The 115,343-nt window shown below is 50.2% G+C and carries 103 protein-coding genes (1 of these 103 running past the window's edge); 40 read left to right on the top strand and 63 right to left on the bottom strand.

From position 1 onward, the window contains the following. From U9S71_RS10330 to U9S71_RS10305, 6 genes are all read right to left on the bottom strand, one after another. Positions 1 to 522, bottom strand: partial view of a DUF4855 domain-containing protein gene (locus U9S71_RS10330; protein WP_326327280.1) — the 5' portion only. It extends 591 nt beyond the left edge of the window; the window shows 522 of its 1,113 coding nt (coding positions 1–522); its start codon is at positions 520 to 522; its stop codon lies off the left edge, out of view. Between the two features lie 40 nt (positions 523 to 562). Then, complete coding sequence (locus tag U9S71_RS10325) at positions 563 to 1,450, bottom strand: DUF5000 domain-containing lipoprotein (protein WP_326327278.1); 888 nt, start codon at positions 1,448 to 1,450, stop codon at positions 563 to 565. Positions 1,451 to 1,476: 26 nt separating this feature from the next. Beyond that, on the bottom strand, positions 1,477 to 3,453 hold the full coding sequence (locus tag U9S71_RS10320; RefSeq protein ID WP_326327276.1) for a RagB/SusD family nutrient uptake outer membrane protein: 1,977 nt from the start codon (positions 3,451 to 3,453) through the stop codon (positions 1,477 to 1,479). A 12-nt stretch (positions 3,454 to 3,465) separates the two neighbouring features. Next, positions 3,466 to 6,588 carry a SusC/RagA family TonB-linked outer membrane protein gene (locus U9S71_RS10315; RefSeq protein WP_326327274.1) on the bottom strand — a complete coding sequence of 1,041 codons (3,123 nt, stop codon included), beginning with the start codon at positions 6,586 to 6,588 and terminating at the stop codon, positions 3,466 to 3,468. A 405-nt stretch (positions 6,589 to 6,993) separates the two neighbouring features. Continuing rightward, positions 6,994 to 8,238 (bottom strand): sugar MFS transporter, encoded by a 1,245-nt coding sequence (locus tag U9S71_RS10310; protein WP_326327272.1) that lies wholly within the window; start codon positions 8,236 to 8,238, stop codon positions 6,994 to 6,996. Positions 8,239 to 8,241: 3 nt separating this feature from the next. After that, positions 8,242 to 9,441, bottom strand: a complete 1,200-nt coding sequence (locus U9S71_RS10305; protein ID WP_326327270.1) for a n-acyl-d-glucosamine 2-epimerase — start codon at positions 9,439 to 9,441, stop codon at positions 8,242 to 8,244. A 288-nt stretch (positions 9,442 to 9,729) separates the two neighbouring features. On the opposite strand from U9S71_RS10305, the gene U9S71_RS10300 reads away from it, so the two are divergent. The 3 genes from U9S71_RS10300 to U9S71_RS10290 all read left to right on the top strand — a co-directional run bounded on the left by U9S71_RS10300 (position 9,730) and on the right by U9S71_RS10290 (position 12,666). Next, on the top strand, positions 9,730 to 10,959 hold the full coding sequence (locus tag U9S71_RS10300; protein WP_326327268.1) for an ROK family transcriptional regulator: 1,230 nt from the start codon (positions 9,730 to 9,732) through the stop codon (positions 10,957 to 10,959). Between the two features lie 224 nt (positions 10,960 to 11,183). Continuing rightward, complete coding sequence (locus U9S71_RS10295) at positions 11,184 to 11,828, top strand: DUF6266 family protein (RefSeq protein ID WP_326327267.1); 645 nt, start codon at positions 11,184 to 11,186, stop codon at positions 11,826 to 11,828. A gap of 163 nt (positions 11,829 to 11,991) precedes the next feature. Then, the gene (locus U9S71_RS10290; protein ID WP_326327266.1) at positions 11,992 to 12,666 is read left to right on the top strand and encodes an ABC transporter ATP-binding protein; all 675 of its coding nucleotides are present in this window, start codon (positions 11,992 to 11,994) and stop codon (positions 12,664 to 12,666) included. Here U9S71_RS10290 and U9S71_RS10285 read toward each other — a convergent pair. The 3 genes from U9S71_RS10285 to rsfS form a co-directional block, all read right to left on the bottom strand. Next, the gene (locus tag U9S71_RS10285) at positions 12,663 to 13,274 is read right to left on the bottom strand and encodes a LutC/YkgG family protein (RefSeq protein ID WP_326327265.1); all 612 of its coding nucleotides are present in this window, start codon (positions 13,272 to 13,274) and stop codon (positions 12,663 to 12,665) included. The genes U9S71_RS10290 and U9S71_RS10285 overlap by 4 nt on opposite strands. A gap of 61 nt (positions 13,275 to 13,335) precedes the next feature. Beyond that, positions 13,336 to 15,441, bottom strand: a complete 2,106-nt coding sequence (gene ftsH, locus U9S71_RS10280; RefSeq protein WP_326327263.1) for an ATP-dependent zinc metalloprotease FtsH — start codon at positions 15,439 to 15,441, stop codon at positions 13,336 to 13,338. A 31-nt stretch (positions 15,442 to 15,472) separates the two neighbouring features. Further along, a complete protein-coding gene (rsfS, locus tag U9S71_RS10275; RefSeq protein WP_326327262.1) occupies positions 15,473 to 15,847 on the bottom strand; it encodes a ribosome silencing factor in 375 nt (124 codons plus the stop codon). A 50-nt stretch (positions 15,848 to 15,897) separates the two neighbouring features. Here rsfS and U9S71_RS10270 point away from each other — a divergent pair, with 50 nt between their 5' ends. From U9S71_RS10270 to pfkA, 4 genes are all read left to right on the top strand, one after another. Beyond that, positions 15,898 to 16,668: a biotin--[acetyl-CoA-carboxylase] ligase gene (locus U9S71_RS10270; RefSeq protein WP_326327261.1), complete on the top strand. Its 771-nt coding sequence runs from the start codon at positions 15,898 to 15,900 to the stop codon at positions 16,666 to 16,668. Positions 16,669 to 16,776: 108 nt separating this feature from the next. Next, positions 16,777 to 17,226 carry a protein-disulfide reductase DsbD N-terminal domain-containing protein gene (locus tag U9S71_RS10265; protein WP_326327260.1) on the top strand — a complete coding sequence of 150 codons (450 nt, stop codon included), beginning with the start codon at positions 16,777 to 16,779 and terminating at the stop codon, positions 17,224 to 17,226. Between the two features lie 55 nt (positions 17,227 to 17,281). Continuing rightward, a complete protein-coding gene (locus tag U9S71_RS10260) occupies positions 17,282 to 19,000 on the top strand; it encodes a protein-disulfide reductase DsbD family protein (RefSeq protein ID WP_326327259.1) in 1,719 nt (572 codons plus the stop codon). Between the two features lie 21 nt (positions 19,001 to 19,021). Then, the gene (gene pfkA, locus U9S71_RS10255; RefSeq protein ID WP_326327258.1) at positions 19,022 to 19,999 is read left to right on the top strand and encodes a 6-phosphofructokinase; all 978 of its coding nucleotides are present in this window, start codon (positions 19,022 to 19,024) and stop codon (positions 19,997 to 19,999) included. An 83-nt stretch (positions 20,000 to 20,082) separates the two neighbouring features. On the opposite strand, the gene U9S71_RS10250 is transcribed toward pfkA, so the two are convergent. From U9S71_RS10250 to U9S71_RS10235, 4 genes are all read right to left on the bottom strand, one after another. After that, positions 20,083 to 21,216, bottom strand: coding sequence for a TlpA disulfide reductase family protein (locus tag U9S71_RS10250; protein ID WP_326327257.1), 1,134 nt, complete (start codon positions 21,214 to 21,216; stop codon positions 20,083 to 20,085). Between the two features lie 94 nt (positions 21,217 to 21,310). Beyond that, positions 21,311 to 22,111: a TPM domain-containing protein gene (locus tag U9S71_RS10245; RefSeq protein ID WP_326327255.1), complete on the bottom strand. Its 801-nt coding sequence runs from the start codon at positions 22,109 to 22,111 to the stop codon at positions 21,311 to 21,313. Continuing rightward, complete coding sequence (locus tag U9S71_RS10240; protein WP_326327253.1) at positions 22,095 to 22,535, bottom strand: TPM domain-containing protein; 441 nt, start codon at positions 22,533 to 22,535, stop codon at positions 22,095 to 22,097. The genes U9S71_RS10245 and U9S71_RS10240 overlap by 17 nt, the downstream gene beginning before the upstream one ends. A 78-nt stretch (positions 22,536 to 22,613) precedes the next feature. After that, entirely contained in the window at positions 22,614 to 23,195 is a 582-nt protein-coding gene (locus U9S71_RS10235) for a LemA family protein (RefSeq protein ID WP_326327251.1), read from the bottom strand. A gap of 99 nt (positions 23,196 to 23,294) precedes the next feature. Between U9S71_RS10235 and U9S71_RS10230 the strand changes: the two genes are divergently transcribed. The 3 genes from U9S71_RS10230 to U9S71_RS10220 all read left to right on the top strand — a co-directional run bounded on the left by U9S71_RS10230 (position 23,295) and on the right by U9S71_RS10220 (position 26,124). Next, complete coding sequence (locus U9S71_RS10230) at positions 23,295 to 24,836, top strand: NAD(P)/FAD-dependent oxidoreductase (protein WP_326327249.1); 1,542 nt, start codon at positions 23,295 to 23,297, stop codon at positions 24,834 to 24,836. A gap of 58 nt (positions 24,837 to 24,894) precedes the next feature. Then, the gene (locus U9S71_RS10225; RefSeq protein ID WP_326327247.1) at positions 24,895 to 25,206 is read left to right on the top strand and encodes a hypothetical protein; all 312 of its coding nucleotides are present in this window, start codon (positions 24,895 to 24,897) and stop codon (positions 25,204 to 25,206) included. Between the two features lie 81 nt (positions 25,207 to 25,287). Continuing rightward, positions 25,288 to 26,124 carry a sigma-70 family RNA polymerase sigma factor gene (locus tag U9S71_RS10220; protein ID WP_326327246.1) on the top strand — a complete coding sequence of 279 codons (837 nt, stop codon included), beginning with the start codon at positions 25,288 to 25,290 and terminating at the stop codon, positions 26,122 to 26,124. 16 nt (positions 26,125 to 26,140) lie between these two features. On the opposite strand, the gene sufD is transcribed toward U9S71_RS10220, so the two are convergent. The 3 genes from sufD to sufB are packed head-to-tail and all read right to left on the bottom strand — an operon-like array spanning position 26,141 to position 29,739. Further along, complete coding sequence (sufD, locus tag U9S71_RS10215) at positions 26,141 to 27,442, bottom strand: Fe-S cluster assembly protein SufD (protein ID WP_326327244.1); 1,302 nt, start codon at positions 27,440 to 27,442, stop codon at positions 26,141 to 26,143. 58 nt (positions 27,443 to 27,500) lie between these two features. Continuing rightward, positions 27,501 to 28,253: a Fe-S cluster assembly ATPase SufC gene (gene sufC, locus U9S71_RS10210; protein ID WP_326327242.1), complete on the bottom strand. Its 753-nt coding sequence runs from the start codon at positions 28,251 to 28,253 to the stop codon at positions 27,501 to 27,503. Between the two features lie 34 nt (positions 28,254 to 28,287). Then, positions 28,288 to 29,739 carry a Fe-S cluster assembly protein SufB gene (sufB, locus tag U9S71_RS10205; RefSeq protein WP_326327241.1) on the bottom strand — a complete coding sequence of 484 codons (1,452 nt, stop codon included), beginning with the start codon at positions 29,737 to 29,739 and terminating at the stop codon, positions 28,288 to 28,290. 288 nt (positions 29,740 to 30,027) lie between these two features. Here sufB and U9S71_RS10200 point away from each other — a divergent pair, with 288 nt between their 5' ends. Continuing rightward, entirely contained in the window at positions 30,028 to 30,498 is a 471-nt protein-coding gene (locus U9S71_RS10200) for an Lrp/AsnC family transcriptional regulator (protein WP_325640409.1), read from the top strand. 2 nt (positions 30,499 to 30,500) lie between these two features. On the opposite strand, the gene ung is transcribed toward U9S71_RS10200, so the two are convergent. After that, positions 30,501 to 31,172: a uracil-DNA glycosylase gene (gene ung, locus U9S71_RS10195; RefSeq protein ID WP_326327239.1), complete on the bottom strand. Its 672-nt coding sequence runs from the start codon at positions 31,170 to 31,172 to the stop codon at positions 30,501 to 30,503. Between the two features lie 118 nt (positions 31,173 to 31,290). Here ung and U9S71_RS10190 point away from each other — a divergent pair, with 118 nt between their 5' ends. Then, positions 31,291 to 31,830 carry a DUF2892 domain-containing protein gene (locus U9S71_RS10190; protein ID WP_326327238.1) on the top strand — a complete coding sequence of 180 codons (540 nt, stop codon included), beginning with the start codon at positions 31,291 to 31,293 and terminating at the stop codon, positions 31,828 to 31,830. On the opposite strand, the gene U9S71_RS10185 is transcribed toward U9S71_RS10190, so the two are convergent. After that, positions 31,831 to 32,325, bottom strand: coding sequence for a hypothetical protein (locus tag U9S71_RS10185; protein ID WP_326327236.1), 495 nt, complete (start codon positions 32,323 to 32,325; stop codon positions 31,831 to 31,833). Next, positions 32,322 to 32,798, bottom strand: a complete 477-nt coding sequence (locus U9S71_RS10180; RefSeq protein WP_326327235.1) for a DUF4293 domain-containing protein — start codon at positions 32,796 to 32,798, stop codon at positions 32,322 to 32,324. The genes U9S71_RS10185 and U9S71_RS10180 overlap by 4 nt, the downstream gene beginning before the upstream one ends. A 247-nt stretch (positions 32,799 to 33,045) precedes the next feature. On the opposite strand from U9S71_RS10180, the gene U9S71_RS10175 reads away from it, so the two are divergent. Further along, on the top strand, positions 33,046 to 36,237 hold the full coding sequence (locus U9S71_RS10175) for a SusC/RagA family TonB-linked outer membrane protein (RefSeq protein ID WP_326327234.1): 3,192 nt from the start codon (positions 33,046 to 33,048) through the stop codon (positions 36,235 to 36,237). A gap of 16 nt (positions 36,238 to 36,253) precedes the next feature. Further along, positions 36,254 to 37,735, top strand: a complete 1,482-nt coding sequence (locus U9S71_RS10170; RefSeq protein WP_326327232.1) for a RagB/SusD family nutrient uptake outer membrane protein — start codon at positions 36,254 to 36,256, stop codon at positions 37,733 to 37,735. A 17-nt stretch (positions 37,736 to 37,752) separates the two neighbouring features. On the opposite strand, the gene typA is transcribed toward U9S71_RS10170, so the two are convergent. Together typA and kbl are read right to left on the bottom strand one after the other, a co-directional pair. Beyond that, positions 37,753 to 39,558 carry a translational GTPase TypA gene (gene typA, locus U9S71_RS10165; RefSeq protein ID WP_326327230.1) on the bottom strand — a complete coding sequence of 602 codons (1,806 nt, stop codon included), beginning with the start codon at positions 39,556 to 39,558 and terminating at the stop codon, positions 37,753 to 37,755. A gap of 123 nt (positions 39,559 to 39,681) precedes the next feature. Then, on the bottom strand, positions 39,682 to 40,878 hold the full coding sequence (kbl, locus tag U9S71_RS10160; RefSeq protein ID WP_326327229.1) for a glycine C-acetyltransferase: 1,197 nt from the start codon (positions 40,876 to 40,878) through the stop codon (positions 39,682 to 39,684). 86 nt (positions 40,879 to 40,964) lie between these two features. On the opposite strand from kbl, the gene U9S71_RS10155 reads away from it, so the two are divergent. Continuing rightward, positions 40,965 to 42,278 carry a nicotinamide mononucleotide adenylyltransferase gene (locus tag U9S71_RS10155; protein WP_326327228.1) on the top strand — a complete coding sequence of 438 codons (1,314 nt, stop codon included), beginning with the start codon at positions 40,965 to 40,967 and terminating at the stop codon, positions 42,276 to 42,278. A 32-nt stretch (positions 42,279 to 42,310) separates the two neighbouring features. After that, positions 42,311 to 42,817 (top strand): isopentenyl-diphosphate Delta-isomerase, encoded by a 507-nt coding sequence (gene idi / locus U9S71_RS10150; protein WP_326327227.1) that lies wholly within the window; start codon positions 42,311 to 42,313, stop codon positions 42,815 to 42,817. Here the strand turns inward: idi and U9S71_RS10145 are convergent, their stop codons facing one another. Then, positions 42,818 to 43,384 (bottom strand): hypothetical protein, encoded by a 567-nt coding sequence (locus U9S71_RS10145; protein ID WP_326327226.1) that lies wholly within the window; start codon positions 43,382 to 43,384, stop codon positions 42,818 to 42,820. Between the two features lie 148 nt (positions 43,385 to 43,532). Here U9S71_RS10145 and U9S71_RS10140 point away from each other — a divergent pair, with 148 nt between their 5' ends. Continuing rightward, the gene (locus U9S71_RS10140; RefSeq protein WP_326327225.1) at positions 43,533 to 45,113 is read left to right on the top strand and encodes a S41 family peptidase; all 1,581 of its coding nucleotides are present in this window, start codon (positions 43,533 to 43,535) and stop codon (positions 45,111 to 45,113) included. A gap of 13 nt (positions 45,114 to 45,126) precedes the next feature. On the opposite strand, the gene U9S71_RS10135 is transcribed toward U9S71_RS10140, so the two are convergent. Then, a complete protein-coding gene (locus tag U9S71_RS10135; protein ID WP_326327223.1) occupies positions 45,127 to 45,792 on the bottom strand; it encodes an ABC transporter ATP-binding protein in 666 nt (221 codons plus the stop codon). A gap of 340 nt (positions 45,793 to 46,132) precedes the next feature. Between U9S71_RS10135 and U9S71_RS10130 the strand changes: the two genes are divergently transcribed. Next, complete coding sequence (locus U9S71_RS10130; protein ID WP_326327221.1) at positions 46,133 to 47,389, top strand: MFS transporter; 1,257 nt, start codon at positions 46,133 to 46,135, stop codon at positions 47,387 to 47,389. 35 nt (positions 47,390 to 47,424) lie between these two features. Here the strand turns inward: U9S71_RS10130 and U9S71_RS10125 are convergent, their stop codons facing one another. From U9S71_RS10125 to U9S71_RS10115, 3 genes are all read right to left on the bottom strand, one after another. Next, positions 47,425 to 47,967, bottom strand: a complete 543-nt coding sequence (locus U9S71_RS10125) for an NUDIX hydrolase (RefSeq protein ID WP_326327219.1) — start codon at positions 47,965 to 47,967, stop codon at positions 47,425 to 47,427. Next, positions 47,968 to 49,707: a phospho-sugar mutase gene (locus U9S71_RS10120; RefSeq protein ID WP_326327218.1), complete on the bottom strand. Its 1,740-nt coding sequence runs from the start codon at positions 49,705 to 49,707 to the stop codon at positions 47,968 to 47,970. It lies immediately after the preceding gene. 64 nt (positions 49,708 to 49,771) lie between these two features. Then, positions 49,772 to 50,185 (bottom strand): c-type cytochrome, encoded by a 414-nt coding sequence (locus U9S71_RS10115; protein WP_326327216.1) that lies wholly within the window; start codon positions 50,183 to 50,185, stop codon positions 49,772 to 49,774. 131 nt (positions 50,186 to 50,316) lie between these two features. On the opposite strand from U9S71_RS10115, the gene U9S71_RS10110 reads away from it, so the two are divergent. Then, positions 50,317 to 50,808, top strand: coding sequence for a GNAT family N-acetyltransferase (locus U9S71_RS10110; protein ID WP_326327214.1), 492 nt, complete (start codon positions 50,317 to 50,319; stop codon positions 50,806 to 50,808). Here U9S71_RS10110 and U9S71_RS10105 read toward each other — a convergent pair. The 3 genes from U9S71_RS10105 to U9S71_RS10095 are packed head-to-tail and all read right to left on the bottom strand — an operon-like array spanning position 50,805 to position 55,213. Then, a complete protein-coding gene (locus U9S71_RS10105; protein WP_326327212.1) occupies positions 50,805 to 51,677 on the bottom strand; it encodes an SDR family oxidoreductase in 873 nt (290 codons plus the stop codon). The genes U9S71_RS10110 and U9S71_RS10105 overlap by 4 nt on opposite strands. Positions 51,678 to 51,723: 46 nt before the next feature. Then, positions 51,724 to 52,491, bottom strand: a complete 768-nt coding sequence (locus U9S71_RS10100; protein ID WP_326327210.1) for an enoyl-CoA hydratase/isomerase family protein — start codon at positions 52,489 to 52,491, stop codon at positions 51,724 to 51,726. A 4-nt stretch (positions 52,492 to 52,495) separates the two neighbouring features. Then, positions 52,496 to 55,213, bottom strand: coding sequence for a TonB-dependent receptor plug domain-containing protein (locus U9S71_RS10095; RefSeq protein WP_326327208.1), 2,718 nt, complete (start codon positions 55,211 to 55,213; stop codon positions 52,496 to 52,498). Positions 55,214 to 55,296: 83 nt separating this feature from the next. Here U9S71_RS10095 and purD point away from each other — a divergent pair, with 83 nt between their 5' ends. Next, entirely contained in the window at positions 55,297 to 56,571 is a 1,275-nt protein-coding gene (purD, locus tag U9S71_RS10090) for a phosphoribosylamine--glycine ligase (protein WP_326327206.1), read from the top strand. A 12-nt stretch (positions 56,572 to 56,583) separates the two neighbouring features. On the opposite strand, the gene U9S71_RS10085 is transcribed toward purD, so the two are convergent. Continuing rightward, complete coding sequence (locus U9S71_RS10085; RefSeq protein ID WP_326327204.1) at positions 56,584 to 57,744, bottom strand: MalY/PatB family protein; 1,161 nt, start codon at positions 57,742 to 57,744, stop codon at positions 56,584 to 56,586. Positions 57,745 to 57,884: 140 nt separating this feature from the next. Between U9S71_RS10085 and U9S71_RS10080 the strand changes: the two genes are divergently transcribed. Together U9S71_RS10080 and U9S71_RS10075 are read left to right on the top strand one after the other, a co-directional pair. Continuing rightward, complete coding sequence (locus U9S71_RS10080; RefSeq protein ID WP_326327203.1) at positions 57,885 to 58,580, top strand: 3-keto-disaccharide hydrolase; 696 nt, start codon at positions 57,885 to 57,887, stop codon at positions 58,578 to 58,580. Positions 58,581 to 58,656: 76 nt separating this feature from the next. Beyond that, entirely contained in the window at positions 58,657 to 58,779 is a 123-nt protein-coding gene (locus tag U9S71_RS10075; RefSeq protein ID WP_326327202.1) for a hypothetical protein, read from the top strand. Between the two features lie 122 nt (positions 58,780 to 58,901). On the opposite strand, the gene U9S71_RS10070 is transcribed toward U9S71_RS10075, so the two are convergent. From U9S71_RS10070 to U9S71_RS10060, 3 genes are read right to left on the bottom strand one after another with little or no spacing between them, the layout of a single operon-like run. Next, positions 58,902 to 59,822 carry a DUF4097 family beta strand repeat-containing protein gene (locus U9S71_RS10070; RefSeq protein ID WP_326327200.1) on the bottom strand — a complete coding sequence of 307 codons (921 nt, stop codon included), beginning with the start codon at positions 59,820 to 59,822 and terminating at the stop codon, positions 58,902 to 58,904. Between the two features lie 28 nt (positions 59,823 to 59,850). After that, the gene (locus U9S71_RS10065) at positions 59,851 to 60,651 is read right to left on the bottom strand and encodes a HEAT repeat domain-containing protein (protein WP_326327199.1); all 801 of its coding nucleotides are present in this window, start codon (positions 60,649 to 60,651) and stop codon (positions 59,851 to 59,853) included. Positions 60,652 to 60,653: 2 nt separating this feature from the next. After that, positions 60,654 to 61,274, bottom strand: coding sequence for an RNA polymerase sigma factor (locus tag U9S71_RS10060; RefSeq protein WP_326327197.1), 621 nt, complete (start codon positions 61,272 to 61,274; stop codon positions 60,654 to 60,656). 69 nt (positions 61,275 to 61,343) lie between these two features. Here U9S71_RS10060 and U9S71_RS10055 point away from each other — a divergent pair, with 69 nt between their 5' ends. Both U9S71_RS10055 and U9S71_RS10050 read left to right on the top strand, forming a co-directional pair. Further along, complete coding sequence (locus U9S71_RS10055) at positions 61,344 to 63,152, top strand: DUF4153 domain-containing protein (protein WP_326327196.1); 1,809 nt, start codon at positions 61,344 to 61,346, stop codon at positions 63,150 to 63,152. Positions 63,153 to 63,277: 125 nt separating this feature from the next. Further along, a complete protein-coding gene (locus U9S71_RS10050) occupies positions 63,278 to 63,850 on the top strand; it encodes a phosphatase PAP2 family protein (protein ID WP_326327195.1) in 573 nt (190 codons plus the stop codon). On the opposite strand, the gene U9S71_RS10045 is transcribed toward U9S71_RS10050, so the two are convergent. Next, entirely contained in the window at positions 63,847 to 65,022 is a 1,176-nt protein-coding gene (locus U9S71_RS10045) for an amidohydrolase family protein (RefSeq protein ID WP_326327193.1), read from the bottom strand. The two genes, U9S71_RS10050 and U9S71_RS10045, sit on opposite strands and share 4 nt — an antisense overlap. Positions 65,023 to 65,180: 158 nt before the next feature. Here U9S71_RS10045 and rlmN point away from each other — a divergent pair, with 158 nt between their 5' ends. Together rlmN and U9S71_RS10035 are read left to right on the top strand one after the other, a co-directional pair. Beyond that, positions 65,181 to 66,245, top strand: a complete 1,065-nt coding sequence (gene rlmN, locus U9S71_RS10040; RefSeq protein WP_326327191.1) for a dual-specificity RNA methyltransferase RlmN — start codon at positions 65,181 to 65,183, stop codon at positions 66,243 to 66,245. Positions 66,246 to 66,251: 6 nt separating this feature from the next. After that, positions 66,252 to 66,947 (top strand): ComF family protein, encoded by a 696-nt coding sequence (locus U9S71_RS10035; protein ID WP_326327189.1) that lies wholly within the window; start codon positions 66,252 to 66,254, stop codon positions 66,945 to 66,947. Between the two features lie 133 nt (positions 66,948 to 67,080). On the opposite strand, the gene U9S71_RS10030 is transcribed toward U9S71_RS10035, so the two are convergent. Together U9S71_RS10030 and gcvH are read right to left on the bottom strand one after the other, a co-directional pair. After that, entirely contained in the window at positions 67,081 to 67,503 is a 423-nt protein-coding gene (locus U9S71_RS10030) for a VanZ family protein (protein WP_326327187.1), read from the bottom strand. Positions 67,504 to 67,599: 96 nt separating this feature from the next. Then, positions 67,600 to 67,980 (bottom strand): glycine cleavage system protein GcvH, encoded by a 381-nt coding sequence (gene gcvH / locus U9S71_RS10025; protein WP_326327185.1) that lies wholly within the window; start codon positions 67,978 to 67,980, stop codon positions 67,600 to 67,602. A gap of 196 nt (positions 67,981 to 68,176) precedes the next feature. Between gcvH and U9S71_RS10020 the strand changes: the two genes are divergently transcribed. Further along, entirely contained in the window at positions 68,177 to 69,376 is a 1,200-nt protein-coding gene (locus tag U9S71_RS10020) for an anhydro-N-acetylmuramic acid kinase (protein WP_326327183.1), read from the top strand. Between the two features lies 1 nt (position 69,377). On the opposite strand, the gene U9S71_RS10015 is transcribed toward U9S71_RS10020, so the two are convergent. From U9S71_RS10015 to U9S71_RS09965, 11 genes are all read right to left on the bottom strand, one after another. Then, the gene (locus tag U9S71_RS10015; protein WP_326327182.1) at positions 69,378 to 70,052 is read right to left on the bottom strand and encodes a DUF2461 domain-containing protein; all 675 of its coding nucleotides are present in this window, start codon (positions 70,050 to 70,052) and stop codon (positions 69,378 to 69,380) included. A 21-nt stretch (positions 70,053 to 70,073) separates the two neighbouring features. Next, positions 70,074 to 70,874, bottom strand: coding sequence for a phosphatidate cytidylyltransferase (locus U9S71_RS10010; protein ID WP_326327181.1), 801 nt, complete (start codon positions 70,872 to 70,874; stop codon positions 70,074 to 70,076). A 6-nt stretch (positions 70,875 to 70,880) separates the two neighbouring features. After that, positions 70,881 to 71,099 carry a putative signal transducing protein gene (locus U9S71_RS10005; RefSeq protein WP_326327180.1) on the bottom strand — a complete coding sequence of 73 codons (219 nt, stop codon included), beginning with the start codon at positions 71,097 to 71,099 and terminating at the stop codon, positions 70,881 to 70,883. Further along, positions 71,080 to 72,045, bottom strand: coding sequence for a CPBP family intramembrane glutamic endopeptidase (locus U9S71_RS10000; RefSeq protein WP_326327179.1), 966 nt, complete (start codon positions 72,043 to 72,045; stop codon positions 71,080 to 71,082). The genes U9S71_RS10005 and U9S71_RS10000 overlap by 20 nt, the downstream gene beginning before the upstream one ends. 76 nt (positions 72,046 to 72,121) lie before the next feature. Continuing rightward, positions 72,122 to 74,014, bottom strand: a complete 1,893-nt coding sequence (locus U9S71_RS09995; protein WP_326327177.1) for a heparinase II/III domain-containing protein — start codon at positions 74,012 to 74,014, stop codon at positions 72,122 to 72,124. Positions 74,015 to 74,026: 12 nt separating this feature from the next. Continuing rightward, the gene (locus U9S71_RS09990; protein WP_326327175.1) at positions 74,027 to 75,238 is read right to left on the bottom strand and encodes a glycoside hydrolase family 88 protein; all 1,212 of its coding nucleotides are present in this window, start codon (positions 75,236 to 75,238) and stop codon (positions 74,027 to 74,029) included. Positions 75,239 to 75,291: 53 nt separating this feature from the next. Beyond that, on the bottom strand, positions 75,292 to 76,305 hold the full coding sequence (locus tag U9S71_RS09985) for a DUF5627 domain-containing protein (RefSeq protein ID WP_326327173.1): 1,014 nt from the start codon (positions 76,303 to 76,305) through the stop codon (positions 75,292 to 75,294). Continuing rightward, positions 76,305 to 78,056 carry a RagB/SusD family nutrient uptake outer membrane protein gene (locus U9S71_RS09980; RefSeq protein ID WP_326327172.1) on the bottom strand — a complete coding sequence of 584 codons (1,752 nt, stop codon included), beginning with the start codon at positions 78,054 to 78,056 and terminating at the stop codon, positions 76,305 to 76,307. The genes U9S71_RS09985 and U9S71_RS09980 overlap by 1 nt, the downstream gene beginning before the upstream one ends. Before the next feature lie 12 nt (positions 78,057 to 78,068). Next, complete coding sequence (locus U9S71_RS09975) at positions 78,069 to 80,903, bottom strand: SusC/RagA family TonB-linked outer membrane protein (protein ID WP_326327171.1); 2,835 nt, start codon at positions 80,901 to 80,903, stop codon at positions 78,069 to 78,071. A gap of 35 nt (positions 80,904 to 80,938) precedes the next feature. Beyond that, positions 80,939 to 82,750: a RagB/SusD family nutrient uptake outer membrane protein gene (locus tag U9S71_RS09970; protein ID WP_326327169.1), complete on the bottom strand. Its 1,812-nt coding sequence runs from the start codon at positions 82,748 to 82,750 to the stop codon at positions 80,939 to 80,941. Positions 82,751 to 82,842: 92 nt separating this feature from the next. Beyond that, a complete protein-coding gene (locus tag U9S71_RS09965; protein ID WP_326327167.1) occupies positions 82,843 to 86,085 on the bottom strand; it encodes a SusC/RagA family TonB-linked outer membrane protein in 3,243 nt (1,080 codons plus the stop codon). Positions 86,086 to 86,512: 427 nt separating this feature from the next. Between U9S71_RS09965 and U9S71_RS09960 the strand changes: the two genes are divergently transcribed. Beyond that, the gene (locus U9S71_RS09960) at positions 86,513 to 87,712 is read left to right on the top strand and encodes an aspartyl protease family protein (RefSeq protein ID WP_326327165.1); all 1,200 of its coding nucleotides are present in this window, start codon (positions 86,513 to 86,515) and stop codon (positions 87,710 to 87,712) included. Between the two features lie 56 nt (positions 87,713 to 87,768). Continuing rightward, complete coding sequence (locus U9S71_RS09955) at positions 87,769 to 88,812, top strand: DUF2157 domain-containing protein (RefSeq protein ID WP_326327164.1); 1,044 nt, start codon at positions 87,769 to 87,771, stop codon at positions 88,810 to 88,812. A gap of 37 nt (positions 88,813 to 88,849) precedes the next feature. Here the strand turns inward: U9S71_RS09955 and U9S71_RS09950 are convergent, their stop codons facing one another. From U9S71_RS09950 to mqnB, 6 genes are all read right to left on the bottom strand, one after another. After that, positions 88,850 to 89,380 carry a YceI family protein gene (locus tag U9S71_RS09950; RefSeq protein WP_326327162.1) on the bottom strand — a complete coding sequence of 177 codons (531 nt, stop codon included), beginning with the start codon at positions 89,378 to 89,380 and terminating at the stop codon, positions 88,850 to 88,852. A gap of 59 nt (positions 89,381 to 89,439) precedes the next feature. Further along, positions 89,440 to 89,871 (bottom strand): OsmC family protein, encoded by a 432-nt coding sequence (locus tag U9S71_RS09945; RefSeq protein WP_326327160.1) that lies wholly within the window; start codon positions 89,869 to 89,871, stop codon positions 89,440 to 89,442. After that, the gene (locus tag U9S71_RS09940; RefSeq protein ID WP_326327158.1) at positions 89,868 to 91,040 is read right to left on the bottom strand and encodes a trans-sulfuration enzyme family protein; all 1,173 of its coding nucleotides are present in this window, start codon (positions 91,038 to 91,040) and stop codon (positions 89,868 to 89,870) included. Before U9S71_RS09940 ends, U9S71_RS09945 begins: the two co-directional genes overlap by 4 nt. Before the next feature lie 68 nt (positions 91,041 to 91,108). Further along, positions 91,109 to 91,543, bottom strand: a complete 435-nt coding sequence (locus U9S71_RS09935) for a DoxX family protein (RefSeq protein WP_326327157.1) — start codon at positions 91,541 to 91,543, stop codon at positions 91,109 to 91,111. 89 nt (positions 91,544 to 91,632) lie between these two features. Beyond that, a complete protein-coding gene (locus U9S71_RS09930) occupies positions 91,633 to 92,619 on the bottom strand; it encodes a pyruvate dehydrogenase complex E1 component subunit beta (RefSeq protein WP_326327155.1) in 987 nt (328 codons plus the stop codon). Positions 92,620 to 92,725: 106 nt separating this feature from the next. Continuing rightward, positions 92,726 to 93,355, bottom strand: coding sequence for a futalosine hydrolase (mqnB, locus tag U9S71_RS09925; RefSeq protein ID WP_326327153.1), 630 nt, complete (start codon positions 93,353 to 93,355; stop codon positions 92,726 to 92,728). 47 nt (positions 93,356 to 93,402) lie between these two features. On the opposite strand from mqnB, the gene lpxK reads away from it, so the two are divergent. Then, entirely contained in the window at positions 93,403 to 94,452 is a 1,050-nt protein-coding gene (gene lpxK / locus U9S71_RS09920) for a tetraacyldisaccharide 4'-kinase (RefSeq protein ID WP_326327151.1), read from the top strand. Here lpxK and U9S71_RS09915 read toward each other — a convergent pair. Together U9S71_RS09915 and U9S71_RS09910 are read right to left on the bottom strand one after the other, a co-directional pair. Then, positions 94,449 to 95,177 (bottom strand): hypothetical protein, encoded by a 729-nt coding sequence (locus tag U9S71_RS09915; protein WP_326327149.1) that lies wholly within the window; start codon positions 95,175 to 95,177, stop codon positions 94,449 to 94,451. The two genes, lpxK and U9S71_RS09915, sit on opposite strands and share 4 nt — an antisense overlap. Before the next feature lie 68 nt (positions 95,178 to 95,245). Next, the gene (locus tag U9S71_RS09910) at positions 95,246 to 95,815 is read right to left on the bottom strand and encodes a PhnA domain-containing protein (RefSeq protein WP_326327147.1); all 570 of its coding nucleotides are present in this window, start codon (positions 95,813 to 95,815) and stop codon (positions 95,246 to 95,248) included. A gap of 76 nt (positions 95,816 to 95,891) precedes the next feature. Between U9S71_RS09910 and U9S71_RS09905 the strand changes: the two genes are divergently transcribed. Further along, the gene (locus U9S71_RS09905) at positions 95,892 to 96,506 is read left to right on the top strand and encodes a hypothetical protein (RefSeq protein ID WP_326327146.1); all 615 of its coding nucleotides are present in this window, start codon (positions 95,892 to 95,894) and stop codon (positions 96,504 to 96,506) included. A 57-nt stretch (positions 96,507 to 96,563) separates the two neighbouring features. Here the strand turns inward: U9S71_RS09905 and U9S71_RS09900 are convergent, their stop codons facing one another. Continuing rightward, positions 96,564 to 96,965 (bottom strand): GlcG/HbpS family heme-binding protein, encoded by a 402-nt coding sequence (locus U9S71_RS09900; RefSeq protein WP_326327144.1) that lies wholly within the window; start codon positions 96,963 to 96,965, stop codon positions 96,564 to 96,566. Positions 96,966 to 97,119: 154 nt separating this feature from the next. Here U9S71_RS09900 and U9S71_RS09895 point away from each other — a divergent pair, with 154 nt between their 5' ends. The 3 genes from U9S71_RS09895 to U9S71_RS09885 all read left to right on the top strand — a co-directional run bounded on the left by U9S71_RS09895 (position 97,120) and on the right by U9S71_RS09885 (position 98,808). Next, on the top strand, positions 97,120 to 98,025 hold the full coding sequence (locus tag U9S71_RS09895) for a helix-turn-helix domain-containing protein (protein ID WP_326327142.1): 906 nt from the start codon (positions 97,120 to 97,122) through the stop codon (positions 98,023 to 98,025). Positions 98,026 to 98,164: 139 nt separating this feature from the next. Then, complete coding sequence (locus U9S71_RS09890; RefSeq protein ID WP_326327141.1) at positions 98,165 to 98,380, top strand: hypothetical protein; 216 nt, start codon at positions 98,165 to 98,167, stop codon at positions 98,378 to 98,380. After that, the gene (locus U9S71_RS09885; RefSeq protein WP_326327140.1) at positions 98,374 to 98,808 is read left to right on the top strand and encodes a type II toxin-antitoxin system VapC family toxin; all 435 of its coding nucleotides are present in this window, start codon (positions 98,374 to 98,376) and stop codon (positions 98,806 to 98,808) included. The genes U9S71_RS09890 and U9S71_RS09885 overlap by 7 nt, the downstream gene beginning before the upstream one ends. Positions 98,809 to 98,929: 121 nt before the next feature. Here U9S71_RS09885 and U9S71_RS09880 read toward each other — a convergent pair whose 3' ends face one another. From U9S71_RS09880 to U9S71_RS09865, 4 genes are all read right to left on the bottom strand, one after another. Continuing rightward, the gene (locus tag U9S71_RS09880) at positions 98,930 to 99,190 is read right to left on the bottom strand and encodes a hypothetical protein (RefSeq protein ID WP_326327138.1); all 261 of its coding nucleotides are present in this window, start codon (positions 99,188 to 99,190) and stop codon (positions 98,930 to 98,932) included. Positions 99,191 to 99,302: 112 nt separating this feature from the next. Next, complete coding sequence (locus tag U9S71_RS09875) at positions 99,303 to 100,307, bottom strand: RNA ligase (ATP) (RefSeq protein ID WP_326327137.1); 1,005 nt, start codon at positions 100,305 to 100,307, stop codon at positions 99,303 to 99,305. Between the two features lie 18 nt (positions 100,308 to 100,325). Then, positions 100,326 to 101,573, bottom strand: coding sequence for a hypothetical protein (locus U9S71_RS09870; protein ID WP_326327135.1), 1,248 nt, complete (start codon positions 101,571 to 101,573; stop codon positions 100,326 to 100,328). A 46-nt stretch (positions 101,574 to 101,619) separates the two neighbouring features. Continuing rightward, the gene (locus U9S71_RS09865) at positions 101,620 to 103,350 is read right to left on the bottom strand and encodes a HEPN domain-containing protein (RefSeq protein WP_326327133.1); all 1,731 of its coding nucleotides are present in this window, start codon (positions 103,348 to 103,350) and stop codon (positions 101,620 to 101,622) included. A 120-nt stretch (positions 103,351 to 103,470) separates the two neighbouring features. Here U9S71_RS09865 and U9S71_RS09860 point away from each other — a divergent pair, with 120 nt between their 5' ends. The 3 genes from U9S71_RS09860 to U9S71_RS09850 all read left to right on the top strand — a co-directional run bounded on the left by U9S71_RS09860 (position 103,471) and on the right by U9S71_RS09850 (position 105,931). After that, entirely contained in the window at positions 103,471 to 103,692 is a 222-nt protein-coding gene (locus U9S71_RS09860) for a helix-turn-helix domain-containing protein (RefSeq protein ID WP_326327131.1), read from the top strand. Between the two features lie 4 nt (positions 103,693 to 103,696). Next, positions 103,697 to 104,515 carry an SGNH/GDSL hydrolase family protein gene (locus U9S71_RS09855; RefSeq protein WP_326327129.1) on the top strand — a complete coding sequence of 273 codons (819 nt, stop codon included), beginning with the start codon at positions 103,697 to 103,699 and terminating at the stop codon, positions 104,513 to 104,515. 66 nt (positions 104,516 to 104,581) lie between these two features. Continuing rightward, positions 104,582 to 105,931, top strand: coding sequence for an FAD-dependent oxidoreductase (locus U9S71_RS09850; RefSeq protein ID WP_326327127.1), 1,350 nt, complete (start codon positions 104,582 to 104,584; stop codon positions 105,929 to 105,931). A gap of 11 nt (positions 105,932 to 105,942) precedes the next feature. Here U9S71_RS09850 and U9S71_RS09845 read toward each other — a convergent pair whose 3' ends face one another. The 3 genes from U9S71_RS09845 to U9S71_RS21045 form a co-directional block, all read right to left on the bottom strand. After that, on the bottom strand, positions 105,943 to 106,680 hold the full coding sequence (locus U9S71_RS09845; protein WP_326327125.1) for a hypothetical protein: 738 nt from the start codon (positions 106,678 to 106,680) through the stop codon (positions 105,943 to 105,945). A 131-nt stretch (positions 106,681 to 106,811) separates the two neighbouring features. After that, positions 106,812 to 107,591 (bottom strand): DUF4197 domain-containing protein, encoded by a 780-nt coding sequence (locus tag U9S71_RS09840; RefSeq protein WP_326327124.1) that lies wholly within the window; start codon positions 107,589 to 107,591, stop codon positions 106,812 to 106,814. Between the two features lie 99 nt (positions 107,592 to 107,690). Then, positions 107,691 to 107,744: a type II toxin-antitoxin system VapB family antitoxin gene (locus U9S71_RS21045; protein ID WP_436410318.1), complete on the bottom strand. Its 54-nt coding sequence runs from the start codon at positions 107,742 to 107,744 to the stop codon at positions 107,691 to 107,693. A gap of 298 nt (positions 107,745 to 108,042) precedes the next feature. On the opposite strand from U9S71_RS21045, the gene U9S71_RS09835 reads away from it, so the two are divergent. The 3 genes from U9S71_RS09835 to U9S71_RS09825 all read left to right on the top strand — a co-directional run. Beyond that, positions 108,043 to 110,430 (top strand): ABC transporter permease, encoded by a 2,388-nt coding sequence (locus U9S71_RS09835; RefSeq protein WP_326327122.1) that lies wholly within the window; start codon positions 108,043 to 108,045, stop codon positions 110,428 to 110,430. A 79-nt stretch (positions 110,431 to 110,509) separates the two neighbouring features. Beyond that, positions 110,510 to 112,858, top strand: coding sequence for an ABC transporter permease (locus U9S71_RS09830; RefSeq protein WP_326327121.1), 2,349 nt, complete (start codon positions 110,510 to 110,512; stop codon positions 112,856 to 112,858). Between the two features lie 139 nt (positions 112,859 to 112,997). Further along, the coding region (locus U9S71_RS09825) for an ABC transporter permease (protein ID WP_326327119.1) at positions 112,998 to 115,343 on the top strand (2,346 nt) is incomplete at its 3' end.

Below are 115,343 nucleotides of genomic sequence, written 5' to 3'. Positions count from 1 at the left end.
CCCCCAGTTTTTTTGACCTCGTATAGGTTCAGGAATTCCGATTACGATTTTATGTTTATCCTTTGGCTTTCCTATTCTAGAAGACGCCCTTTCTATCAATTTGTTTAATGCGCCCAAGTTATTATGGGACTGAAAATAATGATCCGCCAACAATTTCCAGTCTTGTTGGTTTGCAGGGTTAGGTGTATACCCCGTCGCAAAAGTTTTCCCTGAACCATTATGGATTTCTAAGAATAAAAAAGAGTCAAAAATCCAATGTTCCACACCTATCTCATCAACATAGGTTACATAGGGCTTTAAATAATCTTCATTCCATTGATGAGCTCTGTGCGCTCCGCCAGAGTAAAGAAGCACTAAATCATTATTCTCTAATATTTCTTCTCTATCTTTTTCTCTATCATAAAACGTTTCTCGATTAACTTCCTCCTCCGATACTTTTTCATCAATACGCTCTCTCTTGCTACAAGAGACAGTCATCGTTAATACCGAAATAATCAATAAATAAAAGCTTTCCTTTTTCATATCAAAATGAAGAACGAGTAAGTATATGTAAACTTAGCGCTTATTTATTCCAACCCCATAAGGTCACCTCACTAAGCGAAATAAAGTCATCATTTCGATAATTTTCAACAACTTTAACTCTTAAATATCTTACACTCGGGCTACTTTCTTTCTCAAAGTTTAAATTATCACCTTCTCCAAAATCATCTAAGGTTGACTTTGAGTTATCCAACGTTCCCAACCTTTCCCAATCACTCCAGTCTCCTTCTTTTGGCGGGTTTCCTTCCTTCATGTAACCCCATAATTCATATACTTTAGGACAAACATTCGTATATGCCCAATAAAGATTTGCTTTAAACTGCTTTAAATCATAATAACTCCCATCATATCGAGTACCTATATCGAAAGTAAAAGTGCCTCTCGTTAAATAATTTCTATAACCAATAGAGCCATAATCACCTGGTAATAACATATATTCATCGTCCCATAAGTATGAAATACTTCCTTCTTCAACACCTCCATCATTATCTAATCTATACTCGGAAAACTGAGTTTTATCTGCTTTAATATATTCTGGGATTGTAGCAGTTAATGTATAAGTCAGATCATCAAATAAATCATTAATTACAATTTCGTGGGGTTCATTCAGGTTAAGGACTAAAACCGTATCATGAGGTGCTAGGAGCTTAGCTCTTTTGGAAACCTTTAACTTGACCTCTACTTCTTCTAAACTCTTAATATTAAAAAATTCCAGTTCAATCGTTCTATTCTTATCTGAAATATTTGCAACGACTTCCTGGGGACCATCTTGGGCGGTCACCGATTTTATCGGGGTCAAAACTGGATTCAAAGGAATCGTTTCATCGAAACTATCCAAGCCACATGATGAAAACATCATAAATCCTCCAACAAATAAAATGATTCCTAAATAATAAGTTATATTTTTCATTTTTGATATTGTCTTGAATTAAAATACTACCACCATGGATTCTGTACTAAGGCTTTACTCTTATTAATTTCCGACTGTGGAATAGGGAATAAATAATATGCTTTCTCAAAAACCCTTGTTTCAAAAGGAACCACTTCATAGAAACCAGTAAAAGAAAAGTTATTTGAAGCCGCATCACCCGCATTTATATCCATCCCCCACATACGGCCACCATCTCCCCACTTCCTATTATCAGGGGTATTGCCCCCTCCGGTATCGGGTGTATGAGCTAACCATCTTCTCCGAGAAGTAAAATAACGGTCTCCTTCAAAGCACAGCTCTATTTGTCTCTCTCTTAATATTAAATCCCGCTGTAAATCTTTATTGCCGGCGATCTCTGGATTAGTAGCAAAAGCACTCGGAACTCCCGCTCTTTCTCTAATCATATCCCAATACTTTCGGATATCCGGATTTCCCGGATCATATTCATTAAGAGCTTCTATATAATCCAAGAGTATCTGTGCATAACGTATAAGAACATTATTATACTGCTGAGGAAAAACGCGGTCACGCATATTGGCCAATGGATCATTATTCTTTTGAGCCAAATATCCCGTTCGTGAAAAAAACGTGTATGATCCAGATTGACGTGAAACACCTCCATAATACAACTCAGCTCGACCAAAACCGTCTTTCTGACCCGGTGAGTTATAGTAATCCCGTTTCTCTTTATCATCAGGTAGTTGAGGGATAATCCTTTTATTATACAAGATAGCAGCATAAAAACGAGGTTCTCTATTCGCATACATATTCCAGTCTCCTTCCCAATGCCCCCAAGCTCTGCTCTCTCTTATATCAGCAATTATTTGCTTACGCCCTTCTTCCGTAGACACATCTCTATTATTTGGATTCCATTTGGCATGTGGAGCTGTTGAGAATCCAGACGCAACGTACCCTGACGTCGGGTCATCAATCGTTTTCCCATTTTCCATCAAGAACGCATCTACAATGCGCTGAGTAGGGCCTACACCTCCCAAATTATTAGGACCTGGAGAAGTGTGTATCATCCACGCTTGCGTATTTCCTTCACCTGCAGCAGCAAAAATGATTTCACTGTTCCATTTTTTTAAATGGACATCCACTAGCGATTTATAAGGATTAAACGGTTCACCTCCTCCGTCACTGTTTTTATATAGACGTAATCTGGATTCGGGATTATTTTCAGAAATATTTATTACCTCTTTACTTGCTTCTGCTGCTCTCTTCCACTTCGACTCATCATAGGTAGTATTGACCAAAAGGGTGCCATCAAGATTTTTAAAATCTGCGTACTCCGAATTCCCATTCCATTGTGGACTTGCGGCATAAGTAAGCACAATAGATTTCACAGATTTGCATACGATCTTATTGGGCTTTCCCATTTGGTTTTGATCATCCCACCAATGAAGAGGCAAATCTTTTTCCGCTGCATCCATCATTTCCACAATATAATTTACAACATTGTCAAACGGTTCACGAGGCATTGAAGCAAAGTCTGCATCATTTGGATATAATTCTTTTATTAAAACGACAGGACCATATTGACGCAATAACAACCAATAATAGTATCCTCGTAAAAACTTTACCTCCGCTTTATACTGTGTTTTCAAAGCTTCGCTTAATTGAGCACATTTATCTACATTATTCTCAAACACAAGAGAGGCTCTTATTGCCCTGTACCAAAGTGCATATTTGTTATAAAAGCCACCGTTTGGATCCCAATTACCTAGATTAATAGGATAAGTATTATAGACTGTCCAGCTCAAGTCGATTTCGTCCGATAAGCCAAGCCAAGGATCATCTTGGTGAAGATTATGCTTCGGTATAGCCGCATAAACGTTCGCAAGATATTTCTCAACTTCTGTTCTTGAACTCCAAACCATATCATCGGTTTTCATATCATCTGGCAGTTTGTCCAAGAAGTCTGAACACCCGGACAACAAGATAAATTGAAATAAAAATAAGCTTATTATGATTCTTTTCATTTTTCTTAATTTTTAAAAAGTTGTTCTGATTCCAACGTTTATTTTCCTTGACAAAGGATATCTATTCCCGTTTGCCGTACCCGTTTCCGGATCCCACATATCCCAAGGTGAAAACAAGGCTACATTATTCGCTAATACGTGAATTCTTAATGCTTGAAGTCCCAAAATAGACACCATATTTTGGCCAAAAGTATACCCCATTTCTATTTCAGCTAATCTCAACAAATTACCACTATAAATATTTCGAGTCGATCGTTGCCAATTATTAGTCGACCTTCCATCCGAGAGTCGGGGGTAAAAAGCATCTGGATTCGGATTATCTACTGTCCATCTGTCTAATGCTTTTTCAAATACGTTCCCTTTGCCCACACCCTCGCTAAATGGTATAAAAGTCGAACCTCCTAAAGCATACGTTGCACGAGCTTGACCCCGAAAGAAAACGCCTAGATCTATTCCTTTCCACATAAACTGAGAACCAAAACCATAGATAATCTCTGGGATATTTGAATAACCGATGGCCACTTCATCGTTTGCGTCAATAACACCGTCATCATTTACATCTTTATACTTTACATCACCAGGACGAACGGAACCAAATTTTTGCTCAGGGCTATTGCTAATCTCTTCTTGATTTTTAAATAGACCTTCAGCTATATACCCAAATTGTTGACCTAAAGGATGGCCTGTTCTCATTCGGTACTCATATTCCATATCAGGCTCATCCATTTCTATGACCTTATTACGTGTAAATGAAAAATTTCCATAAAAACGATAATAAAAGCCTCTTATATTATTATTAACCTCGATCGTAGTTTCAACCCCTTTGTTCTCCATTATTCCCATATTAGCATAGGGAGTTGAATTGACACCTGCAACTCCCGGCAAAGATTGTCGGAGAATCAATATATCTGACCTTCTTTCATGAAACAGGTCAACATCCATAGTAAAGGCATTATTAAACATTCCAAGCTCGAATCCAACGTTCGTTTTTAAGCCTTTTTCCCATGTCAAATTAGAAACCCCAATTTGGTCTTCACCTATCCCTGCTACATTAGTAGGGTTGAAGCCAAAGCCATATCCGCCAAGCCCCCCTCCCCAAGTAGAAAGATATCCATAACGCAAATTATCCGGCAGCGCATCAGACCCCACCAATCCGATAGATCCTCGTAATTTAAGAAGACTGATAGGCTTAAAGTTCCAGAATGATTCATTTGTAATTAAATAACCAATAGCACCCGCCGGAAATACCCCAAACCGATTGTGTTTAGGAAAATTTTCTGAACCGTTATACCCTAAATTAAACTCTCCAAAATACACGTCATTAAAAGCATAAGTCGCTCTAAAAGCTACGCCTTGCTTTCGATAGGGCAAAGCTGTTATTGAGCTACCTGCGGTTCCGTTAATAAAGTCACGCTGATAATACATGAGCATGCCTCCAACTCTGTGTCGGCTATTAAACAAATGGTCATAGATTAATTGAGCTTTCGTTTCGATAGCTCTATTTGACCCTGCACTAGTCGCGTAACTTAAGTATTCGTTACCTTTATCAACCTCTTTTACAGTTAAGTCGCCTGTATCATCATCTATATCCTCAACCGAATAAGTAGTTGATGTCTTATTCCTTCGCTGCAACGTGTTATTATATGCATCAAAAGAAAAATAGGCTTTGAAATCTAATCCTTCGACAAATCTGGACAAGTCTTGATTAAGCACAACTTGACTCATTACTTGCGTATTGAATCGGGTATTATAGCCCGATCCGTGCAATCTTTCTGCAGGATTGGACTCTCCTACTTGGCTCGGAGCTCCCCAGCCCCATTCAATAGAACCGTCAATGGGATTTCGGCCAATCGGAAGTCTAACAGGGTTCCCTATAGGAGTTGCCAAATAGGACCAATAAAATAATTCCTCGGCAGGACTACCAAAATAGGTCGAATAAAGTGTCCTCGTTCCCACGCCAGGTTCGTGAGCATCAGTCAAATGCGCTCCAATCTCTAAATTTATGACGGTAGATTTTGACAGGGTAACGTCAATATTGGACCTGAAGTTGTACCGTTTTAATTTAATATTTGTACTATAATCATTCAATCCAAAGTCCTTAAAGTTTCCATTGTCTTGAAAAAAGCCACCGCTAATAAAGTATCGAGCTCTCTCTCCACCCCCTCTGACCGTTAGGTTTGCATTCGTATTATTTGACCATTTTTTAAATATCTGATCGAACCAATTGACATTGGGGTATAAAAATCTATTTACATCCCGCTCTAAAAAATCTATGTAATTCTCAGAATAATTTTCTCTTCCAAAAGCCTCATTATATAATCGAGCGTAATCTGGTCCGTCTAAAAACTTGGGCATATTAGGCAGGTCTGAAACTCCTGATTCTATTTTAGCTTCAATACTTGCCTTTTGAGGAACCCCTTTGCGCGTGGTAACTAAAACAACTCCATTTGCTGCCCGCACCCCATAAACTGCAGTAGCTGAAGCATCTTTTAAAATGGAAATCGATTCAATTTCTTCAATAGACAGATTAGACATATCTCTCTCAACTCCATCAACCAAAACAAGAGGACTCTTATTTGAACCAAGGGTAGCAATTCCCCGAACCCAAAAAGAAGCATTGTCGTATCCGGGCTCCCCTGATCGTTGAACAATAGTGGCACCAGCTATTTTACCAGACATAGATGCTACAAGCGACCGCTGTGGAATAACTAAATCGCTGGTCTTAATTGTTGAAATAGCCCCTACGACACTTGCTTTTCGTTGAGACCCCATTCCCACTACCACAATTTCATCGAGTAACTCGACATCCTCTTCCAAGATGATATCCAAAACTATTTTGTTATCCAAAGGGACGTCTTGCGAAAGATAGCCTACATATGAAAGCCTTAACACCGAGTTCAAGGACGGAACATCTATTATAAATTTGCCTTCAAAATCTGAAGCCACGCTTCTATCAGCGTCTACCAACATCACGCTTACCCCTGACAGTGCTTCTCCTTTTGAATTTTTTATTGTTCCTCTGACTTCGATTTGTGCATATGCATAATTGCTCAGCAATAGAAAAGTCAGAAAATAAAAAACAATAAAAATCCGTGAAAATTTCCTCGTCGGAAAAAATGATACGATTAATTTCATTCGAATATGTTTAAATCAGTTATTTTGTTTATCAATCAATTATAAAATCAGCAGGAATAGAAATTTCCATTTTTACATGCGATACGCTTTTGTGTTTAACTGATTAGGTCAGTTTCATCTTCGTTATCTGTACTTACGGTAAAAATCGATCTCTATAGCTTATGCCGCATTCACGTCAAACTCCAGATTAGGCTCTAACTGCTGTAACTATTTTTTGTAATACGCGATTAGCTTACCTTTCCTGTAGTTGTTCAGATGTTCCGACCCCGTTCTTTGAATTCCATGTTATCACGATGGTCTCAATGGCCACTTGCTTGCTTTAAGGATTTTACGAAAGGGCATTGCAATACGTTTTATCATAATTTTAGTGTTAGTTTTGAATGTTGTTTATATCGCCGTCAATTTTTAAACATACTTTGATCTTGATTTATACCCATTAAGAGCAAAAAAAACAATATATATATAACACGCGGCGGGCACTAAGAATGCAATGCCCCAACTAAACCCGTCGATGAGCAGCCCCTGCAAATAAGGAATTGCCGCCCCCCCAACAATAGCTGACGACAAAAGACCGGATGCTCGGGTGGTATAACGTCCCAGCCCTTTTATTGACAAGGAGAAAATAACAGCGAACATCACCGAGTTACACAGTCCAACCGCAATCATTGTCCATGCCGAAAAATAGCCACCCGAAGAAATGGAAAGAACGATAAGGAGGACAGATAACGTCGATGCATATACCAACACTTTCTCCGGCTGGAGCACCTTCAACACCATCGCTCCAATCAATCTTCCAATCAACATTCCGCCCCAATAAAAAGCCACATAATTATTAGCCCGGTGCTCCTCAATATGGAGCCGATCTGCAACATAATTGGTGAGGAACGTGCCAATAGCAACCTCGGCACCCACATACATGAATATGCCCAATAAGCCAAAATTCAAGTTACGGAACGAGAAAATTCCCCGTTGAGCTTGACCGCCCGTAGGCGACAAACGCGTCACGTGATTGCTAACCTTTGGCAAGGAGAGAAAAGAAACCAGCAATGCGATGAGAAACAAGACCCCACCTATTGCCAAATAGGGAATACTGACGGCGTCGCTCGATGCATTGGATTCGGATAACCTGGACAGGATAAAGTGCGCACCGAAAAGGGGGGCTACCGTGGTACCGATGGAACCCACGCCTTGTATCAGCGTGAGCCGCGACGACGCAGTTTCGGGCTTTCCAAGTAAGGTAATATATGGATTTGCTGCTACCTGCAATAGTACTATTCCAATAGCAAGCACAAACAATGCACCAAGGAAAAGGCCGTACTGATGTAATAAAGCGGCGGGGAAAAACAACAATGCTCCCATCCCAGCTATCGCGAAACCGAATACCATCCCACGTTTATAACCCACTCGTTCAACGATTCTACCAGCAGGTATTGACATCACCGCATAAGTGAGAAAAAAATAGAACTGCACTAAAGCTGAGTCGGCATAGCTAAGTGTAAATCCCGCCTTGAAAAACGGCACTAAGGTGTCGTTCAAGCAGGTAATGAATCCCATCATGAAATACAAAACGGCTAATACGACTAACGCCGGCGTATAGCGCCGTCCATTGGTACTACTTGTCATCGAACTATTCACAACGCCTAATGCCATACATTATTTATATTGAATCAGTGTGCTCCGTTGTGTCGCCCCCATGTCTTCCATCGTTCTCCACAGCTGAAACAGCCCCCGCGGAACGTGGAAGCACCCTTTCCATTTTCCACCTTTCAACGGAAGTAGTACTTCCCCCTGGCGATTGAGGTAACCATACCATTCACCTCCTCCAGCATCGGGGAAATGGGACCACGTATATTCATGGAGCTTATTGAACCATTCGGCGCAACGTTGGTCTCCCGTATGCAAATAACCTTTCGCAAATGCGATCATCGCTTCGATATGTACCCACCAAAGTTTTTGGTCCCACTCGAGTTGTTGCAGGGGCTTGCCTTTTACATCCAAAAAATAAAAGATGCCACCATAAGTTTTATCCCAGCCGTATTCGACAAGCTGCACCGCAATATCGATAGCTTGCTTCATCAGTTCTGTATTGTCTGTGCGTTTAGCAAGGTCCATCACAAACCACATCGATTCCAAGCCGTGACCGGGATTCACCAACCGGCCGTCAAAAGAATCGGAAAATTGGCCATCAGCGGTTACATTTTCCAAAACGACGCCGACATCGGGTTGATAGAATGTTTCCATAACGGACTGGATGCCATATTGGATGGTACTATCGACTAGATCGGGTTCAATCAAATGTTCAATCTCGAGCACCAAATTGCATAGTATCATCGGTAGTGCGAAATTCTGCAGTGGTCGCGTGTCCGGATATTGCTTATTGTACTTTCCCTTCGGGTCAGACCGGCGCCGCAAGATATTGTTGAACGTATTCTTTGCAATAACGGCATATTCCGCCCGGCCAGTAGCTTTGTATAATTGACCGAAGGCCATGGCAGCGAAACAATCTGAGAAAATATTATAGGGCTGCACCAAGGGCCGCCCCTCCCGATTCAACACGAAATACCAATTCCCCTCCGCATCCGTGCCGTGAGCTTCGAGGAAATCAGCGCCAATTTGTGCTGCATCGAGCCATTCTTGCCGCTTCTCAACGGTATTATAAAGCATTGCGAATGTCCAGACCTGCCGAGCTTGCAGCCAAATAAACTTGTCGGTATCATAAACGCCGCCCGACTCGTCTAAACAGCTGAAATAACCCCCGTATTCGGTATCGAGTGAATTTAACAACCAAAACGGAACTACATCATCTAACAATTGGCGCTTATACAGGTCCGCCAACCCATCAGTATCAATCATATTACTTCGCACACTATATTTAAACGTACCTCGAACCATTAATTAAGTCTGTAATTGCGACTGCTAAATAAAAATATATATTTTAATAATCCAAATTATTTTTAAATTATTTTTTTATATATTCTATATTCAGTAAATTTTTTAACTATATTTTACTTGATATTTTAGGCGTAACAGGCAGTCCTTCCTATTCCGCAGACGTAGTGCCCGTATACAACGAGAAATAATCAGCTAATTTTTAATTTTTTTAAAAATGCGTACATTTGCACATCCAAAGTAATATATTCGATGACAACTACTTTCTTTGAGGAATTGCACGGGGCCGAACTTTCCGGCGTGGCCTATAAAAATGTCCAGCTCAAGAAGCAGATACTGACCCATCTCGCCAACGAAGGGAACATGACGCTGGCCGACTTAAGCAAGAAACTCAATACCAGTATACCCAAGACCAGCGAACTGGTGAGCGAGCTCATGGCTGATGGCTTAGCTAAGGACTACGGCAAGAGCGACACCGGCGTGGGTCGCAGACCCAATCTTTACGGACTACAACCGGATTCGGCCTTTTTCGTGGGGGTCGAAGTGAAAAACTTCCGTGTCAATATCGGCCTGATGGATTTCAGGCGTAAACTTATTAAGGTAATCAAAGGGGTGCCCTACGCGCTCAATAACACGGAAGAATCGCTAAATGCATTATGCACAATCATCGACGATTTCATCAGTACCAGCTCTGTGCAGCGCGAAAAAGTGCTTGGCATCGGGGTAAACCTCACCGGCCGCATCAACTATAAAACAGGGTATAGTTACAGTTTCTTTAACTTTCACGAAGATCCGCTGAGCAAAATTATAGAGGCCTCCATCGGAATCCACACCTTTCTTGAAAACGACTCCAGGGCTATGGCCTATGGCGAATTCTGCAATGGGGCAGTAGGCGAAGAAAAAGATGTACTGTTTGTAAATATCGACCACGGCATCGGTATGGGCATTATGGTGAATGGCCAGCTTTATTACGGCAAATCCGGTTTTGCTGGCGAGCTCGGACACATACCGACATTCAACAACGAAATCCTCTGTCATTGCGGTAAAAAAGGCTGTTTGGAGACCGAAGCTTCGGGCGAAGCCATCACCCGGATATTCAAGGAGCGGCTCCATAAAGGGGCCACTAGCATCATCACAACCAAACATCCGGCACCTGAAAAAATCAAGTTGGAAGATATCATCGAAGCAGCTAATAACGACGATACCTTGGCCATCGAGCTGATTACGGAAGCCGGCGAGAAAATCGGCAAAGGAATGGCTACGCTCGTCAACCTCTTCAATCCCGAACTGATTATTCTAGGGGGATGCCTTGCTGCCACCGGCGATTACATCCGACTACCCATCAAAAACGCCCTCAACAAGTATTCACTTAGCTTGGTCAATAACGACACTCAACTCAGAATCTCTCAACTGGGAGAAAATGCCGGCGTGATCGGCGCCTGCTTACTCGTGAGGGACCGGCTGCTGGCGATCACTTCTTAAACGATCGGATATCCCGCCCGTGGATTGCTCCAGCACTCCAACAAAAGACTAACAATTTATCAAAAACTCTTTAGGTTTTAATAGGGATGTTATAGGGGTTTTATAGGGAATTTATAGGGGAAAACTCGAATTATATCCTTCTTATATATTATTTTTATTCTATTTATATTTTGATTACTTTAAGGAATATTGTACATTTGGTTGGAGACCAAAAACAATAAACCATGGCAACATTCAAAAACGGCCCCAACGGCAACTTTTCTGGGAAAGTCGGCAATGTAATTGGCTATCAATGGCGGGGCATCAACGTGATGCGGTCACTTCCCAAAAAGTCCACCAAGCCCCGCAGCGAAAAACAGTTGGCCAACGAAATGCGGATGAAACTAGCGATGTCTTTCCTTTCGCCCATTACCGGGGTCATCCGGGCCGGTTACCAAGAGGTCACTGAAGGCCTTCCCATGACGCCTTTCAATATGGCTCTTTCCTATCATAAAAAAAATGCAATCGGCGGCGAATACCCCAACCTGTTCTTTGACTATGCCAACGCCAAAATCAGCACTGGTCCACTCCTCGCTGCGGAGTCAGTTTCCGCCAATTGGATGGACGATGGGCTACTTGTTTCCTGGGATACCCCTCCGTTAAAATACACCATTCTAAACGACCACAACACGATGATCCTACTGCGCTTTGTCGAACGCAAAAGCTGGGATATCCGTACATCCGGCATCACGCGTGGGATGGGACAATACCTTTTCCCGGTACCTGCATCCTTGATCGGAACCGAACTTCACGTTTACTTGGCCTTCAATGACCCGCTATCCGTCACTATGTCGGATAGTCGACATATCCATGTGCTGTCTTCCACGTAATCCGGAAACGACCATCACGCATACAGGAGTTGTCCGCAAACGGACAGGAGGTGTTCGATATCGAACAGTGTCACCAATCGCACAAGACATAACATATTGTCTATAAGCGCACTAAAAAACTGGAACGATAATGTAGGCGAACTAACGGTAATTAGCGATCAACATGATTAAGATTTCAGCACTACAAAAATTTTACCGTACCGAAGAAGTGGAAACGGTCGCGCTCAATAACCTGAGCATCCACGTGAAAGAGGGGGAATTCGTCGCTGTGATGGGCCCATCGGGATGTGGGAAATCCACACTACTCAACATCGTTGGTTTACTCGACGACCTAGACAATGGCAGCTACCTTTTCAACAACATTGAAGTGGCCAAATTCAACGAACGTAAACGCTCCGATCTGCGCAAGCACAATATCGGCTTCGTTTTCCAGAGCTTCAACCTCATCGACGAACTGACCGTATTCGAAAACGTGGAGCTGCCACTCATCTACACCAAGGTGCCTGCTGCAGAGCGTAAGAAACGGGTGGAGCAAGTACTGGAAAAAGTGCAGATCATGCACCGCCGCAACCACTTTCCGCAACAGCTATCCGGTGGACAGCAACAGCGCGTTGCCGTAGCCCGTGCAGTGGTAAACAACCCCAAGCTGATTTTGGCGGATGAGCCCACCGGGAATCTCGATTCCAATAACGGCAACGAGGTGATGCAGCTACTCACTGAACTGAACGAACAGGGTACGACCATCGTTATGGTAACCCATAGCGAACACGATGCCCGCTACGCCGACCGGATCATCCGCATGCTAGATGGACAGGTGCTGATGGAAACAGTAGGTTAGCGGTCTTCCAACAAGAAAACATAAAGGTTCTTGGGTCCATGGGCGCCCAACACCAACGTCTTTTCGATATCGGCGGTGCGGCTCGGCCCGGTAATGAGACTGATCACCGATGGGATGTTATCCCCGTACCGCTGCCTGACGAGGTCAAGCCCATCTTTGATGTCCATAACCAGTTGCGATGCGTACGCCACAACGACATGAATGTGGGGGTAAATGCTCAGGCGACGACCGGCGGCCCCTGCGTTGCTAACCAACACACTGCCTGACCGCGCAATCAGCGCTTCGCAGGCCGTAATGCCTGCTTCAGCCTCGGTAAAATCTTTATCTGTTTGGAAGTAGGGAAACTCATAGTTATCCAGCAGCTTCCTCACCTTCGGCTCCCACGCATACATCCGGCGCAGCTTTTCTTGTTCGGCCAGCGCTAACAAGCTCTCGACGAAGCTCACTTCATCTTCGCAGTAAATGAAATGACCGGCAACGGCGGTGAGACGCTGGGCAAACAATATATCCGCAGGCTCAGCCGCGTCGACATGCAGGGCTGTCTCCTCGAAATTAGGATACGGATGCTCCCGCTTTTGCAGTAGCGCTTGCCGAATTTTCTTCAGCATCTGCTCTTTTGCTGTGGTCGCTTTTATGTTCCTTTGCAAGGCAACCTCCTGTTCGCGTGCATTACGTTGAAGCGGTCCCGGAGGAGGCATCATCCTTGGCGGGCTTGTCTTCCAACACCCCCGAGTTATCACCCACACCGTCATGTACCAACCCCTCTGCAGCTTTGCTTTGATCCCCTTCTCCCGACTCACCGTTTACGAATTCGTCGTATGTGGTCCGGTGGTCGAAGGGCCGCTGACCCAATATTTCTTCCAAGTCGGACTGGAAGAGGATTTCCTTTTCGAGCAACTTTTCAGCCAAAGCAATAAGCCCTTCTCGTTTCTCAAGCAATAGCTGCCTGGTTTTTTCGTAGATGGTAGCAATGAGCTTACGTACTTCTTCATCGATCAGCTCGGCAGTCTTCTCCGAATAAGGACGCTGGAACTGGTTTTCCTGATTATCATTGAACGATACGTTACCCACTTTATCGTTCATGCCGTACACAGCCACCATGGCGTAAGCCAATTTCGTAATGCGCTCCAAGTCGTTTTGGGCACCCGTAGAGATTTTGTCGAAGGTAATATCTTCGGCCACGCGGCCGCCCATGGTCATGCACAGCCCATCGATCAATTGCTCGGTGGTATACAAAAACTGTTCCTTGGGTAGGTATTGGGCATAGCCCAATGCGGCAACACCACGCGGCACGATAGAGACTTTCACTAAAGGATCGGCATGCTCCAGGAACCAGCCTGTGATGGCGTGACCGGCTTCGTGGAAGGCAACAATCCGCTTCTCTTCTGGTGAGATGATCTTGTTTTTCTTCTCTAGACCACCAATCACCCGGTCTATCGCGTCTTGGAAATCGTGCATATCGATGGCGACCTTGTTACGCCTAGCGGCTATCAATGCGGCCTCGTTGCACACATTGGCAATTTCGGCACCAGCAAAACCGGGGGTCTGTGCGGAGAGTTTCTTGGCGTCCACCTCGGCTGCAAGCTTCAGCGGCTTCAAGTGCACCTTGAAAATCTGCTCCCGGCCTACCAAGTCGGGCTTGTCGATGGAAATCTGCCTGTCGAAACGGCCGGGACGCAGCAATGCCGAATCCAATACATCCGGCCTGTTGGTGGCGGCCATGATGATAATACCCGAATCGGTACCGAATCCATCCATTTCTACCAGCAGTTGGTTCAATGTATTCTCGCGCTCGTCATTGCCGCCCATCACACTGTTTTTCCCCCGGGCGCGGCCAATGGCATCGATCTCATCGATAAAAATGATACAGGGGGCCTTGTCTTTCGCCTGCCGGAAGAGGTCGCGCACCCGGGAAGCCCCCACGCCGACGAACATCTCCACGAAATCTGAACCTGAAAGGGAGAAAAAGGGCACCTGGGCCTCGCCAGCGACTGCTTTGGCCAACAAGGTCTTGCCGGTACCCGGCGAGCCCACCAACAACGCCCCTTTCGGGATTTTGCCCCCCAGATTGGTGTATTTCTTCGGGTTTTTAAGGAAATCGACGATCTCCATCACCTCTTGCTTGGCTTCTTCCAGTCCAGCCACATCGCTGAACGTTATGGCTACCTGCGATTCTTTGTCGAAAAGTGTCGCTTTGGATTTACCGATATTGAAAATCTGGCCTCCGGGGCCACCACCACCACCGCCCATACGGCGCATAATGAATATCCAAAACACGATAATCAGCAACAACGGCAATATAATGGAAGCCAACCACCCCCATGCGCTCGTGCGATCTTCCGGCTTCACCGACACGCGGTCCTCCGGTGGTGTATCCAGCTGTGCTTCGGCCAACTTCCCTTGCAGTACCTCTGCCGAAAACGCGGTGAAGGTATATTGTGGGCCTGTGGAGGGCGCAAGCGTCAGCCCGTTGGAACTGGGTTGCACGTCCTTATATTTCGGGTCGCTAAGCCGGTCTTCTTTAATAAAAACTTCGACAAAAATCAGCTCATTCTGCTTATAGGCAACCAAGCGATCTACGTCACCTGGTTTAAGCATATTCTCTTCGAACTCTTCGTAGGTAATCTCCTTCGCTTTGTCATCAGTAAAAAGATACTGTAACGCAAAGAAGCCGAAAAACATCGCGACCCACAGCCATATGATATTGAAACGTGGCGGCTTCGGCGTCACCTTTTTACTGGGCACTCTCTTTAATCTATCTGGTCCTTTAGGCATACCTTTGCTTCCCTTTTTTGTTCTGTTTGAATTACGCACTCTGGTAGTATTCCATTTCAGCATCTCCCCATAGGTCCTCGATACCGTAATAGCTGCGCTTATCTGTTTTAAAAATATGGACAACAACATCGACGAAGTCCAATAAAATCCACTCTCCGTGTTCCAACCCCTCCTTACGCCAAGGTTCTTGTTGAAGTGCTTTGTATACTTCTTCTTCCACACTTTTTGCCAACGCATTGACCTGTGTGGATGAGTCTGCATGGCAAATCACGAAATAATCGGAAACCGCCCCCCCGATATTCCTCAAATCAAGCCTAACGATCTCATTACCCTTTTTCTCCTGCATACCGTGGACAATAACCTCCGACAGGCGGGCTGATAGGACTGATTTTTTGTTTTTTATCATTAAAAATAATTATAGTTTTGGGGCAATGATACCCTTTTATTCCATTCGTATTGCAAAGTAACACATTTTCGGGATTATTCGAGGGCCAAAATGTTATTACATTACAGCGGGTCCCTTCCACCAACGATTACCTCAAGGAGGTTCTGTCAAAATCCACGCCACTCCCTGAAGGCACTGTAATAATGGCAGTTGACCAATACGGTGGCAGGGGCCAAAAAGGTACGGCGTGGCAAAGCGAACCGGGCAAGAACCTGACGGTTAGCGTACTGCTCACCCCTATCTTCCTCGACCCGAAACAGCAATTCGTGCTTACAGCAGCAATTAGCCTCGCCGTTGTCCGCTGGCTGGAGTCACTAACCCACGTGGATGTAAAGATCAAGTGGCCGAATGATCTGTATGTGGGCGACCGGAAAATCGGCGGTATCCTGATCGAAAACAGCTTGAAAGGCAAAGTATGGAAAACGGCGGTGGTTGGTATCGGCATCAATGTGAACCAGACTTCGTTTCCTCCCGAAATCGAAAAGCGGACCACTTCGGTCAAGCAAATTTTACACAGCGATTGCGATGTATCTGAATTATTGCCCGACCTTTGTAAACATATTGATCGGGAGTACCTTATGCTGAAGTCGGGCCGTTTTAAGACCATTTTGGACGACTATAAGCGACGGTTGTATGGCCGTGATGAGTTGCGCCCCTATCTGGTAGACGGGATTAATGTATCGGGCGTATTGCGGGGGGTTAGCGAGACAGGGCGGCTACAAATCGACTTCGATGGTCATCGTGTCGACTTTGACATCAAGGAAATAGCCTTTGTCATCTAAACAGGATTAGTTACCTTTGCAGCGCAAACACCGAACGATGCTGCTGGAATTAAACCCCAAGCAGTAAAGCGAGTCATATTATTTTACAAAAACAACACTTGAATGATTATGAGAAAAGTAGTATTAGCGGCAATGGTTTTGTGTTTCGCGGCAACGGGTGCCTTTGCGCAAATCCTAAAACCCGTCACCTGGCAATTCGGGGCAAAAAAAATCAGTAAAGACGAAGCTGTGGTTTTCATTAAGGCCACGATAGACAAAGGCTGGCACATTTACTCACAACACGTGGAAGAGGGTGGCCCCATCAAGACATCGTTCACCTTCAGTCCGTCTACGGACTATACGCTTGTGGGCAAGCCTGCTGAACCGAAGCCGAAAACAAAATACGAAGAGGTTTTCGCGATGGATGTGGGATATTTCGACAAAGAAGTGGTTTTCCAACAGAAAGTCAAGTTAAAAAAGGGCGCCACAACCGTGAAAGGTGCCGTTGAGTTTATGGCGTGCGACGCCAACCAGTGCTTGCCGCCCGATGAAGTGACATTTGCGGTAGCGGTGAAATAAACCGGTATTTTTCTGTCTTTCTTTATTATTTTTGCACGTCGTTTAATAGATATTCATGAAGCGTATCCTCTTTACGTTATCATTGTTACTAGGTATGGCAGTAGTTGCTTTACCCCACACCGTGGCGCAAGACACCTTACTTGATTTCAGCGATATTGAGTTTACAGAGAGCCCCGATACATCGGCGGAGGCGATGGAATACATCGGTGTCCACGAAGATGTGGTATTTAGCGATGGCCAAGAGCTGGTAGATAGCGCGGCGGGACAGGCGGTGCTAGCAGCTGCCGACGGCGACGCTACTGGCGGGGGCACCCCGCAAACACTTTGGGGGATTTTTGTCGCCGGTTTCTTGGGTGGTTTCCTCGCCATTCTAATGCCCTGTATTTATCCTTTGATTCCGCTTACGGTTAGTTTCTTCACGAAGCGGGCAGAGACCAAGGGCAAGGGCATTCAAGGTGCACTGCTTTACGGATTATCCATCATCGTGATCTATGTGGCTTTAGGACTCTTGGTAACGGTTATCTTTGGGGCCAGTGCCCTAAACGAGCTGGCCACGAATGGCATTTTCAACATTTTCATCTTTTTAGTGCTGCTCATTTTTGGCATTTCCTTTTTGGGGGCGTTCGAAATCACATTACCCAGTGCCTTTGTCAACAAGGTCGACTCAAAGTCCGACGCCAAAGGCCTGATTGGCATTTTCTTCATGGCCGCAACGCTGGCGGTTGTTTCGTTTTCGTGCACGGGCCCCATCATCGGCAGTGTTATTGTATTGGTCAACCAAACCGGCAATTACTTAGGTCCGGTTATCGGTATGTTTGGATTTTCCCTGGCCTTGGCGTTAGTGTTTACCGTTTTCGCGATTTTCCCCAGCTGGATGACATCACTACCAAAGTCTGGTGGTTGGCTCAACTCGGTGAAGGTAGTGCTCGGCTTCCTTGAAATTGCACTTGCATTGAAATTCCTGTCCACCGCGGATCTCGTTTACCATTGGGGTATTCTTGACCGCGAGGTTTTTCTGGTGTTATGGATTGTCATCGCCTCGTTTATTGGGTTGTATTTATTAGGAAAAATCAAATTATCGCATGATTCGGATTTGCCGCATATCTCCATCGTGCGGCTCTTTTTATCGGGAGGCTTCTTCGCCTTCGCCTTGTATATGGTACCGGGGTTATGGGGCGCACCGCTTAAAGTGATCAGCGGATTGGTTCCGCCCATGCACACGCAGGACTTCCGTGCGGCCACCTATGGTCAACGTGTTTCCAGTACGGCTGCGCCAGAAAGCACATCGGGCCAACCCAAAAAATACAGTGATTTTCTCCACGTACCTAACGACATCGACGGCTATCTTGACTATGAGGAGGCTCTGCAATATGCCAAAACGGTTAATAAGCCCCTGTTTTTGGATTTTACGGGGCACGGTTGCGTCAACTGCCGGGAGATGGAGAACAACGTATGGGTTGATCCGGCAATAGACAACCTATTACGCAACGAATACATTGTCGTATCGCTTTATACGGATGAGCGTCGTGCATTGCCGGAAGACGAGCAATTTTATTCCGACGTGCTTAAAAGAGAAGTCAATACGATAGGTAAGAAGTTTATGCACCTGCAAGCAGATCGATTCAATTCGATCTCCCAGCCCTATTATGTACTATACTCGCCGGAGGAAGAATTATTAGTTTCTCCCCCGGTAGGTGCGGAATTCGACAAGCAGAAATTCTTGGCTTACTTGGCTTTAGGATTGAAAAATTTCAACGAAAAACAAATACCATAAAAAAGCAAACACATTAAATTAATGAGCAACATCAAGAACATTGCCGTATTTACGTCTGGCGGCGACGCCCCGGGGATGAATGCAGCCATCCGTGCAGTCGTACGGACCGGTCTTTATTACAACCTCAACGTATTTGGAATCGGCCGGGGATATGACGGTATGGTCCATGACGACATCTTTCCGATGGACGCCAAGTCGGTAGCCAACATCATCCAACGCGGGGGTACTATCCTGAAGACGGCGAGAAGTGAAGAATTCCGCACGGTGGAAGGCCGCCAGCGGGCGTACGAGAACCTCAAGAAACACGGCATAGACGGCTTGGTAGCCATTGGCGGCGATGGCACTTTTACCGGCGCTTCAAAGTTTATCGAAGAGCACAACGTCCCCATCATCGGCCTGCCGGGCACCATCGATAACGATTTGGTAGGCACCGATTTTACCATCGGTTACGACACGGCCATCAATACGGTTATCGAAGCGGTAGACAAAATCCGCGATACCGCCGAGTCGCACGATCGTGTGTTCGTAGTGGAGGTGATGGGTCGGGACTCCGGTCTCATTGCCCTGCGGGCGGGCATCAGCGTTGGTGCGGAATGCGTATTGATTCCTGAAATCAAGGTTGAGTATGAAGCGATGATGGACCGGCTCGACCGGACCCGTAAAAATAAAGCCTCACGGGTGATCATCGTGGCCGAAGGGGATGACGCAGGTGGCGCTTTTGCGGTGGCTGAACGCATCAAAGAGCGTTTTCCTCATTATGACATGCGGGTTTCGATTCTCGGGCACATCCAACGGGGCGGAAGCCCAACATGCATGGACCGGGTGCTGGCCAGCCGGCTTGGGGTAGTTGCCGTGGAGGCGCTTCTGGAGGGCCGCCGTGGCGAAATGGCAGGTTTAATACACAGCCAGACAGCATTTACACCCTTCAATAAGGCCATTAAGCACATCGGCACCGTCAACGAGAACCTCTTACGTCTTGTCGATATCCTGTCGCTGTAAATACGACGCGCGACACATAAAAAACGCCTCGGATTACTGAATCCGGGGCGTTTTTTGGTATGGTTAAATTTTCTATGCGTGGATCACTGGAGTAACTCCGCCAAGGTGGTATGGAGATCCGCACCCCGCAGGTTCTTCGCGATGATCCGACCTTCGGGATCCAGCAGGAAATTGGCTGGGATACCTTGGATACCATAGAGCTCCACCACATCAGACTGCCACCATTTTAGCTCGGATACGTGCGGCCAATCCTGTAATCCATCGTCCTTGATGGCTTTCAGCCATGCATCTTTTGCCCCAGGGCGGTCTAGCGATACCCCGAACACGGTAAAGTTCTTGTCTTTGAATGCGTGGTAAGCCTCAACAACGTTGGGGTTTTCCTGCCGGCAGGGGCCGCACCAGCTCGCCCAAAAATCGACCAGTACATATTTACCACGGAACGACGACAAAGCGATTGGCGAGCCACTGGTATCCGGCTGGCTGAACTCGGGGGCAACGGCACCGATATCCACCCGCCTCGTACTTTCCAGTTGTGCGGTGATCGCCTTCCCTTTATCGGAATTTTTCAGTGCTGCCGACAGTTTGTTGAATGCGGGCTCCACAACTTCCGCAGTGGACTCCGATCCTACGTAAGGCATGAGCAGATCAATACTGACGACGCTGGATGGATACTCGCTGATGTAATTGAAGTCTATCGCCTTCTGCTCTTCCTGAACAGCCATGGCCTCGGCCTGCAGTCCCTGTATAAACGCGGGGTCTTGCTTCTGCGCATCCGATGCGGCAACGAAACGCGCCATCACACTGCCCATCTTGGCTTGTAGGGGAGCAACGTGTTCATTGTATATAGCAAAGTCCTTGTTTGTAGCACCGCCCGTTATAGAAGCATTAACTAGCGAGTCGGCCGAGGTAACTTGGATAGCACCCTGCTCGAGGTAGAGTTCCACCCGGTCGGGATCTTCCATCCCGCGGATATCCCCTCCTTCGTGGGCAAGCAGTACCAGCGCCCGCGACGGTGTCGCCACTGTACCATGGAACTTAAACGCCCCATCGGTCACTGTAGCCGAATCCAGCACGGCACCCGCAGCTGTCCGATAGCTGAGGTATGCCTTGGCAGGCGCGTTCAAAGCACCCACCTTCGCTGTAACGGTAAAATCTTCCTGTGCAACCACCACCATGGGTAACGCGGCCGCAACCACCAAGGCCAACTTCTTCATCATGTTGTTATTTTTATATGTGTTTGCAAAGATGGGATAATTCGACATCAATGTTTCCCTCATAAACACATTGTTACTTCTGATTGTTTGCGTATGCTTACCAACTCCCACTGGCTCCGCCGCCACCAAAGCCGCCGCCGCCAAACCCACCGAAGCCCCCGCCACCGCCGCCAAATCCACCACCGCCGCCGCCGAAGCCGCCACCACGGCCACCCCGACCCATACCGCTTAGGAGCGTCCACCACAACAGGTCAGAAGCCCCCCGGCCACCCATTACCCTGCCACCACCACCGCCGCCGCCACGTCCAGACATAGCAATGGCGACAACAACAATGATCACAATGAAAATGAGCGAACCGAAGCCGCCCCCCTTCCCCTGCTCTTTCTTTGGCGCAGCCTTGTATTCGCCCTTGGTGTAGGCGATGAGGGCATCGGTGGCCCGGTTTATACCTGTAGCATAGTCTCCTTGCCGGAATGCGGGCTTGATTTCATTCTCGATAATCCGGTAGGCGATTGCATCGGGCACAGCACCTTCCACGCCATAGCCGGTCTGTATCGTCACGGCACGGTCGCCCAAGGCAACCAGGAGCAGGATGCCGTTATCGTGCTCCTTGCCGCCAATACCCCACTGCTGGGCCAGCCGCACGGCGTAATCCGCTATCTCGTACTGCCCTGTAGACTGCATCACAACCACCGCGATCTGTGTGGACGTGCTGTCATCAAAAGCGACCAGTTTGCGTTCTAATTGCGCTACATCGGCGGGGGAGAGGGTATTGGTGTAGTCGTTGACCAGCGTACTGGGGGTTGCTGGAAAATCCTGCGCGGAGGTCGCTAGCCATCCCCCAAGCAGCAATGCACAAATTATCGTTGTTTTTAAATACTTAATCGTCTTTACCATCGCCAAAGGCTATATCATTAGGCAGCTCATTCACATCGTCGTCCTGCCGCGGAAAGAAGTGCTGCAGCTGCTCTCCGGCATGTTTAATTCCTTCAATAAGCCCCTGCACCAGGTCGCCCTGTTTAAAATACCCCAGCATCAGCTCCTTTGTCTCCTCCCAAAACCCGGGAGCGACTTTTGCGTGGATGCCAGCATCACCTATAATGGCGTACCGATGGTCGTCGGTAGCCATGTAAATCAGCACGCCGTTGCGCAGGGCGGTTTTATCCATGCCCAATCGATGAAAATACACCGCCGCCCGATCCATCGGCTCACCTTTGCATCGGGGCTCAACGGCCAAGCGGATTTCACCAGAGGTGTAGCCCTCTGCCACTTGGATGGCATGTATGATTGCTTCCTGCTGTTCTTCCGTAAATTGCTCCATATCCAGCTAACTATCCGTTTAAGTGTCAAATCCCGCATCCGACGTCTCAAATCTCACGCCTGATGTCTCAAAGCTTCGTCAAAACTGTACTTCGGGCGCTTGATCGGCACCTGCCTCGGCAGCGAAGTAGCCTTTTTGCTTGAAACCGAAAAGACCGGCAGTGATGTTGTTGGGGAACCTTCTTACCGACGAATTGTATTGCTGGGTAGCTTCGTTGAATGCACGTCGTTCGGTGCTGATGCGGTTTTCAGTACCCTCCAATTGCGCCTGCAACTCCAAAAAGTTCTGGTTGGCTTTCAACTCGGGGTAACGCTCCACTGTGACGAGCAGGCGGCCCAACGATTGCGAAAGCGCGTCTTGCGACTGCTGGAATTGCTGGATAGCTTCGGGAGTCAGATTTTCGGGGTCAACGGTGACCGACGATGCTTTTGCACGGGCTTCGATTACCTGCGTGAGGGTTTCCTGTTCAAAGTTAGCTGCGCCTTTAACCGTATTGACAAGGTTGGGAATTAAATCGGCCCGCCGTTGGTAGGCATTTTCTACCTGTGCCCACTTACCTTTCACATTTTCCTCGAGGTCCACCAAGGTATTGTAACCGCATGAACTGAACGACATGGCGGCAAATAGACCCACCATGGCCACGAATAACCTTCTTTTCATATTGATTGATTTTAAATGCATTAATGCCACTAATTTAATACTTTGATTGCAAAATTTATACCTTTGTTACACTTCGGGATAAAAACCCGACATCATTACATGCAGCAAGAACTCGAATTAAGCGTTCTCCCCGAGCGGATCGCAGACGAAACGCACCTTCTACAGGAGGGCGCCATGCAACTTGATATCGCCCCAGAACGGATTAAAGGCTTAAAAATCCGTAAGCGATCCATCGATGCCCGTGGGAAGCGGGTGGTATTCAGGGTACGCATCATCTTCTATATCGACGAGCTACCCGCTCCCGCCAATTTACTTGTGGACTATGTCAATGTAGCAGGTGCGCCACCGGTCATCATTGTCGGCGCCGGTCCGGCGGGCTTATTTGCTGCGTTGCGCTGTCTTGAAAAAGGCTTCTGCCCCATAGTGGTAGAGCGCGGGAAAAATGTACAGGAACGGCGGCGGGACCTGGCGGTATTAAATAGAGATGGACTCGTTAACTCCGACTCGAATTACTGCTTTGGTGAAGGTGGGGCGGGTACCTATTCCGATGGCAAGCTCTACACCCGCTCCAATAAGCGGGGAGATGTGCAGCAGGTGCTGAACGTGTTTGTGGCACACGGAGCGACGGAAGATATCCTGGTGGATGCGCGCCCCCATATCGGCACCAACAAGCTACCCCATATCATCCAGCGCATACGCCAAACCATCCTGGATCACGGTGGCGTAATCCGCTTCAATAGTAGGGTGACCGATATCTTGCAGGAAGGAGGCCATGCCAGGGGTATTGAACTGGCTTCGGGCGAACAAATTATGGCCGACCATGTCATCCTGGCAACCGGGCACTCGGCCCGGGATGTATTCGAACTGTTCCACCGCAAACACTGGCTGGTTGAACCCAAGCCGTTTGCCCTTGGGGTGCGGATTGAGCACCCGCAGGAAATCATCGACCAAGCGCAATATCACTGCTCGGTGCGGAGCGAGCACCTGCCCCCGGCATATTACAGTTTGGTGGAGCAGGTGGACGATCGGGGGGTGTTTTCGTTCTGCATGTGCCCCGGCGGTGTCATTGCACCATGCGCCACCGACAAGGGAGAAGTGGTGGTGAACGGCTGGTCGCCTTCCAAACGCAACAACCCGTACGCTAATTCGGGCACGGTGGTTCAGGTGAATTTGGACGATGTTCCGCAGGTAGCGCGCTACCCGTTCGCACTCATGGATTTCCAGCATGAGGTGGAGGAACGCGCTTACGTAATGGGCGGCGGCAACCTGGTGGCGCCCGCCCAGCGTATGGTGGATTTCGTGGAAGGGAAACTATCCAACTCGCTGCCGACCAACTCGTATAAGCCGGGCACCAGGAGTGTGCCCCTTACGGATGTCTTACCAGCGTTTGTCCATGAGGCCTTGCGGAGAGCGCTCCCCGTGTTTGGCAAGAAAATGAAAGGCTATTACACCAATGAGGCGGTATTGGTAGGCGTGGAATCGCGCACATCATCGCCGGTGCGCATACCGCGGGATAAGGCAACACTACAGCACCCGCAGTTGAAAGGGTTATATCCGTGCGGCGAGGGCGCCGGCTATGCCGGGGGTATTGTTTCTGCGGCGATTGATGGAATGAATTGCGCGGATGCGATAGTTGTTTAAACTTGTCACGTTTTGTCGTGGATGATTGTCTATGAAGAGACAAATAAAAACAAGTACAATGAAAATCGTAAAAGTAACGTACACCGTGCAGCCATCGTTCGCTGCAAAGAACCTTGTAAACGTGAATACCTTCATCCACGATATCAAGGCGCTCAACAACCCTTCCATCCGCTACATTTCTTATCTTGGCGCCGATGGAAAAACATTCACACACATCGCTACGTTTGCTAATGAAGAGGCACAACAGCAGTTTCTCGCGCTTCCTTCTTTCAAATCATTCCAGCAACAGCGTGATGGAAGCGGTCTGGAAACGCCGGAGAACCTGCAGTTCCTTGAGCTTGCCGCCGCCTCTTATGACATTTTTAGCTGAAAAAGATGAACCCCTATCCCGCTGGTCCGGCATGCCCGCAACAGATAGGGGTTCATGCCCAAACATGGAAAACGATTAGCGATGACCGATTATCAAAGCAAATTATTACCGTATGCTTACAACATCCTAGGCTCTGTAGACGATGCACTCGACGTGATCCAGGATGTGATGGTAAAGCGGCTATCGGGGGTGGGTGCAACATTGGAAAATGAAAGCGCGTATTTGATAAAAAGTGTGATTAACCGGGCCATCAATCTTAAAGACCGGAACAAGCGTATCCGTGGAGAAGGGACGTGGTTGCCTGAGCCGATGGCTACCGAACGGGCCGACAGCCGGTTGAAAAAGAAGGAAATCATCTCGTATTCGATGCTGGTGCTGTTGGAGCACCTCAACGCCAGGGAGCGCGCAGTGTTCATCCTGAAAGAAGCCTTTGATTACGCACACGAAGAAATTGCGGAAACGTTGTCGATTACGGTAGAAAATTCCAGGAAATTATTAAGCCGTGCAAAGCGGAACCTGAAGGGCAGCGATGGTGGATTCAAACCCGCCGCCACGGTGACCACGGATTTCCTGGAGACCTATATCCACTGTATTGAAGCCGGCGATATCGAGGCGCTCACCCAGTTGCTAGCTAAAGAAATAGCAGTGAAAGCGGATGGTGGCAAAAACATGCAAGTTGTCAGCGAGTTGACAGAAGGCCAACGCCCCGTCATTGATCTGGTGCTATATCTCTACCAGCATTATCAGCATCGTTACCAGGTTGCCGTGCAAACCGTCAATCATCAACCAGCTTTGTTGTTCTATGAGGACGGGCAGCTGGTCAATTGCCAGGTTTTCGAATGGGATGACCAGCAATCCACGATAAGAAACATCTTCTCCATCGTTGACCCGGATAAGCTTTGTCGGATTAGTGTTTGAAAACTCACTTATAAGATTACTGCAGCCCTTCTTCTACCAAGTGCTCCACGTATTGGCGCACGGTATCATTAGCGAAACGGCTGGTCACATCGAATGCGAAAGCGTGTGTCAATAGGATTCGTGCCTGTGTTTCACTGATGCCCCGCGCCCGCAAATAGAACAATGCTTCATTATCAAACTGGCCGATGGTACACCCATGGCTGCATTTGACGTCGTCAGCGAAAATCTCCAGTTGCGGTTTGGTGTACACTGCCGATTTCTCACCGATAAGCAGGTTATTGTTCTGCTGAAATGCGTTGGTCTTCTGCGCATCGAGGCGCACGAATATCTTACCGTTGAACACGGCTGTAGAGGTATCCTGTGTAATGTTCTTGTACCACTCGTAGCTCTCGCAATGCGGTTTCATATGGTCCACGATGGTGTGGTTATCAACGAGCTGGCTGTTTGCCGTTAGGGCGATGCCGTACAGGTGGCTTTCCACCTCACTGTCGCCCAGCCGTACGTTGATATTGTTGCGCACGAATGCCGCACCGGGGAACGTGCAATTGTAGTTGTTGTACAGGCTATGTTTCTCCTGGTGTACCTCCGTATGATTGATGTAATTACTTTGGGCCCCGGCGATTTGTAGGTAATAATGTTGCAGCTTCGCATTTTCGCGCACCATGATCTCGGTAACGTGGTTGCTCAAGCTATGCTCCGCCGCATCATCCGTCACAAAAGATTCGATAATCTCCGCTTCGGCAAATGCTCCCATCACAAACAGATTGCGGGTTTGGCTAAAAAAGGGGCTCGCAGAGGCAGCCACATGGATAATGTGGATGGGCTTTTGGAGCTGGGTGTTTTTACCCACTTCGATAAACAAGCCCGAAGTAAATGCCGCCGTGTTCAAAGCCACAAACGGGTTATCTGTTTTATCCGCATAGGCCGTAAAATATTTAGCGAAGCACAGTCGTTCGAACGCCTGCTCAATAGGCATGATCTGCAAGCCGGGAATTTCTTCGATGGAAGATAGCTCGCTGCTGTATTGGCCATTAACCAATACCACACGGTGGGCATCAAGATCGGGGATATGTGCTTTATCCAACGCTGCGCCCGCAGCAAGTGCCTCCGCTTCCACAGCATAAGCCCGGTTAATCAGGGGCTGCACATTGGTATATTTCCAATCCTCGCTTTTTACCGTCGGAAAGCCGGTCGCTTTGAAACGATCCAGCGCCTGTTTGCGGATTTCGCCCAGCGACCCTGAAGTTCCAGCCGATAGGCGTTCGCCAGCTGTTTTAATCAATTGGGTATATAGTGAATCACTCGTTTGTGTAATCATGGTATCTGTTGCCACTTCATCCAACATAGCCTCTCCTTTCTAAATCAAAAACCGTGGTTTAGGCGTCGACTGTTTCCTTGATCCAGTCGTAACCCTTTTCTTCCAATTCCAGTGCGAGTTCCTTGGTGCCCGAACGGACAATGCGACCGTTGTAAAGGACGTGTACATAATCCGGCACGATGTACTCCAGCAGCCGCTGGTAGTGGGTAATGAGCACAAACGCATTGTTTTCGGTACGCAGTTGGTTTACGCCCCGCGCCACAATACGGAGGGCGTCGATATCCAGTCCGGAATCGGTTTCGTCCAAAATCGCCAATTTAGGTTCCAGCATAGCCAGCTGCAGGATTTCATTGCGTTTCTTCTCGCCACCTGAAAACCCTTCGTTCAACGAGCGGTTTGCCAGTTTCGCATCGAACTCCACCAGTTTCTGTTTCTCTTTGACTTTATTCAGGAATTCGCGAGCCTCTATCTGCGGCAAGCCTTTATGGGCACGTATTTCATTCAATGCCGTTTTCAGGAAGTTGATGTTCGATACCCCTGGTATTTCCACTGGGTATTGAAAGGCCAGGAACACCCCTTCACGGGCGCGGTCCTCGGGCGAAAGTTCCAACAGGTCCATGCCGTCCAACAACACTTCCCCTTCGGTCACCTCGTAAGCTTCCCTACCAGCCAATACATTTCCCAGCGTACTCTTTCCCGAGCCGTTGGGGCCCATGATCGCGTGTACTTCGCCTGCCTTCACTTCGAGGTCGAGGCCCTTTAATATCGCTTTATCTTCTACTGATGCGTGTAAATTCTTTATACTTAACATGATGTCTTTCACTACTCTCCTTTCATTTAAATGATTAGCCTACACTTCCTTCAAGCGATATGGCTAATAGTTTCTGCGCCTCCACGGCAAACTCCATGGGCAGTTGGTTTAGCACCTCTTTGGCATATCCGTTCACAATCAGTCCGACCGCCTTTTCGGGGTCGATACCGCGCTGTGTAAGGTAAAACAGCTGATCTTCACCGATCTTGGACGTCGTTGCTTCATGCTCCAACGTGGCTGTCTTATTCCGGTTTTCGATATAAGGGAAGGTATGCGCGCCGCAACGGTCGCCGATTAACAGGGAATCGCACTGGGTGAAGTTACGTGAATTGTCGGCGCCGGGGCCGATTTTCACCAAGCCGCGGTAGCTATTGTGGCTCACCCCCGCCGAGATACCCTTCGATATGATCTTGCTTCGTGTGTTCTTACCCAAGTGGATCATCTTCGTCCCCGTGTCGGCTACCTGCTTGTTCCGCGTAAGTGCCACGGAATAAAACTCGCCTACGGAATGGTCGCCTTTCAGGATGACACCGGGATACTTCCATGTGATGGCCGAGCCGGTCTCCACCTGCGTCCAGGAAATCTTGGCGTGATCGCCCTTGCAGATACCCCGCTTGGTGACAAAATTATAGATACCACCTTTACCGTCCTTATCGCCGGGATACCAGTTCTGCACGGTCGAATACTTGATCTCTGCGTCCTTCAGCGCCACCAGCTCAACAACGGCAGCGTGCATCTGGTTCTCATCGCGCATCGGCGCGGTACACCCTTCGAGGTAACTTACATAAGCGCCCTCATCGGCGATAATCAGCGTGCGCTCAAATTGCCCGGTGTTTTCCGCATTGATACGGAAATAGGTGGAAAGCTCCATGGGGCAGCGTACCCCTTTGGGGATGTATACAAACGAGCCGTCGGAAAACACGGCCGAGTTGAGTGCGGCGTATACGTTGTCCGTTTGCGGCACAACCGTACCGAGGTATTGCCTTACCAGCTCGGGATGCTCCTGTACGGCTTCGCCAAAAGAACAGAAAATAACACCCTGTTCTTTCAGTTTCTCGCGGAAGGTGGTTTTGACCGATACACTATCAAATACCGCATCTACAGCCACAACCCCTGCCAATACTTTCTGCTCGTCGAGCGGGATACCCAGCTTTGCAAATGTAGAAAGCAACTCGGGATCCACTTCGTCCAAGCTATTCAACTTGGGCTTTGCCTTTGGTGCCGCATAGTAGGAGATATCCTGGAAATCAACGTTGGGGTTATCAAAGTTCTGCCATGTGGGCATATCCATTTGAAGGAAATGCTTCAGTGCCTTCAGGCGCCATTCTAACAGCCATTCGGGTTCGTTTTTCTTGGCAGAAATCAACCGCACGGTATCTTCGTTAAGCCCCCTGGGGGCGATATCCATTTCGATATCCGTTGAAAATCCGTACTTATATTCTTCGAGCGCGAGCTCCTTTAACAATTCGTCATCTTTCGTACTCATAGCATTTCCTCCGCAACGGGTCAATAAGCTGCTAAGCGTTCTGCCCAGCTTTTCGAGATGCAAAGTTACGATTAAAGTGCCAATAAACCTCGCCTATTGGCGGCTCATTTCGGGGAATAGCGCCGCTTTTCGTATTTTTACAAATCAGTGATAATGAATAGGATTCGCCGCCCGCGCTTCATCACCCGGTTTTACAGACAAACAATATGGAAAATAAACCGTACTATTGCCAAATATAATTTGGCGGATGCGCCACGAAAGAACAGTTCATATCCAAATCGTTGACATATGCCATTCCAGCCCGACAAAACCGACTTCAAAATTCTGAAACTTCTTCAGGAAAACGGCCGGATTACCAATCTACAATTAGCATCGAGTATCGGCCTTTCGCCCGCTCCAACGCTGGAACGTGTACGCAAACTGGAAAATTCCGGTTATATCAAAAGTTACCATGCCTTCGTTGATGAGGAAAAGCTGGGGCTGGGCATCAAATCGTTTATCCAGATATCGCTCGACTTCCACACGCACAACGCCATCCCCGAGTTTGTCGAAGCGGTGAAAAACATCAAGGAGGTGACCGAGTGCCATCACGTTACGGGGCAATGCGATTTCATGCTGAAGGTTTACGTGAAAGACATCAAGGCTTATGAAGCGGTCATCATGGAAAAAATCAGCAAAATCCCCTTTGTTAAGACGTTCCAAACCATGATGATCATGTCTACCAGCAAGAAAGAGCCCATCGTGCCGATGGAGTACTGACGCTATACCTGCCAGTCGATCGGTTCAAGGCCCTGTTGCGTCAGAAATGCATTCGTCCGGGAAAAGTGCTTGCACCCGAAGAAGCCATGGTGGGCTGAAAACGGTGACGGGTGTGCCGCCGTGAGGATATGGTGCCTATGGTGGTCGATAAGTGCCGCCTTGTTTTTGGCATACCTGCCCCACAGCAGGAACACAATTCCCTGCCTGTGGGCCGATAATTCCGCGATCGCCTTATCCGTAAATGCTTCCCATCCCTTCCCTTGGTGCGAACCTGCGGTATGCGCCCTCACCGTCAGCGTGGCATTGAGCAATAGCACCCCCTGGTTGGCCCATGCGGTGAGGTCACCGTGTTTCGGTGGCTGGAATCCGGCGATATCGGCGGCTAATTCCTGATACATATTGCGCAATGAGGGCGGTATACCCACCCCCGGTGGAACGGAAAAAGACAGGCCGTGGGCCTGCCCTACGTTATGGTAGGGGTCTTGGCCCAATATGACCACCTTTACTTCATCGAACGGCGTATGGTTAAAAGCGTTGAAGATGAGGGTACCGGATGGATAAACCGTGTGATCCCGCCTTTCGGTTATCAAAAATTGCTTGAGTTCCTGCATGTAGGGTTTTCCGAATTCTGGCCCCAGCACCGCTTTCCAACCCGCTTCCAATTGTACGCTCATACTGGCAAAAATACACTTTATTGTAAAATGTACCCGTGGCCAGTTGGTAAACCGCTGAAATAAACGGATATTTGTATGGTTTTTTAAGAAAAGTTACATCAACTAATAATAGCGACACATGTCTAACCTCGTTCGGATTATCCTATCTACCCTCTTGCTGGTTGCTACCGTAGCCCTGTTTGTCTATGGCGAATGGGGGTGGGGTATCATAGGTATCCTGATCACCATCGTGGCATTTGTAACGGTCTTTTTCAATGAGAACATGCTCATCGCCCAATTTTACCTCCGCAAGGAGAACATGGCAAAAGCAGCCGGTTGGTTGGGACGTATCAAAAACTACGAAAAACAACTTATCCGTGCGCAGCACGGTTATTACCACCTCTTGCTGGGATTAATGGAATCACAGAAGTCGCCCATGCAGTCGGAGAAGTTTTTTAAGAAAGCGCTGTCGTTGGGCGTGCACATGGGGCATAATGTGGCCCTCGCCAAGTTGAGCCTTGCGGGCATTGCCATGGCCAAGCGCAACAAACGGGAGGCGACTAAATACCTCCAGGAAGCGAAACGGGCCGACAAAAACAAGCTCCTTGCCGATCAGATCAAAATGATGAAGGATCAGATGGGCATGATGGATCGACAACAACAACCACGGTATCGATAGCTATTCTGTTTCCGGAGCGGTTAGGTACGCTTCCAGAAACCGTCCCTCATCTTCGCTATCCTCAAAGACAATTTTCACCACTTGTATGGCGGCCGCTTCGGGCGAGATGCCCTGTGCTGTAATCGCCAACTCCACGGGCGTGTTGGGTTGCAGGAGATAATGTAGGTAATTCTGGCGGTCTTCAAACCGCATTAATACGCGGCCCATGGTGATGGTTGAAAAATAATAGGCGTTCCGCCGGTCGTCGACCAACTGCGTGCCATAGACATTGACCTTCAATTCGCGCGATCGCTCCGCCAAGCTAGTAATGGTTAAGGTTGCCGTGGAGGTATTCGTGGCCGAATCGATGGCAAAGGAGATCACTTCAAACCGGAGGCCGTCCATGGTCAACGCACTCGAATCTCGCGCAATCGGGGCTCTTTCGTCCTGACGGGCCGAAAGCACCATTGGCAGCGAAACCAACACCAAAACAACAAATAAACCTATCCGTTTCATCCCCTTAATCGGTCTGCCGATTTCACTAATTTTTCATCCTTCCGGATGGCCCCCATGGCCATGCCGAGGAAGACCATGCTGATGGGCAGTAAGAAAAACCCCACTCCAATGTTCCGCGCGGAAAGAAATTGGTGCGCCTCGGCGAGTGCGCTGCTGGCCGAAACGTATAGCCAAACGCCAAACAACAACAGCAACACGATATCCAATATGATCAACTGGACCTGTTGTTTGCGTTGACGGAACTTAAATATGATGTATAAGGGAAATAACCCCAATAATACCGTTGCGATGGTTTGGAGCATGAAAAACTCGGCGCGCACCGCTTGGCCTTCTACGCCCTGATAGACCCCGGTTACCTTCAGTGCTTTACCCATGCCCCCCAAGTCGGCATATTGCAGGTAAGGGAATAAGAACAAGGCAAAGATGGTGGCTGAAGCCAGGAACAACCAAACACTCTGGATACGTTGAATCATACGGCATTGACTATAATACAACGCAAACTTAGGCATTGTTGCTTTTAAAAACAACGTATAAATTCGCTTGTCGCGACGGCTATCGCGCCCTTGAGCGAAAATATTTAAAACAAAACCCATTCTAGCCCTGTATACTATCTCGCCCAGCATACGTTAAAACAGACAGATACTTAACCCCCAAATAATTAGGTTGGGCATAAATCAAACGAGTATGATGGTGAGTGTTTGCAGGCGAATGCTATTCTGTGTGAGTTGCAGTACGCTGTTCTTCAGTAGCCCTTGCGTGGGGTATTCCCCTATTTTGCCGGCATCCGGCCAAGCATCCATTCAACAAGACACCATCCCCCCGGATACCATTAGCATGGATACCATAACACAGGATGGCACCCCACGTGACACGGTGGAACGAGTGGCCAGCGGATTGGTGGAAGACAACGAAGGCCGGCCCTTGGCAGGCGTAACCGTCAGCATCAAGAACTCAACCATCGAAACGCAGACGGATGAGAAGGGCGCCTATGAAATCAAGTCGCCGGCTGACACAACTGCGATGCTAACTTTCTCCATGCTGGGTTTCGAGCCCTTTGAAATGCCCATGAGCATTGCCAACGGGCAGACCATCACCTTGCAGCCGCAAGATGCCGATGCTAACGTATTGGACGAGGTGGTGGTTATCGGCTATGGCACGGTTCGAAAGAAGAATCTCACCGGATCGGTGAGTTCGCTCCGCGGCGATGCTTTCCAGCAGCATGCCATCACGAACACGGAAGACGGCATTGCCGGCAAAATAGCCGGTGTACGGGTGAGCCAAGGCAGCGGCGCCCCTGGCAAACCGGCAAACATCAAAATCAGAGGGCTGAATTCCGTTACCGCCTCCAGCAACCCCCTGTATGTTATCGACGGGATTCCACAAAACCATATGCGAAATGTGAACCCAAGGGATATTGCTTCCATAGAAGTGCTGAAAGACGCTTCCGCTAGCGCGATATACGGTGCTCGGGGTGGGAATGGCGTGATCGTGATTACCACCAAATCGGGCATAGAAGGAGATACGAAGATTGACTTCAATAGCTACGTGGGGTTCCAAGAGGTAGACCGGTTCCTGCCCATGATGGATACGCACGAATATACAGCTTACATCCGGTACCTGCGCGACTCGAGGTTCCAGCAAACCGGTGGCGACCCGGCAGCGCCCGTGTCTGCCCGCCCAGCCGAATACCAATATCCAGATAATTACCTCAATCCATCCGCGTTGCCCGATAATAACTGGCAGGATGTGGTTTATCGGCAGGCCCCGATGCAAAATTATGCACTGAATGTATCCGGAGGCGGCGAAATCGGCACCTTCCGGGTCTCAGGGGCTTACCTCCGGCAGGACGGGGTGATGCATCATACCGGGTTTGAGCGGTATAACCTCCGTGCCAATACCCTATTCAACATTGGTGAAAAAATAAAATTAGGCGCCAACGTGGCTACGTCTTTCAACCTAATCAACGACCCCGAGACCGATGGCAAGGAGAGCAACGCACACTATGCGCTGGCTATGCCGCCGGTGGTCGGCACCGATCAGAATACCGAGGCTGCGGGCTACTCTCCTGCGCAGACATACGTAAACCCGCTGGCCCGGCTCCGCGAAATGACCGCCCGTGCCAAAGCCAACGAACTCCAAATAAACACCTTTGCCGAATACAACCCGATAGTCGGACTTACGCTACGCACCCAACTCGGCTATATCGGTTCGCACGCGGCTTACAACGAGTTTACGCCGGCAAATGTAAACAAGGGAGCACAAGCCCAAGGTTATGCCTCTAGCACCGATAGTTATGTATTCAACATCCAGAATACGGCAACATACCGCCCCGACTGGGGTGAAGACCACGTGTTGCGAATTCTCGTGGGACAAAGTTATGAGCATAACCGACAAGATTTATTGGCCGCAGCGGGCGATGGCTATGCCAACGACTTGATTCCGACGTTAAATGTAGCCAACAACCCCACACTGGCCAGCACCTCCATCGGCGAGAGTGCTACCACGTCGTTTTTCGGGCGCGCACAGTATTTCTTCCGCGACCGCTACCTGATTTCTGTCAGCGCGCGCTACGACGGGTCCTCACGGTTCGGGCCTAACAGCAAATGGGGACTTTTTCCGGCAGCGTCCATTGGGTGGAAAATCAATGAAGAGGCCTTCCTCCAAGAAGCAGAGTGGCTCTCGCTCCTCAAAATCAGGGCGTCGGTGGGCAAGGCTGGCAACGACCGGATTGGCAACTATGAACATATCTCGCTCTTGGGCCGGCAGGACTATAACCTCAACGGAAAGCTGGTAACCGGTTTGGTGCCTGGTAATATCGCCAATGAAAACCTCAGCTGGGAGACCACATTATCGAGGGACATCGGCCTGGATATCTGGCTGCTGGACGACCGGATACAGGTGACGGCGGATGCGTATTTCAATCGGACGAGCGACCTGCTACTCAACGTGCCGATCTCGCGCATCAGCGGCTTCTCCGCAATACGGCAGAATATCGGGGAGGTGGAAAATAAAGGAGTCGAATTACAGATTACCTCGCAACACTTCAAAACAGACGATTTCAGTTGGACTACAACCATCAACTTTTCCAGAAACAGCAATACCGTTCGCTCATTGACACCGGGGATTGACCAGTTAATCATGTTGACTACGCTCCAGGACTTCAACGCTTATACCACCGCCGTGGGCCGCCCTTTGGGCAGCTTCTACATGTATAAAACCGAAGGCGTGTTGTTGCCTGCGGATTTTGACGAGACCGGTGCACCACGGGTGCCCATCATTAACGGGCAGTTGGAAGGAAACCTCAAGATTGTCGATATGAACAACGATGGGCAGATCAATGAGCTGGACCATACGATTGTGGGGAATCCGCAACCGGATTTTTTGTGGGGATTATCGAACGAAATCGCTTTCAAGGGGTTTGACTTGAGCTTTGACATCCAGGGGCAACAGGGTGGCGATGTCTTCTATCTTGGTCGACGGGGATTCAACAATGGCCTTGGCGAGGGAACCAACCAATACCGCGATTGGCTGCATGCTTACAAACCCGAACGGTTCAGTGCTAACATTCCGACAGGGATAAACATGGCGTGGGATGGCGAAACCCCCAGCGTGGTAGGCGTTAACCCAGCTTATAACGATACGTGGATATACGAAGCAACTTTCGTACGGATACGTAATATCACACTGGGTTATCATTTCGAAGACACGGTGCTGAAAAAGTGGAACGTGCGTGGCGTACGGGTATTTGTGATGGCCGATAACCTCCATACGTTCACGAAATATCCCGGTGCCAACCCTGAAGTCAACAACGCAGGAGGTTCCGGTGCTGGCGAAAACACCCGCCCTGCAACCGACTACGGCGGATATCCACTATCAAAGCGGTTTTCCCTCGGCATAAACGTTTCCTTTTAGTATAATAACATCGGTCATGGAAAAATTTACGGCAATGCAAGCGACCATCCTAGCGATATCAATAACGGCGGCAGTGTTATTAGCCGGGGGGTGTACCAAAGAGCTGGAACTGACCCCGCAGTCTACCTACAATACAGAAGATTTCTATCAAACAGCAGGCGACTTCCGACAAGCCCTGTTCGGTGCTTATGGAGGGTTGCGGTCGGTACATGGATTCGATTATCCGATGATGATGGAAAGCCTCAGTGACAATGTCAACACGTTGCAGAACACCACGAACAATCCGCTCGCCCGCTTTGGTTTCACTGCCGGTGACGACCGCATTTTCGGGGTCTGGGCGGCCTATTGGACAATCATCAACCGGACGAATAATATATTGGACCAGATTGATGACGGCGATTTTGCGAATGAGCTGGTACGGACAATCATGCGTGGAGAAACACGATTTATCAGGGGCTATTGTTATTTCCAGCTCGGTTGGATTTTTGGGGGTATGCCTATCATCGACCGCCGGTTGAGTGCCGAGGAGACCGCTACGGTACCGAGGGCCAGCCAGGAGGAAACGTTCGCTTTTGCCACAGCCGACCTCCTTGCTGCCGCCGAGGTGCTTCCCGGACACCAAGGTGGTGACAACCTGGGGCGGGTCACCAAGTTTGCCGCGAAGGCCATCCTAGCCCGCCTTTACCTGTACACGCAGCATTATGAATCGGCCAAGCCGCTGCTCGAAGAAATTTTGGCGTATGATGGCCTGCAGCCGTACGATGCGTTCGGCGATTGCTTTGTCAATACCCGCGACAATGGATCGGAGCACGTGTTCCAGATCCAGTATACGTCGGGGCTGAACAGCCAGGGTAATCCGTTGGTCTATTCACTCGTGCCCGAAAACCTCCGCTCCGAGCTGTTTCCGCAAGGGGGACGATCTACATGGGTTGCCGTTTCGAACGATTTATATACGGCTTACGACACATCAGACATCAGGCGAGATTTTACCATTCAAAAAGGATATACCAGTAGTAATGACGTGACGGATAGCTTAACCCTTTTGTATATTAAGTATGCGCATGGTGCGGCACCGCCCAATAAAGAGGACAACGATGTCAACCTCTCCATCGTCCGCATTACCGACGTGCAATTGATGTATGCCGAAGTGCTGAATGAACTGGGCTACGTTGCCGATGGTGAGGCGTTCGCGCTGCTCAATGTCGTGCGTCAACGGGCAGGACTAGACAGCCTTACATCATCGGCCGCCCCCAACCAGGGAGCCTTCCGTGAAGCGGTGTTCAGAGAAAGGCGGCTGGAATTTGCCGGCGAAGCCTTGCGCTGGTACGATATTGTACGCCAGGGCGCCGAAAAGGCTACAGAAATCATGAATGATTTTTTGGAGAGGTCCGAGGAAGGCGATGGGCAGATCAGCTTCGAGCCCCACTACCTGCTCATGCCGATTCCGGCGAGTGAGCTGCGAACCAACCCAACATTAACACAAAACCCCGGTTATTAGCCGGGGTCTGTCGCCATTTACTGGAATTTCTTCGCATTCACCTTCCGTTCGTTTTCCGTGAGGTAAATTTTGCGGAGACGAATGCTCTTCGGGGTTACTTCGATGTATTCGTCTGCCTGGATGTACTCCATCGACTCTTCGAGCGAGAACTTGATAGCTGGGGCGATACGCACGTTGTCATCGCTACCCGAGGCCCGCATGTTCGTCAGCTGTTTACCTTTCACCAAGTTAACGACCAGATCGTTGTCGCGGATATGTTCGCCCACAATCTGCCCTTCGTAGACATCTACGCCCGGGTCGACGAAGAAACGGCCGCGGTCTTGCAGCTTATCGATCGAATACGCCGTTGTCTGCCCCTTTTCCATCGAAACCAATACGCCGGCCAATCGCCCGGGAATGGTTCCTTTCCAAGGTTCGTAGGCTTTGAAACGGTGTGCCATTACGGCCTCTCCCGCTGTCGCGGTGAGCACGTTATTACGGAGGCCGATAATGCCACGCGCTGGGATATCGAATTCGAGGTGCTGCATATCGCCCTTGGTCTCCATCACCAGCAGTTCCCCTTTGCGTTGGGTCACCAGTTCGATTACCTTACCAGACACTTCTGCAGGAACATCGACCACGAGCGACTCGATCGGCTCGCATTTCACGCCATCGATCTCTTTAATGATGACCTGCGGCTGGCCTACCTGAAGTTCATACCCTTCGCGGCGCATGGTTTCAATCAGTACAGACAGGTGGAGGATACCCCTGCCATAAACCAGGTAGGAGTCCGGCGAATCGGTCTGTACGACCTTAAGCGCTAAGTTCTTCTCCGTTTCCTTGTACAACCGTTCCTGGAGGTGGCGCGATGTGACGAACTTGCCCTCTTTACCGAAAAAGGGTGAGTTGTTGATGGTAAAGAGCATGTTCATGGTCGGCTCATCGATATGGATGACCTCCAATTGTTCGGGGTTTTCAAAGTCGGCTATGGTGTCGCCGATGTCGAACCCCTCGATTCCAACCACGGCGCAGATATCACCGGCCTTTACTTCCTGTACCTTCACCCGGCCAAGACCTTCGAAGGTATGGAGTTCCTTTACACGTGCCTTCACAGTCTTGCCATCGCGCTTAACAAGTGAAACCGGTTGGTTTTCGCGAATGACACCGCGAGCCACACGGCCAATAGCAATCCGGCCTACAAAGGAAGAATAGTCTAACGAGGTTACCTGCATCTGTAACGTCCCTTCTTGATAGGGAGCCGCAGGAATATGTTCTAATATCGCATCTAACAATGCGGTGAAATCTTCAGCCGGCTGCTTCCAGTCGGTAGCCATCCACCCTTGTTTGGAGGAGCCGTACAGCACCGGGAAATCGAGCTGCTCTTCGGTAGCGTCCAAGTTGAAGAACAATTCGAACACCGCCTCATATACTTCGTCGGGGCGGCAGTTTTCCTTGTCGACCTTATTAACTACAACAATGGGCTTAAGGCCTAGGGCGAGTGCTTTTTGGGTTACGAAACGGGTCTGAGGCATGGGCCCTTCAAAGGCATCGACCAGCAGGATAACGCCATCGGCCATTTTCAATACCCGCTCCACCTCGCCGCCGAAGTCGGCGTGGCCAGGTGTATCGATGATATTTATTTTGACGTCTTTGTATTGCACGGCCACGTTTTTGGAAACGATGGTGATGCCGCGTTCACGTTCGAGGTCATTATTGTCTAATATGAGTTCACCGGCTTGTTCATTCTCCCGGAAGAGGTTGGTGAAGTGGAGAATTTTGTCGACCAAAGTCGTCTTACCATGGTCGACGTGGGCGATAATGGCGATATTTCTGATTTTCTGCATCCCGTGCGGGTATTTTAAAATTGAGGGTGCAAAGGTATGGAAAATCTGCGGGAATCTACTGCCTTTGTTATTTTTTGTCGAGCTAAGGCCCGATTGCCAACAAGGAGACCAGCCGGCGGGAGTCTATCCTGCGGTTATAACGCCCAGTTCCTTGCCCACTTTGGTAAAGGCCGCAATGGCGCGATCAAGGTGATGCTGCTCGTGGGCCGCCGATAGCTGTACGCGTATCCGGGCTTTCCCTTTCGGTACCACGGGATAGTAAAAGCCAATGACGTAAATCCCTTGGGTCAGCATCCGGGTGGCGAACTCCTGGGCCAGCGGCGCGTCGTACAGCATCACCGGCACAATGGGGTGTACCCCCGGTTTGATATCGAACCCGGCTTGGGTCATCCGATCGCGGAAATACTTCGTATTGTATTCCAGTTTATCACGCAACTCGGTCGTTTCGCTGAGCATGTCGAGCACGGCAATGGATGCCCCCGCGATGGCTGGCGCCAGGGTGTTCGAAAACAAATATGGCCGGGAGCGCTGGCGTAACATGTCGATGATCTCTTTTCTCCCCGACGTAAAACCACCGGAGGCGCCGCCGAGTGCCTTACCGAGGGTACCTGTAATCAGATCCACGCGCCCCATCACACCGTGCAGTTCGTGTGTGCCACGACCGTTTTTACCGATGAATCCCGTACAATGCGATTCGTCGATCATCACCAGTGCCTCATACTGATCGGCCAGGTCGCAGATTTTATCCAGTGGTGCCACACTACCGTCCATTGAGAAAGCGCCGTCGGTCACGATGATACGGTGCCGGGCATCCTTTGCCGCTTTAAGCTGTGCTTCCAAGTCGGCCATGTCGCAGTTCTTGTAGCGGAACCGCTGGGCTTTGCAAAGCCGTACGCCATCGATGATCGATGCATGGTTGAGCTCATCGGAGATAATGGCATCCTCAGCACCGAACAAGGGTTCAAACACGCCGCCATTGGCATCGAATGCCGCAGCATAAAGGATGGTGTCTTCTGTACCCAGAAATTTGGAGATTTTGGCCTCCAGTGTCTTGTGGATATCCTGCGTGCCGCAGATGAAACGTACCGATGACATCCCATAGCCATGGCTATCGATGGTACGCTTGGCAGCCTCGATGACCTTCGGGTGTGAGGAGAGTCCCAAATAGTTATTCGCGCAGAAGTTGATCACCTCTTCGCCGTTTTCGATTCGGATGTCGGCGCCCTGGGGCGTTACAATCACCCGTTCTTCTTTGTATAAGCCGGCATCTTTAATGGCTTGGAGTTCTTGCTGCAATGCAGGTTGGAGGGTTTTGTACATAATATGGGCATTCGTTTGTGTGCTGGGTCAAAAGTCGAAAATTAAATCGCCAATTCAAAATCGCTGGCAATGCCTATCTTTGCGGCATGGCAAGGGAAATCTACGAGACGAAGCGGAAGGCATTAAAAATCAATCTCAACGAGAAAATATACGGTACGTTTGCCGAAATCGGGGCCGGCCAGGAGGTCGCACGGAATTTTTTCAATGCTGGGGCTGCTTCGGGAACCATTGCCAAAACCATATCTGCCTATGACATGGCCTTCAGCGATGCAATCTACGGCGCTGAAGACTCGGGGCGGTATGTGAGCCGCTCGCGCCTTCGGAAAATGCTGGAGCATGAATACGAACTACTCACCGAGCGGCTGGTAGGCGAAAAATACCAAAACAAACGGCTGTTTGCCTTTGCCAACACCGTGTCAGCGCTCAATTTCAACAAAACGAACGAAGCCCATGGCTGGGTCGGCCTCCGTTTCCAGCATGAGGTGGATAGCGCACCCAACGAGATTATTTTTCACATACGTTTGTTGGATAGCGATAATTTGCTGCAGCAGAAAGTATTGGGCATTTTGGGCGTCAGTCTCGTTTTTGCTGCGTACTACTATACCCGTGATGTTCAGACGATGATCGAGTCACTGGCCGACAACCTATCACCGGGATCGGTTGAAATTGACCTTGTGAAAGTAAACGGGCCGGTTTTCGAGGGGGTGAACGAACGACTCATCAACCTGTACCTCATTGCCAAGGGCTTTTCAAAAGCAGCCATTTTCAACCCCGAAGGTTCCGCATACCAAAGCAAAGATTTCCTATACAAGAAGGACGTCATGATTTTGCGTACCAAGTACCGGCAACGGTCCAACCCAAACTTCGACCTCTTCAATTTGGCCGTCGACCAGTTCAAGCGCAACCTGGGTATTAAGGATGACAACTTGGTGGTTTTGATCGAAGTGTTGATGAGCAACGTGCTCGACCACGCACCCCAGTTCACCTCGGACGATCTGCAGTATTTCGCCGAGCGGGCCGAATACCTATGCAGTACGGGAAACCATATCCTGGTATCTAACTTTACACGCAACCATTATCTCGCGGAATACCTGGCGCAATTTAAGCCGCGAAATGTGGGTATCTCCACAAACATCTCGAACCTGCGTAACGTTTTTAACTCGAAGCAATATACGAAGGGTAATTATACGGACGAGCTCCTGTCTTACGTCAGCGGACTGTTTAGCAAGAATGTTAAACTATACGCTTATCCGTATCTTCAAAAACAGCAGAGCCAAATCATCACGACATCGAATATGCCGGTATCGCCCGAGGCACGTCCATTATTTGACTTCTTGGTAAAAAATAGGTATATTATCGACATCGAGGACTATGACGAACGGCACGTGAAGACGGTGTGAGTTTGTGAGTGGTGAACGTGTGAGCGATTAGCATGGAAGAACAGGTTATATTGGTGGATGAACAAGATCGTGCAATAGGCACGATGGAAAAGCTGGCGGCTCACCGTGAAGGATTGTTGCACCGCGCCATCAGCGTTTTTATCTTTGATAACCAAGGGCGATTGCTGGTTCACCAGCGTGCCGCGCATAAATATCACAGCGCCAGCTTATGGACCAATACATGCTGTAGCCATCCCCGACCCGGCGAAAGCGTAATGGACGCCGCCCACCGTCGGCTGCATGAAGAGATGGGTATGGAAGCTGACCTCACCTTTGCCTTTGCGTTTCAATACCGGGCAGTGTTTGACAATGGCTTAACGGAGCACGAATTCGACCACGTATTTATAGGCCATAGCAGCCATATACCTTACCCCAACCCGGCGGAAGTCGCCAACTACCGTTGGTTGGGCCAGTCGGATATCGAACACGACATCCGTACCCACCCTGATACCTATACCGCATGGTTTAAGTTGATTTACCAACGGGTGTTTGAGTGGTAGTCAATTCAGCCTTTTCACCAGCTGTTCTTCTACCGTTTTATATACCTGCAGCGGCTTCTGTACACGCCAGTCCAGGTTGTCGAGTATACCGCCAAAGTTGATGAAATAATCAACATTGCTCGACTTGAATTCATCGATCACGTGGTCGCGGAAGTTGATCCCTGCAATCCATCCATCTTCGATATCCTGAAACCATTCTTCGTAGTAACAATCGTCTGAGGCATGAAAATTCAGCACATTTTCACCAATGACGATAAATTTATGGATACCCGCATTCACCATCACGTCTATCACTTCGCGCTTGAGCAGCATGATGTCGTTATAAATGGCGTCATTCCATTCTCCGATCAGCTCGATGATGGCATAGTTCCGGGAATAATCGGCATACAGCACCTTCAAGTACAACGTGCTGGAACCGAAACTGTCCCATTGGGGGTGCAACAGGAAATTATAGACCTGTTTATCGAATTCAAATTCATTGTACTCCACGCCGTAGAACGGGGACTGTTCATCTTCGGCAGCGATGTAATCATCCCTCCAGCGGTAATATGGCTCTATCTCGTGCATCGCGCTCATTAATTTCTCCAAAAGTCGGAATACTATCTGATAACTTATACAATAATAAGTCGAAACGGATTGGAAATATTGTAAATTTTATGTGCTAGGCGGGAAAAACGAGGAAAACTGTTTAATTTAGCGTCTGTTATCTTAGGGTATGCGCAAGGAGACGAAAAGAAATCTGTTGGTGGCGGCCACGTATGCTGCTGTCCTATTTTTGGGGTTATTGCTGGGGCAGAATTTCACCGACGAGAACTCCCATACGGGCCGCAACACGTTATTGCCTTTGCGCTTTATCGACAACTCGGGCAAGGTACAACGCCTGATTGACCTTATTGCCGACAATTATGTAGATAGCATTGGAACCGACGAGTTGCAGGACTTGGCCATTGATGAAATTGTTGCCCACCTGGATCCCCATTCGGAATATCTTCGACCAAACCAAGCGTTTAAGCAGCACGAAACACTGGAGGGCAGCTTTGAAGGGATCGGCATCGAATACTATATCCTGAACGATACGCTGATGACCGTGGGGCTGATCCCCGGCGGCCCGGCTCAACAGGCGGGCATGCGGGTAGGGGACAAACTACTGGCCATCAACGGCGACACCATCGCGGGGAACCCCATCTCGGAAAGAATGCTGGAAAAGAAAATCCGCGGCCGCCGCGGTACCGCCATCGAGATTGCCATACACCGCAACGGCATTGACCTGCCGTTGCCGCTGAAGGTGATGCGTGACCGGGTGGAGGTGAGTAGTATCGACGCGGCCTACCTGGTGGATAGTGTGACGGCATACATCAAGATCAGCCGGTTTGGGGCACGGACGGCCGAGGACTTCGAACAATCGCTGCGTAACCTTAAGAAGCGAGGCGCGCAGCAGCTCATATTGGACCTGCGTGAAAACGGTGGCGGTTATTTCAATGCGGCGACAGCCTTGGCCAGTCATTTTTTCAACGACAAACAGCTGATTGTCTATACTGAAGGAGCCCATGAGCCTCGCGTCGACTATTATTCAAGCGCCGACGGCCTATTTGGCGACGGCGACTTAGCAGTGCTGATTGATGAAAGCTCCGCTTCCGCCAGCGAAATCGTTGCGGGTGCCATCCAAGACCTCGACCGTGGGGTTATCGTGGGCCGCCGATCGTACGGCAAAGCGTTGGTGCAGGAGCAATTCGGCTTTGGCGATGGCTCAGCATTGAATCTCACCGTGGCCAGGTACTTCACGCCGCTGGGGCGGTGCATCCAAAAGTCGTATACCGTTACGGCAGACAGCCTCTGCCATACCGGCCAGCTTCCCTTATTGGGCAACCTCGATACCGCTGCTTACACCACCACCTCGGGCAAACTGGTATATGGCGGCGGGGGCATATCGCCCGATGTCATCGTGCCGGCAGACAGCAGCCGGGCCAGCACATTATATCGTAAGATTCGGCGGGCCAGCCTGATCGAGAACTATGTGTACGACAGACTGACGACATCGGTACCGACATATTCCGTTGAGAATTACCTCAAGGGCTACTTCCTGCCCGAGACGGAATACGAGCGTTTCTTGCAATACATCCGTGAGCGCGGTATGGGATACAGCGCGAGTGAAGCCGATGCCGCGAGATCAATGGTACGCTCGGATATCGAAGCCTTGTTAGGCCGGTATTATTTTGGCAGCGAAGCATTTTTCAAAGTGAAGAACCGTTCCGATGAAGTGCTCGCCCAAGCAATGCTTGCCCTAAACGGCAAATAGTTCAGCCTGTCGATTACTTCACGATCTGCCCGTCGAGCAATTGAACAATCCGGTTGCCGTATTCGGCATTCTTTTCCGAATGTGTTACTTGCACAATGGTGACACCTTCTTCTTCGTTGAGCTGCTTGAACAGGTTCATGATTTCTTCTCCCTGTTTAGAGTTGAGGTTTCCTGTCGGCTCATCGGCGAGTAACAATTTGGGCGTGGTAGCCAATGCTCGGGCGATGCCCACCAGCTGTTGTTGCCCACCAGAAAGTTGGGTGGGAAACAGGTCTTTTTTACCCACGATACCGAAACGGTCGAGCAGGTCGGCCACAATGGCCTTCCGCTCGCTGCTCTTGAGGTTCTTGTAGATGAGCGGGGTCTCGATGTTTTCGTAAACGGTGAGCTCATCGATGAGATGGTATGCCTGGAAAACGAAACCGATGTACTGCTTGTACAAAGCGGAGCGCTGTTTTTCCTTCAGCCGTAACACGCTGTTGTCCATGAGCAGGTACTCGCCCTCGTCGGGCTCATCCAACAAACCAAGGACGTGGAGCAGGGTGGATTTCCCCGACCCTGAAGGGCCCATGATGGATACAAATTCGCCCTCATTGATATGGAGGCTGATGTCCTTCAGTACGAACGAGCGCATTCCACCCACGTTGTACCATTTGAATATGTTAGCTAATTGAATCATTTATTAGTAATTAGTACTAAGTACTCAGTAGTTAGTAGTTAGCCCCTTTGATTGTCAACTGGCCATGCTCAAATATATTAATTATCGCGTAGGCCTATGCCAAAATCCATCCATTATTATAACAAGCTAATGCACAACAGACTACACAAAAACGAAGGCCCTAAAGTGTCCGTTTCCGAACAGCTGAATGTTCGATATCGAACACATGATTATTGCAGGTCAATATACCAATATCAATTTTATATCATATTTCTGTTGTTTTAAGGGTTGGCATGAAATACATCGGAAAATGACGTACCTTTGTGTCCGTTTTACACTAAGGCTGTAAAACAACAGGAATATGCAGTTGAAGAAGAGTTTACTTGCGCTTTTATTTGGTGGTTTGGGCATCGGCATCACCGAGTTCGTGATGATGGGTTTGCTGGAAGAGATTGCCTATGATTTGGCGATCGACATCCCCACGGCGGGGCATTTGATCGCCGCGTACGCCGTTGGTGTGGTCATCGGGGCGCCCCTACTTGTCGTCATCGCCGGGAAGTATCCGCCTAAACGTATCCTCATCGGATTGATGCTACTATTTACGCTCTTCAATGCATTTACGGCCTTTGCACCGAGCTACGCATCACTTTTGTTTTCGCGGGTACTTGCTGGTTTGCCGCACGGCGCCTTTTTCGGGGTGGGCTCGGTAGTCGCCAGCCGGTTGGTTCGACCGGGCAAAGAAGCGCAGGCTATTTCTGTCATGTTTGCCGGCCTCACCATTGCCAACCTGATTGGCGTACCTTTAGGCACCTATATCGGTCACAACTTCATGTGGCGCTATTCGTTTGCTATCGTGGTACTGGTAGGCATCATCACGTTACTCGCCTTGAAGTTCTGGATGCCGGATATGCCCGCAAAGCAAGCAGCCAGTGTGAAGACGCAACTGCGCTTTTTCAAGCGCCGCGAGGCGTGGCTCATTGTGGGCATGATTGCGATCGGTACCGGCGGTCTTTTCTCGTGGTACAGCTACATTTCGCCGCTGATGACCAAGGTAGCCGGATTCTCCGAGTCGTCGATGACCTACATCCTGATGTTGGCCGGCCTGGGTATGTTTTTCGGTAATCTGGTGGGTGGCCGGTTGGCCGATTTGGTGTCGCCTGCCAAAGCGGCCATCATGCTGCTTACCGCGATGGTGGTTGCATTGATTACGTTGCACTATGTAGCCGTTTACCCCATCCCGTCGCTGGTAATGACGTTCCTTCTGGGTGGTATTACTTTCGCATTGGGCGCTCCCATACAGATGCTGATGATCAACACCGCCAAGGGCTCAGAAATGCTGGCTGCTTCGGTGAGCCAGGCGAGTTTCAACATCGGCAACGCGCTAGGCGCCTTTTTGGGCGGCTTGCCTATCGCTATGGGTTATGGTTATAGCTCGCCTGAATGGGTGGGCGCGGCCATGGCAGGGGGCGGCGCATTGTTTGCGCTGGCTTTCATTCTTCATCAAAAGCGCAACGCCCACATGGTGGTGGTTCCGGAGGCCCTTGAAGCAACACCACCCCTCGAACAGCAAGTGACAGACATCATGGCCGCAGCTGAAGAGCCCGAGCCAGTCTGCTAGGAGTCCGTTATTCTTCCCGCAGCGAATCCGATGCGTCACGAAAGTAAGCCCAGCTTCACCAACGCATAGAAAAGTGCAGCAGTGTGCAATGCCTGGCCGAATTGGTTATCCAGCAGCAGCTGTTTCAGTTCAGCGGGCGATGCCAGTACGACCTCGATCTCTTCCTGGTCGTCGAGGTCTTGCTCCTGCACTTTCACACCGCCCGTGAGTAGGTAGGTGGTTGTTTTATTGGTGCTGGTAGCCGGGTTGGGGAACAAGGTCGATATTTCTTCGATGGTATCGAATCGGTAGCCTGTCTCTTCCAGCAATTCGCGCGGGGCAGCAGTAAGGGCGTCCTCGCCGGGGTCGATGACGCCACCCGGGATTTCAAGCACATTCTGCTTTACGCCGTGGCGATATTGCCGCACCAAGATAAACTGATTATCGGCTGTAAGCGCCACCATATTTACCCAATCGGGGTACTCCAACACATAATATTCAGGCACGACATGCCCATTGGGCATGCGGCATACGTCTTTGCGCAACACCGCCCAGGGCGCCCGCACAAGGTACTCGGACGATAGGGTTTCCCACTGCATTCAGGCGATATCTTTCATGATGCGGTCCACACGGTCTTCCAGTTCGCGGCTCACGCGTTCAAAATCCGCCCGATCAGCCAGTGGCTGTTTCACGCTGCAATAGAATTTTATCTTGGGCTCCGTACCCGACGGCCTCGCCGAAATCACATCGCCATCTACCGTAATGAATTGCAGTACATCCGACTTGGGTAGGTTGATGACCGCCCGTTTGCCCGTTTTCAGGTTGTATGACTCGCTTGTTGCATAGTCCTTGATTTCAGCCACATCGATGCCACCCAGTGTTTGCGGCGGGTTGCTCCGCAGCCGCTCCATCATGGCTTTGATTTCCTCAGCTCCGGCTTTGCCCTGTTTGGTCAACGAGATCAGTTTCTCCTTATAATAACCATGCTGCACATAGAGGTCAATCAGTGCATCGAAAAGTGTTTTGCCCTGGTCTTTATAGTACGCCGTCATCTCGGCAATGAATACGGCAGAAACCACCGCATCCTTATCGCGCACCAGCTCGCCGACGAGATAGCCATAGCTTTCTTCGCCGCCGACAAGAAACCTGCCGTTGCCGTTTTTGCCAGTGATGAGCTCGCCGATATACTTGAATCCAGTCAGCGTATCGTAATAGGTAACGCCGTAGCGGTTGGCGATATCGGCAATTAGGCTGGTCGTTACGATGGTCTTCACCACGTAGTCGTCCGGCCGCAGATCGCCCTGTTCCTTCTTCGATGAAAGCACATAATCGACGAGCAGGCTGCCAATCTGGTTGCCGTTCAACAGTTGGTATTCTCCACTGGCATTCTTGGCCGCTGCCCCCACGCGATCCGCATCGGGATCGGTAGCGAAGATGACGTCGGCATCGATGCGTTGGCCGGTCTTAACGGCCAGGGACATGGCGTCTTCTTCCTCCGGATTGGGATAAACCACCGTTGGAAAGTTGCCATCAGGTGTAGCCTGTTCTTCGACCACATGGACGTTGGTAAACCCCCAGCGGGCCAACGTGGGCGGCACCAACGTGATTCCCGTACCGTGGATGGGAGAAAATACGATCTTCAGATCGTGCTGCCGTGCTACAACTTCGGGCCGGATAACCAGTTTCGAAACCGCATCGAGGTAGGCGTCATCGAGTTCCTTACCCAGCAGCGTGATGTTCTCTTCCACCGGTCCGAAATGGATTTTATCTGGGTCCTGGATGGCATATACCTCCTTGATGACATTTTTATCGTGCGGCGGCACCAATTGTCCACCATCATTCCAATACGCTTTATAGCCGTTATACTCCTTTGGGTTATGCGAAGCCGTTAGCATCACGCCCGCTTGGCATTCGAGGTGGCGCACGGCGAAGGAAAGGTGCGGCGTGGGGCGTAACTCGGCAAATAGATAGACTTTGATGCCATTTGCGGAAAACACATTGGCCACCAAACGTGCAAATGCCTGCGAGTTGTTACGGCTATCGTACGAGATGGCCACTTTGACTTGCTTCCCCGGGTAGGTTTTGAGCAGGTAGTTGGCCAGCCCTTGCGTGGCCCTCCCGATGGTGTATTTGTTCATCCGGTTGGTGCCAACGCCCATGATGCCACGCAGCCCACCGGTACCGAACTCCAAGTCCTTATAGAAGCTGTCGGTCAGTTCGGTATGCTGCTCGGTATCAAAAAGCTGTTTGACGGAACGGATGGTCTCGTCATCATATGGGCCCCTTAGCCATACTTCGGCGCTCGTCTTTATCGCTGGGTCTAAATGCGGTGTTGTCATGCGGTGAGAATTTTACTCTGTTGCGCCAAACTTATGCAAAAACCCAGTTACATACAAGGAATAATTATCGCGTTACCGTAGCGGGATGTTCCTTGCCGTTATGGCACGTGATGCATGTAATCTGCGTGAGTTCTCCGGTTTTCTCATCGCGCCGCTTGAAATGTTTTTTATTGATCCGCTGGGTCATTTTCATCATCCAACGGGCAGTTTCCTTATGATGGTTATCGTCGCTTGCGAAATCCAACTTCTTTGGGTCGGTCGCACTCTGCGCGTGGCAAAAACCACATTTCACACCTAAGGCCACCTTGAACTCATCCATCACCTGTTTAATTTCTTCCTGGGTGATGTTTTTAGGAAGTACTTTTAAATTGGTTGCTTTCCATTCCTGGGGCTGCGGCTGGGTTTCGGGCGCAAATGAGCTCAATGCAAAAATACCCGCGAACACGGCCACCACGGCAGCGATCATTCGATATGTCATAGTGTTCAGTTTATATGGTAAATATAGCAATCTACCGCCCGAACACCGAAAAGAAAAAACTATTTAGAATGGGTTTAATTGAGTAACAGCGATATTTGGATTCTCGTCGATTTTCGATAGGTTTGAGCCGTATGAAAGACCGCATCGTGTATGAAAAGTATCGTCCGGACGATTTCGAGGACTACTACAACTTAGTTAAATCCGACCGAGTGATGCGGTACATTACGGGCAAAGGGCTACCTGAAGCAGCGGCCAGGACCACCTTTGATCGCTTTCTGAAAACCAACCCACTCGATTCCCGCCTCGGCTATTTCAAGGCTAGCGACCCGCAGACAGGGGCCCATATCGGCGAATGCAAACTCGTCAATTACCCGAAAGACGAATCGGTTTTTGAAATCGGATACTTACTTAAGGAGCAACTTTGGAGTAAAGGCTACGGAACACTGATCTGTGAGGCGATGTTGTCGTTAGCATCGGCCGTTGACCCCCGCAAGCAAGTGATTGGCATCATCGATCCGGAAAACACCGCTTCACGAAGGCTCCTGGAAAAGTTTGGATTCGTAAGCTTTTTCACTGGTGTGGAAGACGGGCTACCCACCGAGAAGCTTATCCGACATCCTTAACTTTTCGCTTGCCGTGTCATTTTTTCCAGCTCATCCCACAGCTCGTCGGGCACCGCTTCCAGCCCGCTGAATTGGCCTGCCCCTTGCAGCCATTCACCACCGTCGATGGTAACAATCTCGCCGTTGATGTACCCGGCAAAATCGGAAAGCAGGAAAGCCGCTAGGTTGGCTAGCTCCTGATGGTCGCCCACGCGCTTGAGCGGCACGCGTTTTTTGAAATCGAACTGCTGGGCGAGGTCGCCCGGCAGCAACCGTTCCCACGCCCCCTTTGTAGGGAATGGGCCCGGCGCGATGGCGTTATTACGGATACCGTACTTGCCCCACTCTACGGCCAATGACCGCGTGAGTGCCAATACGCCCCCTTTGGCTGCGGCCGAAGGCACCACGTAGGCCGAGCCGGTAAATGCATAAGTGGTAACGATGTTCAATATGCTCGCCGGTTGTTGGTTTTTGATCCAGTGCTTGCCAAATGCCAGCGTACAATTGGCAGTTCCTTTGAGCACAATGTCAATGATGGTAGCAAACGCGTTTGCAGAAAGCCGCTCGGTAGGCGAAATGAAGTTGCCCGCAGCATTGTTAAGCAACGCATCCACCTGACCGAACCGTTCGAGCGATTGTGCCAGCAACTGTTCCACCTGGGCGTTTTCCCGGATATCGCACGCCACGGGCAATACCGCTCCGCCGGTGCCTGCCGCCATCTCCCTGGCAGCTGCTTCCAGCACATCTAGTTTGCGGCTAGCGATAACCACCTGGGCGCCCAGTTGCAAAAAATAGGTTGCCATAGCCCTGCCCAGTCCGGTACCGCCACCGGTTACCACGATGGTTTTACCTTGAAGCGCATCCTCGCGCAATGCGCCTGTCACTGCCATTATTTGCCTCCTTTCAAGTTATTGATGCGTATTTGTTTCATAGGTATCAATGAGATCGTTTCACTAAGTTGTCGATGATGGTTTTTACAATGGATCGGGTGGCGGGCGACCACCATTGCTTCAGTATCGCCTCGATGGTTTCTTCTTGGTTAGCGTCAAACGCGGCAACCAACGATCGCCGCATATTACGTTTGCTTTGCCGCCACGTATTGCGTTCGTATTGCGTGTAGTTGCGGAGTTGACGCTCAGCAGCCGAACGGATACGTCTTGGATCGACCACCTCATCCACCAGGCCTGCCTCGAGCGCTTCCTGTGGTTTGAATAACTTCCCTTCCAGCAAATAACGATATGCCCGTGCTGGGCCAAGCCAAAACCCATACAATTGGAAGATACTTTCGGGCACAATGAGCCCGACGGGCACCTCATTAAGACCGATAATGAAATCGCCATCGGCCATCACGCGGTAGTCACAGCAGCTCGCCAACACGCATCCTGCTGCCGGACTGTGGCCACTAATAGCAGCTACGGCTGGCTTGTCAAATGCCACTAGTGCACGGATCACATCCATGAATGTATGCCAAAACCGACGTACTTCTTCCTCGTTATATTCATATAATGCAATGAGATCTAGTCCCGCGCTGTAAAACCCTTCCTTGCCGTGCAAGATCACCCCTTCCACTGCGGGGTTACTTTGCGCGTCAGCCACGGCTGTCCCAAGCTCTTCAAGCATCTGTTGGTGGATGGCGTTCGACCGATCCCGATCGAGATAGATGTGCGATATCCTGTCCTCAACGGCTATTTTAATGAAATCCATTTTATTATTCAATGGTTATGTAATGTACGGCCCGCGTCAACCGGCCATATATATCCAGCCCTTCTACCACAATACGGTATGCGCCCGGCGTCTCGGCGGTATAAAACTCAAACGATGCTGCGCCTACCTCATCGGTAACCATATTAGGTGCCCAATGGATGGTGGTACGTAAATCTTTCATCCCCGCCAATGAGTCTACCGGGGCACTGTAGTCGGGCACATAAAATTCGCGTATGGCATAATATCCCTGCGGGCTATGGGTCACAACGCCAGGGGTATAACTATCCCGGCCGAAGCTACCGCCGTCACCCCGCTTGGTGGTGATGATGATTACCCCGCCACTGCCCATACTTCCATACACAGCCGTATTGGTAATGCCCCGCAATACCTCGATGGTTTCGATATCAAACACATTGATCATCGCCAGCGCGTCGGCCTCCATGTACATACCGTCCAATACAACCTGCATGGGCTGATTGGGTGACCGTGTCGAATATGGCACGTTATTCCGGAAAATCACGCCGTGTAGTCTGGCCTGCAAGCATATAATCAGCGAGGTGCACCCCATAGCCATCTCTTCGGCGGTAATCACCTGGTCGGCATTGCCAGGGCCATTCAGGTTGCTCGAGTGCTCCACCTTCTTCCTGCCGGTCCGCCGGGTAACATCCACCTCCTCCAGCAGGATGGTTTTTTCCTTCAGCCCGTATCGTTCCATCTCATCAAATTGTGCTTTTGTATTCTTGAGATAGGTTTGGATAGATTGGTTTACGTTTACTGTGGCATCGGGTGTATTTTTATTACGCGTAACTTGTTGTTGGGGCACTTTATCCAGTATGATATCGACATGTTTCCGTCCCTTTTCATCTCGTGCCTGCACAACGAATTCGGTGTCATCGTAAAATAAAAGTCGGTCAAAACTGAAACGGCCCTCCGCGTCGGTCAGGGTATCCAACACAGCCAGGGCATTGCCTGTAGACAATACGGTTACCGTGGCGTTGGGCACCGGTACTTTTCCATTTCGCTTGGTTACCACGCCACTGATGCGCAGGTCCTGTTCGGGACGATAGGTTATAACCGGACTCCTGTCGCCCTGCAAGTCTTGCCAGTTGATGCGGCTCCAGCCCTGGGTGAGCATGAGGTCGTCCAGGTGGCGTAGCCGAACCATGTCCTTCCCTTCGAAGTAATAAGCCGGGGCCTCGACATAGCCTTTGATATCCGAACTGAGCAATAGGCTTGCGTATATATTTCCTTCCCGGGTCCCGCTATCAATAGGCACTTTGCCCATATCCACCACCGCGGCGGAGAGTGTCGCAACGCGGTTGGTATCCGCCGCATTCCCAGCCGTAAGCTGCACGGTAACCTTCGCCTTTTTCCCATATGTTTTCCGATCTGTCTCTGCCACCAACGGCAACAGTGAAGCATCATTGTAATTAAAAATGGTCCGTTCGGCCACCGGTATTTGGTCGGCAGTAAACAAGGCAACTTGAACTACCCCTATGGGCACATTTTCGCGTGGAATCGAAAAAACGGCGTCGTTCTTTGTCTGCTTGCTCTTTGATGCATAGAAAACGGTGCCATTCTGCTGAAGCAATAGTGAGATCTCCTGTCCGTTGACCAAATCATCCGATGCGAAGGCCTGCACAAAGATCTGCTTATCTTGTTGGTTGTTCACTGCCAATGCATAACCGGAAGTTCCCACCGCTGGAAAATCTACTTCGGCCTCGCTGGCATCATCATAGGTAACTTTTGCCGTATAGGTGGCGCCGGCTTGCGGTATGAAGCTGAAACTCCCCATACCGGCGTGGGCCGACTCAAATTCGGCTACCCGGGTACCTGCTCCATCCTGGAGGTAACCCGATACCGCCACCCCTATCCCTTCGGGTGCCAGCGCCTTAAACGCGACTTTGGTGAGGTTGCCCGCGAGAAGGTGGCCACTTTCCGGAAAAAACTGGATGCTATTGGTGTTCGAGGTGGTCTTCAACGGTATCCGTTTATTGACGGTCCGCTTATCAGCCATAGTCAGGGCAAGTAGTATTTCACCCGATTGGAGATTGAAGGGCTGCTTATTGACAAAGTCAAAAGCGATACGCCCTTCGTCATCGGTGGTCGCCCGTCCGCGGTCAATATTCCGCCCCTCCATAACCACCTCATAGCTGGCGTCCATATCGGCAAAGGGCCCGCCATCCAAATCGGTGAATGCGATTTCAGCATGGACACGGTGTTCCGGGGAGTTTTCATACGAAAAGGTGCTATGGGCAACGATATTATCGGTACGGGCATTGCCGATGGGCAACGTCCGGTCGTAGAAGGCATCCGGTTCAAAATTGCGCATCCAATTGGTATACGCGCGAATCCGATAGTTGCCTTCATCCAGAGAATCTGCCAGTTGAAAATCGCCCATGGTTACCCCGGCAATGAGCGGCAGCCGGATGGATTGTACCGTGCGATCTTCAGGGCCAATAAGGTCGACATATAGGATTTTGCTCAGGCCCGAAAGTTGGTTATAGGCACCGAGGGTGACGTATCCTTTAAACCAGATATCGTCGCCCACGGTATAATAGGGCTTATCCAAGTGTAAGTATACTTTTTCCTGAGGGTATTGGTTTGCATGGCTTTCCAGCTTGGTTAATACTTTTTCAATTACGCGGGTATCCTGCGCAAGGGCTATAGGTACGGCAAGGCAACAGGCCATCCATACGGAAACAAAACGGTGTAAACTCATTATTTCATAACTTGATATATCGATAGTTTATTTTGGCATGGCCGCAATACGGTAAATATAGGTAAAAAAAATATCTTTGCAAGATGAATATCCTTATTGTTGGCGCAGGCGGCCGGGAAAGTGCATTTGCTTGGAAGATCGCCCAAAGCCCCCAAATCACCCAATTGTACATTGCCCCGGGTAATGCCGGCACGAGCAGCTACGGCCAAAACGTTTCCCTCAAGGTGACCGATTTCGACGGAATTGCGGATTTCGTGCTCGAACATGCCGTTGACATGGTGGTTGTAGGCCCCGAAGAACCCTTGGTAAAAGGTATCCACGATTATTTCCTCGATCGGGCCGACCTACGGCATGTTCCGGTTATTGGCCCGCAACAACAAGGGGCCCAGTTGGAAGGAAGCAAGGATTTTTCCAAACGTTTCATGGTACGGCACGGCATACCCACCGCGGCGTCGCGGTCGTTCACCCGCGATACATTGCCGGAGGGCCTCGCCTACCTCGAGACGCAAAAGCTACCCATCGTACTGAAGGCCGACGGGCTGGCAGCAGGAAAGGGCGTCCTCATCTGCGCTACGTTGGAAGAGGCCCGGACGGAGCTGACGGCCATGCTTGCCGATGCCAAATTCGGTGCGGCCAGTAGTACCGTGGTTATCGAGGAGTTCCTTTCGGGTATCGAACTGTCCGTTTTCGTGCTCACAGATGGCGATACGTACAAAGTATTGCCCCCTGCTAAAGACTATAAACGCATCGGCGAGGGCGACACCGGCCTCAACACCGGTGGCATGGGCTCGGTGTCGCCTGTCCCTTTTGCTGATAATGAATTTCTCGATAAAGTGGAGGAACGCGTCATCGTCCCTACCATCGAAGGATTGAAAAAAGACGGCATTCCGTACAAAGGATTTATTTTCATCGGCCTAATGAACGTAGACGGCGACCCGTACGTGATCGAATACAATGTGCGTATGGGCGACCCCGAAACGGAAAGCGTATTGCCACGCCTCGAAAGTGATTTGGTAGACCTCCTGCAAGGGGTAGCCGAAGGAAATCTGGCGGACCGCTCGTTTACCCTCTCGTCTAAAACCGCTGCCACTGTTGTATTGGTATCGGGTGGATATCCCGGCCCCTACGAATCCGGCACCCCCATCAGCAATATCGAAAGCGTAAAGGAATCCCTCGTTTTCCACGCGGGAACCAAAGCGGAAAATGGTGTAATTAAAACTGCCGGGGGACGTGTAATCGCGGTCACCGCATTGGAAGACACGTTATTTGATGCGTTGCAGCAGGCCACCGCCGATGCGGGGCGTATCTACTTCGAAGGTAAAAATTTCCGCCGGGATATCGGGTTTGATCTGTTGTAGATCGGGACTTCGTCAACCGGCCGCTATCCCCTTAGCGAAGCGCGCCAATCCTTCTTCAAGCAACGACCGGGGGCATGCAATATTCATGCGCAGGAAACCCTCGCCCGCATCGCCATATAGCGTACCCGGGTTGAGCCACACCTTCTCCTGGCGAACCAGTTTTGCTGCAAAATCTGCCGACGAGGTAAGGATGGCCCGGCAGTCTAGCCAAACCAAATAGGTGGCTTCCAATGGCACAACGTTGATTTGGGGCAGGTGTTTTGAGCAAAAATCGGTTACGTAATCAAAATTACCCTTCAGGTACACTATGAGTGATTCGAGCCAATCCTCGCCATGTTCGTAGGCTGCAATCAGTGCTTCGATGGCAAATGGGCTCAACAGCTCCATTTCTTGCGCCATTAGCACCTGTTCAATCCGCTTCATGAGGTCGGGATTCTCGGAAAAAAGGTACCCAACCTGCAACCCGGCAAGGTTGAATGTTTTGCTGGGCGAGCAAACCGTTACCGACCGGAGTCCTTTCGTATTCGCCAGCGAGGCGAATGGGATATGCGTATGCCCATGATAAACCAAATCGGAGTGGATTTCATCCGATAGGACCACTACGCCGTGTCGGGCACATATTTCTCCGATTTGGAGAAGCTCCTTGGCAGTCCATACTCGGCCTGCCGGATTGTGGGGGTTGCATAGCATCAGGAGCTTTACGCTAGGGTCTGCCGCCTTCTCTTCCAAATCCGCAAAATCGATATGGAAGGCCCCTTCTTTAAATAGCAACTTGTTTTCGATCACCTGCCGGTCGGTATGGGCAATGGCGACATAAAAATGGTTATAAACCGGTGGTTGCACCAGCACTTTATCGCCGGGGGCCGTAAGCGCCCGAACGATCGCAGACAAGGCCGGTATCACCCCCGTAACCGGCCGGATCCATTCCTTCTGCAACGCATAGCCGTGCCGTTTTTGCCACCATCCGATAATGGCATCAAAAAAGCGGTCGGGGGTTAGGGTATAGCCGAAGACGCCATGGGCCACCCGCTTCTGCAGAGCCGCCTGGATAGCCGGGGCGGCTTTGAAATCCATGTCGGCAATCCACATGGGAAGCACATCCGATGCGGCAGCGTCCCATTTGATGCTATCGGTCCCTGTACGGTCTATGTATTCGTCAAAATGATTGTCCATGGTTTTGTGTTATCCGCGACCGCTAATATAAGATTAACCCGGAAATCAACAAACCACCGGTTATCCGTAACTATTGCCATAATGTAAATTTCTTACTAGTTTTATGACGTGGCTTTCTAACAGATGAAACCTTTAGAGTTATGCGTAAAAAAATAGTGTTTGCCTGCTTTGCAATGGTTGTCTTTGCCTACACGACTCCTGGATTTTCACAATCTATTGACCTATTCAATGGCGCGGATTTGACCGGCTGGCACGTCGACGTACCGGACATGGATAACAGGGCAGATGTGGCTAGCCCATTCCTTGTGCGGGATGGGCTATTGGTAAGCATGGGTAATCCGAATGGTCATCTCATCACCGACCGCTCCTATTCGAACTACCGGTTGGAGGTCGAGTATCGTTTCGCCGGGCAACCGGGTAACTGTGGTGTATTGGTGCACGCGTCTACACCCCGCATCCTCTACGAAATGTTCCCCCAGTCTATCGAAGTACAGATGATGCATGAAAATGCAGGTGATTTCTGGTGCATCCGTGAGGATATCCGTGTGCCTGATATGGAAGCCCGGCGGGGGCCGGAGGCCGATTGGGGTACGTCCGAAGGAAAAGCGCGTCGCATCAAAAACCTTACCGACAGTTCGGAAGTCCCGCTCGGCGATTGGAACAACATGACGATTGAAGTGTTGGATCGCCGCATACGCGTATGGGTGAACGGCGATTTGGTAAACGATGGTTTTGAGTGCACCGCAAGTGAAGGCCGAATCGCCCTGCAAGCGGAAGGGGCCGAGGTCGAATTCCGTACCGTATTGTTAACCCCTATCAATCGGCTCTCGCCCTGAAACCATGTCCACAAGATCCTTTGCATCTAGAACTTTCTTCAAAGTTCGTTGTTATAGACCTAACTAAACAACAACTATGAACAAATTATTCAGGGCACTGATTGCGGGATGGGGTGCGAAGAAACTGGGTTTCGGTTGCTTCGGCACCATTATCGTCTTTATTATCCTTTACTATCTGTTGGGCTATGTCTTTGGTTAAACGTGTCGTTAATGTGGGTGGATATCCGGTTTTTTCGGTAAGGTAAACAGACATCTACGCAAATATGACAACGCCCCTACATTAAATATACGGGGCGCTGCACCTGACTATTGTGAAACCAGCTAGTTGGTACGCAGGTATACATTCTTATAAGTGGATTTGAGGATGAGGTCGATACCGCCACCATTGATGGTACCTTTGATATTCTCTCCTATTCCGTCGCGGAACATCGTTGCGATGGATACGCCAGTTCCCGATGACGGTGGCGATACAATCACCATATCGGGCATGGAATCCAACGCAGCTGCCAGCTCTTCATCCACGTCGGTACGGAGGCTATCTACTTCCGCCACGCTAACAACGTGGCGTTTCTCCATCGCCTGGGGCGTAATGGCCACATTGAAGTCGCCGGCAGCATAAAGTTTGCCGTAGCTTGTGCTCATGGTCAGGTTGGTCTTGGTCGATGCCGGCATGGCTACATCCACATGTCCGTATACCGAGATAATGGATATGGGGCCTTTGATATCATGGGCAAAAGTGACCTCGATATTTTTGTACACGTTCTTGATGTTCATGGGGCCGCTGTTGTTTTCCAAAACGATATCATTATAAGACGACGAGACCTCGATTTCGCCCTTCATGTTCTTAATCAACAAGGTATCGGCAAAGACGGATTTATTATTATTGAAAACGATGTCGACGGTTTTGGGCACCCTGACATACAAGACATCGCCGCGACTGTTGTTTCCTACCGGATTTACTTCAATATCGTTTCCTTTTTTGGTCACGCTAATGCCGAGGCCGGTATTATCGATGAAACCCGAGCTGCTCAGGGCTTGCAGCCCTTTAGCCCGTTCGTCTTCCTCTTCGGGAACGCCTTGGTTGCTGAAAACGATCTCGTTTCCGGTGTAGCCTTCAATACGGGCTCCGTTGAGGTTGAGGTAAAGTTTGCCCGAAGGTTTGTCGATTCGATATTCCTTCTGGGCCCATGCCGGCAAGCAAAGGGCCAAGAGGAGTGCCATGATGATTGTCTGCTTTTTCATTGTATTCGTTTTTATGTTTTATGTATGCTTAAAGTTTCTCCTGATATAACAGCACGGCGTAGGCTTCGTCTTTCACCGCCTCGAAGGTATACGGGCTGCGTGCTACCGCAAACAACGCTTCTTCAATTCCGACGTGATCGATCTGCGCCGCAATCCGTACGATACCCAGTTGCACCAACGGGTCGTCTTGGTGGGTGAGCGCGGTGGCCAACAAGTCGGCCACCTGCGGGTCTTCGAGGTGGCTGCTGAGCACATCGAGGGCCGCCAGGCGTACGTTCGTATTCCCGTCGCGATTCATGGTTTCCGAAAGCATCGCTACGAGCTGCTCATCCATTCGCCCCGCCTGCTCGATTTCCAGGATGGCGGCCAGCCGTGTGCTTGCCGAGCTGCTGTCGGCCAGCCGGACGGCGAGTGGTGCCTGTGCCGGCTCACGTCGGCTCGTTGTGTTACGCGGTTCTTTCTGCCTTAGTTCTGCCACGGGAGGCTCAGGAGACTCGGCCGGCATCCCTACTTGCGCTGTAACGGGAGGCTCCGCGGTAATCGGTGCTTGCTCAACCGGCTGATGCACGATCTGGGGTGCGTCGGGGCGCTGCGTCCAACCGCTATCAAAAAACAGGTATGCGCAGACCAGCCCGATCAACAGCGACGCGGCAACCAGCCAGGTTGCACGACGGTACCGCCCGGAAACCGGATGCTGCGGGATAGGGGTCGACACGGTTGGCTCCGGTTTAAGCTGTGCTTGCAACCGCTGCAGCACACCCTCGGGCGGCTCTTCCCGGTCAAAGGCTGCGCGGTGCTCTTGTACGAATTTCTTTAGCGGGTCATTCATGATCATGTCCTATCTTTCAGTGACTGTATTACTTTTTTCTTGGCGCGGTGGTACTGTGTACGCACCGTACTGTGTGAAATACCCAGCATCCCGGCGATTTCTTCTTGTGGGATATCTTCAAAGAGATACAGATTCAATACGGTTTTGTACCCTTGCGGCAGTTGTTCGATGGCCAGCTTCACATCCTCCACCCGGCAATCAAACAATTGGTCTGCCTCCATATCGTACCTTTCTTCGTCGGCGACATCTAGCTCGCCGTTATCGGAAAAAACGATTTTTCTTTTCCGTAGATGGGTAATCGAGCGGTTCAAGGCGATCCGATGGACCCAAGAGCCGAAACTGGTGGCGTTCTGCAGTCGGTGGATATCGGAAAACGCATGATAGAACGATTCCTGCAAGATATCTTCCGCTTCGGCCGTATGTGACACGATACGGCAGATGGAGTTATAGACGGGCCGGGCATACCGATTGTATAGCGCCGTAAAACCGGTATCGTGCCCTTGATGGCAGAGGGCAACTAATTCGATTTCATCCTTTTTATCCGTAGGCTGCAAGTGATCTTCCTTATGTGATTCATTGTTAAGTCGCGGATTGCCCACAAATGTTGCACGACAAATTCCCATTAAGGTAAAAATAATTGCGGGTTTATGTTTATTTTTATCTCCTGTAATCGGTAAGTAGATCCGCACACCATGAAATTCCCTTCCCTTGCCAGCCTTTCAAGGAACGCAGTTGCTGTTTTCAAACGCTTCCCTACACTGTTTATCGTTGTGGCTTCCGCCACGGTATTGGCTTGTTTCCTGATGGGTGAGCCGCCAATCGGCGCCGGGTTGGAGCATAAGCTTTGGCGATTATTGGCTACCTGTGATCTGCTGCTTACCCTAGGCCTTGCCGCCGATCTTTTTGCGGAGTCGCGGACGTACACGGGCCTGCGTAAATGGGGCCTCCGCGTAGCGGTTTTCATCTTGTGCGGCCTGCTGTACGCTGTGCTCAACCCCGTCCTGTACCAAACCGATGTGGTGCGGTTGGGCCTATTTATCTTTGCCTTCCACCACCTGGTGGCCTTCGCCCCCTTCATCAAGCGTGGCAGCAACAGCGACTTCTGGCATTTCAACAAGGTGTTATTCCTGCGTTTCCTCACTGCCGTGCTCTACTCGGTATCGTTATATGCCGGGCTCGCGGTAGCCATATTCGGTATCGAAGAACTTTTTAACCTCGACTTGCCATCAGAAATCTACGGCCAACTTTTCGTCTTGGTAGCTGTTGGCTTCAATACGTTGTTTTTCCTAGCGGGCATACCCACGGTATTTGAAACCACGCCGACAGCGGAACCATACCCAAAAGGGCTCAAGATATTTACGCAGTACGTGCTCATACCGCTGATGACCATTTATCTGGCCATTTTGCTGGTATACGAGATCAAGATATTGGTGGAGTGGGAAATGCCAAAGGGTATCGTTGCTACCCTCATATTGGGTTACGCGGTGTTCGGTATGCTTTCGTTATTGCTGGTATGGCCCATAAGAAATGACGAGGGGAGCCGTTGGGTAAGGCTTTTTTCAAAGTCGTTTTACCTCACGATGCTGCCGCTTATCGTATTGTTGGCGCTGGCGGTTTACCAGCGTGTGTCTCATTACGGATTTACGGAAGAGCGCCACATCCTCATGGCGTTGACCATTTGGCTGACCGCCATCACTGCCTATTTCCTTTCTTCTCGAAAAGACGACATCCGGCTGATCCCGGTTAGCCTCGCCGCTTTGGCCTTACTAAGCACGTTTGGGCCCCAGAGCGCCACCAACATCTCACTCCATTCGCAACAGCGTAGGCTGGCACAGCTGCTCAACGCGCCTGTTGAAGGCACGGACGAGCGCCAAAGTGTCGTTACCTACCTGTTGGAAGCACATGGCCTGCAATCGATGCAGGCGTTTACCGAAACGGATCTGGATAGCCTGGGTCGGGAAATTACGGCGACGAACGCTGAATTGCCCCCATACCGCATCACGTGGCTGAAACGCGACACCATCTTCGCTCTTTTGGGTGTGCCGCCAAGTGCCATGGCCGATGGGCGGTACCTCACGATTCACCGAGCGGGTGAGCGAATCATACCGGTACAGGGATATGACTATGTTTATCGGGTTGATTCCTATGGGTCTGACTCCACGATGGTAGCCATTGGAAAAAACAACGTGCGTATTTCCGTGAAACGCGACAGCACGTTTGCTGTTAAGGTAGAAATGGAAAACGACACGGCCATCGTGTTCGATTTGGTGCCTTTGGTTGACGAAATCTACCAAGCCCATAAAGGAGGGAACCTTACGCCGCATGAAAATGACGGAACCGGGTTTTTATATCCTGCTGAAAAAATGGAAATCCAACGGGAAAACACCCATTTTGTGATCACCTTGCTGCTGGACCAAGTGAATGGCGACTTCCTTGCACCGCACGAGGAGTCGAGCCGCGGCATCTACTTCACCGGTTACGTACTGTTTGGCGAAAAGTAATTCAGCGGCGCTACCCGTTGCCTACCTCCAAAAGTTTGGCTATCTTCGCACCATAGTGCTGGCGTTTCGCTGTGGCTTGGTATCCCGGCGTATTCCCAGTATCCGCGATTCAAGGATATACACATTTGAAGACAACGATAGCCAAAGTCATATCCACCGTAGGTCACCCTTTTTTGACCGTTCCGTTATTTGCTATTTTCCTAATTTTCAGTATTGAATCGACTCAACGCGCCACTTATCTCTCGCTATTGATTGTCGGCGGTATCTTTTTGCCCGTTGGGCTGAAGACCATATGGGGAGTAAAGAAAGGAACGTATACCAACCTGGATGTATCCGATCAAGCACAACGTCAAAAATGGTTCATTGCCACCACTTTCCTCCTATTGATCGTTACCATCATCGTCTGGGTTAGCAATCAAGAGTGGACACTCCGGCTCGCACTGTCCTGTGCGTTGGTGCTGCTGGTGATCGCACAACTGGTTAACGTGCGGATAAAGGCGTCCATGCATTTAGCCTTCCACGCATTCTTAGGGTTTATCATCCTCTCGTTCAACTGGCTGGCTGGCGGGTGTGTTCTACTGTTTGCGCTACCGCTGGCCTGGTCACGGATACACTTGGGCCGCCACATATGGCAGGAGGTGGTAGTTGGGATGGTGTTAGGCACGCTGTTGGGCATTGCCTTTTGGGTGTTGCATTAAACCAGCCGCACCACTTCCGTGTCTGGCGTAAGGGCTAGTCCACGGGTATGGGTTAGCAGGTTAATTCCAGGCGTCTTGCCCCTTTCCAATGACCCAGCCCAATCAGCAATACCGAGGAAACGTGCGCCATTGATGGTAGCCCATTGGATGGTTTCGGTAAGGGGGAACCTCGGAAAATGCTGGTGGATGGTCTTCAACTCTGTTAACACGCATAGGCGGTCGTTGGACGCCAGGCTATCTGTGCCCACCGTGATGGGGTGCCCATATTGAACAAAATGCTGAACCCCCGGCAGCCGCCCCTCGATGTACAGGTTCGCATTGGGGCAGAAACACCAAGTGACATTTCTTCCTTGCCGTTCAATGAAAAAAATATCCTTTGCCGCTGTAAAGGTGTTGTGGACCAGCAAGACCGGGGTATCGGCCGACAAGTACGGCATAACCGTGTGCAACGAATTGCGTGCCTGTGCTTTGAAACTGGTAATATCCTTGCCCAAGTCGTTGTAAAAGTCCAAAAATGGCCCCTCTTTATATCGGAACAGCCTGTTTTCGGCTTCACTTTCCTGGTTATGTATACTCAAGGGCATTCCCCGCTTACGGGCTTCATCGTCTATCCGTTTAAATAGCTCTTTGGATACCGAATACGGGGCATGTGCTGTAATGGATGTGGCTGACTTATCAAACTGACTAGCGACAGCGGAGGCGTCAGCCAGTTTATTAGCGGCCGTTTCCGGCTCGAAACCAATCACTTCTACAAAAGTGTGATAATACAGCCTACTGCTTTTTTTTACCTTCGCAGAAACGCCGGTATTCGCATGATCGCCCACCGCGACGACACCGTTGTCATAGAGCTGTTTGTCGGCCGCCTTCATTGCACGTACAATCTCGGCCTCACCAACAGCCCGCTGTGCCATCACCTGTTGCAGAAACGGCACCAGCCCGGTGCGTTTCGGTATGATCCCTTTCATATGTGAAAGTTCGAGGTGGCAATGTGTATTCACGAAGCCCGGTGTGATGATACCCACGTGATGGCGGATGGGCTTTCCGGATACGACGTCGCTGTTTGATGGATAAACCCCATGAATGGTACCGTCGTCTGCGACTTCGACAATGCCGTCCTTGATGGCTCGTCCGGCAACCGGTAGCACATATGTCGCTGAGAGAAAGGTATTCATAGTTTCATGGTTTAATCGTTGGTTGGTGGTTAAATATCGCTCGTGTCATTCAGGCTAGGCTTAATTTGACGAATACGCTTATGCAAATATGTGTTTTTTTTCGTGTTCAACCAAACAACTGAAAAAAATACCTGCAAAAAAAGCCGTACCTTTGCACCGTGAGCGCGGTCAAATCGAAAATCGATATACGCAGCCTAACGCTGGAGCAGCTACAACACCATATGGTGTCGATGGGTGAAAAAGCGTTTCGTGCAAAACAGATCTACTCGTGGCTTTGGCAGCGATCGTGTGTGGATTTCGACGGGATGAGCAACCTGAGCAAGTCGCTGCGCGACATGCTGCAAGAGGCCTTCGCCATTAATGCCGTAACGGTTCGGAACGAGCAACGCAGTAACGACCGCACCGTTAAAAGCAGCTTCGCGCTGCATGACAACAACATCATCGAAGGCGTACTCATCCCGGCGCCCGACCGCATGACAGCCTGTGTGAGTTCCCAAGTGGGCTGTAGCCTCACCTGCAAGTTTTGCGCCACGGGCTACATGGACCGTAAGCGCAACCTTAACGCCGATGAAATATATGATCAAGTGGTGCTCATCAGCAGGCAAGCGCAGGATTATTATGGGCAGCCCCTTACCAACATCGTTTATATGGGCATGGGCGAACCACTGCTCAACTACAGCAATGTGTTAAAGTCCATCGAACGCATCACGGCACCCGATGGACTAAACATGGCGGCAAAACGCATTACCGTCTCAACGGCCGGAATCGCCAAGATGATCAAAAAATTGGGCGACGACCACGTGCGTTTCAATTTGGCCTTGTCATTGCATGCTGCCAACGATGCCAAACGCAACGAAATCATGCCCATCAACGAGCAAAATTCGCTGCATGCCCTCGCAGAGGCATTAAAATATTACTACGCCAAAACCAAAAATCCGGTTACGTATGAATACATCGTTTTCAATGGCGTAAATGACGACCTTACCGATGCGCAGGAGCTAGCCGCATTCTGCAAACACCTGCCATGCAAAGTAAACATCATCGAATACAACCCCATTGTCTTTGCGGATTTCGAGAATGCTGCGGCAGACAAAATCGACCGGTTCGCGGATTACCTCCGCCAGCGGGGCATAACCACCAATGTTCGTCGCAGCCGGGGCAAAGACATTGATGCTGCATGCGGTCAATTGGCCATTAAAGAAACCACCGCCCCGACAGTCTGATTGCTTATGGGCATCACACGATACTTCAGCGATTTCACCGCCCTCTTTTTCGCACAGACCTGTGCTGGGTGCGATGCGCCCTTGGTAAACGGCGAAAAGCACATTTGTACGACCTGCTGGTATCGCCTGCCCGATACCCGTGCCCATGAAGACGAACAGAACAGCAGTGCCCGGCAACTTTGGGGTAGGGTTTGTATCGAATCGGTTGCGTCTTATTGGTATTTCCGCGAGGCCTCTCGTGTGAAACGGATCATCCATCACCTCAAATACCGCAATCGCCCTGAGATCGGCACCGTCATCGGACAGCGGTACGGCGCCGTATTGGTAGACACCGCTCCCTTCAATCAAGCCGATATCATCGTCCCGGTACCGTTGCATCCGAAAAAACTCCGTGCACGAGGGTACAACCAAAGCACGTTTTTCGCAAACGGGCTTGCCCACTCCATGCATTTACCGGTGGCCGAACATGGCATCGTACGGCGCCGTGCCACGGAAAGCCAAACCCGTAGGAACCGATACGAACGGTATGAAAATATGCTGGAAACGTTTGTAGCAAACGATGTCGGTGCGATTGCGGACCGACACGTATTATTGGTTGATGATGTGTTGACGACCGGTGCCACGCTCGAAGCTTGCGCCAGTAGCCTGCTGGAAAACGGGGCGGCCAAGGTGAGCGCGGTTACCATTGCCAAAGCCTTGTGAAGGGAGTGTGGATTGCGTCGTTGGCGCTACCGAGTGGCGATGTACCGGCGGGCACTTGCATCCCTTGCGGAAAATGCCGCATGATGAGAAGAAGGTCACCGCTATGGCGGCGAGCGCGAGTCGGACGGTTGCATTACACTTCATAACTTTCATTCTTGGTATGGGCGACGTTACCCAAATCCGCTTCAGCACGGTAAACATTGTGCAGCAGCAGGTAGGCAAATACGCCCATACCTGTTCCCACGGCGTCCGCAAAAAGATCCCATGCCTCCGCAGAACGATAGGTAAAGACCTTCCACTGGAGGTATTCCGTCAACAATGCAAATAAGCAAGAGAAAATGACCACCCTGATGGAGATGCGCCAGGAGGGTCCGATGGTTGCTGCCTGCCTGATGGCCCCGTAATACAGCAACACCGTAAAAACAAAGAAAAAGCCCGTATGTACCAGCTTATCTATTCCCGGAAACTTCGGCACTTCATCTGTGGCTGCCGATGGCAAGCCGCATAACACCAGCACCACGCCTGCCCACAATACCGCCCATATATAATGCTTCATGTTTCTCTTTTTGTCAGCCATCGAGCCATTATAATGCCAAAAAAGAAATGACATCCGCCTCAGCGGCAGATGTCATCCTTAGCACCCAGCAACGCGTTACACACCTACCTGTGCTTCATATTCCGCGGCGGAAAGCAGCCCTTCCACGTCGGCAGTGTTGTCCAGCTTTACTCGTACGAGCCAGCCGTCTCCATAGGGATCTTGGTTGACCAGCTCCGGCGAGCTATCGATCTTATCGTTGACCTCCAATACAGTGGCCGCAACAGGCATAAACAGATCCGACACGGTTTTGACGGCTTCTATAGTGCCAAACACCTCGTCTTGTGCCACGTCATCGCCCACGGTATTGACATCGATGAATACGATATCGCCAAGCTCGCGCTGGGCAAAATCGGTAATCCCGATGACAGCTTCTTCACCCGATACACGGACCCATTCGTGATCTTTCGTGTACTTTAAATCTTTAGGAAAAGTCATTTGAATACGATTTATTAACTAAATTCATGCATGCATTGGCACTGAACCTTACCGTAACGGTGCCACTGCCGGTTAAAACACCTTCCAAACTTAGATAAAATTGCTTTTATACACAATATAAAAGCAATTTTATCCCACTGGTTATAATGGAATAGGATGATGACATGAAACACAAAATACATATCTTTAAGGCATCATGAACGTACATGTCGAGAAACTGTATACCAAAGCCAAGCAGTCCCACCGATTGATCATCGGACTGATGTCGGGCACCTCCTTAGACGGGCTTGATATTGCGCTGTGCCGAATCGCCGGCAGCGGCACCGATACTGCACTTGAGCTCCTCCGGTTTGACACGAAAGCGTATACCGGCGATTTCCGCGACCGGATACGCCAGGTTTTTGCTAAACGTACGATTGATCAGCAAGTGCTCAGCGGCCTCCATGCACTCATCGGGCAGACCCACGGCAAGCTCGTAAACGAAGCTTTGCATGAATGGGGAATACCCGCCAACGATGTTGACCTGTTGGCAAGCCATGGGCAGACCGTATTCCATGCACCGCAGTCGCTCACGGGCACGGTAGACTACCCGAACAGCACCTTGCAACTGGGCGACGGTGATCATCTGGCCGTTGCCACGGGTATCATCACCATCTCCGACTTCAGGCAGAAGCATATCGCTGCAGGCGGTGAGGGTGCACCGTTGGCTGCCTATGGCGACTACCTCTTATTTACCGACCGCCAAGAAACGCGCGTACTGCTCAACATCGGCGGTATCGCCAACTTCACGATTCTTCCCGCCACCAACGGCAATGGCAATCCCTGCTTTGCTACGGATGTGGGCCCGGGCAACACGCTGATGAACCAATACATGCTGGCATATCTGGGTGAAGAGATGGACCGCGATGCCCGCTTAGCGTTAACAGGTGTAGTAAATGAGCAACTGCTGGAAACGTTGCTCCGCCATGACTTTTTTGCGCTTCCTTTTCCTAAAACCACAGGTCCGGAACTATTTAACCTGCGGTACCTCACCGAGGCTCAGCGAGCCAGCGGCACCGAAATCCTCCACGCACGGGACGTCATGGCTACGCTAGTTGCCTTCTCTGCTACAGCCATCGCGGCAGCCATCCGGCATGCGGTGCAAGCGTGTGGCAACCCGCACGTCTATATCAGCGGCGGAGGCTTACACAATCCCTTGCTTGTGGATCGTATAGCCGGTGCCCTTGAGGGGATACCAGTCTCTTCTTTTGATGAATTGGGACTTCTCCCCGATGCCAAAGAGGCAGCCCTTTTTGCACTATTGGCCAACGAAACCGTAGCCGGAACGGCCGCCAGCGCAAGCGCGATACTGGACTCGCCGGCAGTATGCATGGGGAAAATCAGCTTTCCCGAGTAGCTTACTCGTGGCCAAGGGCCTCATGGAGGAATAGTTTGAAATCATACATCCGGCGGTAGGCCTTTAAAACCCGGTCAACGCCATCCGCATCTTTCAGCTCATTATCCGTAAAAGACTCGACCGCCGTGAAACTTTTGAGTTTAAGCCATTCGATATAGGGATGATCTTCACTGAACCCCGCAGGCGGGCGCTTAAGCGTATCCTGCATGTCGAGCTGGCCGTGTTTTTTAAATGCGGGTTCATTTACTATTGCTTGAAGACCGGCGCCGTTGTAGTCTATCTCCTGTCGGATGGCTGCAAGGTGTTCTTTCTCGGGGCGCCAGTATCCCGCTGCGGCGAAGCTGTTGCCCGGTTGGATGTGTATGTAATACTCGGGGCCGTTCAGTTTACGGCCGGCCGTAGAAATCCCTGCACCTAGCCAGGTTTTGTAGGGCGTTTTATCCTTGCTGAAACGGGTGTCGCGGTAAATGCGGAAAACGCACTTCGACACCGGGATATCCGGAGAAATGTAACGGTCCCACTGGGCGAGGCCTTCAATCAGCCCAGCGGTAAAATCTTTCATGTTCTGCCAAGCATGCTCATACGAGGCCCGATGTTCCTGAAACCATTCCCTATCGTTGTTCTTTTTAATGGCCGTAAGGAAGTCAAACGTGTCGGCATGTATATTGGATTGCATAATGCGATGTGTTTTTTATAGTCAGTACACCAATTCAAGAAATACGAGGGCGGCCGGGGCGGCAAACAGCAGGCCGTCGAAACGATCGAGCAAGCCGCCGTGACCCGGTAAAACCGCTCCGGAGTCTTTCACCTGCTGACTGCGTTTGAGCATCGATTCGACGAGATCGCCGAAGGTGCCAAATAGCGAAATGACCAACGCCATCCCTGCCCATTGCCAGCTCACCAATATCGCAAAATAGTGACCTATTACCAAGGCAGTTACCAGCGCCAGCAACACTCCCCCCACAAACCCCTCCCAGGTTTTATTGGGCGATATGCGTTCAAACAGCCTACGTTTGCCCAAAAACTTTCCCGCAAGGTATGCCCCGGTATCGTTTCCCCAAAGAATCAGCATAAAGCCCAGTGGTAAGCGGTAGTCAAATGCTCCCGTAACAAAACCCAGCGAGAAAAAAGCGATAAACGGCAGAACTACATAGACCACTCCCAGTAGCGTATAGGCGATTCCGCCGAAGGGCCGCCCGTGTTTCTGGTAAAGCGGTATAATAAAAACGGCCGCAACAAACGGAGCCAGCACCAAAAGGTAGCGGGCATCGAAACCGAGTAAACGGTAACCAGCGAACAACCCAAACCCCATGATGCCCAGTAACAACCCCATCGGCCGGTTTGGCTGCCCTTTATCATCGCCGATAATCCGATAAAATTCAGCAACGCAGTAGGTACTCAGCAGGATAAAAAAAACGGTAAAGACATAACTCCCCAACAGCATGGAGGCCACCATAACAATGACGAAAAAGAGGGCTGTAATAGCGCGTGTTCTCATTATTGGTTATTGCTCGCTGTCTTCACCCTCCATTTCGGCAATCAGGCCCTTTGCTAATGCCTCCTCCGATTCGTGGACATACAGCTCCACTTGCCCAAATCGGTAAGACGAGTCTTGCTTGTTCATGGCCACTGCCGACACGCCATGCTCCTCAAGCATTTGCTTGGTAATCTCCGCTTGAACGGGGTTGGTCGTACTGAAGAGTTTAACCCAATTTTTTTCCATGGCGTCTTGTGATTTTTTCGGTGGCCGTTTTACGGTATTGATAAAGCAGTACCCCCGTAAGTATGAAACTAATAAAATAAAGATAAGAGGGGATTTCTTCGCCGAAGTTCATGTCGTCGAGCGACCTTCCCTGCCGTTGTAGATAAAACGCCGATATCACCGCGGTGGCGTTGTTTACAAAATGTGCGAGTACCGGCAGCCAAATATTCTTCCCCCACAGCAGCAAATAGCCAAATAACGCCCCGAGCAGCATGCGCGGTAAAAACCCGTAAAACTGCAGGTGTATGGCGCTGAATACCACGGCGGTGACCCAAACCGCAGCATGCGGATTCCGGAACCACCGCATGAGAATGCCCTGCACGCACCCACGGAAGAGAAATTCTTCGCCAATGGCGGCGATGACAGCAATCACAAGGAGGTTGATGAGAAGCCCCCAATATGTTGTATCCGACAGGAATATCCGGGTCAGCTGCTCAAGTTCGGCTTCTTTCGCCTTCATCCAGTTTTCCACCCCCGACAGTGCTTCGGGCAGCACCAATCGCTCATTGAGCTTGATGGCCTGCTCGAAAATAGGAGCCGAGAAAAACATAATGCCGATGATGATAAACCACAATTGCGGATTGACGGGTGCATCGAAGTTGAGGTAACGGTAGCGACGCTTTTCGATAACGCCCATCAGCAATGCCGGGAACACGAACATACCAATGCTGGAACCGGCTTGGACGATTTTCAGGAAGTTGGCGTTGGAACTGTTGCCCATCAGAAGCTCTTGGAGGTTGCCGAGACCTGCCGATCCATTCGTCACCGCCAGCCCGATGAACACCGAGAGCATACCGAATACGATTGCTCCTGCAAAAACAAGGGCCAGCAGCAGGATCAATGATGTAATAGGATGGTTCTCTCCAGGTCGCTGGAGGCCATCCGGGAACGCATTGTGCTCGGTCATTTGGCGCGCAATTAATTTGGGGGTGAAGATACGGATTGCGGCCGACACTCGGAAACAGGGCGCCGAATTAGGCTACCTATTCTCCCACCAACCGGATGCGGATCGTTTCACTGGCATGCTTCATTGTCCAACGTGGAATGCGCAATTCTATCCGCTTCAGCCCCTTAATCTGCCGATCTAAAGCCAGCGGCGCCGGGTCGAGCGAGACAACGGAAAACCGGAGGCCGGGGTGCGATAGGTTTTCAATACGCAGGGATTTACCATCCTTCGTCAACAGCGCTCCATCGGGCTGGATAACCACGTCTGCTGTCGTCATCAGCTGCCAAGTCACTTCTTCCGTTTTTTCGGACGGTGATATTTTATCTTCTATCAACAATGACGTAGTACCGTCTTTCACAAACCTGCGCTGCGCCGAGCCCAACAGATCGCCAAAAGCCGCCGAAAGGTCTATGGTCGCCTCCGGTGCGGCACCGTCTTTGAAATCAGTAACAGCGGCCATACCATCTACCCGATGCATTTGACCGTTTACGGTGAGGGTACTATGGCCGAAGTTATTTTTGGTGAGCAATGTCCAACGTTGGCTATTCTGGCTTTTTCCCCACAACTCGAAACCCGTTTTCTCAAGCGCTTCGTAGCTCTGATTCCCCGGATCAATTACCCAGCGGACGCCATTCAGTTCAAACACGAACGAGCCCCCGTCCATATTGCCGTGATTGACGGTGCCACGGCCGCCCTTTCCGCCGAAATAGTATTGATGGGGATCATCGGCACCACCGGTGAAAAAGACCACTGGGTTGGAACCACCACCTTGCCAAGCGGTCGGCGTACTTCCCGCAGCTTCTTTTTCAAACTGGGCGAGCCATACCAGCCCCGCTCCCCCCAGCCGTGACAGGCGGCCCATGTCATCCACCGGCTGTAGAAATCGATCCTGCTCAAAATAAGCGGCGTTCCCTGTGCGTTTGGCGAACCATGCCAGTACGATGTCGCCATTCTGCCCGCGGCGGTCGCCGCAATCTGCAAAATTGTAATACATTCCCGAGGGTGCCTTGGTGAGCACCCTGAATGTCGCACTTTCCAGAAATCCGGGAAAATCCCCATATCCGAAGTCGGTACCAAAGGCACTTTCGAGCATGGCGATGGTTATCACGGAGAAGCCGGTACCATAATCCCAATAGGTAGACCCCTCTGGATAAACCCCGCTTGGCATGTATTCGTGGAGCGCGTTGGGCAACCCATCGAGTGCCCGGTGCAGCGTTTTTGCCGCTAATTCAGGGTCACGCTCGGCGATCGCAATGGATGCAGCAATCATTCCGCCGTTACAAACCTGGTTCCAGTTATTGTTGCCGTAGGCCCACCATGGGTTTTCACCGTTGGCCGGCCAACTGGGCTTAATGCCTTTTTCGATGAGTGCTTTCTCGGCTTCTTCAATGGTGGTCTTCGGCAGGTCTCCCGCCGTCCAATCAAGCGCGAGGGCAACCGCTAAGGCCATTTCGCCGACATCCAGGTAATGCGAGGGGTTCCAGTCGGAAAACCGGCAAACCGCTAGCACCTCGTCATTGATCCGCTGTAGTACAGCGGGGTCCTTTTCAATACGGTATACCATACCGAGCATATTTACCCGGCGCAGCATTTCCCTGGAAACAGAAAGCAGTCGCCGGCCGATTTTTTTACGCTCCAGCAAGGGTTCGCTTGGAATGGCCGCGGCATCCCGTTGGATCGCTTTATACATATTCTGTATCACCGAATCGGTTTTCAGTTGCTGTCGCAACCGTTTCTCAATGTCCCGGTTAAACACCAGTCGGGGCTGTGCTTTCCGCAGGTTCTTTTTTACATAAGCTACATTGATGGGGTTTTGTAGTTTCGGGCCGTCTCCATTATCTGTCTGTGCATTCACCGTAACGGTTGCGGATGCGAAAGACAACAAGAAAATTAACAGCCGACTAACAGCGCGTTGTGTTTTAGCATTCATGGCTTTTGCTATTTAGTGAGCTAACAAGTGTTTGTATCGAATCAATGCCTCAACATAATAGTAATCGGCGTACGACAGCGGCACATCGATTTCGCTATTGCCCGGGAAATGTCCGGTGGAATGCATTAGGAGGAACCCTCCGTTTGTGCCGATGGCTGCCTTATATGCCGGCGATGAAAGGCTGGTGAGGATATGTTCGGCGGCTTGGAGGTATCGTTTGCTCTCCTTGCCTTTGACCATACCCGATAGTTCAAGCAGGGCCGATGCTGTAATGGCTGCCGCCGATGCATCGCGCGGTGCCTCCGGATCGGAAACGCTGTAATCCCAATAAGGGATTCCATCTTCGGGGAGATTGGGGTGGCCCAGTATAAATGTTGCAATCTTGCGGGCTTGCTTCAGGTAGTCTTTATCTTGGGTATCCCGGTACATCATGGTGTACCCGTAAAGACCCCAAGCTTGCCCACGTGCCCAGGCCGATTCGTGATGGGCGCCTTGATGGGTGTGTTTGTTGCGCACGGCCCCGGTTTCGGGGTCATAGTCGACAACATGATAGGAGCTGTTGTCGGCCCGGAAATGATGTTTCAGCGTGGTATTAGCGTGTGTCTCGGATATGTCTATATATTTGGAATCCCCGGAAATGCGCGAAGCCCAGTTCAGGAACTCGAGGTTCATCATATTGTCGATAATCACTGGGAATTCCCATTTATCGCCATTATGGTCCCAAGAGCGTATACAACCCACCGTAGGGTTAAAGCGGGATGCCAATGATTCCGCTCCCGTGAGAAGGATGTCTTGGTAGTGTGTGTTTCCGGTAAGCCGCAGCGCGTTACCGAAGCTGCAATACAGCATAAAACCAAGGTCGTGTGTCCCTTTATTGTTCTTTTCTTTTTCCAGCAGCTGAAGCCGCTGTTCGGCTTCCGCTAAGAGGTCCGGTTGTCGGCTGTATTCATAAAGATATAACAACGTACCGGGGTAGAAGCCAGAAATCCAGGAGTTGCTTTTCGCGGTAACCAGTGTACCGTCGGTTTTGTTGAGGGAACGGGGCAGTACACCCGCCGGCACCCTTTCGATTAGGGTCCTGTATTGCGCGACCGCATCGTTTATGTTCTTGTCTACAAATGCATCCGTTAAACCCAGTCTGCCCTGTTGGGCATTCAGCGATGCGGTCATAACGATGGCCAACCCGAGGCTGGCCATTTTTTTTATCGTGTTTCCGTATATCATACTTTATTCATTACGTTTTTTGTGGGATTGGCAAGACAATCACCGGTTAAAACTTACAAGGCTTGCGGTGTGAAGACTTCCATCACCACGCCGCGATCGCGCACTACAAACGTGTCGTTCGCTTCGTAGGTATGCGTACCATCCGACACCGTATAGGTTACTTCTATGCCGTGGCGGGTCTTATTTCCCCACGAATAGGCATCTTTTTTAAACTCGCCCGTTCCACTGACCGTAAAGGCGGAGCCTTCAGGCGCCGACACCGTACAAGTGCTGCCTTCGAAATCAAGCATTAGATTCAGCGTACCTTCCATCAACTCAGATTGGAAGGGAACACTTACGGACGTCTGGTACCTTCCTGTGGTAACCAATTTCGCGGTAGCGTTCTGCTCTACGTAATCGGCGCTATACGTGTGCTGTTCAACTGTCGCGCCTGAACCGTCTTTCACGGTGCAATCGCCATAGTGGAAATAGGTTCCATGGAATTCATTGATGTATTTGATGCCAAACATCGTGAAATTCTTGGGGGCCTCATCCCAGTCGCCGGCAAATCGGATGTCCGCATCGGGGCGCGAGGAACGTCCATTGAGTATGGTATCCACATCGTTAGCGCCGGTCAGGCGGATGGGAACAACGTAATTCAGGCCAATCGCATTCGCATCCTCAAAAAATGCATCCGTAAGCTGGACGGTAATACCACCGTTCATTTCGCCTTTGGGGATTGTAATCTGGCTTTCTGAACTGAGTGTATAGTACGCCCTTGGCAAAGCACGTATCGGATCTTCGGTTCCCGCAAAGACCACCTGATCACACAGGGATTCGTCGACCTCAAACTCAAACACGCGATTTTTGTTATTTTCGTACACGCCGCCCATGGCCACCGAGATGACGAAACGATGGGCATTGTCATTGGTATTATCGTAGATATCGTCGCCCAGCACAAGTGTCCGTACCGGAAACTGATAGGGGAAATACCCCGACGTATATTCGAAATCCGGGAATGTAGTATCGCTATTCTTACAGCCAGCGACTGCTATTATGGTACAGATAAATAGAATAAACCGTTTCATTACCATCCGTTGTTTTGTTCAAATCCAAATTTAACCACTTCCCGTTGCGGAATGGGGCCATAGTGCATGTAATCGTTGTCATAGCTCCGTGCTTCGACGGTGAAATAGGAATAACTATCCCCTTCGATACGCACGCCTCTGGCAGGCTCCGTCAGGTCGGCCATCCAGCGACGCAGGTCCCAAAACCGGAACCCTTCGAAACACAGTTCCAGCCGCCGTTCGTTGCGAATCAGTGTGCGCATCCCCTCTTTGTCGGCTATGGAGGCTAAGTACGCGTCGGGCTGTTCTATGCCTGCCCGTTCCCGAATCGCAGCAACCACATTCCGGGCACTGAATCCTGCGGCACTTCCATCGGGGCCCCAAGCCTCATTGGCGGCCTCCGCAAAAGAAAGAAATAATTCCGTATAGCGGATATGTGTATTGAAGTGCTTTTGATTGGAAGGTGAAGCGGGGTCCACGTTCACATCCTCGCGCAACAGCTTTTTCAGGTAATAACCGGTACGTGTAGACGTTTGCTGTTGATCCAATCCATCTTCGCCGTCTGAACTACTGCTGGTATTGATGGTTTTCCCTTTGAATTGGCTGCCATTATAAACGATGTACAGGGAGAGGCGGGGATCTCGGTTTTCATATGGATTTTCCTCATCGTATGCGCCATTGGGGTCTTCGATAGGGAACCCGTTAGCCATCGGGAATGCGTCCACTAGATTCTGCGTCGGGTTAATTCGGCCGCGTCCGTAAAGGGAGGGTGGAAAATTATCGGCCTCGCGCGCGTTGTTGTTATAGATCGGTCGGCGCCAAAGGATTTCCTGCAAGTCTAGTCGGTTACCCGTCGTGACATCTGCATCGTCTACCTGTGCTTTCAGGAAAAAGTGATGGCCATTCGGGTCGAGCCCATCGACGCCACCGATGTCATCCAGTAAGCCGGCGAACGCGTTGGCCGCATTTTCCCAGGCAGCAACATCGTTATCCGGATTGAAGGCAGGGCTGGCCGCCAACAAGGCGAGACGTGCCCGCATGGCCAACACATGCCGACCGCTCATCCGTTGCAAGGCGAAGTCGCCGAACACCTCGTTGTACACGTCTACGTCTATGCCGTCAAAGCCCGGAGGCACGGCACCTACGTTCCCGTAATCCGTTGGCAGAAACGTCAGCGCTTTTTCAAAGTCTGCATTGGCGCTATTCACAAAGGCTTCAAATTCTGCTCTCGGCGTCGCAAATTGTTCTTGCGACGTGAGGAACTCGTCATAAACGGGGGTACCCAGTAGCTGCCCTCCGGCGGGCCCGCCATGGTTCCGTAGGAGGAAATATTTAAATAGCCCACGTAAGGCGTACGACTCGCCCTTGAACTTGCGGATATAAAGCGCAGCAATATCAGGATTCGTCCATTTCCAGGGAACGCTGTCTACAACACCCAGAAACTGATTGATATAAAGAATTGCCCGGTTACAATCATCCCACAAGTTTTGCGGATTATAGCTGGCCGACCATTCACCGGTGGCCATCCGGAGATAACTATTGAACCGATCGTTGGTAACAGCATCATCGGTGGCTACATCATCAAACCGGTAGTCATTCGTGGGTATCAGCGTGTAGGCCGTTACCAGCAGGCCCTCTGCAAAAGCAGGATCTTCGTATACCCTATTGAGGGTGTTGTGGTTGTCATTTTCGGGTTCCAAGAGGTTACACGATTGCAGGAACAGGACTGCTATCATGACCCGAGACAAAAAGATATATAATTTACGTTCCATTTTTTTGTCCTTTTAAAATTGTGCCTTTACTCCGATCGAGAAAGTACGGTAATACGGTTCGTTGCCGGTCCGCGTTTCCCGGATCTTGCGGTTTTTGGCAAATTGATAGACGTCGTTAGCATCCACGAATAAGTTCAGTCCTTCCATGAGCAGTCTTCTTGTGAACACTTCCGGAAAACGATACGTGAACTGTACCTTACGTATCTGGAAAAAGTCATTGCTATACAGCCAGAAGCTCGATCGGCGGAAATTGTTATTATTGGTCTGCGTGCTCAACCGCGGGTATGTTGCCGTTGCCGCGCTCTCCGGGGTCCAGCTACCTATTACCGCCTCCGAATACTTGTTGTTTCCGTCAATCCAGAAATAATTTCCTTCGCGGAAATTCTTCGCGCCCCATTGCCCTGAGCCCAGGATGTAGAGCCCGACATTTTTATAACCGACCTGCAATTGCAGTCCGCCGGAGAGTGGTGCTTGCCACCGGCGCAGGTAAACCTCGTCGTTCACATCCACAATACCATCGTTATTTTGGTCTTTGTATTTGATGTCGCCCGGATGAGGGGTTCCGAAAGATTGCGCCGGACTGTTATCGATGTCTGCCTGGTCCTGGAAGAAGCCAGTAGCTTCAAGGCCGAAAGTTGCATCCACGGGATGGCCGGCGCGGTATTGATAAGCATCGTCGTAAACTTCATCAACCACCAAGCGTTCCGACGTTACATAGAGCGCGTTTATCCCAGCGTAGAGGTTCCAGTCGCCAAATGACCGCTGCAGATTGATACCCAACTCAGCTCCCTTGTACTCATCTTCACCAAAATTCTCGTACGGTATAAAATTCGTGTAAAAACTTGGGTACCGTGTTGATGGCCTGACGATTAAATCGGTATACCGATCGTAGAATAAGTTGGCCTCAACGCCTAAAAGATTGGCAAAAAACCGGCCTTCTAACCCTAGGTTGACTTCTTTACGCCGGGCGAAGCCAAGATTGGCGTTACTGGGCCAGCTGGATATGACGCCACTCCGGCTACGTGTCCCCTCATACCAATTATAGCTTCCCGAAGTCGTATAGCGGCTGTCGTAGTAATAGAAATCGCCAACAGGAATATCAGAATTGATGTAACCGCCGGTCAACCTTACTTTTAGCCAGTCTACCCAATCTACTGAGGCCATGAAATCTTCTTTGCTTACCACCCAGCCCAGACCGAGCGTTGGTGACAGTCCAAGCCGGTTACCCTCAGGCAATTTTACGGAATTGGTATAAGCGCCGCTGAAATCTACGAGGTATTTTTCCTTAAAGCTATAGGTAGTCTGCAAACCAAGATGCGCTTGTTTCACCCCCTGAAAGCTTGTCCGAAGATTGCCCGGCTCTTTAAAACTGCTACCGAAGCCGATTAAGTTAGCGGATACACGATGATCCTGATTAAACAGCCGATCGTACGCCAGCATACCGTAAAAACCGAAACGCCGTTTGAACGTACGGGTACCGATATTCAGTGAACCCGGCCGGGCATCAGTACCATGTTGGCGCAACGACACGATTCGATCTTCGTCTTCGGCCCACACCGGTTCATACACCGAAAACTCGTTATTGACAGCTTGGTTATACAATAGGTAGTAATCAAAGCTAATATTGGTGTGGAGGGAGAGCCCTTCTGTGATGCCATCCAAATCGAAATTAATCCGGTTATTGAAAAGGAATTTACGATCTACACGTTCGTTTCGCCCACCCGAGTAGCCGTATCCGACAGGGGTATTCAAGAAGTTCGACGTACCCCCCAACAGGTAAAGTCCGTCGATGTCATTTTTACGGCCTAGTAGCAGCTGATCATCGGGGTTAATCAGATCAATAGGAAGAAGCGGTGCATATTCATGCGGACGCTCGTTTGCGGCACTGCTCCAGAAGTTGCCCCGTTGCCCGCGGTCGCTGGCAAAATACGCCGCTGCGTCTACTTGAGTAGACACCCACTCCGTGACTTTGAGGTCCACGTTGCCCCGCACGTTGAACGTATTGTACCGTGCCTTGCTCCAGTCGCCGAAATCGACTAGGCTCCCCACCGAATTCCAACCCATGTTGGCATAGTAATGCGCGTCTTCATTTCCTCCCGAAAATTCACCTAAGAAATCGAAATAGGGTTTGGTACCGTTCAGGTAGTCGGCAGAATAATAATCATTATCCGGATACCGGTAACGGTTGCCGTTACGGAAATTATTGATGGTTGCCGCGTCGAATTGTTCCTCCAAACCATCATTTAGCCGTGCCTGATTGTAATAGGTCATGTAATCAGCGGCGTTTAGGTATTGGGGGAGCTCTAGCGGCGTTGACATCCCGTAGTTGATGGCAAAATTGGCATGTTGCCTGCCGTCTGCCTTGCCGCGTTTCGTGGTCATCAGCACCACGCCATTGATAGCGGCACTTCCGTACAGTACTGCCGCGTTGACGTCTTTCAACACGGAAATGCTTTCGATTTCCGAAAGGCGTATGTTTTCCACATCCCGTGGCAACCCATCGACGATGAAGAGTGCGTTGCCCGACTGGGTTCCGGTTCCGGTTAGGTCAGAAATATTGATATTAACACCAAGCCCACGGATATTGGTCGAGCCGAGCATCCCCAGCGTTCGCCCGTTAAGTACGTTGTTGGTCCAGATCGTGTTGTCTTTCTTGTTGACATCAACGGCATCCACAACGGTCACAGCACCTACCACCTGCCCGGGTTTTGCCCGCCGGAAGGCGATATGGATGTCATTTTGGGTTGCGGTTGTATCGTTTTCCTGTGCAATGGCCGGCGACCCGATAACCACAAGTGCCATCCAGGTGATTGCCCGCCTCCATCGAATATTGTATTTTTGGTTCATCAATCTTCAAATTTAGATTTACTACATCAGTCCGCTTACCATCCGGGGTTTTGCGGAAAACCTTCATATTGCGTGGTAAAACGCACCTGTATCGGTAACCAATTATGCTTCTTCTCCGCAGTCCGCCTTACCACCACCCGCTCCCGGATATTGATCGGCTTGCCGTCGCTCCCGCGTGCAAAATCAATCGCTGTTTTATCGAGGTACCTGGGGTCGTCATTGCGGTTCCACCGGCGGAGGTCACAGAAACGTGCGCCTTCAAAGTTCAATTCTACTGCCCGCTCACGCACAATCTCTTCAAAGAACGCATCGTTTGTTGCCGTGTATTTACCGGCAATGTTCGGAATCTGGGCACGGTTCCGCACCACATTCATGGCCGCCTCTGCTGTCATGCTGTAGTTGCTTGCCGATGCTTGTGGTGTTCCGCCCGGGCTGAAAAGCACAGCCTCTGCATACATGAGGTAGATGTCCGCTAGCCGGAGGTACGGCACATAGGCTTGGAGCCCCCCCGCTCGCGACATCGTCAGTTCGCTGCCCATAGGCGAAAAGCGCTTGGCATAGTACCCGGTTACACTGGGGGGGTTGATTTGGGAACGATGCCGACCGCCAGTATAAAGTTCGGCGAACCGATCGGGGCCCGACTCATTGATAATTTGGTCGCCATCTTTCAAGATATCTTTATAAAACCGGGGTTCGCGCCCTGTCCAAGGGTCATTCGGATCATATCCCGAGTCGGGATCTCCGATGGGCAGGCCATTGGCCATGGCGTAATTCTCGGTGTTGTTGTGCGTAGGGACATCGGCATTACTACCGCTGTTGAGGCCCAGCGAAGACGGCACGGTGGCGCCGAGCGTCGACCAGCGTACGCGGCCCCGGTCGTATATAATCGGAACCATGATGCACTCGTCGCCGCCCGGGCGTTCGTTATTCCAGCGCCAGAAATTATCGGTCCACGAATCCCAGCTCTGCATTTTGTAAATGCCGGTTTCATCGGCCAACTGCAACAGCTCGCCGAATGCCTCGGCGGCCTGCTTAGCCAACTCGGCGTTGAAACTGTCGTTCCCCGTCGCTTCTTCATTGATCATTGGGCTGGCGGCATAAAGCAGCGCCTTGCCGAGGTAACCGAGTGCATGGAACTTGTTGATGCGGTCGCGGTTGTGCCCCAACGTTCGCTGGCCTGGGCCCGATTGATCCCAGTGGGTAGGTAATATATTGGCGGCTTCGCGGAAATCCGCCGCCATCAGGAGGGCACACTCCTGGAAATTGAGCCGCCTGAATTCTTCCGTGGTCAGTTCCTCTGACGCGCCCAGCGCCCGGTTAACGTAGGGCATACCACCCCAATACCGCGCCAATTCGAAATAGAACCACCCCCTGAAGAACAGTGCTTGTCCGCGCAGGTGATCCCGTTCTTCCTGAGAGCCTTGGAAAAGCCCTTCCTGGTCTAGCTTAGCGAGCGCCAAATTGGCTTTCCTGATCCCGTACCACGCATATTCCCATATCCGCTTGGTACGTGAATTGTTGTCGCGAGTATTTACGGATTGTCCATAGAAATAGCCATGGTTCCCCCAGTAGTTCCCGTTATCGAAAGCATAGGGGCTGTTGTTCAAGGTTTCATCGGCGAACAGGTACTGATTCCACGCTCCTCCCTTATTAGGGTCCATAATGCAATTATACAACTCCTCTACAAACCCCTGGAAGCTGATAAAATTCCCGAAGACATCTTTTTCGGAAAGATCGGCTTCCGGGGCTTTATCCAAATAATTCTCGCACGAGGTAACCATCAAGGCGATGAGTACCCAAAACCCCCGTAGGAAGCGTGCGCTGTTTCGTATTGCTGCTGTTTTCATTCGAAATTAATTTTTCTTTAACCGCGTTTCCAATCTGTTTTCATCACCACGTCTTTAGGTGTTGATCGGACAGATGTCATCGCTTCAAAGCATTAAAAGGAAACATCTATGCCCGCATTGAACCTCCGCATGGTAGGATACGATCCTTGCGTGTCGTTTCCTCCACTGTATGACCCTTCCCGGTCGTCCGGCAGGTCCGACCAGAAAAACAAGTTCGTTCCATTCACGAACAACCGGAGGTTGTCCAAGCCCATCCGCTTGAGCCATTCGCTATTGCCGAAGGAATAGCCGACCTCTACGTTCTGGAGACGCAGAAACGAAGCGTCATAGACGTAGTAGTCACCAACGTTCTCCGCCTGTGTCTTCCAGCGGGGCAGGAATGAACTTGCGTTGGGGTTATTCTTAGACCAGTAGTCGGCTACGTGCCCAAACACGATATCGGTATCGTAGTTGAAGTTGTTGAATCCGATGTAGCGTGTTGCGTTCGTTACGCCGTAGAGCCGCGCCATGAAATTGAACCCTTTATAATCTAACCCGATGGTAAATGCCGCGGTATTCTGCGGAGTACCAGAATAGCCTACCGGCGCGGCGTCTTCACTGGACTTGATGATTCCGTCGGCGTTAAAATCCAGCAGATTGTAATACCCAGGCAGTTTCTGCATATCATTGGTTTCGGTGGGCACGCTGGCGTACACCTCATCCCAGTTATTATAAAAACCGGCGTTTATCAACGTCTTTCGTTGGTCTATAGGGTATCCTGCAGACTTAATGTGGTCGTATTGTAATGGGGGGTCGTCGCGAAATATCACTTCATTTTCATTGTGCGTAATCGCGATCTTAGCCCAAAGGGTTGTCGAGGGGGTGAACCGTTTGTTAACGCCCACTTCCAGCTCATACCCTTTGGATTTCACGTGACCTAAATTGGCGGCTGGCGGTGTAGCTCCAAAGAACGGTGGGATATTGCGGCTCCCACCGGCAATAAGGATGTTGGTACGGTTTTCATTGAACACATCGGCAACAATCGTGACCACGTTGTTGAATAGATTCAGGTCCAAGCCGAGGTTCTGCTTCGTCGCCGTTTCCCAATGCACATCGGGATTACCGATAGACGACTCCCGATAGAAGGTATACGGGCTTGTTCCGTTGGAGGCGTTGTTGAGCCTTGCGGCGCCACCAAAGGCGTACTGCGACGAATAGAGCCAGCGCCCGCCGCCACTATCGTCCCCTACCACACCGATGCTATAGCGGAATTTGAGCGCATCTACCCAATCGACGTTGAAAAACGGCTCATTGGATAGGTACCAACCCAAACCGAGCGAAGGAAAGAAATCAAACCGATAGCCCGGTCCGAATTTCTCAGAACCATTATAGGCGCCGTTGGCTTCAAAGAGGTAACGCGTCTTGTAATCATACGTTGCCCGGAACACCCAATCTTCCCGATAGGTTTTAAACGCACTGCCCCTGGCCGATTCTTCCCGCTGGAACAACCCCATGGCCGTGATGTGATGGTCGGCAAAATCCCGGGCATATTGCACCTGAGCGCGGTAACTCATGCGGCGCGTAATCGGGATGTAACCGATCCAGTTGGAATTTGCAATTTCTTCCTGCCGAATGGTCCACGGGCGGATAATCCAATCGTACTCCTCATCGCTGATGGGCAGGTACATTGTATATTCGCTGGGGTCTTGGTTGGGGCCTTCATAAAGCATCGGATAGATCTGTTTGTAAGGCACGTTGGTCGATGCTTCGCCGGGTCTAACGTGATTGGTTGCATCCCAAATCCCGCCTTCGGATCGCACGTTGTTATCATAGAAAAACGACCCGACCGCCTTTAACCCCTCGGTAATGAACCCAAGGTCCTGCTCTAAGTGAAAATCCGAGTTCAGTTCGGTATATCGGGCCTGCCGGATACCGATGTTATAAGCTACCGCCAATGGATTGACCGTGTTGTTTCCGCCCTCTTGGTAGGCCCCCCAGCGACCGTCCGAATACATCGGAAGGAAGAGGTTGGGGGCAAGGCCGTAAACGGAGCGCCACATCCATGAGTCGGCACGACTTGTACTGCCCTCGTTGTTGAAATTGGTGTTCTTTTGGCCGTAGAAACCCGCTAGGTTAATCTTCATTTTGGTCCGCTCGGTGAATGCAACATCAATGTTGCTGCGGAAATTGAACCGATCAAAGTTGTAATTTGGCTCGTATCCTTTGCCATTATCCATGTTTTGGAACATGTCTCCTTCGTGCAGGTAGGCCAATGATCCAAAATACTGGACCATCTTACTTCCCCCGCGGGCATTCAATGCGGCCTTATGCGAAAAGCCAACATCCTTGAACATCGCCTTTTGCCAATCCACATTGGGATAAATCTCAGCATATTCAGCAGTTTGTGGCAGCTGGTAACGTTGGACAATCTCATAGGGAACATAGCTGTTCCACGACGGCTCATTGAGTACGCCTTCCCGCTCGATGATTTCATTCTTAGCCATCATCGCCGCGTAGGAGTCCAGCTTTTCAGGCAACTTGGATACGGCCATCCCCATGGCTGTATAATTGAAGTTAAGCTGGGTCTTCCCTTCCATCCCCCTTTTGGTGGTAATCAGGATAACCCCGTTGGCACCCTTCACGCCGAATACCGCTGTTGCAGAGGCATCTTTCAATACTGAAATGCTGGCCACTTCGTTGACGTCGATGTTGTTCATCGACCGCTCAACGCCATCCACCAAGATGAGGGGCTGACCGCCGTTCCACGTATTCTTGCCCCGGATAAAGATGCTGGTTGCGCTTTCTCCGGTAGTGACCCCTCCTGGCTCGCCCGAGGAGGTGAGGGTAGACACACCCGGTAGTTGGCCGGTGAGTGCCTGTGCGAGGTCGGGCTGGTTTCCCTGCCGTTTCAATTCTTTATCGGTAGCCTGTACAATAGACCCGATGACACTTTCTTTTTTCTGCTGTCCGTAACCTACAACAACCACTTCGCCGAGCATTTCCTGGTCTTCTTCCAGCGTCATCTCGATAAAGTCGTTGTTGCCCACAGTTACCTGTGCTCGTTTGTAGCCTACGGATGTCAAAGTCAATACATTGCCCACGCTGACCCCGTCCAGCGTAAAGGCCCCGTTGTCGTCTGTGGTGGTGGTGTTATCGCTATTGCCTACCGCAACGGTCACGCCGGCTAAGGGTGCGCCATTTGAATCTTTAACGATACCCTTGATTACCTTCTGGATTTCGCCCGCCATCACTCCTGCTGTCATGCAGGTGAATACCAGCAATAGCACAGACGGCAACAGGCACTTTTTAAGCAAACCACAACAGTAATACATTTTTTCGTAATCGGTTTTTCTCATAATTTGATTTTTTAAAACACAACATGTGATGCATGCCAAGCGATATCACTTGGTTGGTGTCAAGGCGGAAAAAAGGCAAACGTTTCCATTATCTATTGTATTAGATATGTTACCAGAACAAAAAATTGGTGCAAAATTCGCAGGATATCAGCCGTTATCCCGCTCGTAGCGTCTGTTTTTTTTAGAAATTATGTGTGATCCAATTAGGTGGCTCGTTTGTCATATAGCCGCTAATTTCTTTTATCATAATTTATTTCGTTTCATTAGTTATCACAAATATATAAAACTTGCCTTCGTTGCGCAATCGTTTACGCATTATTTTTTTACGAAAACGTTGTAGTTGCATTGAAATGCGCCCTGTTACCGATCGTTGGGCGGATGGATAATGGATAAATAATGTATCTTTGAAAAAAACGAAGGCATCGCTATGAAAGCCTTACCGATTATAATCCCCTTATTAGCTGCTGGCACCTTTGGAGGGCAGGGGGCGCATGCACAAGAAGAGTTTATCCCATCACTATCGCAAACGCTCACTACCATACCCTTTTCATTGGCAGCCGAAAGTGTTGTCCTCATTAAGGGTGTACTGGTAGGCAATCCGGATACGCTTAATTTTATCCTCGACACGGGCAGTAGTGGCATTTCATTGGATTCGACCACTGCCAGCGCCTTACATCTGGTACCCCAGCAGTCGGACATCAACATCCGTGGTATCGCGGGAATACGGAAAGCCAAATTCCTATACGCCAAGCAGCTCCAGTTGAATGACCTCATCGTAGACAGCCTCAACTTCCATATCAACGATTATGAATTTCTGTCGTATGTTTATGGTGTACGCGTTGACGGTGTAATCGGGTATTCGCTGTTGAGCCGATACATCCTGAAAATCGACTATGACGACCAGGAAATAACCATTTGTTCACAAGGCACAATCAAATATCCCCGTGGGGGCCACCTGCTGCGGCCATTCATCCGCACCCTCCCCGTGCACAGCGCCCAACTAAAAGATCATCGTAAAATCCGCTCCAGATTCCTCCTCGATATCGGGGCCGGACTATCGTTGGTCTTATCAAAGGATTTCGAAACGGATAGCTCAGCGATACGCAAGAAACGCAAACGCTTCCCTATAGAAGCGCATGGCGTGGGCGGGAAACTAGCTATGGAGATGACACTGGTAAAGGACTTCCGGTTGGGGCCTTACCGTTTCCGCAACGTGCCCACCATGGTGTTTGAAGATGAGTTCAACGTGACATCCTATCCCTATCTTGGCGGCATCATCGGCAACCAGATCTTAAAACGCTTCAACCTCATCGTCAACTACCAGCGTCGCGAAATCCACGTCAAGCCGAACACGTTGTACCGCGAGCCGTTCGAATACTCCTACTCGGGCATGGAGCTATACTACATCGATGGCAACATTACGGTGGGCTCCATTGTTCAAGGCTCTCCGGCCGCCGTTGCCGGGTTGAAGGAGGGCGATATCGTTATCGCGATCGACAACAATGCCAATCAAGATTTCACCCAATATAAAAAGGCACTGATGTCGGCCAAAAAGCGTGTGCGCCTCATCATCCGGCGCGGTGAAGAGCTGGTAGACGTACAGGTTAAGCTGATGAGTCTCCTGTAAACCGCTGCGGGCGCATGTGCCGATTATTCCTACCTTAGCATCTGAAAAGGTGAGAAGTGAAGAAATTAACGATTAGTAAACAGGAAAAGGAAACGTTAGACGAAGCGATCACCCACTGGCGAGCAGCCGGGTTAATTGACGACGCGTCAGCCGAGCGGTTGAGCAAATCGTATGAGGTGAAGGGATTCGACTGGAAGAGGCTGGCCCAGTATGCCTTTTGGGTGGCACTTTCGTGCGTCATATTGGCTTTCCTTTCGTTATTTGCCGACCAGTTGGTGCTCCGTTGGATCGAGCGGCTGTACGACACGCCGGATGTGGTTATTTGTATCTTTTGTTTGGTTTTGGCTGCTATATGCTATGCGTGGGGATTCCGGAACAAGCGTAAGCATCCGGACAAGACATTTAGTAACGAAGCGCTGATGGCCGTTGGCGTATTTGCCACCGCTGCCTTCATCGGTTATCTCGGCAAAATCGTCGACAAAGGATCCGGCCATTTTTCACTGCTCTTTCTCGCCTCGGTAGTGGTTTATGGAGTGCTCTCGGTGAAGCTATCTTCAAGGCTAATCTGGGTTTTCACCTTGATTGCTTTTGGCATCTGGTTTGCCACCGAAACGGCCTACCATAGCAACTGGGGATTTCGCTTTTGGGGTATGAACTATCCCTTGCGTTTTACGCTGTTCGGCACGATACTCACCGCATTTGCCCTGTTCTGGCAGCACCGGATAAAGGCCATCAGCCCCTTCCGGCAACTCACATATATTGTAGGGCTGACCTACCTGATGACCGCCTTATGGTTATTGTCTATTTTCGGCAATTACAGTGATCTGGATCTCTGGTCGCAAGTGCGGCAATGGCACATCTTCTACTGGGGTTTATTATCGTCGGCTGTATCGTTGGGCCTTGCTTGGTATGGATTGAAAAATCACGATAATGTAGCCCGCGAATTCGGGATTGTCTTTCTGATTATCAACATCTATACCCGCTTTTTTGAATACCTGTGGGATAATGTCAACCGGGCTATATTCTTCCTATTGCTGGCTTTGTCTTTTTGGTACATCGGCCGCTGGGCCGAGCGGATATGGCGCAGGGAGATAAAATAAGGGTGCGCGGATTCGGCATCCCCTTTACCGAATCGATCTATTGCTTGACAAACTGAACGCTTGCCTGGATTTTTACGTCGTCGCTCACCACCACGGCACCGGCTTCGGTGACTGCGCTCCAGGTGAGGCCAAACTCCTTACGACTGATCTTGCCCGATACTTCGAATCCCGCTTTGAAATTACCATACGGGTCGGTCACGGTACCACCAAACTCCACATCGAACTTCACAGACTTCGTGATACCGCCAATGGTGAGGTCGCCCCGCAACACAAACTCATCGCTGCCCTTTTCCTCAATGGAAGTTGATGTGAACTTCATCTGCGGATGGCTAGCCGCGTCAAAGAAATCGGCCGATTTGAGGTGCTCGTCCCGTTGTGACTGGTTGGTGTCGATACTCGTAGTGTCGATCGTGAAATCAATTTTACCAGTGGTGAAGTCGTCTTCATTTTCCGTAACGACGGTCCCGTCAAACGAGCGGAAATAACCGGTAACGGTAGTGATAACCAAGTGTTTCACTTTGAATGCTACCTCTGAGTGGGTAGGATCTAATTTCCATGTTGTTGCCATAATCTTTTTTTTAATTGTTTGACGCAAAGGTACGACCCGTTTTTTCTCCCGACATTGAACTAGGTTAAGTTCTCCTCTTCCACCTGCACATCGTAGGTGATATCGATACCGCCAGCCGCAAGCATATCATGCACGGAACAGTACTTCTTCACAGCCAGTTCGGCAGCCCTTTCGGCTTTCGGCAAGTCGATGATGCCCTTGAGGACAAACGAGATGTGGATACGCGTAAAGACGTTAGGTATGGTTTCCCGCCGCGCGCCTTCCACATTGATATGCATGCCGTCTATCTGCTGGCGCTGCTTTTTGAGGATACTCACCAAGTCCAATGCGCTGCATGAGCCCAGTGCCATCAACACCAGCTCCATGGGCCGTGCACCCAACCCCGCACCTCCGATGTCGGGCGAACCATCGATATGCACCTTTACCGAAGTAGTGTTACTGGAGCCCTCAAAATGGACGGCGTCGTTGACTTTATTTAGCTTGATATTCATGATCTACTATTTGTTAGTGCCTGTTCAAGATCGCTAATGATATCAGCTACATCTTCGAGTCCCACCGATATCCGTATACTGCCCGGTTGGATACCCAGTTGCAATCGCTCAGCTTCGGTCAGTTTCGAGTGGGTGGTGGATGCCGGATGTGTCGCGATGCTGCGCGAATCGCCCAGGTTGGACGTGATGCAAAGCATCTGCAGGGCATCGAGGAACCGCTTAGCCCGGTCATATCCGCCTTTGATTACGAAGGTTACGATGCCGCCACCAGCTTTCATCTGCTTCTTGGCAAGCTCGTATTGCGGGTGTGACGGCAGGAACGGATAGCGTACCACTTCCACTTCGGGGTTCGTTTCCAACGCTTCGGCCACGGCCAGCGCATTGCTGCAGTGGCGGTCCATCCGCAGGCCCAGCGTTTCAAGACTTTTAGATAAAAGCCAAGCGTTGAACGGCGCAAGCGACGGGCCTGTATGGCGGATGAAAAACATCAGCTCATCAATCAATTCCTGTTTGCCCACAACGACGCCACCAAGCACACGGCCCTGGCCATCCATATATTTAGTGGCCGAGTGGCTCACCATGTCAAACCCATACTGGATGGGCTTCTGGAGGTACGGTGTCGCAAAGCAATTGTCTACGTTGAGGATGATATCGGGGTATTTCTCCTTGAATTTGCCGAGCCATTCCAGATCCACCAGTTCCAAACCAGGATTGGATGGGGTTTCGAGGAAAATCATCCGCGTATTGGACTGGATAGCCTGCTCCCATGCTTCGGGCTTTGCCGCATCGACATAGGTGGTGGTGATGCCCCACCGTGGCAAAAGCTTCGTGAAGAGTTGATGGGTAGAACCGAACACCGCCCGGCACGACACGATATGGTCGCCGCTCTTCAGCAGTGCCGCAAACGATGCAAACACCGCCGCCATACCCGATGAGAACGCGAGCCCTGCTTCGGCACCTTCCATGGCACAAACCTTATTGATAAACTCGGTGGTATTCGGGTTTGAATACCGGGAGTATACATTTCCCTGTTCTTCTTCAGCAAATATCGCTCTGCTCTGCTCGGCGTCGTCAAAAATAAAGCTAGATGTAAGGTAAAGCGGTACCGCATGTTCCCGGTAAGGAGAGCGGTCGGCCTGTTCGCGGATGGCCTTCGTTTGTTCGTTCATTTTCAATATTAGTCGGACAAATTTAGCCAAAGTCGTGGGCAATTACAAATGGCCCACCCGCCGTTTCTTCAGCCGCGCCTTGTCTTCAGCTGATGATCTAGCGAGTACGGGCCCGAGCCAATAACGAGAAAAACGAGCAACAGTGCCAAAACGATCAATGAAACCCACAGTTCGGAATTGAGGAACGTAAGCCCACGGGTGATGTTCACGAAAAATACGGCAACGAACAATACCGGCAGTTGGAAGGCGACCGCCAAGCGGGTGGTGAGCCCCAACGCGATAAGAATACCACCCACGAGGTGTGCGAAAGCCACATAATGCACTGCACCCCAGGTGTAGACCTGGATATGGGTATCTTCAATCAGCTGCCTCAGGGATTCGGTATCGGCGAGAAACATTCCGCCTTTCATGAAAATGACTATCCCCAAGCCAATACGGAGGAAATCTAGCCAGCGGGGATGGTGGGTATCGCCCCAATATTCGATTTTTTCGATGACATTCATAACAGGTCTCCTTTCGCGTTAGGCAACAAAAAACCCGCTTTTTTGTTTGAAAGCGGGTTCGTTTATTTTGTTGGCCGTTATTTAGCCGGTCACTTCTTGATGTACATGACCTCCTTTACCGCTTTTACCACCCGTTCCACATTGGGTAGGGCCGCCTGCAGCAAGGTCGGGGCATAGGGTAGGGGCACATCGGCCGACGCGATCCGCACCACGGGTGCATCCAGGTAATCAAACGCATCGCGCTGTACCTTATACGCTATCTCTGACGATATCGAAGCCAGTGGCCACGCCTCTTCTACAATCACTAAGCGGTTGGTCCGCTTCACCGAATCGATGATCGCCCCGTAATCGATGGGGCGTACCGTACGCAGGTTGATGAGGTCGACGTCGACACCCTCTTTGGTCAACTCTTCAACGGCTGGCTCCACTACCCGGGGTAACATTTTACCGAACGTCACGATGGTTACGTCCTCGCCCGATTTCACAGTATGCGCTTTGCCGAGCTCGAGGTAATACGTTTCCTCTGGCACTTCGCCCTTATCGCCGTACATGACTTCCGATTCCATGAAAATGACCGGATCGGGGTCGATGATAGACTGTTTCAGCAAGCCCTTTGCATCATATGGGTTTGCGGGCACCACCACTTTAAGCCCTGGGGTATTGGCATACCAGTTTTCAAAGTTCTGGGAATGCTGGGCAGCGAGCTGTCCGGCATTTCCTGTGGGGCCGCGGAAAACGATGGAGATGGGGAATTGACCACCGCTCATGGAATTCATTTTGGCTGCCGAGTTAATTACCTGATCGATCGCTACTAGCGAAAAGTTGAACGTCATGAATTCTATAATAGGTTTCAGTCCGTTCATGGCGGCACCGATGCCGATACCGGCAAATCCCAGCTCGGAGATGGGCGTATCGATAACGCGTTTGGCGCCGAACTCATCCAGCATCCCTTGGCTCACCTTATAGGCACCGTTGTATTCGGCCACCTCTTCACCCATCAAAAAAATCTTTTCGTCTTTGCGCATCTCCTCGTTCATCGCTTCACGAAGCGCTTCTCTGAATTGTATTTCTCTCATCGGTTGTTTATCGTTGTCGACTGTATATCGTTGTCAAAAAATATAGCATGCAAACCTACTACAAAAAATCGACATTTTTGAGCGTGTGACTGTCAAATTTTTGTGTTTAAACGGTATATGAGCTATCGTTGTAACGCACAAACCCCACCAACCAGCTATTGAGGTTAGCGATGGCTTGTGTGAGTTGCCAATTGCCCTTGTTGCGGCGTTCCACATAGTTGGAAATGGCCCGGACCTGAAGCGCCGGTATGCCGAAATGCTGAGCCGCCTGGAATACGGCGGCACCCTCCATGCTTTCGATATCGACCGATAAGCGTTCGACGACCGCTTTGATGGCGGGGTCATTACCGTGTACCGTATTCACGGTAATGCCTTTGCATGAGCGCAGGTTTTCGACAGATGGATGGGAATATCCGCTATAGAACCTACCCGGTGCCAGTCCGGCAGTTTCACTATCGATAAACCGCTCGCCATCTTCAACGCCCAGCTCTGAAAAGACGTCTTCAACCACCCGAACCACCTCTCCCAATGCGATGGGCCGCCGGAAGGTACCCGCCACGCCCACGTTGAGCAGCAGGTCGTAACGGGACTTGGCCAGCCGTTCGCCGAGCGCTAGTGCCGTTGCCACCATGCCCACGCCGGTAATCAGCACATCCGTGCCGTGCCGTTGCTGTGCCGGCAGTTTAAGGAACGGTTTGATTTCCGCTTCCGTGGCGGCAATGACTAATACATCCATCTGCTTTTGACCACGAATGTAGGCAAAATGAATTACTTTTGCCAGCAATGGGTTATCTAAGAGCGCTGCTATTACCGTTCTCGCTGCTTTACGGGTTGGCAATTTGGCTCCGCAATCGGCTATACGACTGGGGGTGGTTGCGGTCGACTGCTTTCGACCAGTCTGTTATCGTGGTGGGCAACCTCGCGGTGGGTGGCACGGGGAAGAGCCCGATGACGGAATACCTCATCCGCCTGCTGTCCAACCGCAGTCGTGTCGCTACGCTCAGCCGCGGCTATGGCCGAAAAACCCGCGGTTTTCTGGAAGTGATGCCTGATGACACCGCACAGCGCACCGGCGACGAGCCCCTCCAGTTCAAACGGAAGTTCCCCGAAATTACGGTGGCAGTAGACGAAGACCGTGTACACGGCGTATCTCGGTTGATCGACAGTGGCCACGACACCATCGTGCTCGACGACGCCTACCAACATCGGGCATTGCGGCCGGGGCTGGCCATCCTGCTTTTCGACTACCACGCGATGGGCAAGCCGAAGTGGTTACTTCCTGCCGGCGACTATCGCGATGCCTTTGGCGAGCGGCACCGTGCCGACGTGATGGTGGTCACCAAAACGCCTATTGGCACCACGAATGCCAAAAAAAACCGTATCCGCCAGCAATTGGCCACTACGCGCGATATACCGGTACTGTTCGCCAGCATCGGTTACGGATCACTAACGCCGCTATGGGTAGTTGATGATCATGCGGATATGTTGGGCAGTAACGTCTCCGTGCTGCTCCTCACGGGTATTGCCAACCCCGTACCCCTATATGAATACCTTTCGCCGCAGGTGGCCGAAATCGAGCACCTCCGTTATGCCGACCACCACGACTATACCGTTGCCGACATCCAAAAGGTTGTTCGTTGTTTCGGCGAAATGAAGAATCCGAACAAACTGATTGTCACTACGGAAAAAGATGCCCAGCGATTGCTAGACCCTATGGTTGCGGTTTTACTGGCCGACCTGCCTATCTATATGATACCTATTCACTTGACATTTGACGATGCCGACGATGCCGCGTTTCGTAAGTTGGTGTTGGCGTACTGCGCCACGCCTTAGTCTTTAAAACGTTTCCATCCGCTAGAGCCGCCGTTTTTATTTCTTTTTACGAAATCACCCAACGCCTCGTTCACCAGCTCCGCTCGGCGGTAAAGCTTATTTGACACATCCACGAGTTCCGCATAAGCTTCGAACATGCCGCTCGCCCGTTCGAAATAATCGCGCTCCGCTTGGAGGGTCGGGGCCCAATGTTCGAGAAATGCCTGGTGGTCGTGGTCTAGCGACACGGTGTCCACATTCAGCTCCTCATAGCGCATATACAATTGGTGCAAAGGCCCACTGGCGAACTCCTCGAACCATTCTTCGAAGGTCTCGTGCTCATTCAAGAATGCATTGTATTCAGCCGTACACTGCGTAACCATCTCATACAGCTCCTGGAGGGCGTCGTTGTGCTTTTTGGCCGCCTTGATGAAACCATCTAGCTGGAGCGAAAGGGTTCCTTCGAATCCTGGCATGGGGTCATCCTCGCGGATACCGGTAGCCAGCTCCAACAGGTCGATCTCCTGGTCGATCGGGTAGATTTCTGCCCGCAACCCCGCTGTTTGGGCGATCGCTTTATCCAGCAGTGGCTCAATGCCTTCGCGCATGTTCTTCAAGCGCCATGCCTCATCATGCGCATGGAAATAGTTATCGAGCGCGTCTTTCTCCCAATCAGGTTGCGGCCTGTCGCGATCGTACGATAGCGTAATGGTACGAAAAGGGTGATGGGTAACGACTTTTTCCATAGCTAAGCGTTTGTTTAGAAACCAAAGTTACGAATCTATTCGGTTTACCTTAGCTTTTGCGTACCGAACTACCCCTGCTTACGCAGGTATTTGGTTAAGATAACGATCAACTGCCCTTCCACGCGGCCCTCAATTTGTTCGGGGTTACCTTCAACCAGACGGATGTTCCTCACGACCGTACCCAGCTTGGCACTGATGCTACTGCCTTTTACATCCAGCGTTTTGGTTAGCACCACCGAGTCTCCGTGTTGCAGCATGTTGCCGAACGCGTCTTTGTGCACAACCGCTTCTCCCGGCTCTTCGGGTGCCGCAACGGCTTCGGCCCATGCCAAGGTATCCTCATCAAGGTAGAGGATGTCCAGCGCATCGGCAGCCCAGCTTTCGCCTTTCAGACGGTTCAGCATCCGCCAGGCTAACACCTGCACTGCAGGCACCTCGCTCCACATGGCATCGGGCAGGAAGCGCCACTCGTCGGGATTTACCAGCTCCCGGCCTTCGATCTGCGCAAGCAGCGACTGGCATACCACCACTTCGTTATCTGGATGATCATCTGGTGGTACGCTATACACCACTACATCCGTGTCTTTTCCACAGAGTTCGCACTTGCCACCGCTTCGGGCTATCAGGTTTTCGTTCATGGTGGCAAAGATAAGAATGATTCCGATGTGTAGCGAAAGGCCGTTACACTGCGTTTAACTTACAAACTAACAATATATGAAAGCAAGCTATTCCCTCCTTACCCTATTGACCATCCTTCTCTTCAACGCCTGCAAAAAAAGCGACATCGAACACGAAGGCAGCTTTGAGCGAAGTTACCAGGCCTGGCTAGACTTTAAAGCAACCAGCGGGGACAGCTACCGTTACGAGGTCTCGGGTGCCACATGGGCAGGGTCTTCATGGTTAACCACCATTACCGTTCGGGAGGGTAAGATCGTACAAAGAGACTTCAGGTACATGGTGTTCAACAGCAACCCCATGCCCGATAGCGGATGGGAATCGGCGTCTATGGCTGATCTATTGGACGGTCTTGGCTTTACCGACGAGGAATTCGAAGAACACGAAGGCTATACACTTCTCGAATCGCTTCAGTGGACCGAAAACGAAAGCGAACTCGGACTGCATGAAGTCTCTCCAGCCAGTGCCGTGCAGACGCTGGATGATATCTATGAAAGGGCTAGGTCCTTTTGGCTCAAAAAGCGCCCTGATGCAGCGGTCTCCTTCGAGGCGAAAAACAATGGGCTGATTTCTTCCGCAGGCTTCGTACCCGACAATTGCATGGATGACTGTTTTTCGGGCATTTCCATCCGGTCAATCGAGGCGATTGACTAGCCATAGGGTAGCCCCGTAAACGTCGTAAATGGGGCTTACCAAACTTTACCTTTTCGGCTAAGCCACCGCATCTGCACCGGCCTGTGCTACGGCGTGGTCATTTTCAACCGTATCGCCAGAAACGCCAATGGCACCGATGATCTCGCCTGCCGCATTTTTGATGGTTACGCCGCCCGGAAATGTGATCAGTCCGCCATTGGAGTGCTCAATGTTATACAGCGACCCGCCCGGCTGCGACAGCTTACCGATTTCGCCCGTAGGCATATTGAAGTATCGTGCCGTCCGAGCTTTCTTCTGCGAAATATCGATCGAGCCCAACCATGCATTATCCATATGGGCAAACGCAACCAGATTAGTCCCCGCGTCTACCACGGCGATGTTCATCAGTGTGTTTAACGCTTCCGCCTTGGCTTTGGCCGCCGCAATGGCCGTTTCGGCCTGTTTCAGTGTAATGCTCATAGTCGTTTTCTTTGATTTATGCAATATTACGATGAACGCGGCGCGGTAGCGTGGCACTATCCTGCATTTTAATGGCACAATCCTGTCGCTCCCTCTCCTTTTTCGCCGGGGTGCAAATAATTAGCTACCTTAGCGCTAACGGATATGCTTTACTATGGATAATACCGTACATCATCTCTCACCCATCAATTTAAGCGACGTCACCTCGCTGGACAGCTTGGTTGAGCATCGTCGCGTGTTTGATCTGAAGGATTGCCAATTAAACATTTTCGAAACATACCATCAAACCAAAGATGTTGCTTTATCGTACAACGGATTGGTAGTGTCGAGCATGATACGGGGTAAAAAAATCATGTCGCTCGCGGATTCGGCATCTTTCGAATTCGTGCCGGGGCAAACCATCATCCTTCCTGAGGGCGTATCCATGAAGGTGGACTTTCCCGAAGCGGATATGTCGCGCCCTGTACAATGTGCGACGCTGGCGCTCGACTGGGACATGGTAAATAAGAACCTGGATTTTCTGAATGAACATTATCCGAATACGGCACCCCCTTATGAGTGGCGCTTGGATTTCAGTCGGTACCACTTCCAGAACAATCGGGAGCTTGCCAGTAGCATCAACCGGCTCATCAGCATCAGTATGGAAGACGATGCGGCGAAAGACGCACTGGCCGATCTTTCGCTGAAGTTCCTGCTGCTGCGCATTATTCAAACGCAGCACTTGGCCATGGTGCGGGAAGGAACCAAAGGGCGGACGCTGCATTTTGCTCCCGTACTGGATTACATCCAAAGCCATCTGGCGGCAAAAATCTCCGTAGATGCCTTGGCGCGCGTAGCGGGCATGAGCAAAACGCTATTTTACCGATCATTCAAAGCATTTTTCGGCATCACTCCAATTGAGTTTGTTGTAAAGGAGCGGGTCCAGCGAGCCAAGCAATTGCTGACCGACCCGGACATTACCATCGCGGAAGTCTGCTACCAGACCGGTTTCAACAATGTCAACTACTTCATCCGGCAATTTAAACGGCTGGAGGGAATTACCCCCAGCAAATACCGGTGACTAATGGTTTGATTTCTTCCGCCAGTTTCTGACGGGACGGTTGGATAACCACTTTTCGGGTATCTATATCACGTTGATGGAGGCAATTGAATACATCTAATAGATAACGAGTTAGAATAATATTTACTATTTTTGTAATATGAATGCAGATTTAAACATTAACACGATTCTAACTCAGGCAAAAAAGCTTGACAGAGCTGACCAATTGAGTCTGTTGGGAAAATTGGCATTACTAATTCGCAAATCTGATGCGGCGAGAAATAAAGTCAAACTCAGTTCCATCTCTGGTATCGGGTCTTCGCTTTGGAGTAAGACCAATATTGATGAATACATCGAGCAGGAAAGACAGTGGTGATAACTGACTTCTATCAAAAGACCGTATTTTTAGATACAGCACCCCTTATCTATTTCATCGAGGGTCATTCTGAATATCAGGAGAAGCTGATGGCGTGTTTTATCGCCAACGATAACGGTGATTTTACGTTTATTACTTCTTCGATTACCCTTTTAGAAGTATTGGTTAAGCCCCTAAGAGAGCGAAAACACAAACTGGTAGACCAATACAAAGAAATTCTCTTGAACGCATCAGGTATTCTTTTAGCTGAAGTGTCTAATGATATTGCTGAAGGTGCAGCCGGATTAAGGGCAAAATACAACTTGAAAACGCCAGATGCGATACAAGTTGCTACGGCTCTAGAAAACCAAGCGGATTATTTTTTTACAAATGATTATCGACTGGCTATTATCCAAGAGATAAAGATTGTGACATTACAGGATTTGTAGTCCGTTGGCTTGAAGTCTTTTTCCACTGCAGCCTTATTCCTTAAAGTTAATACTATACATTAGCGCATTGGTGTCCACGGCAACCCTATTCATAATCATTGGCTTCGCCACTGTCAAATTTTTAGCCATCGCTGTTGAGCGACACTTCCGCCAATTCCTTCTTTAGTTGTTCCACACTTCTTTTGAGAGCGGCGGGCTGTTCGCTGTGCTGTTGTCGGAAACACGCCATCTCCAGTATGCCTTTCGCTGTCTTCTTTGGGGTGATTTGTGATCGGTCTACCACCAGAATTTCGGGATAAGCTCCTACATCCAACTCGGGCAATGCGGGGTGGTTGATAAGAAACAACCGCTGCGGTTCGAAGACGGCTGCTATCAATCCCAACACCGGCTTGAGCGCCGTGTGTTCAGACGCTGTTGCGACTAACGCCCCTACGCACCCCGCCCCAAATGGAGCGGGGTTACGACAGGGACTTCAAACACATGAGAAACAAATTTTATTCATTCAAGAGAAATCGGTTCGAAATCGCTTTAAAAGAAATTGTACGATCCGCGTTGCGAAAAACCAACCCCTCCCGCGCTACCGACTTATTAAACAGGCTTAATTCCGCTTTTCCATCCGCTAAAGCTAAAATTTCGTCTACGGTGTCCGGTAACCGGAAGTTTCCAGCTAATATAGGGACGGTTTCAAGTTCCAGCTTTTCCATCAGTTGGAAAAATTTGTCCATGGGTAGGTAGCGGTGTTTGTCAATATCAAACGCGTAAAAAAATTGCACCATCTGACCCGCGAGTTTATACGGATTCCCCTGTATTCCTTCACCAATCAGCTCTCCTTGTAGGGCTATATGTCGCCCCAATGAAGCCAGCTTGTCTGAAATTTCATTTTCATAGGCGAACTTCCAAAGCGTATTATCGGGTGCCGCTATAAGTTCCAAGTTGCGGGAACAAACACCGAACTGCCCCTTGTGCCAGTAGTAGGTGACCGACGACCCATCCAGTTTTTCGGAGACGTAATAGCGACTTTTCTTTAGCGTCTCGAACTGATCACTCAAGTTCTGAATCCGCTCCTCGTCCGTTTTCGGGATGAACGACGGAAACGGTCCTTTGGCAACACCAGCCAGTGACGCAGGAATGGGCGGTTCGTATTTGATAATGCCCAGTTGTTCGGTTACATCATCCCCGAGTTGATAAGGACAGCCATCCAATAGGCTCATCGGCAGAAGTAGCCCCTGAGAAACCTGTCCACGAAGTTTTATCGTCTTCAACCGGAAGCCCTCGATATCCCGCATTTTACGGAACGATGATTTTCGTAGAAATTCAAATCCTTCTCTGACGGGCAGAAAGGAGTCAATTTCACAATAGATGGCTAGGTCGCCCGCCTTAAATTCGTTTTTCTTAACCACTACTTTCCATCCTTTTACAGTGGCGACTTCAATCAAGTTAGCCTCTGGGATGGGAGATAGGTTTTCGATGGTTACAATGGATGCTAATTTTCGTGACATGTTTTTAATTACATTTATTTAGGCTTGCCCCTTCGGATCATCCACTTCCACTTGCGTAACGTGTTTTTCGGGGTACTTTATGTATTCCTTAATTGTCCGATTTTTACACAAATCCAAGTTGATCAAAAAGAGAATATCTAACAATTTCAATAGGAATCGTTTTGTATCGATTGCGCCGTCTTTCAAGCATCTCGATGCTTTCGGGTCATAATATCTCGCGATCATAAACTCAATGGTGTCCTTTTTATCTCTTACATCAACGTTTCCGAATAAACCCCAAAGAGCTTCAACAGGGTTTCTAGTTTGTTCGTAATCGAGGCTACTCCCCCGCCCTCCGAAAGACTTGCTGTCAATTATAGGATAATGTATAAAATCAAATTTATCAGGGTCAACCCATTCCTCAGGAAACGCTTCAGTTTGTAGCAATAGCCACCCGTTATACAATGAACAAACAAGGCAGAATCTCAGGTTTTCCAGTGTCCGGGAGAGTATGACTTGTTCATGTTTGCAAATCGTGAATAAGCTACATACGTCGTTCTTTAGACTTTGAATATCATATTCATAGAACAACCAATTGATATCTCGTAATGGGTTTGCTGCATCGTAACCATCATCATTATAATGATTTAAATAAATCAAACACAAATGTTGGTTTGGCGTAGAAAAACATCCATCCTCCCATGCCAACGCCACAAAGCAAGCTTCCGACAATTTGGCTAATTGCTCATACGTCTTCAGTGGAGTAAAGTCCGACCCAACTGAAACAGGATCGCCGTCTAACGCAAACATTCGCCAACTCTCTAACAAACTCAACCAATCGCTTAATGAAAGTATTGAGAAACACCGCTTAAAGGCAAGTGTGAAATTCTGTATTTCATCTTCAGCAAGCCATTGGAACCTCTCTTCCCGATGGGCCAAATAGTGATCTAAGCGGCGATCATAGCTGCGTCTGTGTTTCTCAGGCATAGCGTATGGATTTGGCACCCACACTCGATCAATATCACTGTCTTCAAAACCTAACCGTTCCTTATGGTGCAAGAAAAAGTGAGCCCCTTTTACCATCGCTATCGTTTGGTCAACAACCTTGTCAACTAAGGCTCTATCCGGAAGTTCAATCGATTGCGACGTAACCCAGCCCGCCAATTCCCAAAGTTTCTTTCCAAAAGACTCGTAGTCGTCATAATACAACGCTTCGCTTATTCCTTCCATCAGATACTCCTGTTGTTGCCGGAATTCATTCCCTGCTTTCAGGTATATATTTTTCATCTCATTCTGTGTTTACCCACATCTAACATGTTATAGATTCAATTCCTTATTCGATTTTCCCCTCCAGCTCCTTCACCACCTCATCCAACATCCCCTCAAAAAACCGGACTATTTCCTTCGCCCGATCTTTATAAAACGGTTGCGACACACTCGACAGACCGATCTCGATATTTTGCCACCATACCGTGTAGGGGCTTAATATCAACTGCATACGTGCAGTTTCCATATCACTAGCTGGATATATAAAATCCAGCAGTTTCCGGCCGGTTACGCCGCTCCAATCAATCAATTCCGCTAAGTCCACCCCATAAGGGACAAAACCCACGGCGCACCGCAAATACGTATTGACACCAAGTTCCAACAAGTTCCGCAGTAATAAGAAACAGGTATCCAGTTTCAATACCTCTGCGCTTTGGATCAAGCCATTCAAATTACCCATGCATGCCTTCGCATTCTGCCAGGTTTTCCCGACCCGCTCATACTCGGCCTTCCAATCTACACCTGACACGTCAAAAGAAGGTTCGAACGTTGATTTCCTACGTAAGACCCGTCCTTTGGTCCATAGCGTATGGAAAAACCGGTTGCCTTCCGCCAAGTTCTTTTGCAGGGTTTTCGTATTGAGGTATACCACTATGGCGCTGGCCACCCCCACCTGCATCGTGCGGAAATGGAACGGCCCTTTGTTGTTCATCAACACCACGAGGTAAAGTTCCACTTTCGATCCCCCCTCGCTGTCTTCCCGTTCCTCCGGCCGAAACAGGTGATTTCCCGAAAAACCACCCGTATGGTAGTTCAGCATCATGACCTGTTCGGGGTTATGGCTTTGGCGGATTTTCTCCAATAGTTTATTCACATCTTGCTTATACTGCTCCGGCCGTGGGAAATTGCTGAAATCCTCGCAGATAAGTTGCGTTGCCGGAACCGGAGCCGCCACCGGCTCTTTCGCTGGCTTTGCCGGGGCTGGTTCGGCCGACTTTTCCACTTCCTTTGGCAATTGCTCCCGGTACGCATTAACCCGCGCCACCATCGAGGCCACCATCCCATCCATGGCAGCCTTTGCTTGTTCGCACTTGTCGACCAAGATACCGAACTCATCTTGCTCGATATCAATCGACTCCCCCTTCTTTGCCCGCAAATAGCTTTGGTCCAACAACCGGAACAAATCGACCGATGGGCCGTCAAATGGGAAAATGGCTTGCAACTGCGGAAGCACCCCCCGTAACCCTTTCATCAGATGCTCCACATTATGCGATTTCCCGCCATTCATTCCGGCGGTAGCCTGGAAGCCCTTCAACCGCAGCTCCAGAAATTGATGCAACATAAACGTCGCTTGCCCATAATCGCCCTTGGCAACGAAATTGTCAACGCCTCCGCGGAATTCATCCGACCCCTTACGGCATTTTTCATAGTTGAGCTCCGCGAGTTCCAGCAGACCGGTGATGGTTTTGTGCGAAAACAGCGGATTCCCTTTTTTGGATGCGGCGTACAGCTCGTGCTGCGGCAACGACGCATAGGTGTAATACAGACTTCCCTGCTTCAACTGGTTCTGCCATTCGCCAGTAAGCACCAGATTAAATGGAATTTCCTCGCTGTCCGACAGGCATAATGATACGATGGGGGCCATGGTTTTCGGTGCAATTCCTTTTACCGGGTTCACGATCAATAGGAGATGTGGCCGCTCTTCTTCCAGATAGGGATAAGAAAACAAGAAAATACGGTGCAGATCTATGCGCTGAGTTAGCCGCTCCACGAGTTGTTGGTTGATGATTTCTTTCATAATAAATTGATTTTCGTATAGATTTTCCATACAAACGTAAAGATATTGTTTCAATAAAACAAATAATTGTTCGTGTTTTCTATACAAATAGCATATTTACATGAACAAACGATTAGGAATATGACACCATTAGGCGAAATTCTGGCGAAGCGATCGGTCAACAAATCGATGGTTGCCCGGCGTACGGGGCTGAGCAAAGCGCGGATGAATGAACTTACATTGACACCGACAGCCAAACTGCGGGCCGATGAACTCTACCTTATCGGGAAAGCCATCGATATGGAACCGTGTGAATTGTTAACCGTACTTTGCGGGCACTTAACGTTGAAAGAAAAAGAATAATTCCATGAAACATCTACTTCTATTTTTAGTTGCCGCTTTGCTTTGCTGCTCCTTCGGCCAGCCCCAGCAAACCTGGCTCGCCCTCGGCGATTCCATCACGTACCTGAACGAGCATCCCGACGAGACAGATCACCGCATCACCAAAGGGTACATGACGCTCGTCACCGAAAAACATCCCCACCTCAGCTACATCAACCAAGGGCACAATGGATGGACGGCGGTAGGTATTGCCGAACAGATTAACAACCTCGGACTGGTAAAGGCCGATTATTATACCGTATTCCTGGGCACGAACGACTGGTGGGCGGGATTGCCTATCGGCTCAACGGCCGACTACCGGAACAACACGGGTACCGGCACCACCAGTGGCGCCTTCCGCATCATCACCGACAAGCTCAAGCAGCTGAACCCCGATGCACCCATCATCTTCATCACCCCCATGCAGCGCGGCGATTTTGTGTATATCAACGACTATAAAAACAATGCCTGGGGCTCCTACAAACCGAATAAGAACGGCCAGACACTGGAACAATTTGCGGATACCATCCGAGCGATCGGTCAGGAAGCAGGGTTCGAGGTGGTCGACCTGTACCATCACCCAAAGTTCAAGCTCAATAAACTGGTGAAGTTCAAGTGGCTGAAAGCGCCGGGAACGGATGAGTACCGTAAATACCGGTATCCGGCGTATACAAAAATCCCCTTCAACCCCGAGACCGACGACTATCCTTACCCAGAAGGAGCCATCAACATGACGTACGATGGGCTGCATCCTTCGGATAAAGGGTACCGGGTAATCGCCGACGAGCTTTCAAAACATTTTTGAGCGATTAAAACTATTCAACAGCTCAGGGGTAAATAAACTGACCATCCACTCAAATAGGTTAGCGCTATGGAAACAAAGAAGTCTGTCAAGAATCTGATCATCGGTTTCGGCAAGGGCGGAAAAACCCTTGCCGCGTTCCTCGCCAAACGGGGCGAATCCGTGGCACTTGTGGAACAATCGGCCGACATGTACGGGGGTGCCTGCATCAATATCGCCTGCGTACCCACGAAATCACTCATCGTGGAGGCAGAGAAGGGCACCAACTATCCGCATGCTCATGAGGTTAAAGACCTATTGACCGCCACACTGCGGCAAACGAATTTCGAAAAACTGGCCAAGCTGGAAAACGTAGAAATCATAACAGGAAAGGCGGCATTCCGCTCACCAACTGAGGTAGCCATTCAACTGGCAGCGGGCGGGGAAACCCAGATCGAAGCGGAGCGCATCTTTATCAATACCGGCTCACAGCCTGCCATTCCGCCAATCGAAGGGATGGACTCCGAAAAGGTATTCACCAGTGCGGAGCTGATCGCCCAAGCGGGTAGGCCCGAAAAGCTGGTCATCGTTGGTGGCGGGTTCATCGGTCTCGAATTTGCCGACATGTTTGCAAAGTTCGGCACGGAAGTTACCGTGCTGGACAGGCGTACGCGGTTCCTTCCCGACGAAGACGAGGATGTCGCCGGCGAACTTTTCAAGATCCTTACCGATAAAACGATTCGCATTCTCAACGGCGTCAACGTGGAAAAGTTGGAAGAGGGAAGCGCCGACAGTGTAACCGTTCATTTCACACACGCCGGCCAACGAAAATCCGTGGAGGCCAACGCCGTACTCCTGGCCACCGGCCGGAAACCCAATACCGACGGTTTGAATCTCGCCGCCGCGGGTATCCAGACCGACGAAAGGGGGTACATACAAGTCAACGACCAACTGAAAACGAGCGTGCCACACATCTGGGCAATCGGCGATTGCAACGGCGGTCCGCAGTTCACCTACATTTCGCTCGATGACTTCCACATCATCCGCAACCAGCTTGCCGGCAACGACCAATATAATTCGCTGAACGACCGGAAACCCTATCCGACCTGTGTGTTCGTCTCCCCGCCCCTCGCCCAGGCTGGCCTACGCGAAAAGGAAGCGCGTGAACGAGGATACGACGTGAAGGTCCTTAAAATTCCAGCGAGCGCCATCCCGAAAGCCGCCATCCTCAACGAAAAGCGCGGTCTTTTGAAAGCGGTAATCGATGCAAAAACCGACCGTATCCTAGGCTGCACGCTTTGCTGCGCGGAGGCGCATGAAATGATCAATACCGTGCAGCTTGCCATCCATACGGGTGTCACTTACGATACATTGGCCAATATGATCTTCACGCACCCCAGCATGACCGAAGCGCTGAATGATCTGTTTGCCGCCGAATAATCCTTACCCGGTCATTTATTGGGCAGGTCGTTCAGCAGCTGATTATACATGTTTTCAAACGTCTCCCAATCCATACTTTCCTCCGTATCGGTGATGAGCCAAAGCAACGTTTGAATCGTATCTTCAAGTTCATCATAGGCCTGGGTGGTTGTACCATCGACCCAATAATCAGAAATCTCAATCTTTTTACGGCTGAGATCATTCACCAACCGCTCCAATAGTTTGCTATTCGTTAATGGTCCGAAGGTATAAACGGCCTCTGAGTCGGCAGCATCCCTGTTGGCGTTTCCGCAGTAGGTATGCAGGGCGAAACGGGTGGTGGTCTTTGGCGGAAGGACGATCGTTGTTGTTTCCAGCACCACACCGTGCTGATACTCGGTTGTTTCAGACACGATAATCAGTCCACCTGGAAGCGTAATCGTTATCGCTTGGTCTTTGTCGTTCCGAAGTGCCACACACAACGTCACATAATACCCGCTTCCAATATGTTTCACTGCATCAGCACAGTCATCCCCAGTAATCGTTCCATCTACAACAACGCCATCCGGAAGCCGGAACGGGGTGCCTTGCGGTGTGCCGGAGACGGCCCCGAAGCCGACAACATTCCCCATTTCAGCCTTCAAAGCCTCGTCATTTTCCGGGGCGGGATCGTTATCTTTACTACACGACATCGCGGCAAAACCAATTACCAGCATCGCCAGAACCGATATAATATGGCACTGGCGGATCTTCATCATTACATAATTCATGATCATTTTTTTAGATAGACAAATTTCCCGCAAGATAGCTGCTCGCAAGCCACGCCTGCAATACCTATTTATAGGTATTTATATATAGCGTTATCGCATATTCACAATCCAGTGTCCCGCTACGCGCACCATTAATCAATAGCGCCAAATACCTTCTTCAACAGGGAGGTGGTACGGAATACCGAGTTGTCGCGGATGGCACTTTCTTTCTCTGCAACCATTTTGAATACGCCGCTGACGGTTTCCTGCGTAACGTAAGTGTTTAGATCCGTTTCGATGGATTGCTTGGTTATCCCGTTGTACTTACTGATGATCTGTTCCCAGATTTTGTCCGCTCCTACTTTCCCCAGCGACCCCTCCACCTTGGGCTTGAATGCCGTAAAAAGCTGTTCGGACGTCTTGCCCTTCAGGTAATTCGTGGCCGCCACGCTGTCGCCAAGCAAGATATTCTTCGCGTCATCGAACGACATCGATGTGATGGCATTGGCAAATATCGGCACACCTTCCTGTACGGCATCTTCCGCCGCCCGATTGAGTAATAGCAACCCTTGATCTGCTAAACTGCCCAGCCCGATGCCGCGCAACGTGGCATCTACCTTCCGCAGCTTCTCCGGCAGCAGCACCTTTACCAACTCATTCTTAAAAAAACCGTCTTCGGTGCCAAGTTTCTGTATTCCTTCTTTTACGCCGATGTTTAAAGCCTCTTTTAGTGCACCGGACATTTCGCCCGTGGATATACCGGTCAGGTCCGCATTGCTTTTCTTGTTATCCTCGCTGGTCTCACTCTTCTGCTTATCATTTACGGCTTTCTTCACCTTGTCGAAGATGCTTTGCGCCTGAGCGGGGGGCATCGCGAAGAACCCAACCATTACCGCCACATAAATTGCTTTCTTTATATTACTTATAACCATCTTATTTTTATTAGTGTGATTTACATCGCCAAAGGTACACATTTGATTTTCTCGGCCATGATTGGATTCGATTAACGAGGAACAGACCACACGGATAATTCACTGCAGGGCCTGTTTGACCAACTGGTCATCTAATTCGATATTTGTACGCATGCCGTTACGGGTTAATGTGTGAATATATTTAATTTTATACACAAGCGAAATGTATAGCTGCTTCAGGATCGTCAGGGCTCAAGCCGATTGTCCGTAAGTGAACAGCAAGTGTCCGATATCGAACACCTCGACGTCAGCGCATATTTACATTAACCTAATTATCAGCGCATTGGTTTTTTGGCGTTAAATCTGCGCTCCGTTCTCGTAATAAATTCGGAATAAATAGGGGCCCGTGCCAATAGGTACAAGCCAGACAGGATAACATGAGAATTACCATAAAAACCACCCTTCGCCACCTGTGGCGCAACCGCCTTTTCACGGCGCTAAACGCGTATTGGGCCTTGCCATCGGCATCAGCGCGTGCTGGGTGGTGTACCGTATCGTGGATTACGAATTGAACTTTGACAAGTCGCACCCCGATGCCGGGCATATCTACCAAATCGTAGGCCGGTTCAAGGCAGATGGACAAGAAAGTGGGTTCGGTGGCGTGCCGTTACCGTTGGCGCCGTTGCTTTCGGAGGGGATTTCCGGCGTAGAGCTGGTGGTGCCGATATACGACAACTACGTGGAAACACTCACTATCCCCGCCACGGGCAATCAGCCGGAGAGAAAAGTGGAGGACCCGCAAATGGTAGCTACCTTGCCCGCCTATTTCGACATGGTATCCCACCGTTGGCTGGCAGGCTCGAAACAAGACGCCCTCAACGCTCCAGATAAGGTAGTACTCACCGAATCGCGTGCCGCGAAATACTTTCCCGGCCTGAAACCGGAAAACATTGTCGGCAAGACGCTCATGTACGATACGGTCGCGCGGAACGTAACGGGCGTAGTCGCCGACCTCGACTACCCCAGCAGTTTTGAAGAAAAGGAGTTTATAGCGGTGCCGGCGGAACAGTGGTCGTCCGATAATTGGCTGGGGTCAAACTCGGCCCATATCGTTTTCGTAAAAGTGACCCCGAGTTCATCCATCCAGCCCATTGTGGATTTCGCAACAAAAACGCGACTGCAATTTGCCGGCGAGTCGCAGCGGGAATACGGCTTCGAGGCATGGTTCGATGCCATTCCGCTCACCCAAAAACACTTTTCCACCGAATATGCCACCAGCTCGCGGGCGGCCAGCATGAATGTATTGTACGGCCTCATGGGCATCGGATTTTTCCTTCTCATTCTGGCCTGCATCAACTACATCAACCTCAGCACGGCACAGGTACCTCAGCGGTCCAAAGAAATCGGTGTACGCAAGACGCTCGGTGGCACGCCCGGAGCACTAATCGGCAGCTTCCTCGTGGAGACCCTGGCCATTACCGTGGTAGCCTTGCTGCTGGCCATTCCCATAACCGGCTTGTTTATGGCCATGTTCCCCGAATTTATCCCGGGAGGTATGCAGGCCTTTGCGAACCCTATGGGATTGATAGCCTTCCTCGCATCGCTGCTCGTCGTCATCACCCTGGCGGCCGGCATCTATCCCGCCTGGCTTATCACCAAAGTGCGCACGGTACAGGTGCTGAAAGGGTATGGCGAGAAAATGATCGTGGGGGCGAGGCTCAACCTCCGGAAAATCCTCATTGTCTTCCAGTTCGTTACCGCGCAGGTGTTCATCGTCAGCGCACTCATCATCGGTCAACAGCTCAACTACACATTGGATAAGGACCTTGGGTTTACCCATGATGCGGTAGTCAATATCCAGATGCCCTACCGGTCGGACCAGGGCGGAGAGATCGACCCCTTCATCTACAAACGCGCACTGGCGCAGCATCCCGAAATCGCAGCGATAGCGTTGGGCCATGAGCCGCTGAATAACAACCATTGGGGTACAGGCTTCTACTACAACGCCGATACCGGCCGGGTACAGCTCAACATGCCCCGCAAATACATCGATTCGGACTACCTCGGCCTCTACCAGCTGAAGCTGCTGGCAGGCACCAACATCCAACAGACAGATACCCTCCGGGATATCATCATCAACGATGCTGCCCGTAAGGCATTTGGCTTTACAACGCCGCAGGCCGCCATCGGCCAGACGGTTTCCATGATGGGCGACACACAATATCCCATTGTGGGGGTTATTGCCGATTTCCACCAGAAAGACCTCCATGTGGAAATCGAGCCGCTGGCATTGGGGGCCGCCGACAATCGCGGCTCACTACAAACCTTCAATATCAAGCTTCCGGCCGACCGTGCGCAATGGAAAAAAGCTATTGCGACAATGGAGAAGGAATGGAAGGCCATCTATCCCCATGCGCCCTTCGAATACCGGTTTAACGATGAGCGGATAAAGAGATTGTACGAATCCGAGTACCGGATGGCTAAACTTATCGGACTGGCCACCGGCGTGACCATCCTGGTGAGCTGCCTCGGCCTGTTCGGCCTGGCCACGCTCACGGCGTTCCAACGCACCAAAGAAATCGGTATCCGCAAGGTGCTGGGGGCAACGGTATCCGGTATTGTGGGCTTGCTCTCCAAAGATTTTGTAAAGTTAGTGTGTTTGGCCATCGTCATCGCCTCACCCATTGCGTGGTGGGCGATGAACCGGTGGTTGGAAGATTTCGCCTATCGCATCGATATCCAGTGGTGGATGTTTGCGGCGGCGGGAGTAGCCGCGGTGCTCATTGCGCTGCTCACCGTAAGCTGGCAGGCCATACGGGCGGCGGTGGCGAACCCGGTGGATAGTTTGAGGGATGAGTGATTTATGGAATAAGGATGAAAAGCAAGGAACAAGGACATGACGGTCTATTGTCTGTTGTCTCATATCTAATGTCTAAAAAATGATAGCAAACAATATTAAAATTGCATGGAGAAACCTTAGCAAGCGCAAGGGGTTTTCCTTCCTAAACATCACGGGACTGGCCCTTGGCCTGGCCAGTGCCCTGCTCATCATGCTGTGGGTAAAACACGAACGGAGTGTAGACAACTTCCACATCAAGGGCGACCGCCTGTATGTAGCTATGAATCGCGGTATGCTGAACAATGAACTCCACTGCTGGCCTACTACCCCGAAACCCTTGGGGCCTACCCTTGTTTCCGACTATCCGGAGGTCGCACAGGTCACCCGCTATGCCCGCACAGGCTTCCTATTTACCGTGGAAGAAACCCAAGCGAATGCCGCGGGAGCGTTTGTGGACAGCACGTTCCTCTCGCTGTTTGATCTCCCCCTCGTTGCCGGCAACCCTACCACGGCACTATCCCGTGCCAATGATATCATCATCACCGAAGCGTTCGCCATGCGGCTGTTCGGTAAAACGGACGTACTAGGGCAACAGGTGCGCATCGACAGCGCGGACTACGCCACGGTGTCGGGCGTACTGAAAAACTTACCCACCAACACCCGGTTCCGGTTTAACTACTTGCTGCCGTGGACTTATATGGAACGCCTTGGTCGGTCGGACGACTTGTGGGGCAACAACTCCGTAACTACTTATGTAGAACTTGCCTCCCAGGCACAATTGGCGAGGGCAAACCAAAACATCCAAGATGTTTCCATCAAAAACGGCGATACCAAAAATGAAATCTTCCTCCATTCGTTCCCCGATTGGTGGCTGCACTCCGAGTTTGAAAACGGCCATCTCGCCGGTGGGCGTATTGAAATGGTGCAGCTCTTCACGGCTATAGCTGTATTTATCCTCCTCATTGCCTGCATCAATTTCATGAACCTATCCACTGCCCGCTCCGAAAAACGCGCCAAAGAAGTGGGTGTACGGAAGGTGGTCGGTGCACGGCGGTATGCACTCATCGGCCAGTTCCTCACTGAATCCATCCTGTTGGCCTCGGTTGCCGGCGTGCTAGCCGTTGCGATGGTACTGCTGAGCTTGCCCGCTTTCGGCAAGCTGGTAGGCGTCCGGTTAGCTATCGACTTCAGCGGCGTCACCCTTTGGGCAGGCATCCTGGGGGTCATCCTGTTTACAGGGATCCTCGCGGGAAGTTATCCTGCATTCTTCCTCTCCGGTTTCAAGCCAGTGAAAGTGCTCAAAGGGACGTTCAAGGGCTTCAATGGGGCAGTCAACCCCCGCAAGGCCTTGGTCGTACTGCAATTTGCCATCGCCATCATCCTCATGGTCGCAACACTAGTCATCCGGCAGCAAATCCAACATGCACAAGACCGCCAGAATGGGTATGACAAAGACAACCTCATCTACGTCTACTTATCAGGCGATATCGCCAAAAACTTTCCGTTGATTAAGCATGCGCTGCTCAACAACAACGTAGCAACATCGATTACCCGCAGCCTTTCGCCCATTATGAGCATCATGAGCAACGGCATGATTGATTGGGATGGAAAGATGCCCGATAATAGCCAGACGTTTGACCGCCTCCACGTGGACGAAGGAGCTGTAACGACCTTCGGCATGGAACTGGTGCAGGGCCGGGATCTCGATCTCACCAAATTTCCCACCGACTCCAATGCAACGCTCATTACTGAATCTGCCCAACGCGCTATGGGTTTCGACGAGCCAATTGGTAAGATCATTCGCGACCTCGGTCAGGATTGGCACATCGTAGGTGTGGTGAAAGATGTTCTCATGGGCTCTCCGTTTGAACAGACCCGCCCCATCGTGATGCATGGTGCCAGCAGCTGGTTTTCCGTGATGCATATTAAATTCAACCCCAACTTGCCCACACAGGCAGCGGTGGATAAAACCCGGAAAATCCTGAAAACATACAACCCCAATGAACCCTTTAATTACAATTTCGTCGATCAGGATTATGCCGCCAAGTTCAGGGACACTCAACGGCTGGGCAGCATCGCGGGCCTCTTCACCTTCCTCACCATTTTTATTTCGAGCCTCGGCCTCTTTGGCCTCGCCGCCTACATGGCCGAGAACCGAATCAAGGAAATCGGAGTCCGCAAGGTGCTGGGTGCATCACCGCTCTCCTTGGTCAACCTGCTTAACAAAGAGTTTTTGATACTGGTTACGATTGCCTGCCTGGTGGCCTTTCCTATCGCTTATTGGGTGATGGATAGCTGGCTAAATAAATTTACCTACCACACCGACATCCAGTGGTGGGTTTTCGCCGCCATTGGCATCAGCGCCCTTCTTATTTCATTGCTCACGGTAAGCTGGCAGGCCATCCGGGCGGCGGTGGCCAATCCGGTGGATAGTTTGAGGGATGAGTGAGTGAGCCTGTGAATTTGTGAGCCTGTGAGTCGGCAAATCCGTGAATTGATTAGCGAATAAATTAAACGAAGTAGTAGATGAATAATAATGAGTGTGGCAAGGGATCGCAAGTTCACTTGCTCACAAATTCACAGCAATAATGATAAAGAACAACTTCAAAATCGCGTGGCGGAACCTAATCCGCAATAGATGGTCATCAAGCATTAACATTCTCGGACTTGCTATCGGATTGGCTACCTGCTTGATTATCTTGCTGTTTGTAAACCATGTGTTGGGTTACGACCGCTTTCATAAAAAAGCCGACCGCATTGCGCGTATTTATTTTGAGGGCAACGTGCAGGGTGAAAAAATGAAAGAAACGGTGGTGATGGCACCCGTAGCGGAAACCCTGAAAAAAGATTTTCCCGAAGTAGAGGATGCCACCAGGCTCCGAAGCTATGGTTGGGCGCCCCAACTGATGGTAAATGACCATGTGTTCAAACAGGATGCATTGGCCTATGTGGATGCAAATTTTTTCGATGTCTTCACACTTCCGTTTATCAATGGAGACCCTAAAACTGCCCTGGTAGCGCCCAACACGGTTGTGCTCACCAAGGATATTGCCCAAAAATATTTCGGCGATGAAGAAGCCCTGGGGCAAACCATCCATTTTAAAACCGAGGATAAAGCGCCCATGAAGGTAACGGGTGTGATTGAAAATATCCCGCTGAACAGTCACTTTCAATTTGGGCTTTTGACGTCAATGAATAGCCTTGATGATGCAAGGCAGCAAAACTGGATGAATTCAAACTACTACACCTATGTGTTATTAAAAGATAAAAGGGATTTTGAAAAGTTAAACGCAAAAGTGCCGCTGCTGGTTGATACCTACATCGGCCCGCAGATGAAAGATGGTACCGGCCAAACGCTAGCCGAATTCAGGAAAAGCGGAAGCAACCTCACTTTTCAGCTACAGCGGCTTACCGATATTCACTTGTATTCAGATTTTCAGTACGACCTGAGCGCACCGGGGGATGTGCGTTATGTATATATTTTCAGTGCTGTTGCATTATTTATGTTATTGATAGCCTGTATCAATTTCATGAACCTTTCTACGGCCGAAGCTGCTAAACGCACACGTGAAGTCGGCATACGCAAAGTGCTCGGTTCGCTGAAAAGCGAATTGGTAAAACAATTCCTGATGGAAACGATGCTCATCGCAGCGATTGCATTGGTACTTTCACTTTTATTAATAAAAGGAGCACTACCGTTTTTCAACGACCTTTCGGGATTGCAGTTAACGCTCAGCTTCACCGAAAAACCATGGATGATACCTGCTTTGATGGGTGCCGTCCTCATCACAGGGTTGCTTGCCGGAAGCTACCCCGCATTTTACCTTTCTTCATTTAAACCCGTGGCGGTGTTGAAAGGAAAATGGAACCCGGTAAAAAATGGCGTGAGTTTCAGGAGCACATTGGTGGTGTTCCAGTTTTTCATCTCCATCATGCTCATGGTAAGTACCATCGTTGTTTACAAACAACTTTCCTATATACGCAATAAAGATGTGGGGTATGACAAAGACAAGGTAATGGTCATCTCCAATGTATGGGCATTGGGAAACAATATGGATGTTTTCAAGCAGCAACTGCAGAGCGATCCCGCGGTGACCCATGTAAGTGCTTCAAGGTATTTGCCTGCCGGCAGCAGTGATAACAACAATTTTTTTGTTTCTACCGAACAGGAACCCGATAGGCTTGTAAAAGCATTGCGGTACGAAATAGACGAACACTACATTTCAACGCTTGGTATACAATTGGAAAGTGGCAGAAATTTTTCTCAGCAATACGGTATGGATTCAGCGGCTGTCATCGTGAATGAGGCGGCCGTAAATGCGTTGGGGTGGAAAGGGGACCCCCTGGACCGAACCATCTCCCGAACCGGCAGCAATGGCAAAGAAACATATCGCGTAATCGGGGTGGTCAAAGACTTTCATTTCCGGTCGTTACACGAACGGATTTCGCCATTGATCATGGTGTTGGCTCCTGATCCGGGCAATCTCGTGGTAAAAATTAACACGGCCGATATTTCAGGCTTTACGGCAAAACTGCAACAACGATTTGCAGCGTATGGCGCAGAAGACCCGATGGATTATTCCTTTTTAGATGAGCGCTACAATAATACATACAAAGCGGAGCAAAAGATCGGGACGATACTGGGTATTTTTGCAATGCTCACCATTTTTATTGCCTGCCTGGGCTTATTTGGCCTTGCAAAATTTACGGCCGAGCAACGTACGAAAGAAATCGGCATCCGCAAGGTGCTCGGTGCCACCGTTACGCAGCTGTCGGCCATGCTCTCGAAAGATTTTTTAAAACTGGTATTGATTGCGGTGGCCATCGCCTCACCCATTGCTTGGTGGGCGATGAACCAGTGGCTGGCCGACTTCGCCTACCGCATCGACATCCAATGGTGGGTATTCGCCGCAGCCGGGCTGGCGGCAGTAGTG

Source organism: Parapedobacter flavus (genome assembly GCF_035818675.1).
Classification (GTDB): domain Bacteria; phylum Bacteroidota; class Bacteroidia; order Sphingobacteriales; family Sphingobacteriaceae; genus Parapedobacter; species Parapedobacter flavus.
Note: the sequence above shows the minus strand (reverse complement) of the source record. Positions and strands in the feature narration are given on the sequence as shown.

Coding starts and splice junctions, on each gene's coding strand:
- U9S71_RS10325 (WP_326327278.1), bottom strand. CDS start 1,450: ATGAAAAATATAACTTATTATTTAGGAATCATTTTATTTGTTGGAGGA.
- U9S71_RS10320 (WP_326327276.1), bottom strand. CDS start 3,453: ATGAAAAGAATCATAATAAGCTTATTTTTATTTCAATTTATCTTGTTG.
- U9S71_RS10315 (WP_326327274.1), bottom strand. CDS start 6,588: ATGAAATTAATCGTATCATTTTTTCCGACGAGGAAATTTTCACGGATT.
- U9S71_RS10310 (WP_326327272.1), bottom strand. CDS start 8,238: ATGGCATTAGGCGTTGTGAATAGTTCGATGACAAGTAGTACCAATGGA.
- U9S71_RS10305 (WP_326327270.1), bottom strand. CDS start 9,441: ATGATTGATACTGATGGGTTGGCGGACCTGTATAAGCGCCAATTGTTA.
- U9S71_RS10300 (WP_326327268.1), top strand. CDS start 9,730: ATGACAACTACTTTCTTTGAGGAATTGCACGGGGCCGAACTTTCCGGC.
- U9S71_RS10295 (WP_326327267.1), top strand. CDS start 11,184: ATGGCAACATTCAAAAACGGCCCCAACGGCAACTTTTCTGGGAAAGTC.
- U9S71_RS10290 (WP_326327266.1), top strand. CDS start 11,992: ATGATTAAGATTTCAGCACTACAAAAATTTTACCGTACCGAAGAAGTG.
- U9S71_RS10285 (WP_326327265.1), bottom strand. CDS start 13,274: ATGCTGAAGAAAATTCGGCAAGCGCTACTGCAAAAGCGGGAGCATCCG.
- ftsH (WP_326327263.1), bottom strand. CDS start 15,441: ATGCCTAAAGGACCAGATAGATTAAAGAGAGTGCCCAGTAAAAAGGTG.
- rsfS (WP_326327262.1), bottom strand. CDS start 15,847: ATGATAAAAAACAAAAAATCAGTCCTATCAGCCCGCCTGTCGGAGGTT.
- U9S71_RS10265 (WP_326327260.1), top strand. CDS start 16,777: ATGAGAAAAGTAGTATTAGCGGCAATGGTTTTGTGTTTCGCGGCAACG.
- U9S71_RS10260 (WP_326327259.1), top strand. CDS start 17,282: ATGAAGCGTATCCTCTTTACGTTATCATTGTTACTAGGTATGGCAGTA.
- pfkA (WP_326327258.1), top strand. CDS start 19,022: ATGAGCAACATCAAGAACATTGCCGTATTTACGTCTGGCGGCGACGCC.
- U9S71_RS10250 (WP_326327257.1), bottom strand. CDS start 21,216: ATGATGAAGAAGTTGGCCTTGGTGGTTGCGGCCGCGTTACCCATGGTG.
- U9S71_RS10245 (WP_326327255.1), bottom strand. CDS start 22,111: ATGGTAAAGACGATTAAGTATTTAAAAACAACGATAATTTGTGCATTG.
- U9S71_RS10240 (WP_326327253.1), bottom strand. CDS start 22,535: ATGGAGCAATTTACGGAAGAACAGCAGGAAGCAATCATACATGCCATC.
- U9S71_RS10235 (WP_326327251.1), bottom strand. CDS start 23,195: ATGAAAAGAAGGTTATTCGTGGCCATGGTGGGTCTATTTGCCGCCATG.
- U9S71_RS10230 (WP_326327249.1), top strand. CDS start 23,295: ATGCAGCAAGAACTCGAATTAAGCGTTCTCCCCGAGCGGATCGCAGAC.
- U9S71_RS10225 (WP_326327247.1), top strand. CDS start 24,895: ATGAAAATCGTAAAAGTAACGTACACCGTGCAGCCATCGTTCGCTGCA.
- U9S71_RS10220 (WP_326327246.1), top strand. CDS start 25,288: ATGACCGATTATCAAAGCAAATTATTACCGTATGCTTACAACATCCTA.
- sufD (WP_326327244.1), bottom strand. CDS start 27,442: ATGATTACACAAACGAGTGATTCACTATATACCCAATTGATTAAAACA.
- sufC (WP_326327242.1), bottom strand. CDS start 28,253: ATGTTAAGTATAAAGAATTTACACGCATCAGTAGAAGATAAAGCGATA.
- sufB (WP_326327241.1), bottom strand. CDS start 29,739: ATGAGTACGAAAGATGACGAATTGTTAAAGGAGCTCGCGCTCGAAGAA.
- U9S71_RS10200 (WP_325640409.1), top strand. CDS start 30,028: ATGCCATTCCAGCCCGACAAAACCGACTTCAAAATTCTGAAACTTCTT.
- ung (WP_326327239.1), bottom strand. CDS start 31,172: ATGAGCGTACAATTGGAAGCGGGTTGGAAAGCGGTGCTGGGGCCAGAA.
- U9S71_RS10190 (WP_326327238.1), top strand. CDS start 31,291: ATGTCTAACCTCGTTCGGATTATCCTATCTACCCTCTTGCTGGTTGCT.
- U9S71_RS10185 (WP_326327236.1), bottom strand. CDS start 32,325: ATGAAACGGATAGGTTTATTTGTTGTTTTGGTGTTGGTTTCGCTGCCA.
- U9S71_RS10180 (WP_326327235.1), bottom strand. CDS start 32,798: ATGATTCAACGTATCCAGAGTGTTTGGTTGTTCCTGGCTTCAGCCACC.
- U9S71_RS10170 (WP_326327232.1), top strand. CDS start 36,254: ATGGAAAAATTTACGGCAATGCAAGCGACCATCCTAGCGATATCAATA.
- typA (WP_326327230.1), bottom strand. CDS start 39,558: ATGCAGAAAATCAGAAATATCGCCATTATCGCCCACGTCGACCATGGT.
- kbl (WP_326327229.1), bottom strand. CDS start 40,878: ATGTACAAAACCCTCCAACCTGCATTGCAGCAAGAACTCCAAGCCATT.
- U9S71_RS10155 (WP_326327228.1), top strand. CDS start 40,965: ATGGCAAGGGAAATCTACGAGACGAAGCGGAAGGCATTAAAAATCAAT.
- idi (WP_326327227.1), top strand. CDS start 42,311: ATGGAAGAACAGGTTATATTGGTGGATGAACAAGATCGTGCAATAGGC.
- U9S71_RS10145 (WP_326327226.1), bottom strand. CDS start 43,384: ATGCACGAGATAGAGCCATATTACCGCTGGAGGGATGATTACATCGCT.
- U9S71_RS10140 (WP_326327225.1), top strand. CDS start 43,533: ATGCGCAAGGAGACGAAAAGAAATCTGTTGGTGGCGGCCACGTATGCT.
- U9S71_RS10135 (WP_326327223.1), bottom strand. CDS start 45,792: ATGATTCAATTAGCTAACATATTCAAATGGTACAACGTGGGTGGAATG.
- U9S71_RS10130 (WP_326327221.1), top strand. CDS start 46,133: ATGCAGTTGAAGAAGAGTTTACTTGCGCTTTTATTTGGTGGTTTGGGC.
- U9S71_RS10125 (WP_326327219.1), bottom strand. CDS start 47,967: ATGCAGTGGGAAACCCTATCGTCCGAGTACCTTGTGCGGGCGCCCTGG.
- U9S71_RS10120 (WP_326327218.1), bottom strand. CDS start 49,707: ATGACAACACCGCATTTAGACCCAGCGATAAAGACGAGCGCCGAAGTA.
- U9S71_RS10115 (WP_326327216.1), bottom strand. CDS start 50,185: ATGACATATCGAATGATCGCTGCCGTGGTGGCCGTGTTCGCGGGTATT.
- U9S71_RS10110 (WP_326327214.1), top strand. CDS start 50,317: ATGAAAGACCGCATCGTGTATGAAAAGTATCGTCCGGACGATTTCGAG.
- U9S71_RS10105 (WP_326327212.1), bottom strand. CDS start 51,677: ATGGCAGTGACAGGCGCATTGCGCGAGGATGCGCTTCAAGGTAAAACC.
- U9S71_RS10100 (WP_326327210.1), bottom strand. CDS start 52,491: ATGGATTTCATTAAAATAGCCGTTGAGGACAGGATATCGCACATCTAT.
- U9S71_RS10095 (WP_326327208.1), bottom strand. CDS start 55,213: ATGAGTTTACACCGTTTTGTTTCCGTATGGATGGCCTGTTGCCTTGCC.
- purD (WP_326327206.1), top strand. CDS start 55,297: ATGAATATCCTTATTGTTGGCGCAGGCGGCCGGGAAAGTGCATTTGCT.
- U9S71_RS10085 (WP_326327204.1), bottom strand. CDS start 57,744: ATGGACAATCATTTTGACGAATACATAGACCGTACAGGGACCGATAGC.
- U9S71_RS10080 (WP_326327203.1), top strand. CDS start 57,885: ATGCGTAAAAAAATAGTGTTTGCCTGCTTTGCAATGGTTGTCTTTGCC.
- U9S71_RS10075 (WP_326327202.1), top strand. CDS start 58,657: ATGAACAAATTATTCAGGGCACTGATTGCGGGATGGGGTGCGAAGAAA.
- U9S71_RS10070 (WP_326327200.1), bottom strand. CDS start 59,822: ATGAAAAAGCAGACAATCATCATGGCACTCCTCTTGGCCCTTTGCTTG.
- U9S71_RS10065 (WP_326327199.1), bottom strand. CDS start 60,651: ATGAATGACCCGCTAAAGAAATTCGTACAAGAGCACCGCGCAGCCTTT.
- U9S71_RS10060 (WP_326327197.1), bottom strand. CDS start 61,274: ATGGGAATTTGTCGTGCAACATTTGTGGGCAATCCGCGACTTAACAAT.
- U9S71_RS10055 (WP_326327196.1), top strand. CDS start 61,344: ATGAAATTCCCTTCCCTTGCCAGCCTTTCAAGGAACGCAGTTGCTGTT.
- U9S71_RS10045 (WP_326327193.1), bottom strand. CDS start 65,022: ATGAATACCTTTCTCTCAGCGACATATGTGCTACCGGTTGCCGGACGA.
- U9S71_RS10035 (WP_326327189.1), top strand. CDS start 66,252: ATGGGCATCACACGATACTTCAGCGATTTCACCGCCCTCTTTTTCGCA.
- U9S71_RS10030 (WP_326327187.1), bottom strand. CDS start 67,503: ATGAAGCATTATATATGGGCGGTATTGTGGGCAGGCGTGGTGCTGGTG.
- gcvH (WP_326327185.1), bottom strand. CDS start 67,980: ATGACTTTTCCTAAAGATTTAAAGTACACGAAAGATCACGAATGGGTC.
- U9S71_RS10020 (WP_326327183.1), top strand. CDS start 68,177: ATGAACGTACATGTCGAGAAACTGTATACCAAAGCCAAGCAGTCCCAC.
- U9S71_RS10015 (WP_326327182.1), bottom strand. CDS start 70,052: ATGCAATCCAATATACATGCCGACACGTTTGACTTCCTTACGGCCATT.
- U9S71_RS10010 (WP_326327181.1), bottom strand. CDS start 70,874: ATGAGAACACGCGCTATTACAGCCCTCTTTTTCGTCATTGTTATGGTG.
- U9S71_RS10005 (WP_326327180.1), bottom strand. CDS start 71,099: ATGGAAAAAAATTGGGTTAAACTCTTCAGTACGACCAACCCCGTTCAA.
- U9S71_RS10000 (WP_326327179.1), bottom strand. CDS start 72,045: ATGACCGAGCACAATGCGTTCCCGGATGGCCTCCAGCGACCTGGAGAG.
- U9S71_RS09995 (WP_326327177.1), bottom strand. CDS start 74,014: ATGAATGCTAAAACACAACGCGCTGTTAGTCGGCTGTTAATTTTCTTG.
- U9S71_RS09990 (WP_326327175.1), bottom strand. CDS start 75,238: ATGATATACGGAAACACGATAAAAAAAATGGCCAGCCTCGGGTTGGCC.
- U9S71_RS09985 (WP_326327173.1), bottom strand. CDS start 76,305: ATGAAACGGTTTATTCTATTTATCTGTACCATAATAGCAGTCGCTGGC.
- U9S71_RS09980 (WP_326327172.1), bottom strand. CDS start 78,056: ATGGAACGTAAATTATATATCTTTTTGTCTCGGGTCATGATAGCAGTC.
- U9S71_RS09975 (WP_326327171.1), bottom strand. CDS start 80,903: ATGAACCAAAAATACAATATTCGATGGAGGCGGGCAATCACCTGGATG.
- U9S71_RS09970 (WP_326327169.1), bottom strand. CDS start 82,750: ATGAAAACAGCAGCAATACGAAACAGCGCACGCTTCCTACGGGGGTTT.
- U9S71_RS09965 (WP_326327167.1), bottom strand. CDS start 86,085: ATGAGAAAAACCGATTACGAAAAAATGTATTACTGTTGTGGTTTGCTT.
- U9S71_RS09960 (WP_326327165.1), top strand. CDS start 86,513: ATGAAAGCCTTACCGATTATAATCCCCTTATTAGCTGCTGGCACCTTT.
- U9S71_RS09950 (WP_326327162.1), bottom strand. CDS start 89,380: ATGGCAACAACATGGAAATTAGATCCTACCCACTCAGAGGTAGCATTC.
- U9S71_RS09945 (WP_326327160.1), bottom strand. CDS start 89,871: ATGAATATCAAGCTAAATAAAGTCAACGACGCCGTCCATTTTGAGGGC.
- U9S71_RS09940 (WP_326327158.1), bottom strand. CDS start 91,040: ATGAACGAACAAACGAAGGCCATCCGCGAACAGGCCGACCGCTCTCCT.
- U9S71_RS09935 (WP_326327157.1), bottom strand. CDS start 91,543: ATGAATGTCATCGAAAAAATCGAATATTGGGGCGATACCCACCATCCC.
- U9S71_RS09930 (WP_326327155.1), bottom strand. CDS start 92,619: ATGAGAGAAATACAATTCAGAGAAGCGCTTCGTGAAGCGATGAACGAG.
- mqnB (WP_326327153.1), bottom strand. CDS start 93,355: ATGGATGTATTAGTCATTGCCGCCACGGAAGCGGAAATCAAACCGTTC.
- lpxK (WP_326327151.1), top strand. CDS start 93,403: ATGGGTTATCTAAGAGCGCTGCTATTACCGTTCTCGCTGCTTTACGGG.
- U9S71_RS09915 (WP_326327149.1), bottom strand. CDS start 95,177: ATGGAAAAAGTCGTTACCCATCACCCTTTTCGTACCATTACGCTATCG.
- U9S71_RS09910 (WP_326327147.1), bottom strand. CDS start 95,815: ATGAACGAAAACCTGATAGCCCGAAGCGGTGGCAAGTGCGAACTCTGT.
- U9S71_RS09905 (WP_326327146.1), top strand. CDS start 95,892: ATGAAAGCAAGCTATTCCCTCCTTACCCTATTGACCATCCTTCTCTTC.
- U9S71_RS09900 (WP_326327144.1), bottom strand. CDS start 96,965: ATGAGCATTACACTGAAACAGGCCGAAACGGCCATTGCGGCGGCCAAA.
- U9S71_RS09895 (WP_326327142.1), top strand. CDS start 97,120: ATGGATAATACCGTACATCATCTCTCACCCATCAATTTAAGCGACGTC.
- U9S71_RS09890 (WP_326327141.1), top strand. CDS start 98,165: ATGAATGCAGATTTAAACATTAACACGATTCTAACTCAGGCAAAAAAG.
- U9S71_RS09875 (WP_326327137.1), bottom strand. CDS start 100,307: ATGTCACGAAAATTAGCATCCATTGTAACCATCGAAAACCTATCTCCC.
- U9S71_RS09870 (WP_326327135.1), bottom strand. CDS start 101,573: ATGAAAAATATATACCTGAAAGCAGGGAATGAATTCCGGCAACAACAG.
- U9S71_RS09865 (WP_326327133.1), bottom strand. CDS start 103,350: ATGAAAGAAATCATCAACCAACAACTCGTGGAGCGGCTAACTCAGCGC.
- U9S71_RS09860 (WP_326327131.1), top strand. CDS start 103,471: ATGACACCATTAGGCGAAATTCTGGCGAAGCGATCGGTCAACAAATCG.
- U9S71_RS09855 (WP_326327129.1), top strand. CDS start 103,697: ATGAAACATCTACTTCTATTTTTAGTTGCCGCTTTGCTTTGCTGCTCC.
- U9S71_RS09850 (WP_326327127.1), top strand. CDS start 104,582: ATGGAAACAAAGAAGTCTGTCAAGAATCTGATCATCGGTTTCGGCAAG.
- U9S71_RS09845 (WP_326327125.1), bottom strand. CDS start 106,680: ATGAATTATGTAATGATGAAGATCCGCCAGTGCCATATTATATCGGTT.
- U9S71_RS09840 (WP_326327124.1), bottom strand. CDS start 107,591: ATGGTTATAAGTAATATAAAGAAAGCAATTTATGTGGCGGTAATGGTT.
- U9S71_RS09830 (WP_326327121.1), top strand. CDS start 110,510: ATGATAGCAAACAATATTAAAATTGCATGGAGAAACCTTAGCAAGCGC.